Raw genomic sequence first — 109,813 nt, forward strand, 5'->3', positions numbered from 1 at the left:
CACGACAGTCGTTCGGCTGCCTGCCTGGGATTGTCTGCCCTATGACCGGGTGTCGCCTGCCGCCGACGTGTCCGCCGCGCGGATGTCGACGCTGACCGCGCTGGCCCATGGTTTGACGGGCAAGTTCATCTTGCTGACGACGCTGGGCGCGGTGACGCAACGGGTGCCGGCGCGTGCAACGCTCAAGGGTGCGGGCTTTGCCGCCCGCGTGGATCAGCGCATCGACGAGGCGGCGCTGCGCGATTTCCTGGTGCGCATGGGCTTTACCCAGACCCCCACGGTGATGGAGCAGGGCGACTGGTCGCCGCGTGGCGGCATCATCGACATCTGGCCACCGGGGGAACCTGCGCCAGTGCGTCTTGATCTGTTCGGCGACACGCTGGACGGGCTCCGGCGCTTCGATCCGGTGACGCAGCGCACGACCGAACAGCTCAAGATGATCGAACTGGCCCCTGTGTCGGAGGTCATTCTGGACGGCCCCGCGATCACGCGGTTTCGCCAGACCTATCGCATCGAATTTGGCGCGGCGGGCACGGACGATCCGCTGTATGAGGCGGTGACCGCGGGTCGCAAGGCACAGGGGATCGAGCATTGGCTGCCGTTCTTCCACGAAACGCTGGAAACGCTGCCCGACTTTCTGCCCGATGCCGCCTGGGTCATGGACGACGCCAGCCTTGCGCATCACGCCGACCGCTGGGTGCAGATCCTGGACATGTACGACAATCGCCGCGAGGCGATGAAAGCCAAGGGCCGCGTCGACAGCGTCTATAAACCCGCGCCGCCCGACGGTCTGTATCTCTCGCCCGAGGCCTTTGGCGCGGTGCTGACCGGCAAGCGGGTGCTGCATCTGTCCCCGTTTTCCACCGCCCCCGGCCCTGGCGTCATCGACGCAGGCGGGCGCGCAGGCCGGTCGTTCGCGCCCGAGCGGCAGCTGGAGGCCGTGAACCTGTTCGAGGTGCTGGCCGAGCATATTGCCGAGAAGCGGCGCACCGGGGCCGTCGTCATCGCCAGCTACTCGGGCGGGGCGCGCGAACGGCTGCAGGGCCTGCTGGAGGATCAGGACGTCGCCGGGGCCCGCCCGATCAAACGCGCGTCCGAGGTCGCCTCCGGAGAGCTGGGCCTGGCCATCTGGCCACTGGACCGGGGGTTCGAGGGGCCCGTGGGCGACGGCCGCCTGACGGTGATTTCCGAACAGGACGTGCTGGGCGAACGGCTGATCCGCGGCAAGAAAAAGAAGCGGCGGGCCGAGAATTTCCTGACCGAGGCACAGGCCCTGTCGGTGGGCGACCTGGTGGTGCACGTGGACCACGGGGTCGGTCGGTTCGTCGGGTTCGAGACGGTCGACGCGGCAGGCGCGCCGCATGAATGCCTGACGCTGGAATATGCGGGCGGGGACCGGCTGTTCCTGCCGGTCGAGAACATCGAACTGCTGTCGCGTTTCGGCTCCGAGGAGGGGCTGCTGGACAAGCTGGGCGGCGGGGCCTGGCAGGCGCGCAAGGCCCGTCTGAAGGAACGCATCCGACAGATCGCGGAACGGCTGATGCGGATCGCGGCGGAACGCGCGCTGCGCCGCGCCCCGATGCTGGAGGCGCCGGCGGATATGTGGGAAACCTTTGCCGCCCGCTTCCCCTACGAGGAAACCGACGACCAGATGCAGGCCATCGAGGATGTCGCCTCCGACCTGGGGTCGGGCCGCCCGATGGACCGGCTGGTGGTTGGCGACGTGGGTTTCGGCAAGACGGAAGTCGCGATGCGCGCGGCCTTCATCGCCGCCGCCACGGGCAAGCAGGTGGCGGTGATCGCGCCCACGACCCTGTTGGCGCGCCAGCACGCCAAATCGTTCTCGGACCGGTTCCGGGGGCTGCCGATGGTGGTCCGGCAATTGTCCCGCTTTGTCACCCCCAAGGACGCGACGGCGACCCGCGCGGGCATCGCAGACGGCACCGTGGACATCGCCATCGGCACGCACGCCTTGCTGGCAAAACAGGTCAAGTTCGCGGACCTGGGGCTTTTGGTCATCGACGAAGAGCAGCATTTCGGCGTTTCCCACAAGGAACGGCTCAAGGAGATGCGCAGTGACGTTCACGTCCTGACGCTGTCCGCGACACCGATCCCGCGGACCTTGCAGATGTCGCTGACGGGCGTGCGCGACCTGTCGGTGATCGGCACCCCGCCCGTGGATCGCCTGGCCATCCGCACCTACGTCAGCGAGTTCGACGCCGTCACCGTGCGTGAAGCCCTGCTGCGGGAACACTATCGCGGCGGGCAATCCTTTATGGTGGTGCCCCGGATCAGCGATTTGTCGGAAATGGAACAGTTCCTGCGCGAACAATTGCCCGAGTTGAGCTACGTCATCGCCCACGGCCAGCTGGCGGCGGGCGATTTGGATGAACGGATGAATGCCTTCTACGACGGGCGTTACGACGTATTGCTCAGCACGACGATCATCGAGTCTGGCATCGACATCCCCACGGCCAACACCATGGTCATCTGGCGGGCCGACATGTTCGGTTTGTCCCAGCTCTATCAGATCCGGGGCCGGGTCGGACGGTCAAAGACGCGGGCCTATGCCTATCTGACGACGAAGCCGCGCGCCAAGCTGACGCCGCAGGCCGAACGTCGCCTAAAGGCATTGGGCTCGATCGACGCATTGGGCGCGGGGTTCAACATCGCCAGCCAAGACCTTGATTTGCGTGGGGGCGGCAACATCATCGGCGAAGAGCAATCGGGCCACATGAAGGAAGTCGGGTTCGAATTGTACCAGTCGATGCTGGAAGAGACGATTTCCAAGCTGAAGGCCGGGGCCGCCGATCTGCCCGATGCCCTGTCGGACGATTGGTCGCCGCAGATCAACCTGGGCGTGCCGGTCCTGATCCCCGAAGGCTACGTGCCCGACCTGGACCTGCGGCTGGGGCTTTACCGGCGACTGTCGGGTCTGGACCGCAAGGTAGAGCTGGAGGGTTTTGCCGCCGAGCTGATCGACCGGTTCGGCCCCCTGCCGCGTGAGGTCAATGTCCTGCTGCGCGTCGTTCGCATCAAGGCCATGTGCAAGGCCGCCGGCATCGAAAAGCTGAACGTCGGTGCCAAGGGGGCGACCGTGGAATTCCACCAGAACCGCTTTGCCCGGCCCGAGGGCCTGGTGGCCTTCATCAAGGACCGCAAGGGCACCGCCAAGATCAAGGGCGACAAACTGGTCGTCCTGCAGGAATTCCCGAAGGAAGGGGACCGCATCAAGGGCGGCTTTGCCATTGCCCGCGATCTGGCCGTGCACGCGGGCACGGCCAAGGTGCGCGCCGACTAGCGGATCTTTTGCCCGACGTGGGGATCGGTCAGTTCGGCCGGTTCCTCTTGCAGCCGCGCCGAGAGCCATAGCCCCAGGAGCGCGCAAACGCCCACGCCCGCAAAAAGCGGCAGGGGCGTGCCATCGAAGGCCAGCCCGATCGGGGCCGCGATCACCACCGCCAGGACGGTCGACACGGCAGAAATGATCGAGGCGGCCATGCCTGCGATATGCCCCATGGGCTGCATCGCCACCGCCTGCACGTTGCCGATGGTCAGGCCCGCCAGGCAGAAGGCGGCGACCTGCCAGATCACGAACAGGGGAAAGCGCGGGGCCTGCGGCAGCACTCCGCTGGCCCAGACCCCTGCCAACACCAGTGACAGCGCGGCAAACCCCGCAAGCGCGGCGCGGATCATCCAGATCATCCCGAGCCGCCCTACAACCCGCGCGTTCAGAAAGCTGGCCGAAGCGGAGATGATCGCCACGAGACCGAACCAGAGCGGAAAGCTGTCGGCGCGGTCAAAGCTCTGGTCGTAGACCTGCTGCACCGAAGAGATCGTCGCGAACAGAATGCCGAACACCAGCGTCTGCACCAGGATCGCGCGGCGCACGTTGGCGTGGGCCACGACCTCTTTCGCGGCGGTGGTCAGGCGCGACAGGTTGAGGGGACGACGCTTGTCCTCGGTCAGGGTTTCCGGCTGACGCAGGGCCAACCAGCCGCCGGACACGATGGCAAAGACCACAAATGTCACAAACACCCCCCGCCAGTCGAACCCCGCAATGATCATGGCCCCGATCAACGGCGCGATCGCGGGCACCAGTGCGAAGGTCATCATCACGAAGGACGACACCCGCGCCATGTCCCGCCCGGAATAGAGGTCGCGGATCATCGCCTGCGCCGCGACGCGCGGACCACTGGCCCCCAGCCCCTGCAACACGCGGGCGGCCAGCAACATTTCCAGCGTGGGCGCGATGGTGGCAAGCGCCGCGCCCACGCAGTAGATGCCGGCACCGATCAGCATCACGCGCTTGCGCCCAAAGGCATCCGACAGCGGCCCGGCGAAAAAGGTGCCGATCCCCATCCCGAACACGAAAGACACGATGACCAACTGCGCCACGTTGGGATTGTCGGGCGACAGCTCTGCCCCGATACGTGGCAGAGCGGGCAGCATCGCATCGATGGAAAAGGCGATGGTCGCCGACAGCATCGCCATCAGCATCACGAATTCCGGCAACGACAGCCGGCGTGTGGGCGCGGTCATCGCAGGCGCGGGCGGGGGCTCATGCCTCCGCCGCTTTCAGCTGCTCGGCGATGTCATCGATCACCTGGGCCCAAAGCTCCGGCGGCTGGGCACCGCGCAGCACGTGTTGATTGGCCAGCACGAACGTCGGCACCCCGGTCACGCCGCGTTCGCGGGCGTGTGCATCGCGGGCGCGGATGTCGGCGGCATCTGCATCGGATGCGAAAAGCCGTGTCAGCATCTCCGGGTCCATGCCCTGGTCTGCCCCGATCCGGACCAGGGTGTCGATGTCGCCGATGTCCTGACCCTTTTCGAAATAGGCCTGAAACAGAGCGGTCGCGACCGGGGTCTGGCGCTGTTCCAGCCCGGCCCAATGGATCAACCGGTGCGCGTTCAGCGTGTTGGGCGTGCGTTTGATCCCTTCGAAGTCGATCTTCAGGCCTGCTGCGTCGGCGGCCTCGACCACGGGGGCATAGGCGCGGACGGCCCCGTCCTTGCCTCCGAACTTCGCCTCCAGGTAGGCGCGGCGATCCATGCCGTCTTCGGGCATGTCGGGGTTCAACTGAAACGGGTGCCATTCCAGCGTAAAGGGATGCTCGGCATGTTTTTCCAGCGCCCGGAACAGGTTGGCGCGGCCGATGTGGCACCAGGGGCAAATCGGATCGGACAGGATGTCGAGCTTGACCATGGCGGTCTCCTTTCGGGCGGGCTGCGCGGCGGACCCTATGCCCCTGCCCCTGCGGGCGAAACCCCGATTGCAGCGACCCCGCCTGTGCGCGGACGCTCAGGCCAGGGCGCGGCGGATCAACTTGCCGTTGGCGTTGCGCGGCAATGCATCGCGCCGCAGCCAAAGCCGCGGTTGTTTGTACCGAGCAAGCCGGGCGGCAGCATGGGCGTTCGCCGCCGCCTCATCCAGCGGGGGGCCGACATAGTAGGCCGCCAACACGATGGCCCCACCCGCCACCTGCACCGTGCCCACCGCAACATCCGCAACCGGCAGATCGGCCAAGGCGGCCTCTACCTCCTGCGGGGACACGCGGTAGCCACCCGGGTTCAGCAGATCGTCGCGCCGCCCTTCGTGGATGATGGCGCCGTCGGGCAAGGCATGCACCCGGTCCCCGGTGTCGAACCAGTCGCCCGCAGGGGTCACCGGCGCGCCATCCTGCCAATAACCCAGCATCAGCCCCGGATCGTCGGTGGCCACCAGCAACCGGTCGCCGTCGATACGGATGCGGCGGCCCGGTTGGGGATACCCTGTGCTGCCTTCGGGCGCAGGCCGGTCGGGCGCGCCCGAGATAAAGGTGGAACATTCCGACATGCCCAGCGCCTCGTGCACGTCGGTGCCCGTCGCCACCTGCCAGTCGCGGCGCAGCGCGGGCGGCAGCCGTTCCCCCGCAGATAGCCCGTGCCGCAAGCGCGGCGTGGCGGGCCATTCGGTGCGCAGCATCCGCCGGAACACGCCGGGCGCGGCGGCAAAGATCGTGGCCTCTTCGCGCGCGATCAGGTCCGGCAGCGCCTCTGCGCGGGTGTCCTCTGCCGGGATGATGGCCGTGGCCCCGACGCTCCAGGGATCGAGCAACCCGGTGCCCAGCGTATAGGTCCAGTTGAACGCCCCCGCGTGCAGAACCCGGTCGTCGCGTGTCAGACCGTACCAGCCGTCATGCATCATCGCCCGCGCCCGCACGGCGCGATGGGCATGGGCCACAGCCTTGGGCACGCCACCGGACCCTGAGGTAAAGACAATATAGCCCAGACGGTTCTCATCCCCCCGGTGCCAGGCCTCGAACGACAAAGGGGCGGCATCGAGGTCGGCGGGCGAGACTTGGCGCAGATCCTCGGGAACCGCGATCCCCTGCTCGGCAACGGTCAGGGCGGGGGTCACACGCGCGGCCATTTCGGTGATCTCGGACGCCGTCAGTTGAGCGGAGGTCGGCACCGGCACCAGCCCGGCCGCACAGGCAGCAAGATAGGTGATGGGGAAATCGGGCGTATTGCCCAGGCGCAGCAGGATCCGCGCGCCCTGTGGCAGCGCGCGCGCACGAAATCCGCCCGCCCGCGCCTCTACCGCACGCAGCAGAGCTGCGTGCGTCAGGCGCAGCGTCCCCGGCACGATCAGCGCCGGGTGATCCGGGCGCGCGCGGCCGGGACCTAGAACATGGGCGGCTAGGTTGAAGCTCATGCGTCGGAGCTAGCGAGTGGCCCGCCTTCGATCAACTGCCAACACGAAAGCGACCCCCGCCGAGCGAATGCTCTGACGGGGGGCGCGTGCGTGCAAGGCACTTCGGGATGGGGGACAGGCACGGTCCGGGCGGGGAGGCACCCGGACCGCGAGGGGGTGGCTAGTTGATCAGTCGTCCAGCTCGCGCTGACGCTCGATCTCGGCGAAGATGTCGGCGTTGTAGGCCGGGGTCGTGGCGACCAGCGTTGCGCCGTTCTGACCGGTGAAGTCGTTGGCCACGTCGGCGTCCGAGTTGAACAGGGCAAAGATCGCGCCCAGACCGCCCGAGCGGCTGGAGACGACGACCCGGTCGCCATCCAGGTTGATCAGCGAGACCGCGTCGTTGGCGACGTTCACGTCCTGGTTGAAGTGCGCGATGGCGGCGGCAGCGCCCGATCCGACTTGGGCAGAGGCGGCACCGGTCAGAGCGGCGGAAGCGACGAGGGCGGAGATGATGAGGGTTTTCATAACGTTAGTCCTTTTGCGGTGGACCCTGTGGTTGCGGCGGGCCCGTTTGGGTTTGGTGCGGGGCGCGGTGTGTGTTGCCCTGCTGATGAACCCTATTTGCGCCTTGCGGACCTGACATTCAACAAACGAACCCGTGAGTATCACGCGATAAACGTGCACATATGCACAGACACATCTCCGCCCCGCACCCCCCTCACGCCCGCGCGACGAGGCCTCACGCGGGCGTTATCGAACCCTGCGAAACCGCAACAAATCTGAGGGGACAGGTCGCGATGACGGGGTGAGTCGGACGCTCGGGGGGAGTCGGCCTACGCCGACGGGAAGAAAAATCCTGACGCAGGGGCCGAATGACACGCAATCGGTCAGCTGCCGAACAGATCGTCCTGCCCACGCGGCGCATCCAGCCCCAGATGACGCCATCCCTTGTGCGCCAACATCCGCCCGCGTGGTGTTCGCGCGATCAACCCCTGTTGCAACAGGAAGGGTTCGATCACCTCTTCCAGCGCATCGCGGCTTTCGGACAGGGCGGCGGCGATGGTTTCGATGCCCACCGGCCCGCCCCCGTAATTCTCGGCGATCAGCGACAGGTATCGGCGGTCTGCCCCATCCAGCCCGAGGTGATCGACGCCCAGTCGCGTCAACGAGGAGTCGGCGATCTCGTGTGAAACCGTCCCGTCGCCCTCGACCACGGCGAAGTCCACCACCCGCCGCAGCAGACGTCCGGCAATGCGTGGTGTGCCGCGGGCGCGGCGGGCGATCTCGCGCGCGCCGGTGTCGGTGGCGGGCGCTCCCAACAGGCGCGCGCCGCGTGTGACGATCTGGTGCAGCTCATCCTCGGTGTAGAACTGCAACCGGGTCGGAATACCAAAACGGTCGCGTAGCGGTGTGGTCAACAGGCCCAGCCGCGTCGTCGCGCCAACCAGTGTGAAAGGCTGCAGGTCGATCCTCACGGTGCGCGCCGCTGGCCCCTCGCCGATCACGAGGTCCAGGGCGAAGTCCTCCAGCGCGGGGTACAGCACCTCTTCGACCGCAGGGTTCAGGCGGTGGATTTCGTCAATGAACAGAACGTCGCGCGCCTCCAGGTTGGTGAGGATGGCGGCAAGGTCGCCGGCCTTGGCCAGAACCGGGCCAGAGGTCATGCGGAACCCCACGCCCAATTCGCGCGCCATGATCTGCGCCAAGGTGGTCTTGCCCAACCCCGGAGGGCCGTGGAACAGCACGTGGTCCATCGCCTCGCCACGCATCTTCGCGCTTTCGATGAACACGCGCAGGTTGGCGCGGGCCTCGGCCTGGCCGATGAACTCCGACAGGGTCTGTGGCCGCAACGCGCGGTCGTCGGAGATCTCTGGCGCGGAGGGGTCCAGCATCGGGTCGCGATCCATCATTTGTCCTGTCTGTCCCGGTTTGAATGTGAGGCCAGGCACCGGCGCGCGCCCGGTCGCCGCACCAAGGGATCAGCCGCGCCCCCGGCCCCGGCCCGGGCATCGCGCCTGACTGTCCTGCGCGCCGACATCAACCGTCCTTCGGGGCCAACAGGCGCAGGGCCGCGCGGATCATCTCCGGCGTCTCGACGGCCCCTGCCTCCGCCGCCTCTGCCACCGCACGCACGGCGTCGGACGGGCCGTAGCCAAGGTTGGTCAGGGCCGAAAGCGCCTCCGCCTGCGCGGCGGCCGAGCCTTTGGGGGCCGCGGGCGGTGTGGTCGGGGCCGCCGCCTCCGGCACGGGTGCTGCGGGGTCGATCAGCGGATCCTCCCCCTCCATCAGCATCATGGCGGGGGCCTTGCCCTTCAACTCCATGATGACGCGCTGCGCCGTCTTGGGGCCCACGCCCTTGGCCGCCTTGATCGCGGTGGCATCGCCCAGCGCGATGGCCCGCGCCACGCCTTCGGCACCCAGCGCGCCCAGAATCGCCAGCGACCCTTTGGCCCCGATCCCCTGCACCGAGGTCAAAAGCCGGTGCCATTCGCGTTCCTGCACGGTCAGGAACCCGAAAAGTTGCAACAGATCTTCCCGCACCAGCAAGTCGGTCCAAAGTGCCACGGGTGTCTTGATCGGCGGCAGGACCGCGATGGTGCGGTCGGACACGTGCACGACATACCCCACACCGCCCACGTCCAGCAGGACCTGATCCGTTCCCTTCCAGTCCAGCCGTCCGGTCAGCCGGCCGATCATGCGCCCGCCTCGATCGCGGCGGCCAACTTGCCCGCCGTCTGCAAGTGGAAGGCATGGCAAAGCGCGATGGCCAGCGCGTCGGCGGCATCGGGGCTGTCGGGTTTACAGCCCGGCAGCTGCATCTGAACCATGTGGGCGACCTGTTGCTTGGCCGCAGATCCGGTGCCCACGACCGCCTTTTTGATGGTGGATTGGCCGTATTCGCCGACCAGGATACCGGCCTGCGCCGGGACCAGGACCGCGACGCCCCGCGCCTGGCCCAGTTTCAGCGTGCCGGTGCCATCGCGGTTGACGAAGGTCTGCTCCACCGCCGCCGCATCGGGGGCGTGTCGGATCACCACGGCCGACAGGCCCTTGTGCAGGTTCAACAGCCGGGTGCCCATGTCGCGCCCCTCGGGCCGGACGGTGCCGTTGGCGATGTGGCGCAGCCGTGGGCCGTCGACGTCGATGATGCCCCAGCCGCAGTTCCTCAGCCCTGGGTCGATGCCCAATACCCGCATGTGCCGCCTCGATGTTCGGTTCTTGTTCCTGCCTGCCTAACATGTCTGTGCGCATCGGCAAATAGTCCGGGTGTATTCGTGCGCCGCCCATGCGTTGCGCGCATATCGGCCATGTCAGCTTGATATTTGTGCAGTTTGAAAACTGTCCCTATCTGGGCCTCAAGGCACCAATAGCGCCCTCTCTTTTCAACCGACATGGCAGATTGCCACCAAACTCAGGATCGCCCCGATGGCCACCTTCGACCTCTCCCGCCCCGTTCAGCCGGTTTTCGGCTCCTCCTTCTCCAACCTCTTTGGCTCCGTTCTGGCCTGGTACGAGCATCGCGCCACCGTGCGTTCGCTGCAGCAGCTGTCGGACCGCGAACTGGACGACGTCGGCCTGACCCGCGAGACCATCGCTCAGTTCGGCGATATCCGCCGCTAAGCGACCTCGGGCCGCGTTGCCGCAACCTGACGCTCCCCGTTGTTCAACGCCCGCTTCCCCCCGGAAGCGGGCGTTTTTCATGCGCCATCCGCGCCGATGCTGCGCGGCAGCATGAATAATGCGGCTATGCAGAAAATGCAGGTGGGCTTTGCCAGCCCGGCATTTGTAACTTCGGGCGCGCGGGCGCATCTCTGGGTCAACGGAAACATTCGACCTCAGGAGAATATCATGGCCGACCGCATTCACACCGCCCTCTCCGTCCTGTCGCAGCGCATCCGGCTGCACGCCACGCGCAAGGCGCTGTATAACCTCGATGAGCGGGCGCTGTCCGACATCGGCTTCAGCCGCGCCGACGTGGCCCTGCGCCTGGGCTAAACCCTGCTGCAGGCACGCCTTGCGCCCGTCACCCCACCTGGGATGGCGGGCGTTTTGTTTCTTGTCAGATACTTGCCGCGATCATCCGGCCATGCAGGCATTGCAGGCGGGCTTTGCAAGGGCGGCAATTGTCCCGCCCCAAATCACGCCCAAGTGTTGGTCAACAGAAACGAACACCCCACAGGAGGCCCCCATGGCCCATCACATCCAGACCGCCTTCGCGCAGCTTTCCACCCGCGCCCAACGCCGTGCGGCCCGCCGCGAACTGCGCGCGCTCGACGACCGCTCGTTGGAGGATATCGGCCTCAACCGTGCCGATATCGAAACGCGGTTCGGCTGACCCTCAGCGCCGCAGCGTCAGCGTGGTCCAGTCGCCCAGCTCCGCCCGCCGGACCAGCGACAGCCCCGCCGCCTCATAGGCCGCGACGACCTCGTCGGCCTGGGGGTTGAGGATCCCGGACAGAATCACATGGCACCCCGGCGCGGCATTGGCCGCCATGTCGGGGGCCATGTCGATCAGCGGTCCCTTGAGGATGTTGGCAAAGATCAGATCGAAGGGGGCGTCGGTCAGGGCCGCGTGACCAAAGCCCGCCGCCTCGACGCAATCCACCGCGCCCTCCATACCGTTCACGCGCAGGTTGGCCAGCGCCACCTCCACCGCGACCTCATCGATGTCAGAGGCGATGACATGCGCGTCGGGAAACACCCGCGCTGCCGCCATGGCCAGCACGGCGGTGCCCGCGCCGATATCGGCCACCCGCGCGGGGGTCGCCCCCTCTGCGATCAGGGTTTCCAGCGCCAGCAGACACCCCTGTGTCGTGCCGTGATGCCCGGTCCCGAAGGCCATCGCCGCCTCGATCAGCAGGGCCACGCGTCCCGCGGGCACCTTGTCGGCATCGTGGCTGCCGTAGACAAAGAAGCGCCCGGCCGCGACCGGCTGCAATTCGCGGCGCACATGGGCCACCCAGTCGGTCGGCGGGATTTCGGAGACGACAAACGGCTTCGCCCCATAGGCCGCCGCCAGAACGGCCAGGGCCGTCTCGTCCGGGGCCTCGGCGAAATAGGCACCGACTTCCCACAGGCCGGATCCGTCCTCCATCTCGAAGACACCGACGCCGTCCGGCTCCAGCGCGTCTTCCAGCTTTTCGCCCAGGGCTTCGGCGGGTTCTTTGCCGGTCAGGGTGGTCAGGGCGGTCCAGCTGGCGGGGGTGATGGTGTCGTCGGTCATGGCGGGGGCTCCTCGCGCGGGTTGGCCGGGGCCTAGACCGGGCGGGCGCGGGCGTCCAGTGCCCCGGGGACCACGGCTGGACGCCCGGCGCGCGCCGTGGCACCCCTGCGCCATGACCGATGACGCCCTGACCCCGCTTTCCGCCGCTGCCATCGAGGCGCTGTTCACCCGATCCGACGGCAGCTACCTGTTTGCCCGCTGGGGCCGCCCCATCGCCCCCGTCGTCTTCGGCGTCGAGCCGGAGACCGTCGCCATCCTGAAGGCCGCGATCGAGGCGATCTGCGTGCTGACCAACCACCGCATGGCCGAAACCGACCCGGAGTTGGGCGCGAACCTCATGGTGTTTTTCATCCGCGACTGGGCGGAATTGAGCGAAACCCCGAACCTGGACCGGTTGATCCCCGACCTGGGCCCGCTGGTCGCGCGCCTGCAGGCGGCAGAGGCCAACCAATACCGCATCTTTCGATTCGACGAAGGCGCGGCGATCAAGGCCTGCTTCAGCTTCATCCGCATGGATGCGGAGATGTCCGAGGTGCCCGCCGACACGCTGGCCCTGCACCAGATGGTGCAGGCGGCACTGCTCTGGTCGGACCGCGCATTCGCCGACGCGTCGCCGTTGGCGATGCTGGACGGACGCGCGGTGCTGCGCCCGGACGTGGCCGACCTGATGCGTGCGGCCTATGATCCCGTGATGCCCGCCATGGCGCAGGACGCCAGCCACGCCCTGCGCCTTGGCGCGCGGGTCGGGCGCGTGCAATGACCCCGCACCGCTGGCCGATCCGCGTCTACTACGAGGACACCGACCTGGCGGGGATCGTTTATCACGCCAATTACCTGAAGTTCCTGGAACGCGCGCGGTCCGAAATGGTGCGCGACGCAGGGATCGATCAGGCCGCGATGCGGGCCGAGGGCCTGGTTTTTGCGGTCACCCGGATTGAGGCCGACTATCTGTCGCCGGCCCGCTATGACGATGCCCTGGTGGTCGAAACCGGGATCACCCGTCTGACCCCCGCGCGATTCGTTCTGAGGCAAGAGGTGCGGCGCGATGCGGCGCTTTTGTTCCAGGCTGTCGTGACCGTGGCCTGCCTGGATCTGACCGGGCGGCCAAAGCGTTTGCCCGCCGCTGTTCACAGGCAATTCGCAGGCTCTTAACCGGACCTTAGGGCTTGATGCGTCAGACTTCGTCCGACTCATGTCGGGAAGGTCCATGCTCGCCGCGCTGATCCTGTTCTTTACGCTGTTCTTCGCCGCCCCGGCTGCGGCTATGGCCGATCCCTGCGCGGGGGCAAGCCGCTGGACCCGCGACCGTTGTCTTGTGCAGGCCGCCCAGATCGGTCCGGACTGCGCGCGCATCGGGGGGGGTGGGGCGCGGCTGGCCTGCTGGGACCGCCTGCACCGCCTTGCGAACTGTCCGCAACCCGCCGGCGATCTGGACGGGCTGCGATGTCGCACCGCGCCGCTGGGGCCGCTGCGGGATGTCGTTTTGACCTCTGCGCGGGCGTCCTGGCAGGTAGAGGACTCGGCCTCCGCCTTTGGCGACGCCAGGAATGTGTTCCTGTCCGTTGCAAGTGACGGGCCCACCACCTGCGGCCCACGCGGCCGCGCCTCGCTGATCCTGCGCTGTCTGGACGACCGCACCGCCGCCTATGTGATCCACGATTGCAGCACACCGCGCATCGGCGACGACGGCTGGGCGGCGGATCTGCGCATTGGCGACGATCCCGTCACCCGCGCGCGCATGACGCCGACGGCGGATGGCACGGGGTTCGGCCACTTCGACTATCAATCCGCCCGCACCTTGATCGAGGATCTGCTGGACCACGACAGCCTGCACCTGCGCTTTGCCGACATCGAAGGGCAGAGCAGCGAGTTGCGCTTTCCCGTGGCGGGCCTGGCCCAGGCCCTGCCCGCGCTGCGCCAGGCCTGCGGCTGGTCGCCAGTCGCGCCCTGGAACCGCCCCACGGCCCCTCCGCCCCCCTGACGCCGAAGCCCGCCATCCCTTCTGAAGCCGAAGAAGAGGATAGGGATCGTGCGCGCACGCACGCCTGCGCGCGTGCCCGCGCCTGCGACAATTCGCCGACCGCTGGCGGCATCTCGCCAAGGCTCTTTCAATCTGTTAATGTCCTTCCCAATTACGCGGTCGATAACGACCCGAACAACGAAGGACGGGCAGTCCACATGGAAACCGAAGTGTTGGCCGCGGCCAGCGAGATCGACTTTTCGATCTGGGCCTTGTTTTTGCGCGCGACGATCGTCGTGAAGCTTGTGATGATCGCGTTGTTCGCCGCATCTGTCTGGGTCTGGGCCATTTATATCCAGAAGGTTCTGCAATTCCGCCTCGCACGGTCGCGTGCCGCCGCCTTTGACCGCGCCTTCTGGTCCGGGGAACCGCTGGACGAACTTTACGACCAGATCGGGGAAAAGCCGCGTTCAGCGTCAGAGCGGATCTTTGCCGCCGCGATGACCGAATGGAACCGATCCCACCGGGATGACGGCGGCCTGATCGCTGGCACCCAGGCGCGCATCGATCGCACCATGGATGTGGCCATCGCAAAGGAACGGGATCGCCTGACCTCGGGTCTGACCTTTCTGGCCACGACCGGGTCGACCGCGCCCTTTGTCGGGCTGTTCGGCACGGTCTGGGGCATCAAGCACGCCTTTGAGCAGATCGCCATCAGCCAGAACACCAACCTGGCCGTGGTCGCCCCCGGCATCGCCGAGGCGCTGCTGGCCACGGGCATCGGCCTGGTCGCGGCCATCCCCGCGGTGATCTTCTACAACAAGCTGAACCGCGACGCCGACCGTATTACCGGCAATTACGAGGCCTTCGCCGACGAGTTCGCCACCATCATGTCTCGTCAACTGGACGCCGCCTGACATGGGCGCCGGGGCGATGAAATCCAGCGGCGGCAGCACCCGTCGCAGGCGGCGCGGGGGTGGCGCGCAGCCGATGTCCGAAATCAACGTCACCCCTTTCGTCGACGTCATGCTGGTGTTGCTGATCATCTTCATGGTCGCCGCCCCGCTGCTGACGGCAGGCGTGCCGATCGAACTGCCCGAAACCGCCGCGGCCCCCCTCCCGCAGGAGCAGGAGGAGCCGCTGGCCGTCACAGTCGGCGCCGAGGGTCAGGTCTTCATCGGCTCGACCGAGGTCGCGCGCGAGGAACTGGTGACCCGTCTGGCCGCCATCGCGGGCGAACGGCAGGGTGACCGCGTCTTTCTGCGGGCCGATGGCACCGTCCCCTATGCAGATGTGATGGTGGTGATGGGCGCGCTGAACGCGGGCGGATTTCGCAACATTGGTCTGGTCACCGACGCGGGCGGGCCAACCCTGGACGCGCCCGAGGGCGAATAGATGGAACGCCGCACTGCGGTCACCCTGTCGGCCGGGGCCCACGGTGGCCTGCTGGTCTGGGCCCTGATCGCGGGCTGGTTCCCAGCCACACCAGAGGAAGACACACTCGACGTGGCTGCCGTTTCGGTGATTTCAGCGGCGGAGTTCGATGCGCTGACCTCGCGGGAGCCAGAAGCCGCGCCCGCGCCAGAGGCCCCGGCCGCGCCCACCGCGCCAGAGGTTGCGCCCACGCCGCCGACACCCGCGCCCGACGCACGCCCGGTGCCTGCGCCACAGCCCGAGGCCCCGGTCCCGACACCGCCCGACGCCAATCCCGACGCCAGTCAATTGGCCCCGCCGCCCCGCGCCGATGTGTCGCCCGACGCGCCGGATCCCCTGGCCGCGCCCGCCGAGGACCCGACGGCGACCGTGTCAGATCGTCCGGCCCCGCGCCCCGCACCGCGCGTGGCCCCCACGCCCGCGCCGACGCCCCCCCCCGCCACCGATAGCGCACCTGTCGTGCAAGCCCCGCCGACCCCCGCCGAAGCGGAGGACCCGGTGCAACCCGCCGAAACCCCCGCCGCCCCCGAAGAGGCCGCGCCGGTGATCGTGACCGAGGCCGACACACCTGCGGCGGCCCCTGAACGGTCGGTCCGCCCTGCGCGCCGCCCTAACCGCCCGACGCCCGCCGTGGCAGAGGCCGACACACCTGCCGACGCACCAAGCCCTGCGACGGAAACCGCCAGCAGTGCGCCGCCCGAGCCGGCCGCGCCGCGTGAAATCGACACATCTGCCGCGCTGGCCGCCGCCCTGGGTGCAGCCGCCGAACCTGCACCCTCGGCCCCAGCAGGCCCGCCCCTGACCCAGGGCGAGCGGGATGGCCTGCGGGTGGCTGTCAGCCAATGCTGGAACCTCGGCTCTCTGTCGAGCGAGGCGCTGCGCACCAGGGTCACCATCGCGATGGAGATGAACCGCGACGGCACCCCCCTGACCAACTCGATTCGCCTGGTCGGTTTCACCGGCGGGTCCCAGGCCTCGGCCAACCAGGCCTACGAAGCCGGGCGCCGGGCGATCATCCGCTGTGGTCAGGGCGGATTTGATCTGCCCGAAGAAAAGTTCGAGCAGTGGCGCGAAATCGAGATGACCTTCGACCCAGAACAGATGCGGGGCCGTTGACCGTGCCCCGATTGCAGCAAGCCCCCGCCCCCGAGCGCGCCTTCACGGTGCTGTTATTGAGAAACACGGACAATCCCGCAATATATGCACGATTGTCGCCAACCCCCGTGAGGTGCGCGTGAAACGCCTTTTGACTGTCCTGTTCGTTCTGCTGTCCGCTGCCGCGGTGCTGTCCATCCCGGCGCGAGCGCAGGACGGCCCGCTGCGCATTACCATCACCGACGGCGTGATCGAACCGCTGCCCTTTGCCGTGCCCACCTTCGTTGCCCGCAATGCCGCGGCAGGCGATCTGGCGCAGGACATCACCCGCGTCATCGCCGCCGATCTGTCGAATACCGGCCTGTTCCGCGAAATCCCGAAGGATGCGCATATCGCGCGGATCTCCAGCTTTGACAGTTCCGTCCAGTGGTCCGACTGGAAGGCGATCAACGCGCAGGCCCTGATCACCGGCTCGGTCCTGGTCGAGGGCGATGGCCGCATCGTGGTCCAGTTCCGCCTGTTCGACGTCTTTTCCGAGGCCCCCTTGGGCGAAGGCCTGCAGTTCGTGGGCACCGCCGACGGCTGGCGGCGCATGGCCCACAAGGTGGCCGATGCCGCCTATTCCCGGATCACCGGCGAGGGACCCTATTTCGACAGCCGCGTCGTCTTTGTGTCTGAAACCGGACCCAAGGATGCCCGGCAGAAACGGCTGGCCGTGATGGATTACGACGGGGCCAACGTGCAGTATCTGACCTCGTCCAACGCCATCGTGCTGGCCCCCCGGTTTTCGCCCGACGGGCGGCAGATCGTCTACACCAGCTATGAGAGCGGCTTTCCCCGTGTGACCGTGCTGGACGTGGCGACGCTGGCCCGGCGGACGCTGGGTGATCTGAACACCAACATGAGCTTTGCGCCGCGCTTTTCGCCCGATGGCACGCAGGCAGTGTTTTCCGCAGAAGTCGCGGGAAACACGGATCTTTACCTGCTGAACCTTGGATCTGGCGCGACGACCCGCCTGACCACGGCCCCATCGATCGAGACGGCGCCCAGCTTTTCGCCCGACGGCAGCCGCATCGTGTTCGAAAGCGACCGGTCTGGCGCGCCGCAGATCTATGTGATGTCGGCCAACGGCGGCGAAGGCGACCGGATTTCATTTGGGGCGGGCCGTTACGGCACGCCGGTCTGGTCGCCGCGCGGTGATCTGATCGCATTCACCAAACAGAACGCGGGCCGGTTCCACATCGGCGTCATGCGGACCGACGGGTCCGAGGAACGCCTGCTGACCGGTGCCTTCCTGGACGAAGGCCCAACCTGGGCCCCCAATGGCCGCGTCGTCATGTTCACCCGCGAAACGGCGGGTGCCAACGGGGCGCCCGCGCTCTATTCCGTGGACATCACTGGACGCAACCTGCAACGTGCCGCAACGCCGGCCGCCGCCTCCGACCCTAGTTGGGGGCCCCTTCTCAATTGAGGACAAGAGCATGAAAACAAAGGCCATTCTTCTGATCTCCGCGCTTGCCCTGGCCGGCTGCGGCGGTCAGCCTTTCGACCGCGACGATGCGGTCGATCTGAACGCGGGTGCGGGCGGGTTCGGCGCGGGCGCGGGCGGTGTCGTGCCAGGCAGCGTCAACGACCCGACGTCTGCCGCCTACTTCCAGCAGGTCGTGGGCGACCGCGTGTTGTTCGCGGTGGACCAGTCGACCCTGTCACCCGAAGGCCGCGCAACCCTGACCGCGCAGGCGGAATGGATGATCGCAAACCCCGCCTATACGGCCCTGATCGAAGGCCATGCAGACGAACAGGGAACGCGAGAATACAACCTGGCCCTGGGCGGTCGCCGCGCCAATTCCGCACGCGATTTCCTTGTGTCGCAGGGCGTTCCCGCCAGCCGCATGCGCACCATCAGCTACGGCAAGGAACGCCCGTTGCAGATCTGCTCGACCGAAGCCTGCTATAGCCAGAACCGCCGCGCGGTGACCGTCCTGGCGGCAGGGGCGGGTGTCTGATGCGGCTTGCGCTTGCCCTGACAATCGCGCTGGCCACCCCTGTGGCCGCGCAGGACAACACGCAGACACTGGCGGATATTCGTCAGCAGTTATCAGTGCTTAACGTCGAAATGCAGCAGCTGACGCAGGAACTGTCGACCACCGGTGCGCCCGCGCTGGGGATAGAGGGTACGTCGTTCCCCGATCGCGTCATCAGCCTGGAAGCGCAGCTTCAGGCGTTGACCTCCAAGGCGGAGCAGTTGTCATTCCGGGTCGAGAGCATTGCACGTGACGGCGGCAACCGGATCGAGGACCTGCGATTCCAGCTTTGCGAGTTGACGACGGACTGCGATCTGGGTGCCTTGCCGACCCCCGGCCCACTGGGTGGCGCAGCCCAGGCCACGGGCGGCACCTCGGCCCCGGCACCCGCACCAACCGACGCGCCGCAGCTTGCCGTCGGAGAGCAGGCGGAGTTCGGCGCCGCCAGGGCCCTGCTGGACCAGGGACAGAATACGCAGGCCGCCCAAGCACTTGAGCGGTTCGTGGCGACCTATCCGACCGGCCCCCTGACAACCGAGGCACAGTTCCTGCGCGGCCAGGCCTTGTCGCGAGAGGCGGACCATGCGGGCGCTGCACGCGCCTATCTGGAGGCGTTCTCGGGCGCGCCGGAGGGTGCGGTGGCGCCGGACGCCTTGCTCGGCTTGGGCCGGGCGTTGGGCGCGTTGGGGCAAAGGGACGAGGCCTGCCTGACCTTGTCGGAGGTGGGCATCCGCTTCCCTCAGGCCACGGCCACGGGACAGGCCAATTCGGCGCTGGCGGAGTTTGGCTGCTCCTGAGCTTCATCTGACTGCGGACGACGCCCCTTTTGGCGTCGCCGTCTCCGGCGGGGCGGACAGCCTCTCCGTTCTTTTATCATGTAAATTGCATAACTTGCGCGTCCGGGCCGCCACCGTCGACCACGGGCTTCGACCTGCCTCTGCGGCCGAGGCTGCAACGGTCGGGACCCTTTGCGCGGCGCGCGGCATCCCCCACGACACGCTGCCGCTGTCCCTGTCTGATGGCGCTGACCTGCAAGCGCGGGCGCGGGACGCGCGTTATGCGGCCTTGGCAGATTGGGCGCGGTGGCGTGGGGTACGCTCGGTTCTGTTGGGGCATACGGCGGACGACGTGGCCGAGACGCTGTTGATGCGGCTCAACGACGGGGCCGGTTTGAACGGGCTGTCGGCCATGGCCCCGCGTTTTTCACGTTTTGGGGTTACTTTTTTACGCCCTTTTCACACTTTGCGGCGAAATTGCCTGCGGGATTTCGTGCTGGCGCAGGGCGTGACGCCGATCGACGACCCCAGCAACGAGAACCCGCGCTTTGAACGCGTGCGGGTGCGGCAGCTGATCCGGGATCTGGGACTGCCCGTCGATCAACTCGCTGCATCGGCACGCGCCTTGTCAGAGGTGCGCACGTCGGTCGAGGCGCAGACCCTGCGCCTTGCAACGGCCTATGTCAGCGAAGATCGGGGGGATCTGCTGATCAAGCCGCATGACCTGGCGGCGCTGCTTGGCGATGCCGAACAGGCGCGGCGCGTGTTGTTGCGCGCGCTGAGCTGGATAAATGGCGGGACGTATCCCCCGCGTCGGGCCGAACAGGTCGAGCTGATGCGGCGTGTCGCGGCAGGCGAGGATGCGACCCTGGCCGGTTGCCTGCTGCGGCATCGGGCCACGGGGCTGCGGATCGCGCGGGAACCGGCGGCGGCCTTGCGGGCAAGGGACGCGGTGCCGGGGACGGTCTGGGATGGGCGGTGGCGTGTGACGGCACGGGGCGGGGACCTGTCGGGTCTGTCGATTCGCGCCTTGGGGGGCGCCGTGACCGACGTGGACTGGCGGGCGATCGGCTTGCCCCGGTCCAGCGTCATGGCCCGACCGGCGATCTGGCGGGGGGCCGCGTTGCTGGCCGTTCCAGGCCTGTCCGAAGGTTGGCGCGCCGACTGCGAACCGGTTTGGCCCGAAGGGTAAGCGGCCCGCCCCCTTCCCTGGCCAGAAACCCGGCGAAAACGCAGTAACAGCCGTCGTCACCGGTGCCTCGCGCCCCCGGATTTACGGCCTGAAATCGCCGCAATGCGCGACAAAGCTGCTGCATTCAGGCGCGGATCGGGGAATTGCGTTGAACACAGGCCAGCAATCCCTATCTTGCAGGTCAACAGTCGCGCGGGCGAACCGGCCTGCGCCATACGGAGGAAATCCCCTTGGGTAACGCGCGTTCCATCGCATTCTGGGTGGTCCTTTTTGTCCTCGTCATGGCCCTGTTCCAGCTCTTCTCGGGCGGCCAGAGCGCGATGTCGGCACGAGAGGTCCCCTATTCCGAGTTCGTCAACCAGGTCGAGAACGGCTCCGTCAGCGCGGTGACGCTGGACGGAGAGCGGATCATCTTCCGCGGGGTCGGCGGATCGGAGCAGATCACCATCAAACCCGCCGACGTCGACGTGACGGAAACGCTGCTCGACAACGATGTCGCCATCAGCGCCGAAAGCCAGGAACAATCCGGCTTCATGTCGGCGCTGGGCCTGTGGTTGCCGTTCCTGGTGCTGATCGGGATCTGGATCTTCTTCATGAACCGGATGCAGGGCGGCGGCAAAGGCGGGGCCATGGGCTTTGGCAAATCGAAGGCCAAGCTGCTGACTGAAAAGCACGGTCGCGTGACGTTCGACGACGTGGCGGGCATCGACGAAGCCAAGGACGACCTGGAAGAGATCGTTGAATTCCTGCGCAACCCGCAGAAGTTCAGCCGCCTGGGTGGCAAGATCCCCAAAGGTGCGCTGCTGGTCGGCCCTCCGGGCACCGGCAAGACGTTGCTTGCACGGGCTGTGGCCGGTGAAGCGGGCGTGCCGTTCTTCACCATCTCCGGTTCCGACTTTGTCGAGATGTTCGTGGGTGTCGGCGCCAGCCGGGTGCGCGACATGTTCGAACAGGCCAAGAAAAACGCGCCCTGCATCATCTTCATCGACGAAATCGACGCCGTGGGCCGGTCGCGTGGCGTGGGTTATGGCGGGGGCAACGACGAGCGTGAGCAGACGTTGAACCAGCTGCTGGTCGAGATGGACGGCTTTGATGCCAACGAGGGCATCATCATCGTCGCGGCCACCAACCGTCCCGACGTTCTGGACCCCGCGTTGCTGCGTCCCGGGCGGTTCGACCGTCAGGTGCAGGTGCCGAACCCCGACGTGAAGGGTCGTGAAAAGATCCTGACCGTTCACGCCCGCAAGGTGCCGCTGGGTGCCGACGTCGACCTGCGCATCATCGCCCGTGGCACGCCCGGTTTCTCTGGTGCGGATCTGGCGAACCTGGTGAACGAAAGCGCCCTGCTGGCGGCGCGGATCGGGCGCCGTGTGGTCACGATGGAGGACTTCGAGCAGGCCAAGGACAAGGTCATGATGGGCGCGGAGCGTCGGTCCATGGTCATGACCGAGGACGAAAAGAAGCTGACAGCCTACCACGAGGCCGGTCACGCCGTCGTCGGCCTGAACGTCCCGCAGCACGACCCGATCCACAAGGCGACGATCATCCCGCGCGGCCGTGCGCTGGGCCTGGTGCTGTCTTTGCCGGAGCGGGATCGGATTTCGGCCAGCTATCAATGGTTCACCTCGCGCATCGCGATGGCCATGGGCGGGCGCGTGGCCGAAGAGTTGATCTTCGGCAAGGAGAACATCACCTCCGGCGCGTCGCAGGACATCAAGCAGGCCACGCAAATGGCCCGCGCGATGGTCACCCAATACGGCTATGCCCACGAAGAGCTGGGCTTCGTCGATTACGCCAATGAGCAGCAGAGCTATCTGGGTGCCTATGGCGGTGGCACGAACCACTCGTCCGAAACGCAGCGCCTGATCGACGAGAAGGTCAAGGATATCATCAACGACGGCTACGAGACGGCCAAACGGATCCTGACCGAAAAGGCTGACGCCTTGGAGAACCTGGCCCAGGGCCTGTTGGAATACGAGACGCTGACCGGGCCGGAGATCACCAAGGTGATCAACGGCGAGCCGCTGAACCGCGACGATGACGACGACGGCATCGACAGCGGCGGCAGCAGCCTGACGGCGGTGCCGAAAACCAAGCCAAAGGCCAAGTCGCCCGACGTGGGCCCCGCCCCGGAGCCGAGCGCCTGAGACCTCAGCCACACAACCGCACCGCCCCGCAGTCCCCTGCGGGGCGGTTTGCGTATGGGGGTCTGCCATGCTGAGCGTTCTGGCCGATATTGCCGATCTTCTGGCGGCGTTCGGGGTGATCGCTTCGATCCTGGTGCTGAGCTGGGAATTGCATCAGACGCGCAAGCAGTCGGAACTGGCCAACTGGCGAGACGTCCTGCAAACACTGAGCGACTACAAGGCGCAGGCAACGGATCCCGATCTGGCGGACCTGCTGGTACGGGGCCATGCGGATTACTGCGCGCTGACCGAGGCGGAGCGTCTGCGGTATGGCATGTATCTGGAACAGGGCGTGCACATCTATGGCAACTTTCTGAAGCACAACGATTCCCTGCCACGCAAGTTGATCGGGCTGGACGATGCCATCGGAAATCACTTTGTTGATTTGCTGGGCACGCCCGGCGGGGCCGCCTGGTGGGCGGAGGCGCGGAAGACCGGGCATATGATGCCGGCTACCTATCGCACCGTGGACGCGGCGCTGACCAAGGGGCGGATCGCGACCGACGTCTGACCTGCCCCAATATGGCGCGGTGAAATATCAGATGTCAGGCAACGTCGATTGGCGGCCCCGCTCTGGCCCGCTAGATCCACGGGACACCCCAGCACCGGAGACCCGCTATGCCCGCCCTCGTCCGTACCGACATCATCGGCCGCATCGACTGGATCGGCACCGTCGCCGACCGGCAGGCCGCGCTGGCCTCTGCCCCAGTGGCGGAAATGGCGCTGACCTTTGCCGGACCACAGGGTGAGGATCACGGCGGGTTGACCCGACCCTCCTGCTCACGCGTGACGTCACAGTATCCCAAGGGCACTGAGATCCGGAACACCCGGCAGCTTTGCGTGATGGCGGCAGAGGAACTGGCGCAGATCGCGGCCACCATCGGCGTCGAGACCTTTGATCCGCGCTGGGCCGGGGCGAACCTGGTCGTTGCCGGCATCCCGGATTTCAGCCACCTGCCGCCGTCGTCGCGCCTGCAATCAGAGACGACGGGAGCCACGATCACGGTCGACATGCTGAACCACCCCTGCCATCTGCCCGCACCGGTCATCGACGTGGACGCGCCGGGACAGGGACGCGCGTTCAAGGCCGCGGCCAAGGGGCTGCGCGGCGTGACGGCCTGGGTGGAGCGGGAGGGGATATTCCGCCCGGGCGATGCAATCCGATTGCATGTACCGGAGCAACGGGCCTGGCGCGGGGCGTCTGGAATGGTGGCAGGCACCTAGGGCCTGCCACCATCACGGGGCGCACGAACACGAGGGGGGATGAGACGTGCGCCCGAGGGAGAGCCATTATCAGGCGAGCGCGAGACCCGCGATCATGGCAAGGGCGATACCGGACAGAAATCCAGCCTGGATCAGAACAGTGGTGAGGGTCATGGCAGTGCCTCCGGGCAAAAACTCGCGCATCGGGCGATACGCTGAACATAATGTTGCATTGCCCAGTTAACGAATAACTTAGAAACAAGTTCCCGTGATTCGAACGGTCGGATTTTTTTGATCCGGGACCGATCTAGGCGGCACGCCCCGTCCCCCAATCGGGCCCCTGCGTTTCCGATCTGCACCGCGATGTCCGCAACGCGACGCACGCACGGGCCAAGATGTCGCATTTCGATGCTCTTTCCCCCTGCCGGTGAGCCTAGGCGTTGTGGCAATCAAGGCGCGAAAGGATCCCATCATGCCCCTGACCGACATCGAGATCGCCCGCGCCGCCAAAAAGCGCCCCATCCAGGAGATCGGGGAAAAGCTGGGCATCGGCACCGATGATCTGCTGCCCTACGGCCACGACAAGGCCAAGGTCAGCCAATCCTTCATCAACTCGGTCAAGGATCGCCCCAACGGCAAGCTGATCCTGGTCACCGCGATCAACCCCACCCCCGCCGGTGAGGGCAAGACCACCACTACGGTCGGTCTGGGCGACGGTCTGAACGCCATCGGCAAAAAGGCGATGGTCTGCATCCGCGAAGCCTCTCTCGGGCCGAACTTCGGCATGAAGGGCGGGGCCGCGGGCGGTGGCTATGCGCAGGTTGTCCCGATGGAGGAAATGAACCTCCACTTTACCGGCGATTTCCACGCTATCACCAGCGCGCACAGCCTGCTGTCGGCCATGATCGACAACCATATCTATTGGGGCAACGAGCTGGAAATCGACGTCCGTCGCGTCGTCTGGCGCCGCGTCGTCGACATGAACGATCGGGCCCTGCGCCAGATCACCGCATCGCTGGGCGGCGTGGCCAACGGCTTTCCGCGCGAAGCGGGGTTCGACATCACCGTCGCCTCCGAGGTGATGGCCTGCCTGTGCCTGGCCAACGACCTGGCAGACCTGCAAAAACGGCTGGGCGACATGATCGTGGCCTATCGCCGCGACCGCACCCCGGTCTATTGCCGTGACATCAAGGCCGATGGCGCGATGACGGTCCTGCTGAAGGACGCGATGCAGCCGAACCTGGTGCAGACGTTGGAAAACAACCCGGCCTTTGTGCACGGCGGCCCCTTTGCCAACATCGCACACGGCTGCAATTCGGTCATCGCCACGACCACGGCGTTGAAACTGGCCGACTATGTGGTGACCGAGGCGGGCTTCGGCGCCGATCTGGGTGCCGAGAAGTTCATGAACATCAAATGCCGCAAGGCGGGCATCGCACCGGATTGCGTCGTGCTGGTCGCGACGGTCCGCGCCATGAAAATGAACGGCGGCGTGGCAAAGGCCGATCTGGGTGACGAAAACGTCGACGCCGTGAAAGCGGGTTGCGCCAACCTTGGTCGCCACATCGGCAACATCAAATCCTTTGGGGTTCCGGTGGTCGTCGCCATCAACCATTTCACCGGTGACACCGAAGCCGAAGTGGCCGCCGTTCAGGACTATGTCGCATCACAAGGGTCCGAGGCGATCATTTCGCGCCACTGGGCCGACGGCTCTGCCGGATCAGCCGATCTGGCCAGACGCGTGGCCAAGATCGCGGACAGCGGCATCAGCCACTTTGCCCCGATCTATCCCGACGATATGCCGCTGTTCCAGAAGATGGAGACAATCGCCAAGCGGATCTATCATGCCGACGAGGTACTGGCCGACAAGAAGATCCGCGATCAGCTGAAGGCCTGGGAGGATCAGGGCTATGGCAACCTGCCGATCTGCATGGCGAAAACGCAGTACTCCTTTTCGACCGACCCGAACCTGCGCGGCGCGCCTGTGGGCCACTCGGTTCCCGTGCGCGAAGTGCGCCTGTCCGCCGGGGCCGGCTTTATTGTCGCGGTCTGCGGCGACATCATGACCATGCCTGGCCTGCCTCGTGTGCCATCAGCCGAAAAGATCGGTCTGAACGCAGCGGGTGAGGTGGAAGGGTTGTTCTGATGGATGGGCCCCGTCGGGGTTGCGCCGCCCGCGGGCGTCGCGCGGAAATCGGGCGCGCGGGGGCATCGAGCCCCCCCGCGCCCGTGGCCTCCGGCGGAGGTATTTCTGGCCAGAGGAAGATAGCCCTGCTGCTGGCCTGTGTCCTGGCGGGACCGGTTTCGGCGGATCCCTGGTTCCACCACCCATTTGGCGAGTTGCGCGCCTATCACGCAGACTGGCTGGCCGTCTGCCGTGATCTGGGGGACGGACTCTGCCGTGCGGTGCAGTTTCGCCGGTTGAGCGCGGACGGGTTCTTTGGCGAAGGACGGCTGACGCTGGCGTTGGGGCCGGATGGCTGGACGCAGGGCGTTTATGACGGGACCATGGCTGCGGGTGCCACGCTTTCGGCATCGGTGGACGGGGCCGCGCCCGTTGCCCTGGAGGCGCGCGCGGGCGAGCCGGACCTGTCGAATGTATCCCAATCGGTCTGGGCCCCTGTGCCGACTTCGCTGTTGGCGGCTTTGCGCGGTGGAAACCGGTTGCGCGTGCTGTTCCCCGGCGGCGAAGAGACCTATTCCCTGCGCGGCATCACCGCTGCGACCGATGCCATCCTGGTGCAGGTCGCCAGGCGCACAGACTGACTTCGAAGGAATATCCCATGACGGCCACATTGATCGACGGCAAGGCATTCGCCGCCACCATCCGCGCCCGCGTCACCCAGGAAGTGGCCCGGGTCAAGGCCGCAGGCATTACCCCCGGCCTGGCCGTCGTTCTGGTCGGCAAGGATCCGGCCAGCGCCGTCTACGTCCGCAACAAGGGCAAACAGACCGTCGAAGTCGGGATGGAGAGCTTTGAGCACAAGCTGCCCGCCGACACCCCCGAAGCGGACCTGCTGGACCTGATCGCCAAGCTGAACGCCGACCCCGCGGTGCATGGCATCCTGTGCCAGCTGCCGGTGCCAGATCACATCGACGCGGAAAAGGTCCTGGCGGCGATCGACCCCGCGAAGGATGTCGACGGCTTCCACATTTCCAATGTCGGACTGCTGGCGACGGGACAAAAGGCGATGGTGCCCTGCACGCCACTGGGCTGCCTTATGATGCTGCGCGACCACCATGGGTCGCTGTCGGGGCTGGAGGCGGTCGTGGTCGGACGGTCGAACATCGTCGGCAAGCCGATGGCGCAACTGCTGCTGGGCGACAGCTGTACGGTCACCGTGGCCCATTCGCGCACCAGGGACATCGAAGCCGTCGTCAAGCGGGCCGACATTGTCGTGGCCGCCGTCGGCCGGCCCGAGATGGTGACGGGTGACTGGCTGAAGCCGGGTGCCACGGTGATCGACGTGGGTATCAACCGGATCGATGCGCCGGAAAAAGGCGCGGACAAGACGCGCCTCGTGGGCGATTGCCATTTCGACAGCTGCGCCGAGGTGGCGGGCGCCATCACCCCCGTGCCGGGCGGGGTGGGCCCGATGACCATCGCCTGCCTGCTGGCCAATACGCTGACGGCCTGCTGCCGCGCCCATGGTCTGGCCGAGCCGGAGGGGCTGACGGCCTGAGGCAAGCGCCTTCGCGACTGTCTTCTTCTCGGCAAAAATTACTCCGGGGGTCCGGGGGCTGGCCCCCGGCCTTCGCGATCGGCGCGCCCCGGCTCAGGCGTCCAGAAAGGCGCGGCAGGCGGCTTCGAACTCGCGCGGTTTCTGTGCATGCAGCCAGTGGCCCGCGCCCGGAATCCTGGCGAACTTCGCGTCCGCAAACAGCGTCTTGATGCCGTCCCGATGCTCCGGCAGGACATAGTCGCTGTCGCCGCCCGACAGGAACAGGGTGGGGCCAGCGAAATGGCCAGCGACCTTTGGGAACCCGATGATCTTGGGCATCTCGCTCTCCAACGTGTCCAGGTTCAGGGTCCAGCGCCCCTGTGACACGTCCAGCGACTGCAGCAGGAACGACCGAGTGCCGTCGTCGGGCACAATCGCGAGCTGCGCCGCCGCATCAGACCGGCGGGTCACCCGGCTCAGATCGACAGCACGCATCGCCGCGATCAGGTGGGCCTGGGTGTGGCCATAGCTTACGGGCGCGATGTCAGCCACGATCAGGCGCCGCACGGCCTGGGGTCGGGTCAGGGCCAGCATCATCGCCGCCTTGCCGCCCATGGAGTGGCCGATCACATCGTGGGGCCGGTCGCCGATCACCTCTGCCAGGTCGGCCGCCAGATCCGAATAGCTGTGCCCGTCCTGCCAGGCCGAAGCCCCGTGGTTGCGCATGTCGACCGCCACCACTTGCCGCGTATCCGACAGGCGTTTCGCGATCACGCCCCAGTTGCGGGCGGACCCGAACAGGCCATGGGCAATCAGGAGCGGGGGGCGGTCCGTCGGTTCGCCATGGAGGATCGTGTTCAACATGGAAACGGATTATCGCGGCCCGAGGCCAATTGCCAGCCGCAGGCGTGGGCCCGTAAGGTTCGGCCCATGCAAGACCGCCTGCTGAACCGAATTGACGAGGTCGACGCCCTGCTGGGCGAACGCCTGCACCTGAGCGGCCCCCTGCGCCGCAAGCTGTCGGCGGCGCGCGGGCGGCTGCCACGTGTCGCCCTGCGCCAGGCGCGGGAGCTTCTGGAGGCAAAGGGCCGATTGGCCAACCCCACCACCGCCCGGGCCCTGGACCGCAGCCGGGTCGAACAGACCTGCGCCATGCTGGAACGTCACCTGTCTGCCGTGCCCGAAGGCAAATACCGCAAGCGGGCCTGGTCGGCGATGATCGCGGTCATCGCGCTGCGGGTGCTGGCGGTGCTGGTCCTGGTGGGTGTCGTGCTGATCTGGCGCGGGTTCATCTGACCGGTCGGTCAAAGGCAAGGCGGCCTGAAGCCCGCCCTACCCTCACGATCGTCAGCCGTAGGGCGGGCTTCAGGCCGCCGCGCCCGGTTGGATCCGTTCATCGCAGTCGCTGTGGTCGGGTCGGCGAGATCAGTGTGCGGGCTTGATGAACGTGCCGTTGCGCAGCTCTTTCATCGCCTGCATCAGCTCGGCCTGGGTGTTCATCACGATCGGACCGTGCCAGGCCACCGGCTCCTTGATCGGCGCGCCCGAGACGAGCAGGAAACGCACCCCCTCCTCGCCCGCTTGCACCGTGACCTCATCCCCGGTGCCAAATCGGATCAGGGTACGGTTTCCGGACAGGTCGCGGATGTTGACCTCCTGCCCCTTCACCTCTTTCTCCAACAAGACGCCTTGGGGTGCAGAGGCATCGGCGAACGCTCCGGCGCCGTCGAAGACGTAGGCAAAGGTCTGACGGTAGGTATCCACCTTGAAGGTTTTGCGCAGCCCGGCGGGGACCGAGATATCCAGATACTGCGGATCGGCGGCGATGCCGTCGACCGGCCCGCGCCTGCCCCAGAAGCCACCGATGATGACCCGGACACGGGTACCGTCGTCGTCGGTGACCTCGGGGATCTCGCCCCCCTCGATGTCCTGATAGCGGGGCGCGGTCATCTTCAGGTGCCCCGGCAGGTTCGCCCAAAGCTGGAAGCCGTGCATCTGGCCGCGGGCGTTCCCCCTGGGCATCTCCTGATGCAGGATGCCGGACCCGGCGGTCATCCACTGCACCGATCCGGGGCCAAGCAGGCCGCTGTTGCCAAGCGAATCGCTGTGCTCGACCGCGCCCTCCAACACATAGGTGATCGTCTCGATCCCCCGGTGGGGGTGCCAGGGAAACCCCTTGTCGAAGTGGGCGGGGTCATCGTTGCGAAAGTCGTCGAGCAGCAGAAAGGGATCCTGTTCGGACGGGTCGCCGAAGCCGAAGGCGCGGTGCAGGTGTACGCCCGCGCCCTCCATCGTGGGTTGGGCGCGGCGGGTTTCGAGAACGGGGCGGATCGACATGGCACACCTCCTGCGGGTCGCGCCAAGGGTGCGCCCCCGGGCACCGAGCCGCAACGCCCTTCCGCGAACGGAGATTGTGCGTGCCCGCGCAGGGCGCTAGGCCGGGGGCATGACTGAGCCTCTCCATATCCTGCGCCCCTCGGCCCCGCGCCGCCTGTTCGGGCTGATCGTGCAACTGCTGCTGGGGGCGGTTCTGCTCTATATGGCGGTGGTTTTCCCGCCGGAGGAGCTGTTCTGGCAAGTATTCCTGTTCGTTCTGGGCGGAGCCTCTCTCTACTTGGGCATGCGCGGCTGGCAGGGATCGGCGGTCGGCATCGTGTTGGACGAAAACGGGCTGCGCGAGGAGGACGGGCGCATGATCGCGCCGCTCGATCAGATCGCCTCGGTCGACCGGGCGCTGTTCAGCTTCAAGCCATCGAATGGGTTTTTGATCCGCACCAAGGCACCCCTGGGCCGGGCCTGGGTGCCGGGCATGTGGTGGCGGCTGGGACGGCGGGTTGGCATCGGCGGGGTCACCGGCGGGGCCGAGACCAAGATCGTCGCCGATGCCCTGTCATTCATGGTCGCACAGCGCGACGAAGGGGAGGCAAATCCTTAGATAAGGATTTGCGCAGAGTTTTCGAAAACTCTGCCCCCCTCAGCCAGCCGCGACGCCCGCCTCGGCAAAGGTCGCCATACCGGAATGGCAGGCGATCGCACCGCGCAGCACCTGAATGGCCAGCGCCGCGCCCGAGCCTTCGCCCAACCGCAGGCCCAGCGACAGCAGCGGTGCCTTGCCCATGGCGTCCAGCATGCGGGCATGCGCGCCCTCGGCGGACAGGTGCCCCGCGGCGCAGTGGTCCAGCGCGCCCGCATCTTCCGCCTGCAAGGTCAGGGCCGCGGCACCACAGATGAACCCGTCCAGGATCACCGGCACCCGCCGCGCCCGCGCGCCTGCGATGGCACCGGCCATGGCCGCGATCTCTCGGCCGCCAAGGCCCGCCAGAACCTCCAACCCGGTCCGTCCCGGATTGGCCCGTAGGCCCGCGGCAACCGCCGCCTCCTTGCGCGCGAGGCCTGCGTCATCGACGCCAGTGCCGCGCCCGGCCCAGCCGTCCCCCCCCAGAAGCGCCGCGGCGATGGCCGCCGCCGACGTGGTGTTCGCGATGCCCATTTCCCCGGTGACCAGCAGGTCGGCGTCGTCCGACACCGCGTCCCAACCGGTCGCGAAGGCCGCGCACATCTCCGCCTCGGACATGGCGGGGCCTTGGGTAAAATCCGCGGTGGGCCGATCCAGGTTCAGCGCATGCACGTCCAGCCGCGCCCCTGCCAGATCCGACAACTGGTTGATCGCCGCCCCGCCCGCGCGGAAGTTGGCGACCATCTGCACCGTCACCTCGGGGGGGAAGGCGCTGACGCCCTGGGCGGCAACCCCGTGGTTGCCTGCAAAGACCAGCACCTGCGGCGCGGTGATCCGGGGCCGGGCATCGCCGCGCCAACCGGCATACCACCCTGCCAGATCCTCCAGCCGGCCCAAGGCGCCCGGCGGCTTGGTCAGTTGGCCATTGCGATCGGCGGCACCGGCCACGGCCCCTGCGTCGGACGTGGGCTGCGCGGCCAGGGCGGCGCGGATGGCGGCAAAGGAAGTCAGGTCGGTCATGGTCTCTCCGAAGTCTCGTCCCGCCTGTCTTTACCGGGCGGGGCCGGGCCGCTATGCGACAGATCGGCCCCCCTGCCAAGCCGGAGCGACATGTCTTTGAAATCCGACCTGATCTCGGCCCTGATGCTGCTGACGCGCCTGCCGGTGCGGGGGACACCGACGCCGGTGGCCGCTCGGGCCGCCTGGGCCTGGCCGCTGGCCGGGTTGGCGGTTGCGGTGCCTGCCGGTGCGCTGGGCTGGGGCGCGCTGGCGCTGGGTCTGCCGTCCGGCTTTGCCGCGGCACTGACGCTGGCGGCATTGGTCATGGCGACCGGGGCCTTGCACGAAGACGGATTGGCGGATCTGGCCGACGGGTTCTGGGGCGGGTTTGACCGAGACCGGCGCCTGGCCATCATGCGCGACAGCAGGATCGGGGCCTACGGGGTGATCGCGCTGGTTCTGTCGCTGTTGGCGCGCTGGCTGTTGCTGGTCGAAGCGGCTGCAGAAGGCGCGTTGCTGCCGGTCGTGATCGTCGCGGCGATGGCCAGTCGCGCCCCGATGACGGCGCTGATGCGGTGGCTGCCGCCCGCGCGCACCGATGGGCTGAGTCGCGCCAGCGGTGTGCCCGACGCGCGCGGCTGCACCGTGGCCCTGGCGATTGCGGCCCTGGTGTTGCTGTCGCAGGGCATCGTCCTTGCCCTGCTGGCCGCAGCCTTTGGCGGGGCTGTCGTGCTGGGACTTGCCCGGATCGCGCAGGCCAAGATCGGCGGCCAGACCGGCGATGTTCTGGGGGCGTCGCAGCAACTGTGCGAAATTGCCATTCTCGCGGCGCTGGTCGCGCGTTAGGGTCCGGCCATGACCCTTTGGCAACGCATATTGGAGGCGCTGGCCCGCCTCGCCCCCGGAGAACGGCTGTCGGCCCTGTTCGAACAGCTGCGCGCCCCGCCCGAACGCTCTGTCGCCTTTACCATCGCCGTCATCGCGCTGTCGGCCAAGATGGCCAAGGCGGATGGCACCGTGACGCGGGATGAGGTCATGGCCTTTCGCGCGATTTTCACGATCCCCCCCGAAGAGCTGGAGAACGCTGCGCGTGTTTTTGATCTGGCCCGCACCGATGTGGCCGGGTTCGAGGACTATGCCCGGCGCATCGCCGCGATGTTCGATGACGATTCGGAGGTGCTGCGCGACCTGATGGAGGGCCTGTTCCAGATCGCCATGGCCGATGGGGCCTATCACCCGGCCGAAGACGACTTTCTGCTGCGCGTGGCGCAGATCTTTGGCCTGGCCGAGCGGGAATTTCGGGCCCTGCGCACACGGTTCGTGCCGGGTGCGGATCCCGATTGTTATGACGTGCTGGGCGTGACCCCCGACACGCCGCTGGACGAAATCCGCGCCGCCTGGCGCAAAAAGGTGCGCGACACCCATCCCGACCGGATGATCGCGCGCGGCCTGCCGGAGGAAGCCGTGAAGATGGCCGAGAAGCGTCTGATCGCCATCAATCGCGCCTGGGAACGGATCCAGGCAGGCACCGCGTGACCGACCCGCGCGGGTTTCGGTTCGTCACCTGGAACGTCGAGTGGTTCGACCGCCTGGTGGATGATGCCGGTGGCCTGCGCCACGAAAACGGCTGGTCCGCCCGCTATCAGGTGACAAAGGCCCGACAGCTTGATGCAATCGCAGGTGTGCTGCGCTGGATCGACGCCGATGCGGTGTTGGTGGTCGAGGCACCGGACACCTCGCACCGCCGCTCTGGCATGGCGGCCTTGGAAACCTTTGCCGAATGGGCCGGGCTGCGGGCCGGGCGCGCCTTGATCGGCTTTGCCAATGACACCCGGCAGGAAATCGCGCTGATTTACGATCCTGCCCGCGTGACCGCACGCCACGCCCCGGGCGACAACGCCGAGGCCCCCCGCTTTGATCAGGTGTTCGGCTTCGATTTGGACAGTGACCTGCGGGCCGAGCGGCTGGTCTGGTCGAAACCACCGCTTGAGGTGGATCTGACCCTGGCCGACGGGCGCGCGCTGCATCTGATCGGGGTCCATGCCAAGTCAAAGGCCCCCCACGGCGCAGTCGATGCAGCCGATGAACTGCGGCTCAACATCCTGAACCGACGCAAGCAATTGGCGCAATGCATCTGGCTGCGACGGCGCGTTGATCAGCGGCTTGCCGAAGGGCGCAGCCTGATCGTCGCCGGGGATTTCAACGATGGCCCCGGTCTGGACCGCTTCGAGGGATTGTTCGGACGGTCCGGCGTGGAAATCGTGCTGGGCGACGGGGCGACGGCGCTGCACGATCCCTCGGCCCATGCGCCCCGGCTGGGGGCAGCCAGCCCGCATACCGCGCGGTTTTGGGACAATACCAACAAACGCTATCTGAACGCCTTGCTGGATTTCGCCATGGTTAGCCCAGACTTACGCGATGGGGCAACCTGGCGCATCCTGCATCCTCATGACAGCGTCGAGGCGTTGCGCGATGCGCAACTGCGCGCCGATTTGCTGGATGCATCGGACCACTTTCCGGTCGTGCTTGACCTGCCGCCGGGCTGACCCCACCTTTCAGCCTATGAAAGCCCTGCTGATCCTGCCCTTCCTTGCCCTGCCCGTCGCCGCGCAGGAGGCCGAGCCGCCGTCCCTCATGGAACGGGGCCTGAAGCTGTTCATGGAAGGCCTGATGGAGGAGATGGAGCCTGCGCTGCGCGATCTCGAAGGGCTGGCCGAAGAGGCCGCGCCCCTGATGCGCGAGTTGCAGGAGGATCTGTCCGAACGGTTCGGCGACCTGAACGCCTATCACGCGCCAGAGATCCTGCCCAATGGCGACATCCTGATCCGTCGTCGCGATCCGCTGGACCCGGACGTGCCGATAGAACCGAACGAGGATGGGTCGATCGACCTCTGACACGCGCAGCGCGCAGCCGTGGCCACGTCCCGGACGGGTGCGTACCGGCTCTAGACGCCCCGGCCCAGCACCTGTTGCACCGCGCCCGCCAACAGCAGGTAGACCGAGGTCAGACCAAAGGCCCAGGCCCAGCCCCCGGACAGACCAAATTCCCCCCAGGCCGCCACAAAGGCCAGGATCATCCAGGCGAATGTCACGATCAACGTCAGGGGCCGCCACTGCGCTGTGCGGACCGGGTGGACGAACCGGATCGGCAAGAACATCGCCGCCGCCAGCACCAGACTGCCCAAGAAGGTCAGCCAGGGGTTCGGCTGCAACACGAACACCACCAGCGCGACCATGTTCCAGCATCCGGGGAACCCCTCGAAGCTGGCGTCCGGCGTCTTCATCCGCGTGTCCGCGAAATACAGCGCCGAGGCGAAGGGGATCACCGTCAGCATGCCCCAGCCCGCCCAGCCCGGCACCAAGCCCGAAGCATAGAGCGCATAGGCCGGAATGAAGACATAGGTCAGGTAATCGATGATCAGGTCCAGCAGCACACCGTCGAATCGCGCCGCATGCAACGTCACGTCCCAGCGCCGCGCCAGCGGGCCATCGACCCCGTCCACCACCAGCGCCGCAAGCAACCACAGGAACATCCAGGACCAATTCGCCTCGACCGCGGCCAGCAGCGAGAACATGGCAAAGACCGCGCCGGTGGCGGTCAGCAGATGAACGGAGAGAGCGCGGGTGCGGGGCCACATGGGGCACACATGGCCCGCCCGAGCCCCGTTGTCGAGGGTGCTGGGCACCACTGACGTCGGCTGTCATAGTTCGCATCGGACCAAATGCCGGAGGGCGCGATGACCAAGGCCCTGATCCTGGGCGGCTACGGATTGATCGGGGCCGCCTGCCTGCGCGCACTGCGCGACGCGGGGGTGCAGGTCGTGGGCCTTGGGCGATCTGCCACGGCGGCGGCGCGGGTCGATCCTGACGGCGATTGGCTGTTCGCGGATATGGCACGGATGACCGTGGCCGATTGGCAGGACGCGCTGGCCGGGGTGGACGTGGTGGTCAATGCCGCCGGAGCCCTGCAGGACAGCGGCCGTGACGATCTGGCCGGCGTGCATTCCACCGCACCCGAACGATTGGTCACCGCGCTGGAGGGATCGGGCGTGCGGGTGATCCAGATCTCGGCCGTCGGCGTCTCGGCGCAGGCGGACACCGCGTTTTACCGCACCAAGGCCCGCGGTGATGCCGCCGTACGCGGGTATGACGGACCCTGGGTGATCCTGCACCCGGGCCTTGTGCTGGCGTCTGCCGCCTATGGCGGAACGGCGTTGTTGCGGGCGGCGGCGGCCTTGCCGGGCATCGTCCCGCAGGTTTACCCCCGGACCCGCATCCAGACCGTCGCCATGGCGGACCTGACCCAAGCAGTCATTCTGTGCGCCCAGGGTGCGATCCCGTCGGGAACCGAGGCAGATCTGGTCGAGCCCGAGGCCCATTCCCTGCCCCGGATCACAAGGCACCTGCGCAGGTGGCTGGGCCTGCCCCCCGCACGCCTGTCTGTGCCCATGCCTGCCCCGCTGCTGTCGCTGATCGGGCGCGGGGCCGATGCCTTGGCCTGGCTTGGCTGGCGGTCGCCCCTGCGCAGCACGGCGCTGCGCGTCCTGGCCACAGACGTGACAGGCGATCCGGGCCCGTGGGCGGCGGCAGGCGGGCCGCCGTGCCGGTCGTTGGCGGATACGCTCCGCTCGCTGCCCGCCACGGTCCAGGATCGGTGGTTCGCCCGCCTTTGGCCCCTGCTGCCCCTCTCCATCGCGGTCCTGTCGCTGTTCTGGCTGACCTCGGGCGCGGTAGGGCTTTGGCAGTGGGCAGCGGCGGCCGAGGTTCTGACCGCGCGCGGCACCTCGCCCGGCGTGGCCCTTGCGGCGGTCGTCGGAGGCGGCCTGGCGGATGTGGCCTTGGGGCTTGCGATCCTGTGGCGCCGCTGGGCGCGGGCGGCCTGCGTCGGCATGGCCATCCTGGCCACCGCCTACCTGCTGGGCGGGACGATCCTGACGCCCGACCTCTGGTCCGACCCGCTGGGCCCCTTCACCAAGATCCTGCCCGCGATCCTTCTGCCGTTGATGACCGCCGCGATGCTGGAGGACCGATGACCCACGACCTGCTGCTGTATGCCCATGTCATCGGCGCGACGGTCCTTTTGGGTACGGGGGCGGGTATCGCATTTTTCATGCTGATGTCCCACAGGTCCGGCGATGCGGCCCTGGTCGCGCATGTGGCGGGGATCGTGGTGATCGCGGACCTGGTGTTTACCGCGACGGCAGCCATCGCACAGCCGGTCACCGGCACCGCCTTGGCCATTCTGGCCGGCTGGCCGCTGACCTCGGGCTGGGTGGCGTGGTCGCTGGTTCTCTATGTCGTCGTGGGGGCGTTCTGGCTGCCGGTGGTCTGGATCCAGCTGCGGATGCGCGATCTGGCCCGCGCCGCCCGCGACAAAGGCACCGCCCTGCCGCGCGCCTATCATCGCCTGTTTAGGATCTGGTTCGCCTGCGGCGTGCCGGCCTTTGTCGCGGTGCTGACGATTGTCTGGCTGATGGTGACCAAGCCGGTGGTCTGAAAAGAACCGGGCGCGCCGGAGCTATGAACCTCCGACGCGCCCGACACTCGTTACCCTTGTCCCGTCAATTCGACAGGCGGACCTCTTCTAGGGGGTAGCCCATGCTGTCTTGCGATTCGAAAGCGACGTGGCAGTCGTGGCAGAATGCCTGGCTGATCTTCAGCGGTTTGCCGTTCGGCTGAACCCCCGAATAGAACCAGTTGTCATAATCCGGTGCGTCGTCGACCTTGGTCATGAAGAACAGCGGCCCGACCCGGCCCGTGCCCTTGCGCACCGCGACCGATTCCTTGGCCAGGATCGAACCCACGGGCATTTCGAAATCACCGTCTTCGAATTTCAGATACTGCTCGGCGGCGATATCGTTGACGAAGGTATTCAGGAACCGTTCGCCATGGGGGCCGGCCACAGCCATGCGCGTCGCCGTGGGGGTCCAGCTGCGATAGGCGGCGGCGATCTCGTCACCTTCTTTGGTGTAGCCCTGGATCATCCGCTCGGACATGCAATCATACAGCGCGGCAACCCCGGCATCATCCAGATCCCAGTGATCGCCTTCCACGGCGCAGGCCTCCTGCGCGGCGGCAGGCAGGGTAAACAGGGCGGTGGCCGCGGCGGCAGCAAGGGTAAGGGCGCGCATCTTCATCTCCGAGTTGATTTGTCGCAGCCGTTAAACACGGCCCCCCGGATGCCGTCGATTGACATTGCCGTGAGACGCGCGTGATCCGCTTTTGTTGACAGGCCTCGTGAATTCCGCCACGCGGGGGCCTTACCTCCAGCCAAAAAGGATCACGGAGATGATTTCGCCCATCCTGCCCACCTACAACCGCGCCCCCCTGAGCTTCGTCTCGGGCCTAGGCTCCTGGCTTGTGGAAGCGGACGGGCGACGTTTTCTCGACCTCGGGGCGGGGATCGCGGTCAATGTGCTGGGCCATGCCCATCCGAAACTGACCGAGGCGCTGACCGCGCAGGCGGGGCAGTTGTGGCATACGTCCAACCTCTACCACATTCCCCAACAGGAGGCGTTGGCAGAAAAGCTGGTCGACGCCACCTTTGCGGATACCTGTTTCTTCACCAACTCCGGCACCGAGGCCTGTGAACTTGCGGTCAAGATGGCCCGCAAATATTGGTCCGAACAGGGCCAGCCAGAGCGGAATGTCATCCTGGCCTTCGGCGGGTCGTTCCACGGCCGGTCCTCGGCGGGCATCGCCGCCGCCGGGTCCGAAAAGATGACCAAGGGCTTCGGCCCTCTCCTGCCCGGGTTCCGCCACCTGCCGTTTGGCGACCACGAGGCGCTGGCAGAGGCGATGAAGGCCCCCGACGTTGCCGCCGTCATCCTGGAACCGGTTCAGGGCGAAGGCGGTATCATCCCGGTGCCGGATCAATGCCTGAAGGGGCTGCGCGACGCCTGCGACGAGACCGGGGCCCTGATGATCCTGGACGAAGTGCAATGCGGCATGGGCCGGACCGGTCGCCTGTTCGCCCATGAATGGGCGGGGATCTCGCCGGACATCATGATGGTGGCCAAGGGGATCGGCGGCGGCTTTCCTCTGGGTGCCCTGCTGGCGACGGAACGGGCGGCCTCCGGCATGACCGCGGGCACGCATGGGTCCACCTATGGCGGCAACCCACTGGCCTGTGCGGTGGGCAACGCGGTCATGGATATCGTGGCCGACGATGCCTTCCTGGCCGAGGTGAACCGCAAGGCAGGCCTGCTGCGCCAGGGCCTGGAGGGTCTGGTCGCCTCGCACCCCGAGATCTTCGAACTGGTGCGCGGCTCCGGCCTGATGCTGGGCCTGAAATGCAAGGTTCCGGCGGGCGACGTGGTTCAGGCCGCCTATGGCCAGGACACCTGCATCGTGCCCGCCGCAAACAACACCGTACGCCTGCTGCCCGCGCTCAACATCGCCGACGACGACATCCGCGAGGCGGTCGCCCGTCTCGACCGTGCCGCCGCTTCGCTCGCCGACTGATCTTCCTCTGGCCGAAAATACCTTGGGGGTCCGGGGGCTAGCCCCCGGCGCTCTCCGACGGAGATACCGATGACCCATTTTCTCGACATTCACACAACCGACCCGGCGCAATTGCGCGCCATCCTCGACAGCGCCACGGCGATGAAATCCGCACGGGGCGACCGGCCGAAGGGCACCCCCGACGACGACCTACCGCTGGCGGGGCGCGTCGTGGCGCTGATCTTCGAAAAACCTTCGACCCGCACAAGGATCAGCTTTGACGTGGGCACCCGTCAGATGGGCGGCACCACGCTGGTTCTGTCCGGGGCCGACATGCAACTGGGCCATGGCGAAACCATCGCCGACACCGCCCGCGTCCTGTCGCGCTATGTCGACCTGATCATGATCCGCACCTTCGGCGAGGACATCCTGACCGAAATGGCCGACCACGCCACGGTGCCGGTGATCAACGGGCTGACGGATACGTCGCACCCCTGTCAGATCATGGCCGACGTCATGACGTTCGAGGAACATCGCGGCTCGATCAAGGGCAAGCGCGTGGCCTGGATGGGCGACGGCAACAATGTCGCGCAGAGCTTCCTGCACGCCGCCGCGTCCTTCGGGTTCGATTTCACCTTTTCGGGACCGCACCAGCTGGACCCGAAACCCGAACTCGTTGGCCTGGCGCGCGAGGCGGGATGCGACGTGCGGATCGAACGCGATCCGGTGCGCGCGGTGGCTGACGCCGATCTGGTCGTGACCGATACCTGGGTCAGCATGGGCGACGCCGAAAGCTCGCGCCAGCGCCGCCACAATCTGTTGCGGCCCTATCAGGTCAATGAACTGCTGATGGAACAGGCCCCGGCAGAGGCGCTGGTCATGCACTGCCTGCCCGCCCACCGGGGCGAAGAGATCACCGACGCCGTCCTCGACGGCCCGCAATCGGTGGTCTTCGACGAGGCGGAGAACCGGTTGCACGCGCAAAAGGCCATCATGCGCTGGTGCCTGGGCCTGTGAAACGCAAAGGCCCCGCCAAGCGGCGGGGCCAAACTTTGATATCAAAGTTTGGGGAAAGTCTTATCTAAGACTTTCCTGCCGCCCGCATTACCGGCGGCGGTCGCGGCGCGACGACATTGGCTGGAACGCCACGCTCACATGCGCCTCGCAATAGGGTTTGCCCGCCTGAACCGGCAATCCGCAGAACCAGAACTTCTCGGTCGCCGGATCCCCGATCGGCCATTTGCAGGTCCGCTCCGTCAGCTCCATCAGCGAGATCTTCTTGGCGGTCTTCTCGACCGCGTTCACCTTGGCCAGCGCTTCGGGCGAAATCTCGTTGGCAGACGGCTGCGGGGGCAGCGGCTGACCGGCCATCAATGGCTTGCGCAGAGGCGTGACGTTGGTGCCATGGGGCACGGCCGCCATGGTGCGCGGCTCATCGTCGTCGTCCTCTTCCTCCTCGACGGCGGGCGGTTCGGGCGCGGGCTCTTCCTTGGGCTCGGGTGCGGCGGCCTTGGGCGGTTCTGCCTTGGGCGGTTTGGGGGCCGCTTTCGGGGCTTCCGGCGCGGCGGCGGTCGCGGGCTCGTCTTCCTTGCCCTGGTTGCGGTTCGACAGGCCAAGGCGATGCACCTTGCCGATCACCGCATTACGGGTGACGCCGCCCAATTCCTTGGCGATCTGCGACGCGCTGGCCCCTTCGCCCCACATCCGTTTGAGGGTCTCGACGCGTTCGTCGGTCCAGGCCATGACATGCTCCACTTCGCTGTTCGGGTCCGGGGCCGTGCGTCGTTGCACAGGCAGACCGCACTGGTCTTCCCGGAAGTTGTCCTATTGTAAGCCCTCGGGCCGCCGTTACAAGCGGCCGCACATGACACCGGAGGGTCAAGGATGGCAAGCGAAACCATGGCGACACAGGGCGTGCGCCGTTTCGGCCGAGTCAACTGGCTGGGCATGCGCACCCTCATAGAGCGCGAGGTCCGCCGGTTCGCCACTGTCTGGACCCAGACCCTGCTGGCCCCTCTGGTCACCGCCGGGCTGTTCCTGCTGATTTTCACCATTGCGGTCGGTGCGCGGCGGGGCGACGTCATGGGCGTCAGCTTTCTGCATTTCCTGGCCCCCGGCATCCTGATGATGACGGTGATCCAGAATTCCTTTGCCAACGTGTCGTCGTCGATCGTCATTTCCAAGGTGCAGGGGAACATCGTCGACACGCTGATGCCGCCGCTTTCGGCAACAGAGCTGGTCATTGGCTACCTGGCTGGCGGGATCTTGCGGGGCATGCTGGTATCGGTGGCGATTGCGGTGACCCTGTTCCCGTTTATCGGTCTGGGCATCCACAACCCCCTGATGGCGTTGGTCTGGGTCGCATTGGGCGGCGCATTCCTGGGCAGCCTGGGCATCGTCGCGGGGGTCTTCGCCAACAAGTTCGACCAGATGGCGGCGATCACCAATTTCATCGTCACGCCGCTCAGCTTTCTGTCGGGCACGTTCTATTCGTTGGAAACCATGCCGCCGGTGTTGCAGGCAATCAGCCACGCAAACCCGGTGTTCTACCTGATCGACGGGCTGCGGCATTCGGTTCTGGGCGTCTCCGACAGCTCTCCCTGGTTGGGGTTCGCGGTGGTGACCGCCTCGACGCTGGCCGTCGGCGCGGTCGCCTGGTGGATGTTCCGCACGGGATACCGGCTCAAATCGTGAGGCGCGCGCTTGCGGTTCTGCTGTCGCTGGCGGGCGGGGCACAGGCGCAGGGGACCGCAGGGGTTGCCGCGATCTGGGTCTCCGGTGAGACGGCGATAACCGTCGCGGGCGACACCCACGCAGGCGGGCGGCCCGTCACCGAGGCGGACGCCTGGCACATCGGGTCGATGACAAAGGCGATGACGGCGACCCTGGCCGGGCGCCTGGTGGCGCGGGGTGTGCTGGACTGGGACACGCCGGTCGAGTCCCTGCTGGACGCAGCCCCCCCTTGGCACGGTGTGACCCTGGCGCAGCTGTTGACCCACCGCTCTGGCATGGCCGCGAACCCATCGCGGCTGGTCCTGCTGCGGCGACCGGACCGGGCGACCTATGTGGGACAGATGCTGCGCAGCCGACCCGCGGCGGCGCGGGGCACGTTCCTCTATTCCAACGCGGGCTATACCGTCGCCGGTGCCATGCTGCAGGCCGCAACGGGGCGCACCTGGGAAGACCTGATCGCCGCAGATGTCTGGGGCCCTCTTGGCATGCAGGGCATGGGCTTTGGCGCGCCGAACGGCATCTGGGGCCACGCGCCCTCCCCTTGGCCACCGGGACCCAAAGCCGACAACATTCCCGCGATGGCCCCGGCGGGCACAGTCCATGCGCCGCCTGCCGCCATGCTGCGATTCCTCGCCGCCCATGCGACCCGCGATCCCGCCTTTCTGCCGCCCGAGGTGTGGGAAAGGTTGCAGGCACCCATGGGGGACTATGCCATGGGATGGTCGGTTCAGGACGGGACGCTGCAGCACGCCGGCACGAACACGGCGTGGCTGGCGCAGATGGCAATCCGGGGGGACCGGGCGGTCTTTGTGGCGGTCAATGGCTATGGGACGGCGGCGGAAGCGGCGGTACGGTCGGCAACACAGGCGGCGATGACCGTCGCCCCTCCCGCCATGCCAAAAGCGCCGCGCCCGTGACGATCAGACCGGTGCCCAGCCAGCCGACGGCGTCGGGGATGACCCCGAACAACATCGCGTCATAGAGCCCCGCGAACACCAGCGTCAGATAGCTGAACGGCGTCACGAAGCTGGCCTCCGCCCGCGCCAGCGCGTTGACGAAGCAACCCTGCGCCGCCGCCATCGTCACCCCCAGCGCAGCCATCGCCCCCCATTGCGCCGCCGTCGGGGCCTGCCAGATCGTCACCACGCTGAGCCCGGAGATCACAAGCCCCAGTCCGTTCGCCCAGACCAGCGTGGCCATCAGCGGCTCGCGCCGGGTCAGGCGCTTGATGAACATGACCTCGCACCCCAGGATCACCGCCGCCGCCAGCGCCAGCAGGGCACCGGGGGCTATGGCACCCGTCCCCGGACGCAGCAGCAGACCCGCCCCGCCAAGCGCGATTGCCGCCGCAAGCCAGCGCCAGCGGCCCACCTTTTCGCCCAGAACGGGAATCGCCAGCATCATCGCAAAGATCGGGTTGAGGAAGGTAATCGCCGTGGCCTCCGCCAGGGGGATGGTGGCGACCGCCGCGAACATCAACGTCACGCCCGCCCAACCGCAGGCGATCCGTCCCAGGTGCAGCGGCAGATGCGCGGTGGTCAGACGCGGACGCAACACGGCGGCCACGGCAAAGAAGGTCAGCGCCCCGAACAGATAGCGCCCGAAGCTGACCATGAAGGGCGGCAGCGACGGGCCCAGAACCTCCGTGCCCAGCGCCTTGGCCATCAACGTCGTGGCCGCGATGAAAACGGTGGCCATCACCATGAATGCCACCGCAAGCAACGGGGCGGCGGCGGGGCCGATGTCGGTCTGGGCGGGCATCCGGGGGCATCCTGCAGGGGAACACCGGGGCTATACCGGCTCGGCCACGCGCTGCCCATCCTTGACCGCCCGGCCCGCGCGCCTAGCTGCGCCCCATGGCACATGCACTTATCATCGGGGCTTCCGGCGGGATCGGCGGCGCGCTCGCCCAGGCTCTCGGGGCGACACATCGGGTAACCCGGCTCAGCCGGTCCGCTGACGGGCTGGACGTGACCGACCCCGCGTCGGTCGAAACGGCATTGGCGGGCGTGGACGGGCCCGTCGATCTGGCCTTTGTCGCGACGGGTATCCTGGCCCCCAAGGGCGCGGCCCCGGAAAAGACGTTGGAGGCCATCGACGCGGATGTCATGGCCCGCACCTTCGCCGTCAACGCCATCGGCCCGGCCCTGATCCTGCGCGCATTGGCCCCGAAATTGTCGGACGATGCCCGCGTGGGCGTGTTGACGGCACGGGTCGGATCCATCGGGGACAACCGCATGGGCGGCTGGTACGCCTACCGCGCCGCCAAGGCCGCCGCCAACCAGATCACCCACGGCGCCGCCATCGAAATCGGCCGCCGCCGCAAAGGTTCGGTCGTGGTCGCGCTGCACCCCGGTACGGTCGAGACCCCCTTTACCGCAGGGTACAAGGCGCAGAAGCTGACGCCCGATGCCAGTGCCGCCAAGCTGATCGAGGTTTTGACAAACCTGACCCCCGCCGACACGGGCGGCTTTTTCGATCACGCCGGACGGCCGATCGAATGGTAGCACGGCTGATCCTGGTGCTTGGGGACCAGCTGTCTGACGGCCTCAGCGCGCTGCGCGAAGGCGACCGCGCCACCGACACGGTCGTCATGGCCGAGGTACTGGCGGAAACCGACTACGCCCCCCATCACCCCAAGAAGATCGCCTTCCTGTTTGCCGCGATGCGCAAGCACGCGGCGCACCTGCGCGATGACGGCTGGCAGGTCCGCTACACCCCTCTCGACGACGCCGAAAACACCCACTCCATCCCCGGAGAGCTGCTGCGCGCCGCTCAGGCGACGGGCGCGACCGAGGTCATCGGGACGGAACCCGGAGAGTTCCGCCTGATTTCCGCGTTGGAGGACGGCCCCCTGCCCGTCCACCTGTTCCCCGACGACCGGTTTCTGGCCAGCCATGCGGATTTCGAGGCCTGGGCCGAGGGGCGCAAGGAATTGCGGATGGAATGGTTCTACCGCGAGATGCGCCGCAAGACCGGCCTGCTGATGGACGGGTCCGACCCCGCAGGCGGGAAATGGAACTTTGACCACGACAACCGCAAACGCCCGCCCAAGGGACTGGCCCCCATCGGTCCCCTGCGCCACACCCCCGACGCCGTGACCCAGGATGTGCTGGAACTGGTCCGCACCCGGTTTGGCAATCGCTACGGCACGCTGGACGATTTCTGGTTCGCCTCCGACCGGGCGGGGGCCTTGGCGGCCCTGGATCATTTCACCGCGCACCATCTGCCGTGCTTTGGCGACTATCAGGACGCGATGGTGACCGGGCAGCCGTTCCTCTATCATTCGGTGCTGTCGATCTATCTGAACGCAGGCCTGCTGGGCTGGCGCGAGGTCTGCGACGCCGCAGAGACCGCCTGGCGCGCGGGCGACGCGCCCCTGAACGCGGTCGAAGGGTTCATTCGCCAGATCATCGGCTGGCGCGAATACATCCGCGGCATCTATTTCCGCGAAGGCCCCGATTACACGACCCGCAACGCCCTGAACCACGACCGCGCGCTGCCCGAATTCTATTGGACCGGCCAGACCGACATGCGCTGCCTGTCAGAGGCGATCGGGGCCACGATGGACCACGCCTACGCCCACCACATCCAACGCCTGATGGTCACCGGCAACTTTGCCCTGCTGGCCGGGATCGATCCGCATCAGGTCCACCAATGGTATCTCAGCGTCTATGCCGACGCCTATGAATGGGTCGAGGCCCCCAACGTCATCGGCATGAGCCAATGGGCCGATGGCGGCGTGGTCGGGTCCAAGCCCTATGTCTCGGGCGGGAACTACATCAACCGGATGTCGGACCACTGCAAGACCTGCGTCTATTCCGTCAGCAAGAAGACCGGCGACGGGGCCTGCCCTTTCAACCTGTTGTATTGGCATTTTCTGGACCGCCATCGCGACAGGTTCGCAGGCAACCCGCGCATGGCGCAGATGTATCGCACCTGGGACCGGATGGACGCCGATCATCGCGCGACGGTCCTGACCGAGGCCCGGGAATTCCTGGCCCATCTCGATATGACGAAAACCTGACAGTTCTCACAAGTTTTCGGAAAATCGCTGCTTTTCCCCCTTCGTGCCGCATTTCCGCCGCCGACTGCCTGCATCTTGAGCGCAACTTGAATGAATGAGTGCGCATCGGTCGGAGGTTTCGCCATGCAGTTTGATCGTCTTCTTTCCCAGACCATGACGCGGATCACCCGTGCCGGTCAGGGCCTGCGCAAGCAAGCACCGGCGGATGCGGTGCCACTGTCTGCCGCCATGGTCAAAGACGACCTGCGGGGCTCCGGCTCCTGGGCGAACGACTGGGCCAAGGGGCGTAAGGCAAGCGATCCGACCCCGACCGCCGCACCCGCAAGGACGAAACGCCGCCCTGCCGCGCCCGCCGCTGCTGTCGATTCCATTCCCGAGGGCACGATCCGCGCCCGCCCCCTGATGTCGACGCGAGACGTCAAACTGCATCAGTGGATTTCCGACCGGCTGGAGGCCGAGGCCCCGACCTGCGCGCTGCATGCTGGCGTTGCCCTGGGCGCGTTCCTCGTTTCTGCCGAGACCCGCGACGGGTATGATCCGCTGGCCGGGCTGGTCGCCGATCTGCTGATCTCCGATGACCAGGGTCAACCGCTTGTGGTGTTGATCCGTGAAAACCGGGCTCATCCAGCCCGACAGATTCTTTTGCTTGATGCCCTGATGGACGCAGGCCTGCCCATCGTCGACATCCAGCCACGCCCCTCTCTCTCGGCATTGTGGTCCGGCATCGCCGACCATCTGCCCAGGGACTAAAGCTCCCCCACGGGGGATCAGGGACACGCCACAGTTGGTTCGGCGTTATGGTTTTGTTCCCTGACAAGACGGCAGACGCGCATGATCTCAAGGGATCGCTGCGCGTCTGCCTATCTTGCGTTCAAAAAGATGTACCAGCGGGTCGGAACCCACCGCGATCCGCGGTCAGTTCCCGTCGCCCGCCGGAGCCGCTTGTTCAGGGGCAGCCTCTGCCTCCGGGGCGGCCTCTGCCGTATCGCGTTCAGCCAGCGCCCCTGCTTCCCAACGGCCCCGTTCCACCTGTCCGGTGGCATAACGCATGGTGCCGGGGCCTTGGCGGCGACCGGCGGCAAAGGCCCCCTCGTAGATGTCGCCGTTGGCATAGGTTGCCACGCCTTCGCCCTCGATCTCTCCGTCGTTCCAGCCGCCTTCGTAGCTGAACCCGTCGGCCATCACGATCTTACCCTGCCCCTCGCGCTGGCCGCGCACGAACTGTCCTTCGTAGACGGTGCCGTCGGCGTAGGTGGCTTTCCCCTGACCGTGGCGCAGCCCCTCGGCCCATTCGCCCTCGTAGCGGTAGCCGTCGGTAAAGGTCATGACGCCCTGCCCGTGGTTCTGAGCGTTCAGGAATTCCCCCTCATAGACCAACCCGTTAGGGTATTCCGCACGGCCCATGCCGTCGATCACCCCGGCCTTCCACGCCCCTTCGTAGGTGGCGCCGTCGACGTAGGTGATCTTGCCCTCGCCATCGGCCAGGTCGTTGGCGAAGGTGCCCACGTAGACCGACCCGTCGGGATAGGTCACTTCGCCCGCGCCCTCGATCCGGCCCTCGACCCAGCCACCTGTGTAGACGTAGCCGTCGGTGCCGGTGAACGTGCCCTGACCGTGGCGGCGGTCGGCGGCGAATTCGCCCTCATAGGTGTCGCCGTTGGCATAGGTGACGCGGCCCTGGCCCTCGCGCTGGCCACCGACGAGGGTGCCCTCGTAGATGTCGCCGTTGGCCTGGGTCAGCTTGCCCTCGCCGTTGATCTGACCGTCGGCCCAGGCCCCGTCATAGATCAGCCCATCGGGGGTGCGCAGCACGCCCTGACCGGACCGCACGTTGCCGGCCATCGTACCGTCGTAGGTGGACCCGTCAGGATAGCTGATGCGCCCCTCGCCTTCCTTGACGCCCGCGACCCAGCCCCCCTCGTAGCGGTAGCCGTTGGGGGCCTCCATCACGCCCTGACCTTCGTGAAGGGCATTGACGAAACCGCCGGTGTACCGGGTGCCGTTGGCGTAATCGGCCATACCGTCCCCTTCGATCCGGCCTTCGACCCAGCCACCGGTGTAGGTGCCGCCATCGGCGAATGTGATCATTCCCTCGCCGTCGGGCTTGCCCGCCTTGAATTCACCCTCATAGATCGACCCGTCGGGAAATTTGGCGCGGCCCTGGCCGCGGATCTCTCCGTCGACCCATTCGCCGCTGTATTCATAACCTGACGGCAGGGTGTAGGTGCCGGTGCCGTGCTGCTTGCCGTCCCGGAAGGTACCCTCGTAGACGCCGCCGCCCTCGTATTGCTTGGTCACCACCTCTTGTGCCACGGCGGTGCCCGCGATCAGAGCCAGACCCAGAGCGGTTCCCAGAAGGTGCTTCATCGACAATATCCCCAGACTGCGCGTCATTCCCTGCGCGCGAGGCTAGGCAAAGGCGCGGGCACTCGCAACAAGGGACTGGATTTCGCGGTAAAACCGGGGGGCCGCGCCGATCCATGCGTGCCACGGACCCGCGCGACGGCGCCTAGCGCTTTCCCCCACCGGCCCTGCGCGCTAGGTGACCCGCGACAGCCCCCCGCGCCCCGGAGACCCCGATGTCCGACACCTTTCGCCTGACGCTCGCGCAGCTAAACCCAGTGATGGGCGACCTGGAGGGCAACGCCGCCCGTGCCCGCGCCGCCTGGGCACAGGCCCGCGACGCCGGCGCCGACATGCTGGCCCTGCCCGAGATGTTCCTGACCGGCTACCAGCCTCAGGATCTGGTGCGCAAACCGGCGTTCGTTGCCGATGCCACCCGGCATCTCAACGCCCTGATCGCGGACTGCGTCGACGGGCCCGCCATCGGCATCGGCGCACCGCTGTGGCCGACCGGGGCGGACAAACCCTACAACGCCTATGTCGTGGCCCAGAATGGCGCCGTCCTGGCCGAGGTCGTCAAGCATCACCTGCCGAACTACAAGGTTTTCGACGAAAAACGCTATTTCGAAAGTGGCGATGTCTCAGGGCCTTACGTCGTCAACGGCGTCCGCATCGGCACCCCCATCTGCGAGGATGCCTGGTTCGACGACGTGACCGAAACCCTGGCCGAGACAGGCGCCGAGATCCTGGTAGTGCCCAACGGATCGCCCTATTTCCGCGGCAAGCAGGACGTCCGCTATGGCCACATGGTCGCCCGCACGGTCGAGACGGGGCTGCCGCTGTGCTATCTCAATCTGGTGGGCGGCCAGGACGATCAGATCTTTGACGGGGCCAGCTTTGTGCTGAACCCCGGCGGCCAGTTGACCCACCACCTCGACTGTTTCACCGAAGAGATCGTGACCGTCGATTTCGACCGCACCGACGACGGCTGGCGCGCCCGCGACGGTGCAAAGGCCCCCCAACCCGAAGGACCGAGTGCCGACTATCGCGCAATGGTCGTCGCGCTGCGGGACTACATGGCCAAGGCGGGGTTCAAACAATGCCTTCTGGGCCTGTCGGGCGGTGTCGATTCGGCCATCGTGGCGGCGATCGCCGTCGACGCGGTCGGCCCTGAAAACGTGCGCTGCGTCATGCTGCCGTCGGAATACACCTCTGCGCACTCGCTCGAGGATGCGCGCGGCGTGGCCGAGCGTCTGGGCTGCCGGCTGGACACCGTGCCGATCGCGGCGGGCCGGGCCGCCATCACCGACACGCTGGCCCCGCTGTTCGAGGGCACCAAGCCCGACCTGACCGAGGAAAACATCCAGTCCCGCCTGCGCGGCCTGCTGCTTATGGCGCTGTCGAACAAGTTCGGGGAAATGCTGTTGACCACCGGCAACAAGTCCGAGGTCGCGGTCGGCTATGCCACGATCTATGGCGACATGTCGGGCGGCTACAATCCGGTCAAGGACCTCTACAAGACGGATCTCTTCGAGGTTTGCCGCTGGCGCAATGCCAACACCGCAGATTGGTTCAAGGGCCCGAAGGGGGAGGTCATGCCGGTGCGCGTCATCGACAAACCGCCCTCGGCAGAGCTGCGCGAGGACCAGAAGGATGAGGACAGCCTGCCGCCCTATCCGGTACTCGACGACATCCTGAAACGCCTGATCGACGAAGAACAATCGGTGGAACAGGCCGTCGCGGCAGGCCATGACCGCGACGTGGTCAAACACGTGGAACGGCTGGTCTATCTGTCGGAATACAAACGCTTCCAATCCGCGCCGGGGGCCCGCCTTTCACAGCGCGCGTTCTGGCTGGACCGGCGCTATCCCATCGTCAACCGCTGGCGCGATCCGTCCTGAGATGCGCCGCCCGGCCGGGGTCCCGGCACGGGATGGGCTGCCCCGCCGGCTTGTGACACCGGAAACACCCCGGCGGGCGCGCCCGGGCGTGATATCACGGATCACTCATCCTGATTTCCCTCGACCGCGCGTCGCTGCTAGGCAGGCATCATGAGCATCTTTCACCTCGCCTTCAATATTCGTGACCTTGACGAAGCCCGTGCCTTCTATGGCGACCTTCTGGGCTGCACCGAGGGTCGGTCCACCGACACCTGGGTCGATTTCAATTTCTTCGGGCACCAACTGAGCCTGCATCTGGGCGCCCCCTTTGCCCACGCGGCCACGGGGCGGGTCGGCGACCACTTGGTGCCGATGCCGCATTTCGGGGTGCTGCTGCCGATGGTGGACTGGCGCGGGCTGGCCGACCGGTTGCAGGCGGCGGGCGTTGATTTTGTTCTGGCACCGACCCTGCGGTTCGAAGGTCAGCCGGGCGAACAAGCCACGATGTTCTTCCACGACCCCTCGGGCAACCCGATCGAGATCAAGGGGATGCGCGACCTGTCCGGGGCCTTTGCCACGTGACACGCATCCTGTTCGCCGCCCGCCCCGAAACCTGGGCGGCCTACCGGGACTGCCTGCCTGCCGCCCTGACCGACGCGGGCGTGACCGCCGAAATCGCCACCCTGGCCGAGGCACCGGACCCCGCGACCGTCGACTGGATCGTCTATGCCCCAAACGCGGGCCTGACCGATTTCACCGCCTACACCCGGCTCAAGGGGGTGCTGAACCTCTGGGCCGGGGTCGAGGACGTGGAGGGCAACCGCACCCTGACCGTCCCCCTGACCCGTATGGTGGACGGCGACCTGACGCAGGGCATGGTGGAATGGGTGACCGGTCATGTGCTGCGCCACCATCTGGGCATGGACGCGCAGATCAAGGGAACCGGCTGGCAACCTGATTTCCCGCCGCTGGCCCGCGACCGACCGGTCGCCGTTCTGGGCCTGGGCGAACTGGGCGCCGCCTGCGCCACCGCCCTGGCGGGCCTGGGCTTTCCCGTCACCGGATGGGCGCGGACCGTCAAGGACATCGCCGGCGTTCGCTCCGTCTGCGGCCCCGAGGGCCTGCGCGACGCGCTTTCGCAGGCGCAGATCACCGTCTTGCTGACCCCGCTGACCCGAACGACCGAGAATCTGATGACCGCCGAACGCCTGGGTTGGATGCCGCCCGGCGCGGTGCTGATCAATCCGGGCCGCGGCGCGCTGATCGACGATGACGCGCTGCTGGCCGCGCTTGACGGCCACCTGGGTCACGCCACATTGGATGTGTTCCGGGTAGAACCCCTGCCCCGGGCGCACCCCTTCTGGGCGCACCCCAGGGTGACCGTGACGCCGCATATCGCCTCGACCACGCGCCCCGCCTCGGCCGCGCGGGTCATCGCCGAGAATATCCGCCGGGGCCAAGCCGGAGAGCCGCTCCTGCACGTCGTGGACCGACGCGAGGCGCTGGCCTGAGACCGGTGGCCCGGCGGCACGCCCTGCGCTAGGAATGGCCCAGACCGCAACCCCCGGAGCCCGCCATGACCCACCGCCTGACACCGCTGGCGCAGTCCCTGCCCGCCTCCGTCCCCTTCGTGGGGCCCGAGGCACAGGAACGTGCGCGCGGGGCCGCATTTACCGCCCGTCTGGGGGCCAACGAAAGCGTCTTCGGCCCCTCTCCCCGCGCCATTGCCGCGATGGAGGTCGCCGCCCGCGACGCCTGGATGTACGGCGACCCGGAGGTGCACGACCTGCGCCAGGCGCTGGCCCGCCATCACGCCATCCCGCCCGAAGCGATCATCCCCGGTGAGGGGATCGACGGATTGCTGGGCTATCTGGTGCGGTTGCTGGTGGGACCGGGGGATGCGGTGGTCACGTCCCAGGGGGCCTATCCGACGTTCAACTACCATGTCGCGGGGTTCGGCGGCACGCTGCACGCGGTGCCCTACAGGGACGACCATGAGGACCCGGAGGCCCTGCTGGCCAAGGCGCGCGCGGTGGATGCCAAGCTGATCTACCTGGCCAATCCCGACAATCCGATGGGCAGCTGGCACCAGGCCACCACGATCACCGACATGCTGGATCACCTGCCCGCCGGCTGTTTGCTGTGCCTGGATGAAGCCTACGCCGACCTGGCCCCGCCCGAAGCGATCCCGCCGCTCGACCCCGCCGATCCCCGCCTGATCCGTATGCGGACCTTTTCCAAGGCGCATGGCCTGGCGGGATTGCGCGTGGGCTACGGCATCGGTCACCCGGATCTGATCTCGGCCTTCGATCGGGTGCGCAATCACTTTGGCCTTGGTCGGGTGGCGCAGGCTGGCGCGCTGGGCGCGCTGTCGGATACGGATTGGCTGGCCAACGTGCAGGCGCTGGTGGCGCAGTCGCGCGACGCCATCGCAGCCATCACCAAGGCTCAGGGTCTGCGCCCGCTCCCCTCGGCCACCAATTTTGTTACCGTGGATTGCGGCCGCGACGGCGACTTTGCCCGACGCGTTCTGGCCGGGCTGATCGCCGAGGGTGTCTTTGTCCGGATGCCGGGGGTCGCGCCGCTTGACCGCTGCATCCGGATCGGCTGCGGGTCTCAGGCGGATATGACCGCACTGGGCGAAGCCTTGCCCAAGGCGTTGGCCCGCGCGGCATCGTGACTTTCCAGATCCTCCGGCTGCGCTAAACTCCGTCCTGCGAGCGGACCAACGGAGGCGGGCATGGGCGACCGGCAACACGGCGAAGTCGAGGATTATACCAACGCGTTCCTCTGGATGTTCTACCTGATCCTGGTCTGCGCGCTGGTGATGATCTGGGGCATCTGGGGTTATGCCCTGGCGCTGAGCGTCTGCGCGGCGCTGCATTGGGGCATCAAGCGGCTGCACCGCCACCGCGCCCGGGTCGAGGCCGATTGGGATGCCCGCGTTGCCGCCGCGCTGGACCGCGCCCGCGACCGCTAGCCCCCGAAACGGGGCACCCGAAGGTGCCCCTGAACAACCCGTCTTGTGAGTGATCGGATCGTTGTCCTGTGGGCCTTCGATCCAGAATTGACCAAGACCTCGATGTGTTTCGCGGACATCAGAACGGATCGTGCACCGGGGCGCAGAACCGGACTTGTCCCATAATTAGGGTCTGCCTCGCCTCAAGTTCAACGCACGGCCCCGAGACCATCGCGCTTACCTCTGATCGTCAGCGCACAGTGTCACTGGACGTCCGCACGGACAGGGCTATCCCCGGAACAGGTCCGGCACCGGGCATCGCGCGGGGCCATCCGGACGCCCCCACGGGCCGCGCGGATCAGGCCTGCGCAAGCACCTTGGCCGCCGCGTCCAACCCGCCCGGACCATGGGCAATGCCCAGCGCGCCAAGCCCGGCCTGAATGCCGCCCAGGGTGCCCATCATCGTATGCCCGCTCAGATGCCCCATGTGGCCCACGCGGAAAAAGCCCGCCGTCTCGGGCGATCCATGCGGGGCCATGCCCAGCCCGATGCCCAGCGTCAGACCCATCTGACCGGCGCACCATTCCCGCAGGTCGGTGCCCCGCTGGGGCAGCCGCACGGCAGTGACGGCATGGCTGCGCGCCGCGCGGTCGCGGACATTCAGCTCCAGCGCGCCCGGGGCCTCCCAGGCCTCGAAGGCGGCCCAGACGGCGCGAGCCAGGGTTGCATGGCGCGCCCAGACATTCTCCATCCCCTCTTCCGTGACCAGCATCGTCAGCGCCTCGCGCAGGCCATAAAGGTGGTGCGTAGGCCCGGTGCCGTTGAAATAGCGGAAGTAGATATCCGGGTTGGTGCGCGGTCGCCAATCCCAATAGTTGGTGACGCAATCCGCCCCCTCGCGGGCCCGGTCCGCGCGGTCGTTGTAAAACACGAAACACATGCCCGCAGGCGTCATCAGCCCCTTCTGACAGCCGGCAATGGTGACATCCGCGCCCCAGGCATCCATCTCGTAGCGTTCGGTCGCAAGCGAGGCCATGCAATCCACCTGCATCAACGCGGGATGGCCAGCCGCGTCGATCTCGGCCCGGATGGCGGCGATATCGGACCGCACCGACGACGCCGTGTCGACATGAACCACCAGCACCGACTTGATCTCTTGCGCGTGGTCCTCGCGCAGGCGCGCGCCGATGGCGGCGGCGTCCATGGGGATGCGGTTGCCGAAATCCAGCATTTCGACCCGCAGGCCCAGGCCCCGCGCCACCTCGGCCCAACCGTCAGCAAAGGACCCGGTGCGCGGGATCAGCACCAGGTCACCGCGCGAATGGGTGTTGGCCAGACAGGCTTCCCAGCTGGCGTGTCCGTTGCCGATGTAGATCGTCGCGTTGTAGTCGGTCCGCGCGACCCGCTTCAGATCCGGGATCAGCGAATGCGTCAGCTCGATCAACTCGCCCTGATAGATATTGGGCGACGGGCGGTGCATCGCCCGCAACACCCGGTCCGGCATGATCGAGGGGCCGGGAATGGCCAGGACCTGAGGCCCATGGGACAGCGTCGCGCGGGGGGCGGGGATATCGTCGCGCATGGCGCTCTCCTGCAGGTTTGGACGCCAAGGGCTAACGCCGGGCACGGCGAGGGTCAATCTGGGCTTGGCTTGGCATCACACATCCTTATGTCAGGGGGTATGACACGCAGCATCCTCCGTATTTCCGGGGACGATCGGGGCAAGTTCCTCGACGGTCTCCTGACCCGCAACGTGCCCGACGCGGGGCTGGGCTATGCCGCCCTGCTGTCGCCGCAGGGCAAATACCTGGCCGATTTCCTGACATTCCAGGACGCCGAGGCGATCTATCTGGACGTGGCCGCCGATCTGGCGCCGGGGCTGGCCAAACGCCTGACCATGTATCGCCTGCGCGCCAAGGTAGAGGTGGCCGACAGCGGCCTGACCGTCGCGCGGGGCCTGGGCTTCGTGCCCGACGGTGCCCTGTCCGACCCCCGCCCCGGCATGGGGTGGCGGCTATATGGCGGCACCGGCGACGGCGGTTTGGACTGGGACGCGCAGCGCGTCGAACATCTGGTGCCCGAAACCGGGGCAGAGCTGATCCCGAACGAAAGCTACATCCTGGAAATGGGGTTCGAACGCCTGGGCGGCGTCGATTTCCGCAAGGGATGCTACGTCGGTCAGGAAATCGTGGCGCGGATGAAACACAAGACCGAGCTGCGCAAGGGTCTGGCCCGCATCAAGGGGGCCGTCGCCCCCGGTGAGATCACGGCAGGCGGCAAACCGGTCGGCACGGTCCACACCATCTCGGGCGACCGGGCGCTGGCCTACCTGCGCTTTGACCGGGCCGAGGGGATGGAAACCGCGGCGGGGCCGGTCACACTGGACGCGCGCTAGGCCTCATCACCAACCGCAATGCCCCTATCATCAGGTATCGTTGGCCACGCGCAGCCGGGCACGGCATGACAGCCGCACCCAAGCAGGAGCCCGCCATGACACCGCAAGAGATCGCCGCCTTCACCGATGGCCCCCGGGGCGGGAACCCCGCCGGGGTGCTGATTGCCGACACCCTTCCGACCGAACCGGAGATGCAGCGCATCGCCCGCGACCTGGGCCATTCGGAAACCGCCTTCGCCATGGCCGAGGGCAAGACCTGGCGCGTCCGCTACTTTGCCCCCGAAGGGGAGGTGCCGTTCTGCGGCCATGCCACCATCGGGCTGGGGGCCGCGCTGGGCGCCGCGCATGGCGCGGGCCGCTACGACCTGACGACGCAGGCCGGTCCCGTCTCCGTCGCCGTGCGCCCGGACGGCGACCTGTGGTCGGCGGAACTGACCTCTCCCCCCACCCGCTCCGCGCCGCTGGATCCGGATCTGCTGACCCGTCTGCTCGCCCTCTTCGACCTGCCGCCCGAGGCGCTGGACCCGCGCCTGCCCCCTCGCCATGCCCACGGCGGCGCAGATCACGCGGTGCTCGCCCTGCGCGACCGTGCGCGTCTGGCGGCCATGGACTACGACCTGAATGCCGGACAGCGGCTGATGCAGGATGCGGGCCTCGTCACCGTCAGCCTGCTGCACATCGTGGATGACGCCACCTTCGATGCGCGCAACGCATTTGCCAGCGGTGGCGTGCTGGAGGACCCGGCGACGGGGGCCGCCGCCGCCGCCTTGGGCGGGGCGCTGGTCGACCTGGGCTGGCCGGGCCTGGCGGGCGGCGGGCAGGTCACGATCCGGCAGGGCGACGACATGGGCCACCCATCGCGCCTGACGGTCACGGTCACGGGCACACCGGGCGATCCGGTGCGTGTGGCAGGCACCGCGCGGCGGATGTAGGCCCGCCGCCACACGTCCGACCCGGATCACCCGTCGGTCACCCCTGGATCACCCGTCCGATTTCCGACCCAAACGGTTTGCCCCCGGCGCGTCGCGCCCCTACCTAGGATCGGACATCAGACACGAGGACGGACATGACCCTGCTGCGCGACGCCAACGCCACCCCCTCCGCCGGAGAGCCGCTGGGCGATCTGCCCGAATGGAACCTCGACGATCTCTACACGGGCCAGGACGCGCCCGAACTGACCCGCGACATGGCCTGGCTAGAGACGGAATGCGCCACCTATGCGGCTGATTACGAAGGCAAACTTGCGGACCTCGACGCCGCTGCCATGCTGGAGGCGATCCAGAGAAACGAAAAGATCGACGAAATCGCGGGCCGGATCATGTCCTTCGCCGGTCTGCGGTATTACCAGCAGACGACCAACGGCGACCGCGCCAAGTTCATGTCCGACATGCAGGACAAGATCACCACGTTTACCACGCCGCTGGTGTTTTTCGGATTGGAATTCAATCGCATAGACGACACCATCTACGAAGGTTGGATGCAGGCCAACGCCGATCTCGCGCGCTATCGCCCGGCCCTGGACCGGCTGCGCGCGATGAAGCCCTACCAGCTGTCCGACGAGTTGGAGAAATACCTCCACGACACCTCCGTCGTCGGCGCCTCTGCCTGGAACAAGCTGTTCGACGAAACCATCGCCGGCCTCACCTTCGACGTGAACGGAGAGGAGCTGGGCATCGAGGCGACGCTCAACTTCCTGACCGATCCCGACCGCGACGCGCGCGAAGCAGGGGCCCGCGCCCTGGCCGATGTCTTTGCCCGTAATACCCGGACATTTGCCCGCGTTCACAACACCTTGGCGAAGGACAAGGAGATCGACGACCGCTGGCGCGGCCTGCCCTCGCCGCAGGCCAGCCGCCATCTGGCGAACCACGTCGAACCCGAAGTCGTCGAGGCGCTGCGCAACGCCGTCGTCGCCGCCTACCCCCGCCTGTCGCACCGGTACTATAAGCTCAAGGCCAAGTGGCTGGGCCTCGACACGCTGCAGGTCTGGGACCGCAACGCCCCCCTCCCGATGGAGGAAACCCGCACCGTCGGCTGGGACGAGGCCCGCAAGACGGTGATGGACGCCTACGCCGGGTTCTCGCCGGAAATGGCTGATATCGCGGAACCTTTCTTCGACAAGGGCTGGATCGACGCAGGCGTCAAACCCGGCAAGGCCCCGGGTGCCTTTGCCCACCCGACGGTCACCACCGTCCACCCCTATGTGATGCTGAACTACCTCGGAAAACCCCGCGATGTCATGACCTTGGCGCATGAATTGGGCCACGGCGTGCACCAGGTTCTTGCCGCTGGACAAGGCGAGATGCTCTCCTCTACACCTCTGACCCTGGCCGAAACCGCCTCGGTCTTCGGCGAGATGCTGACCTTCCGCGCCATGCTGGACGGGGCAGAAACCGACGCCCAGCGCAAGGTGATGCTGGCGGGCAAGGTCGAGGACATGATCAACACGGTCGTCCGTCAGATCGCGTTCTACGATTTCGAGTGCAAGCTGCATGCCGCCCGCCGCGAAGGAGAGTTGACCCCCGAAGACATCGACGCCTTGTGGATGTCCGTGCAGGCCGAAAGCCTGGGCCCGGTGTTCGAGTTCATGGAGGGCTACGAGCATTTCTGGGCCTATATCCCCCACTTCGTCCATTCCCCCTTCTACGTCTATGCCTACGCCTTCGGTGACGGCCTGGTGAACGCGCTCTATGCCGCCTACGAGGACGCGCCCGAAGGTTTCCAGGACAAGTATTTCGACATGCTCCGCGCCGGCGGGTCCAAGCACCACAAGGAACTGCTGGCGCCCTTCGGACTGGACGCCTCGGACCCGGCGTTCTGGGACAAGGGCCTGAGCATGATCGAGGGCTTCATCGACGAGTTGGAGGCAATGGACGCATAGGCTTTCTGCCCGCCAGAGACGCATTTCCGTGCCACTGGCGGGCGACACCTTTTCAATGTCCGCCAGGGGTCCATTTTACGGTATTCTGCGGTTATCACGAATGGCGGTTTCCGCCGAAACGGTCTCGGTAATCTGTGGGCAAGATGCCCAGCAGCTTCACGAAACTGCGCCGCATCTTCTGTTCCGTCACGAACCCCGACAGTGATGCGATTTCTTTGACGGACTTCCTGCTGCCTTCCAGATACTGCCGCGCAATGGCAAGCCTTCGTTCCTCGATAAAACGTGAGGGTGGCTGGCCAAACTCCTGCATGAAATCGCGATGGAGCGTGCGTTCCGTCGTGCCTGCGATCTTGGCCATTCCTTGCACGTTCCAGGCAGCGGTCGGATCCTGTTCGATGCGTTGGTAAAGGTCGCCAAGTCGCTTGCTTGACGTTGCCTGCGCCTTTAACGGCGCGGAATACTGTGATTGTCCGCCTTGCCGCTGCATGAAGACCACCATTTCGCGGGCCACACCTAGCGCAACACGCCGCCCGTGATCTGCCTCGACAAGCGACAAGGCAAGGTCAATACCCGCCGTCACGCCGGCCGAACAATGAAACTTTCCATCCCGCGTAAAGATATCATTCAATTGCCAGTCGACCGCCGGAAAACGCTTATGCGCCAGGTGTGTCCGCTCCCAATGTGTTGTGGCCCTTTTATGGTCCAATAGTCCGGCAGAGGCGGTAAGAAGACTGCCCGAACAGATCGACACAAAACGCCCGACACGCGGCTCGATGTCTTTCAGGAAATGCAGCAGGAAAGGATCGTCCAGACGTTGATCGACACCAGGGCCGCCAGGAACGACCAAGACGTCCGGGGCAAGGGCGTGCGCGAATGAAACGTCAGAGCGCAGGGCCAATCCGGTATCCGTCACGACATCGCGGCCCCGCTCAGTCGCGATGACAATATCGTATGCTTTCCACCCCAGAACCTTGTTCGTGGATGCGAAAACCTGGGCGGGCCCCGCCACATCCAAGACTAGAACGCCATCGAAGCCAAGGATGTGTACGGAACGAATGTGTTCTGTCTGATTGTGAGGGTTCATAGTCATTTCAGACACCAATCGCGAGACCTAGAGTGATGTCAACAGACCTCAGCACAGCGAGAGCTTTCAAATGTCACGTACTTTCATCACCGATGTCCCGGGCGTCCCTGCATCGCCGTCTCCAATTTCCAACGCTGTTGTGGTGGGAAATACGTGTCATATCTCGGGCCAGCTTTCCGTTTACGATGACGGGTATCGACCGGGCAGCGCCGCTGAGGAAGCCGGGCGCGCCTTCGATCTGGTGTTCAAGGTGGCTGACGCCGCAGGTTTCAGAGCCGATGACATTGTCTATATCGACATCGCCTTTGCCGATATTGAACGCGATCTGGCAGAGGTGAACGAGGTTTGTCGCACGCGGTTTTCGCAGTTCCCGGCAAGGACCGTTTACCAGGCTGCGAAACTGCCCCTTGGCGCAAAAATCAAGATACAGGCAATTGCGATGAAAGACAGCGCCTGACTGGCGGACTATAATGGCTCAGAATTAGGAGTATTGCCCGTTTTGCGGGTCGGCATCGGGCAATACCTACCACTACGAATTCGGGGCATTCGAGGTACGGCAGTCATTGGTCAAGCCACATCATCAGATCCTATTTTGCGGTGGCTAACTCGGCTTGACAGGTGCAGCGGCGGATAGGGGTCATGCCAAGAAATCAGAGGGAATGCGACGCGATCTCTCGTTGCGACGGCCTGAAACCGGTCTTTGGCGAAATCACCCTTGGTCCACACAGCCGACACTGGCCAGGATGACCTGCCGTTTCTTGTCGCGCACCCGAAACCAAGGCTCTATTCTGCTGCGGACCCAGCGCCTCGGAGACCGCCCATGCCCGACGACACCTTCCGTGAAATCTCGACCGAGGTTCTGTCTGACGATTACGGCGTCCTGACCCGCCACCGCTTCGCCCTGCGGCTCAGCGATGGCACCTGGGACGAGCAGAGCCGGGAGGTCTATGAGCGGGGGTCCGGGGCGACGGCCCTGCTGCATGACCCGAAGGCGGACACCGTCTTGCTGGTCAGGCAGTTCCGCCTGCCGCTGCGGGTCGCAGGCCGGGACCCGATGATGATCGAGACGCCAGCCGGCAATCTGGATGGGGCGGATCCGGGCGCACGGGTCGCGGCAGAGCTGTTGGAAGAAACAGGGTTTCAGGCCCTGACCATCGAACATGTGGCCAGCTTGTCGATGACCCCCGCCTCGGCCACGCAGATCATGGCCTGCTATCTGGGCACCTACGACCGAACCGCCCCCGTGGCCCCCGGCGGCGGAGAGCGGGACGAAGGCGAGGATATCGCCGTGCTGCATGTCCCCCTGCCCGAAGCACTGGCGATGGTGCGTGACGGGCGGATCATCGACGGGAAGGCCTGTTTCCTGATTTCCCAACTGGCGCTGCGCCGCGCGGGTTTGTGACAGCCCTGCCGGAGCGGGATCGCCAGATCGTGGAGTATCATGCCAGGCACCCTGCCCGACACAGTTGCAATGATCCCCAACACACGCGCGCGCAGGGAACACGGCCGATGCCGTTACAGATCCCTGCACGCGACTGACCCGACGCGGATCGAAATCCTTCGAGGAATTTGCACGGCTTTTGCCAAGAAATTGTCCCCTCGCCCCGCCCCCGTGGGCCCGTTAAAGTGCCGCGACTGAACGGAGGCGACGATGCAGCTTTGGGTGGGCCTGGGCAATCCTGGCGCGAAATACGAGGGCAACCGGCACAACATCGGCTTCATGGCTCTGGATCGCATGGCCGAGGATCAGGGCGCGCCCTGGCGGTCCAAGTTTCAGGGACAGATCGCCGAGGCGCGGTTCGGATCCGAAAAGGTCTGGCTGTTGAAACCTGCGACCTTCATGAACCTGTCGGGCCAATCCGTGGGCGAGGCCATGCGCTTTCACAAACTGGATGCCCAGGACGTCACCGTGTTTCATGATGAGTTGGACCTGGCCCCCGGTCGGCTGAAGCTGAAACAGGGCGGTGGCCATGCGGGGCACAACGGGCTGCGGTCCATCCATCAACACATCGGGCCGGACTATGCGCGCGTGCGGCTGGGTATCGGTCATCCGGGGCACAAGGACCGGGTCGCGGGGTATGTCCTGTCGGACTTCGCCAAGGCCGAGGCCACGATGCTCGACGACCTGCTGCGCGGGATCGTGGATGGTGCAGGCAAACTGGCGGCGGGCGACGGGTCGGGCTTCATGAACGCGGTGGCGCAGCGGACGGCACCACCGCGGTCATCCAAGACCCCAAGGCCAGACACCGCGTCCAAACCAGAGACGAAGCCAGAAAGCCCTGCGATGCCCGAGGAAACCCTGTCGCCCTTGCAACGGCTGGCTGCCAAGTTCCGATGACCTTGGCCGAGGCCTTTCGGAGGCAGGCGGCGGCCTGTGAGGCGCTCGGCTCCCCGTTCATGGCGCGCTTGATGGGGTTGTGCGCCGAACGGCTGCGTCCCGATCATGGCCCGATCGCGGCCCGGCTCTTTGCCTGGCGGGGCGATGTTTCGGCCGCCGGGCACAGCCTGCCACTGCGGCTGGCCGGGGGGTTGCACGCGCTGCGCCTGCGCGGCCATGGCGACCTGGCCAAGGTCTATCCCCCTCACGCCGTGCCCAACGATCAGCTTTGGGCCACTGTATCCGCAGTCATCCGCGCCGAAGCGTCCACGCTGGATCGCTGGCTGGACAGTCCGCCACAGACCAACGAACTGCGCCGGGCCGCCGTCGTGCGGGCCGTCGCGCAATGGCTGACGGCGTTGGACGGCCTGCCGATGGAGGTGCTGGAACTGGGCGCATCGGCTGGGCTGAACCTGAATTTCGACCGTTTCGCGCTGAACCTGGGTGGCAAGCGGTTTGGTCCGCATGACCCCGTCATCACCCTTGCCCCCGCTTGGACCGGCGCGCACCCGCCGGATGCAGAGCCGGTGATCACCGACCGGGCGGGCGTCGACCTGGCCCCGGTGGATCCGGCCAGCGAACGGATGCGCCTGATGGCCTATCTCTGGCCCGATCAGATGGATCGGCTGGCGCGAATGGACGCGGTGCTGACCCTGCCCGCGCAGCCCGTCGATCGCGGCGATGCCGCCGACTGGCTGGAAACCCGCCTGATCGCGCCGCAGCCCGCGAACACGCGGCGGTTCATCTATCACACGATCGCCTGGCAGTATTTTCCGCCCGACACGGACCTCCGCGCCCGCGCGGCGCTGGATCGGGCGGGCCAGGCTGCGACGGCGGCGCGCCCGCTTGCCATCTTCGGGATGGAATCCGACGGACAGGCACCGGGGGCCGCGCTGACGCTTCGGCTTTGGCCTGGGGACCACCGCGTCGAGTTGGGCCGCGTAGATTTTCACTGCCGCTGGGTCGATTGGCGCGCGCCCTCTGGCATTTCGCACGGGCCCCGTTAGGCTGACCCCGACAAGAAGGACCGAAATGACCAACGGAATGATTGCATCGCTCAACGTGGACGGCGGACCGTTACAGCCCTGCTCCACCGATCCGCTGACCGGGTTCTTTCGCGACGGCTGCTGCAACACTGGCCCGATGGATGCGGGCCAACACACCGTCTGCGCCGTGATGACGGCAGAGTTCTTGGCCAATTCCAAGTACCTGGGCAATGACCTGAGCACGCCGCGCCCGGAATACGGTTTTGCCGGGTTGAAACCGGGTGACCGCTGGTGCCTGTGTGCCGCGCGGTTCCTGCAGGCCCATGACGAAGGCGTCGCGCCGCAGGTGCACCTTGCCTCGACGCATCAACGTGCGCTCGACATCGTGCCGCGCAAGGTTCTGGATCTTTATGCGACTGACTGACCTTTTGGTGCTGGCCATGCTTGCGGGACCGGCTGTCGCGCAAGACGTGCGCGCGCCGGATGCCGTCCGCCTGGCGGAGTTCGACGCGCATTTGGGGGCCGCATTGTATGACGCGCTGACGCGGGGCGAGCCGGCCAGCCGCGCGGCCCTGTTGACCGCGATGGACGGGCCAGCCGGACCGCTGAACGAGCTGTCGGGCGATTGGTCCTGCCGGACGATCAAACTTGGCGGGTTGCTGCCGGTGATCGCCTATGCGCCGTTTCGCTGCCGGGTGACCGAGAATGGCGACGGCGGCCATACCCTGGTCAAACTGACCGGAAGCCAGCGTTTGAAAGGGCGGATTGATGCGCAGGGCGTGTTTCTGGGTGTGGGCCACGTCGGATCTGCGCCAGCCACCGATTACGCGGGCCTGCCCCCCGAGGATCAGACCCCGGTAGAGCCGAACCAGACCACCTCCGACGTCGGTCGGTTCGAACAGATGTCGCCTGCGCGGGCGCGTCTGATGCTGCCCGATCCTGTCCTGGAATCGCGGTTCGACATCCTTTATCTGACACGCTGATGCTGACCGACGGTTTTCACTCCATTCCCCCCGGCAAGGTCGCGGCGATCGTCACGCACTTGTCGATGTCGCGGCCAAAGGTGCCGCCGACGATGCCCGATCTGCCCCTGCGCCACCTGCCCCGGCCAGAGGTCGGCTGGTATCGCGACCTGTTCACGCGGGTGGGCGCGTTGGATTGGCTGTGGTTCTCGCGCCTGCGGCTGGAGCCGGCGGCCCTGGAGGCCATCCTCCGTGATCCGCTGGTCGAGGTCCATGCGCTGGAACTGGACGGTCGGGCCGAAGGCTTGCTGGAGCTGGATTTCCGCGATCCAGCCGCGCCGGAGCTGGCCTTTTTCGGCTTGACCCCCGAGGTTCAGGGCCGGGGCTATGGTCGGCAGATGATGCAGGCGGCCTTGGCGCTGGCCTTCGCCCGCGACATCCCGCAGCTTACGATCCATACCTGCACGTTCGACAGCCCGGTCGCCCTGCCGTTCTACCTTCGCTCCGGCTTCGTCCCGGTATCCCGAGAGGTGGAGGTGGTGGACGATCCCCGCCTGACAGGCGACATCCCCAGGGATGCCGCCCGCCAGATCCCGGTCATCACGGGCTAGTCGGGCGAACCGGACGGATCGGGCGGCATCAACGCCTCGCCCATCAGATCCTCGACAAAGTGGCTGACCAATTGGGCCCGCCCGCCAACGCCCGCCTTGCGATAGACGGCCGCCGTCTGCGCCTTGATCGTTCCCTCGGACGTGCCGCGCAGGGCGGCCATTTCCGACAGGGTCAGGCCCTTGACCGAAAACAGGGCCACGTCCCGCTCTGCCGGGGTCAGGGCCCATTCCTCGAACCGACGGTCCAGCAGCTTGCCGAATTCGCCCGAGGCGGCCTGCAGCTGATCCTCCAGCCGGGTGCGACGCACTTCGGATCGGCGCAGGGCGACGAACCCCATGGCAGTCCCCAGCACCAGCCCGATGACGGCCCCCACCTCCAGCATCTCACGCCAGTGCCAGGGGATCGGCGTCGTGCGCAGGCCAAGAATGTGGATCACCAGATCCGCAACGACGACCAGGGCGCAAAACCCCTGGACCCCGAGGATCGCAAGGATCGCGGCACGACTCATGAGATGGTCCGAAGGCAGCACGGATCAGTCATCCCCCTCCCCCTCTTCGTCTTCCTCCTCCCAATAGTCGCGCAGGATTTCGCCGGTCGAGGGGTTCAGCACCAATTCCCGCTCCTGAGCGCCGCGCTTCGCCTCCAGGCGGATGCGGCCCAACCAGGTGCGCTCCCGTTCGGTGATGGTGTAGCCCTGCGCTTCCAACTGGCGGATGACGGCATCGAGGCCCGCGGCCTGCGCCGGCAGGGCGAGCGCGAGGACCAGAGCGGTCGTCATGAATGTCCGTGTCACGGCGGTCCTTTCGGCTATGTCAGGGGGCGATTGTGCGCCCCCTGGTCTGGATCAGAGGGCCGCGCACCTGTCAGGAGGCGTCGTCGTCATCCTCGTCGTCGTCGCCATCATCCTCGTCTTCGTCCTCGCTGTCATCGTCGTCGTCATCGACCTCAACTTCCAGTGGGTCGTCTTCCGGGTCTTCATCGTCCTCCATGGCGGCCACTTCTGCCATCTGAAGCACGCCATCGCCGTCGGTATCGGCCCCCAGCAAGCGTGCGATGTCTTCTCCGGTGAAATGCGCGCGCAGCTCGGCGGTGCTCAGCACAGTGTCGCCGTTCGCGTCGACCTCGGCAAAGGGGACGCCGTCCGCCCAAAGCGCGGTCCCCGTCAGAAGCGCGGCGGACGTCAGCAACAGTTTCAGATTGGTCAGGTCGTGTCCTTTCCAATGGCCGGGGCGAGATGCCCCTGCTGAACGGAGATGGACACGGCCCCGCGCCATCAGCGAGGGGCCGGAGGTTTAGGACGGGTTACGCAGGGCGCGGCCCTGTCCCGCGTAAACCAAAGTTTATGCTGCCCGAAGGCACCTAGATGACGTCGCCCATGTCCCAGCCCAAGGCGCGGGCAACCGTGAAGATGTCCTTGTCGCCACGCCCGCACATATTCATGCAGATGATGTGGTCGGACGGCAGATCGGGCGCGATCTTGGTGACATGCGCCAAGGCATGCGACGGCTCCAACGCGGGAATGATTCCTTCCATCTCACAGCAGAGCTGAAACGCCTCCAGGGCTTCGACATCGGTGATGGACACGTATTCGGCGCGGCCGATGTCGTGCAGCCAGGAGTGTTCCGGCCCGATACCGGGATAGTCCAATCCGGCCGAGATCGAGTGCCCCTCCAGGATCTGCCCGTCGTCGTCTTGCAGCAGGTAGGTCCGGTTGCCGTGCAACACGCCCGGACGTCCCCCGGTCAGCGAAGCGCAGTGTTCCATCTTTTCGTTCACGCCCTTGCCGCCCGCCTCGACGCCGATGATCCGTACCTCCTTGTCGTCGAGAAACGGAAAGAACAGGCCCATGGCGTTGGATCCGCCACCGATGGCGGCAATGATCGTATCGGGCAGACGACCTTCGGCGGCCTGCATCTGTTCCTTGGCTTCCTTGCCGATGATGGCCTGAAAATCACGAACCATCGCCGGATAAGGATGCGGGCCGGCGACTGTGCCGATGCAATAGAAGGTATCCTCGACGTTGGTGACCCAGTCGCGCAACGCGTCGTTCATCGCGTCCTTCAGGGTGCCGCGCCCGCTCGTCACCGGGATGACCTCGGCGCCCAGCAGCTTCATGCGGAAGACGTTGGGGCTTTGACGTTCGACGTCGTGGGCCCCCATGTAGACCACGCACTTCAGGCCGAACTTGGCGCAGACAGTCGCCGTGGCGACGCCGTGCTGTCCCGCGCCCGTCTCGGCGATGATCCGTGTCTTGCCCATGCGGCGGGCCAGAATGATCTGGCCCAGCACGTTGTTGATCTTGTGCGCGCCGGTGTGGTTCAGCTCGTCCCGCTTGAGATAGATCTTGGCACCGCCCAGCTTTTCGGTCAGCCGTTCGGCATAGTAGAGCGGCGAGGGGCGGCCGACGTAGTTGGTCCACAGATCGTTCATCTCGGCCCAGAAGCTGTCGTCGGTCTTGGCGTGCTCGTACTGCGCCTCCAGCTCCAGGATCAGAGGCATCAGCGTCTCGGACACGAAGCGCCCGCCAAAGTCGCCGAAGCGGCCCTTTTCGTCCGGGCCGGTCATGAAGGAATTGAGCAGATCGTCTGGCATCGCGGCCTCCCGTGAGTATCGCTTGGGTTTAGGGCCGGGGCGCTGCGGGGGCAACCGCGGCATCGGTTTTCAGGCGGCGTTACGGACCCGCATCAGGCGGGGGGCGCCGCGTCGGTGACACTCTGTCGCGCGTCAGGCGACGGCGGCACAAAAGGCCCGGATCAGATCGGGATCCTTGACGCCTGGCGCGCTTTCGACGCCGGACGACAGGTCGACCTGCCGCGCGCCGGTCAGACGAATCGCCTCGGCCACGTTGTCGGGGGTCAGTCCCCCGGCCAGCATCCAGGGACGCGCCCATGTCCGCCCGGCAATCAGGGCATGATCAAAGGCCACCCCGTTGCCCCCCGGCAGCACCGCACCCTTGGGGGCTTTGGCGTCCAGCAGGATCTGATCGGCGACGGATTCGTAGTCCGCCACGCGGGCGATGTCGTTGGCGTCCTTGACGCCCAGGGCCTTCATGACCGGCAGCCCCGTACGGGCGCGCACCTCGGCCACGCGGGCGGGGGGTTCGGCGCCGTGCAGTTGGATCATGTCCAGCGGAACCTGCGACGTGATCGCATCCAACGCTGCGTCGTCAGGATTCACGACCAAGGCAACCTTGGCCAAGCCGACCGGTGCGGCCAGCGCCAGGTCCCGCGCCTGAGGCACGGTGACGTTGCGCGGCGATTTCGGATAGAACACGAGACCCATATAGGCGGCCCCGGCGTCAGCCACCGCCCGAACATCGCCCAGCGTGCGCAGGCCGCAGATCTTGACGCGGACGCCCCCGGTCCGCCGGGTCACCCGCAACATCGGATCAGCGCGGGGTGTCGAGCAGGGCCAGAACCTCGTCCGGTTCAGAGACGGCCTGTTGCTTGGCCAGCTCCTTCTCCAGACGCTCCTTCTGGGCGCGCTGGGTCCGGGCTTCGGCGCGGTGCTTGTGCTCGCGCAGCCATTCCCAGACGAACCCGATCAAAAGGCCCAGCGCGATGGCCAGGAAGATCACGACGAACAGCGGCAGGGTCACGCCCTGCCCGTACCCCAGCGACAGACCCAGATCTTCGGGCAGCAGGCGCAGGGTCACGACCGACCGATTGGCCAAGGCCAGGACGATCAGCACAAAGGCCAGCAGGCCAAGGAAGAGATAGCGAATAAAGCTCATGATCAGGAGTTAGCCCCGCACCCCGCCGCTGTCCAGTCGGCACATCGCGCCGACCGGACGGGGACGGTCATTCCTTGCCGTTCAGACGGTCGCGCAAAAGCTTGCCGGCCTTGAAGAACGGGACGTGTTTTTCTTCGACTTCGACGGCCTCTCCGGTGCGGGGGTTGCGCCCCACGCGGGCATCCCGCTGTTTCACGGAAAACGCCCCGAATCCCCGAAGCTCCACGCGGTCGCCCGCAGACAGGGCCTCCACGATTTCATCGAAGATCGTGTTCACGATCTTCTCCACGTCGCGCTGATAAAGGTGCGGATTATCTTCCGCGACCTTTTGTATCAGTTCGGAACGGATCATTGTTCCCCCCTCTCCTGCTTGTCGGACGCAAGTTAACGAAACCACTTTTGCAGGTTAGTCACGGGTATACCGCGTTTTTTTCAATTCGGAAATGGCTCTCCGAGCCGTGATTCGACGGAAACTGATCGAATTCAGGTCGTTTTTCGCCGGGATGGACACAATCGGCGCGCAAAGGGACCGTTCACGGACACGTGATTCTTTCCAATGCGGGGGCCGAACGGCAAAGGGCCCCACCGTTTCCGGAGGGGCCCCGCCAGCCGTCACCCAAAGGCGACCGCTTCAGATTTTTCAGTCGTCGCCCTTGAGCGCCGCACCGAGGATGTCGCCCAGCGAGGCACCCGAGTCGGAGGAGCCATACTGCTGCACGGCCTCTTTCTCTTCGGCGATCTCGCGCGCCTTGATCGACAGACCCAGACGACGCGACTTGCTGTCGACGTTCGTGACGCGAACGTCCAACTTGTCGCCAGCGCCGAAACGCTCGGGGCGCTGATCGGCACGGTCACGCGCCAGGTCGGAACGACGGATGAACGACTTCATGCCCTCGTACTCGACCTCGATGCCGCCATCTTCGATCTTGGTGACCTCGACAGTGATGATCGAGCCGCGCTTCACGCCGCCGATGGCCTCGGCATAGGGATCGCCGTCAGCCGCCTTGATGGACAGCGAGATACGCTCCTTGTCGGTGTCGACCTCGGACACGACCGCCTTGACGATGTCGCCCTTGCGGTAGTCGCCGATGACGTCTTCGCCACGGCCTTCCCAGGTCAGATCCGACAGGTGGACCATGCCGTCGATGTCGCCCGGCAGACCAACGAACAGACCGAACTCGGTGATGTTCTTGACCTCGCCCTCGACCTGCGTGCCCTCGGGGTGGGTCTCAGCGAAGACTTCCCACGGGTTGCGCATGGTCTGCTTGAGACCCAGCGAAACGCGACGCTTGGCGGTATCGATCTCCAGCACCATGACCTCGACCTCTTGCGAGGTGGACACGATCTTGCCCGGATGGACGTTCTTCTTCGTCCAGGACATTTCGGAGACGTGCACCAGACCTTCGACGCCAGGCTCCAGCTCCACGAACGCACCGTAGTCGGTGATGTTCGTGACGCGGCCCTGATGGACCGAATCCAGCGGGTACTTGGCGATCACGGTATCCCAAGGATCGTCCTGCAGCTGCTTCATGCCGAGGCTGATACGGTGGGTTTCCTTGTTGATCTTGATGACCTGGACCTTGACGGTCTCGCCGATCGACAGGATCTCGCGCGGGTCGTTGACGCGGCGCCAAGCCATGTCGGTGACGTGCAGCAGGCCGTCAACGCCACCCAGGTCGACGAAGGCGCCGTACTCGGTGATGTTCTTGACGACGCCGTCGACGGTCTGACCTTCGGCCAGGTTGCCGATGACTTCGGCACGCTGCTCGGCACGGCTTTCTTCGAGGATCGCACGACGCGAAACCACGATGTTGCCACGACGGCGATCCATTTTCAGGATCTGGAACGGCTGCTTGAGACCCATCAGGGGGCCGGCGTCACGCACGGGGCGGACGTCAACCTGCGAACCGGGCAGGAAGGCCACGGCACCGCCGAGGTCGACCGTGAAGCCACCCTTGACGCGACCGAAGATGGCGCCTTCGACGCGCTCTTCCTTGCCATAGGCTTCTTCCAGGCGATCCCAAGCGGCCTCACGGCGAGCCATCTCGCGCGAGATGACGGCTTCGCCACGGGAGTTTTCGACGTTGCGGAGGTAGACTTCGACCTCGTCGCCCACTTCGATCTCGGGGGCTTCGCCGGGGTTCGCGAATTCTTTGATGTCGACGCGGCCTTCCATCTTGTAGCCGACGTCGATGATGGCCTGGCCCGCCTCGATGGCGATGACCTTGCCTTTGACAACCGACCCTTCGGTGGGCGTGTCGATTTCGAGGCTTTCATTAAGGAGGGCCTCGAATTCCTCCATAGTCGCGTTCTGAGCCATGTGGCTTTAGGTTCCTATCTTTGGTTTTGACTGGCCGTGCGGTTGTCTCCGCCGGTCTTTGGGTTGGTCGGATGAAAGCACCGAAGATGCGGCCCTGGCCGCCCCTGAACTGCGCTTGTCAGATGACGCGCGTGGGTTAGGGGAAATGGGGCGGAACTGCAAGGAAAACCGCCCTGTCACCCGACCCGCGCCCGATACCGCGCCGCCAGGCCGGTCCCTGACCCCCGATCAGAGCGACACCGACGCGGGCAGCGTCCGGGCGATTCGCCTGAACATAAGCAGACAGATCATCGCCGCGATGGACATGCCCGTCCCCACCCAGATGGTCGCATCGACCGTCCCGCTCCAATCCGCAAGACCACCGGCCAGCGCGGGCACAGCCATCATCCAGGCATAGTAGACGGTGAAATAGCAGCCCATCGCAAACGCCCGCGCCTGCGCCGACAGCACCCCGGACGGCAAGCCCACGATCGGCCCCGCCGACAGACCGAACAGCGCACCGGCCACCGCGAACAGGATCGGCAAAGCGGCCGTCCCGCTGAACAGCGCCAGCGGCATCACAAGCGCGAAGCCCGCCAGACTGACCAGGATCACGCTGTCCCGTCGCCCACTGCGATCGGCCACAAAGCCACCCAGCGGAACAGCGATTGAAAACACGATCATGAACAGGCTCACCACCGACCCCGCCTCGACCAGGTCCATACCCCGTTCGGTCAAAAGCGCAGGCCCGAAGCTGAACACGATGGCCAGGGCGCTGTTGTAAAGCGCCCAGATCATCCCGGCGAGGAACAGCGCCGCGATCGGAAACCGGGCCACCCGAACATCGGTCGCGCCCTGTGCCGCCCCTTCGGGCACGCGGTAAACCAGAACAAACAACACGAAACCCACAAGGATCGTGCCGACCACAACCGCCCAGGCCATCCCCAATCCGCCAATCGCCGCCAGCCCCGGCAGGATCAGCAGCGCCAGCGCGATACCCACCGGCCAGGAGTTGATGAAGATCGCCATCGCGGTCGAGATTTCCCGACCCGCAAACCAGTCGACGACAAGCTTGGTCATCACGACGTTGGTCACAACGCCCCCAATGCCCGCCAGCACGCGCCCGGCGGTCAGCGACCAATCCCCCGGCCCCCAGGCAAGCAGGATCCCACCCAAGGCCATGGTCAGCAGACTGGCCGCCACGATCCTCTTGTCCCCGAACCGCGCGGCAAACGTCCCGCCGGGGATCGCGACGACGACACCCGGGGCCAGGTAAAGACCGATCAGAAGACCGATATCCACAAGGCTGAGCCCATAGGCCTCCTGCATGAGCGGGGACAGCGCCGCGATGGACTGGAATTGAAACGCCATCGTCGTGCGCGCGAAGAACAGGACGAACAGGATGGTCCAGCGGTTGATCATGAACGCCCCCGGTTTCGCCGCATTGGGCGCGCGACGCGACCGTTTGGCAAGCCTGAACTGTCCGGTGGCCAGACACCCACGGGTTGATCAGGCGCAGACGGCCGATTGCCCCCCAGGGATTGCGGCGACGCCGTTAAAGCAATTGTTCGGCCAGAAACGTCTCGACCGCCGCCTGCGTACGCCGCGCGGAGGCGGCGTGATAACCCATCCCCGGAACCTCGTTCCCTCGGGCAGGATTGGTAAAGGCGTGCCCCGTCTGGCCAAATGTCAGGGCATGCCAATCACTCGAATGCGCCTCCAGCTCCGCCACCAGGTCCACGAACTGCGCGGGTGTCGCCAAGGGGTCGTTCCAACCATGACACAGCAGGACCGGCGGCATCGGCAGCCCCCCGAAAGGCGGTGCGTCATAGACACCGTGCAACGACACCGCCGCATCCAGATGTCCGGCCCGCGCCAGGTCCAGCACGCCCTTGCCGCCCAGGCAGAAACCCATCGCCCCGACCTTCGCCGCCCACCCCTGCGCCTGGGCCAGCGCGGCCTCGGTCCGGCGCAGGAACAGATGCCGGTCGGCATTCAGCACGGCCATGGCCGCGCCCGCAGCGTCCATGTCCGACGTGGCCCAGCCGTCGCCATAATAGTCGACGCCCAGAACCTCATAGCCCAACGCGGCAAAGTGGTCGCATTGCGCCATTTCGAACTCGCGCAGCCCGGCAAAGGCCGGCAGCACCAGAAGCGCCGCGCCATTGGCCACCTCGGGTCGGGCGCGATAGCCCGACATGCGGTCCTCTCCGGCGAAATACTCGTGTCGTTCACCCATCGGTTCTCTCCTCCAGCATGTCAGGCTCCAGGGCACCGATTTCCGCCACGGCGGCTCCGGCGATGCCGCGGACGTCGCCATACATTCCCATCATCGCCCCCATGGCCTTTTCAAGCTGTTTCTCGCGGGCCGCCCATTGCGCGGTCATTTGCTTTCGCTCCTTCAAAAGGGCTTGCTGCATCGCCTCGAAGGGTTCGACAACCGCCTCCATCCGGGCGCGGAACTGGGGGCCTGTCAGGTAATCGTAAAGCATCTCGGTCTTGGTGGCCTGCCCTTCGCGCGCGCCCCGCGCCTCGGCCACGCGCAACATCCCCTCGCGCAGCGCATGGGCCAGCGCCACGGCATAGCGCGGGGCCACGACCCAGACGCCTTCGATCTGGGCAAAGGTCTCTGCTCCGTCCGGGCGGGCGTCCGACACCAGGACACAAAGATCGGCCTGTGCGCTGCGCATGTCTTCGCGCAGTTTGGGCAACCAGTCGCGGGACCAATTGGCGGTCCGCTTGCTTTCCCAAAGGATCGCGCCGCCGCCCGCCACGCGCAGCAGGCAATCGGCCCCGCGGATACCCTTGGGGACGGGTTCCAAGGCATCACCGGGAAACGCGCGGGCAAGCTGTTCCTCCAGCACGACTTCGGCTGCCTCGCCCTGGCGTTGCTGGCTGCCCTGTTCCAATTTGCGCTGCAGCATCTCGATCTGGCGCGTCAGCCCATCAAGCTTTTGATCCTTTTCGGCCAGCATCAGCTGGGCCTTCTGCTGTTCGGCGGCCAGCCGGTCGGCGGCCAGCGCCTCCGCCTCCTGTGCCAGTTTGGCACGCGCGGCGTCGGTGGCGGTCTGGACGCGGGTCTGGATGGTCAGTTCCAGCTCCCGCTCGCGATCCGCCAGGGCCTGGGTGCGCGCCAACGCCTCGGCCTGGGCCTTTTGCGCCTGGGCCAGCTTGGCCTCTCGGGCGGCATCGCGGGTGCGCAGCGCGGCCACCTCCGCCTCGCGGTCCTGGGCGGCCTGCTCGATCTCGGCCAGGCGGGTGGCCTGGGCGGTGCGGGCGGCCTGGGTGGCGGCGGCCTCGATGGCGGCCTTCTGCGCGGCCAAAGCTTCCTGCTGGCGGCGGGCGGCGTCGCGGCGGGTCTGGTCCAGCAACGGCCCGGCGAGCGATTCGGTCAGCGGAATTTCCGCGCGGCAGTCGGGACAGGTGATTTTGGGATCGGTCATGGGCCAGAGGGTGACCGACCCCCGCCCCGGCTTCAAGCGGTCAGATGTCCTGGCCCCGCTCCTGCAGGCGTTCCAGTAATTTCTGTTGCTCACCGGGGCTGTCCCCGCGCCCGAACTGACCCGCCCCCGAAGAATAGAGCGTCCCATAGCTGAGCGCGGTGTTGACGGTCTGACCAATGCCCGAAATCAGCTGCGCCTCCCGCAACGGAGACAACGGATGGATGAACACCGCCCAAACCCGTCCCTCGGCCACGGCATACCGGGCATCCAGGGCAGAATCGAAATTGGCCTGCATCATCCGCAGCAGATCGGCATCGCTCAGCCCCTCGGCGGAGCGGATCGGCACCATCGCCCGCATCCGATCGGCGCGCGGATCCGTGACCACCAACAGGGGCACATCCTCGACCGTCATGCGAAAGGATCCACCCGATTGCTGCAGTTCAGGGTCGAGCCGGACCAGAACCCCGGCCAGGCGCGACAGAGTCATGGTCGCGGCAGGCGGCGCGTCGGGGGCCAAGGGGGACGCATCCTGCGCCTCGACCGCCCAGGCAAGCAGCATCGATAGGGCCAGCGCCAGCAAGGACGTCATCAGCAAGCGGCGGGTCGTCCGGTACCGGCTCCGGAGGGTTCGGGACAGGATCGGGTCGGAGGGATCGGTGAACATCTTGGAACCTCGGCTGAGCATCTTGCATGCAGGCTATGACCCGCAACCGATCCGGGGAAACCACAAGGCCGTGAGGGGGGGTGCCGGACCCGGGCCGGGCAGCCAGATCCAGGCCATCCGCGCCGATCGCTGCTGCGTCAGGCCCCTGGCGTCTTTACCCGGGTGACCGCATCGATGGCCGCCGCGACCGCCTGCGCGATGGACATGGACGAGGTGTCCAGCACCGTCGCATCCGGGGCCGCCACCAGCGGCGCGTCGGCCCGGCCCATGTCGCGGGCATCGCGGGCCAGCACATCCTCCAACACGCTCTGCCGCGTCACATCGAGCCCTTTTTCCACCAGTTCCGCATATCGCCGCTCGGCCCGGATTTCCGGGGACGCGGTCACGTATAGCTTCACCTCTGCATCGGGGCAGATCACGGTGCAGATGTCGCGACCATCCAGAACGGCACCCTGCGGCAGACGGGCAAAGCTGCGCTGAAACTCAACCAGCGCTTCGCGGACCTCGGGCCGGGTTGCGATCCGGCTGGCGGCGGCGGCGGCGGCAGGGGTGCGCAGGTCGCTGCGCGCCAGGTCGTTGGGCGTCAGGGTGCGCGCCGCCGTCACGGCGTCTTCGCCGGCGTCGACCCGTGCCCCGACCGCGCGATAAAGCAGTCCGGTGTCCAGATGCTGCATCCCGAAATGGGCAGCGACGGCACGGCTGATCGTGCCCTTGCCCGCCGCCGCCGGGCCGTCGATTGCTACTGTGAAACTCATGCGATCACCTGTGTCGTCAGGGACGCATCCGCCCCTGGTTCCTGTCGTTCCTGCGCAGGCAGGTCATACCAGTCGCCCCGACCCTCGCAATAGATGTGACCCGCCAGTGCCAGACCGGTCGGCTGATCCAGCACACCGGCCATGATCGACAGGGCACTGCCCGGCCCGTCCCAGAACATGTTCGATCCGCAGACCCCGCAGAACCCGCGCCGGGCCGTCTCGCTGCTGCGGTACCAGGTCACCGGGCCATCGATGGCGACATGATCGACCGGGGCGGACGTGGCGGCCACGTAGTTTCCCGACAACCTGCGGCATTGTTCGCAGTGGCAGGCCACAACGGGCCGCAGCGGCCCGTCCACGGTAAAGGTCACAGCCCCGCACAGGCAGCCCCCCCGGTGCATCTTGTTCGTCATGGCGCGACCTCCCTTGCTGGCGACCGACCCCGATGGCGCGGCTCTGCCCGACCGGCGCCCTGGTGATCGCCCGTTGCTGCCTATCGGATATGTCCGTTCGGCGTCAGCCCGGCAATCCCGCCCAAAGCCCCGATATCCGAAAAGCCGACCCCTCCGGCTGGCCCCGGTTCAACAAAGAACCGCGGAGCCCGCCATGTGAACCGGGCCGATAACCCCGCAGGCATCTTTCGGGTCGGTTCGCCGTATCCACTGCATCTGTGTGCCAGGTGACGATTTCCCGCCGCGTCCACTTGACCCCCCCGCGCCAAGCGGCACTCTGCGCCCATGCGCCGCGTGATGATCATCGGACAGCCCGGATCGGGCAAATCAACCCTTGCCCGCGCGGTGGGCGAAATCGCACATCTGCCCGTCTACCATATGGATCACATCCACTGGCAACCGGGTTGGACCGAACGGCCAAAGGCGGAAAAGGCCGAGATCTGCGCGGACATCATCGCCCGCGACCGCTGGGTGTTCGAAGGCGGTTTTTCCGCAAATTGGTCCGACCGGTTGGACCGGGCCGACGCGGTGATCTGGCTCGACATGCCGCTGCCGCTCCGCCTGTGGCGGGTGTTCCGTCGCACGCTGCAATATAACGGGCGCACACGCCCGGACCTGCCCGAAAACTGTCCCGAGACGTTCAACGCGGACTTCTACCACTACATCTGGCGCACGCGCAGCACGGGGCGGGACAATTGCGCCCGGCTTTTCGCACAGGCACGTCCCGATCAGATGGCGCACCATTTCACCAATCCCAAGGCGGCGCGCGGCTACCTTCATGCCCTGCGCTACGCCGTGCGGCGCGGCAACCTGGGCGTGTCGCACCGCTAGGCGATCAGGCCTCGGGCGTGTCGAACACGGCGCCCAGCTGCCCCATCAAATCGCGAAAGATCGGAAAGGACGTGGCGATCGGCCCGGCATCGTCCACGGTGATCCCCTGCCTTGCAGCCATCCCGGCCACAAGGAAACTCATGGCGATCCGGTGGTCCAGATGGACCGCAACGGTCGCCCCGCCGGTCAGCCCGCCGGTGCCAAGTCCATCGACCTCCCACCAGTCTTCGCCATCGCGGACGGTCACGCCGCAGGCGCGCAGGCCCACGGCCATGGCGTCGATCCGGTCCGATTCCTTGACGCGCAATTCCTTGACGCCGCGCATGACGGTCGTCCCCTCGGCATGGGCGGCCACGACCGACAGGACCGGATATTCGTCGATCATCGAGGCCGCGCGCTCCGGCGGCACCTCGATCCCCTTCATATCGGGCGAGAACCGCGCCCGCAGATCGGCCACCGGCTCGCCCCCCTCCTCACGCGGGTTCTCGTAGGTCAGGTCCGCGCCCATGTCGCGCAGCGTCTCGAACAGACCGGCGCGGGTCGGGTTCAGCCCGATGTTCGGCACCAGCACGTCCGAGCCGGGCACGATCAGCGCCGCGCAGACCGGGAAGGCCGCCGAGGACGGGTCGCGCGGCACGACGATCACCTGCGGCGACAGCTCCGGCTGGCCGACCAGGGTGATGACACGCCCCTCCGTGGTTTCGGACACATCGACCTCGGCCCCGAATCCACGCAGCATGCGTTCACTGTGGTCGCGGGTGGCCTCGCGTTCGATAACCACCGTCTCGCCCGGTGCGTTCAACCCGGCCAGCAACACTGCCGACTTCACCTGCGCCGAGGGAACGGGCGTGGCGTAGCGGACCGGAACCGGATCCGCCGCCCCCACCAGCGTCATCGGCAAGCGCCCGCCAGAGCGGCCAAAGGCCTGCGCCCCGAACAACGCCAGCGGATCGGTTACCCGCGCCATGGGCCGCGACCGCAGGCTGGCATCGCCAGTATAGGTGACCGAGAATCCATGGGTCGCCGCCGCCCCCATCAACAACCGCACCCCGGTGCCCGAGTTGCCGCAATCGATCACGTCCTCCGGTTCCAGGAACCCGCCCACCCCGACGCCGTGCACGACCCAGGTGTCGCCCTCCTTGTGAACCGAAGCCCCGAAGGCCTGCATCGCGCGGCCGGTATCCAGCACGTCCTGCCCCTCCAGCAGGCCGGTCACCCGCGTCTCGCCCACGGCCATGGCCCCCAGGATCAGCGAGCGGTGGCTGATCGACTTGTCCCCCGGCACATGGGCTTCGCCTTGCAGGGGCCCCGCGGCGCGGGCGGTCAGGGGGGTGGCGGGTCCGTGGCTCATGGCGGTCTCCTTCGGGTCGGCGACGGGATAGCGGCAGGCTCCGGGCAGGTCCATGCCCCTTCCTTGTTTCCAAAATATGCATCCGCCCTGTCCGCCGGGTGGATACGGCCCTATCTGTCTTCGATGAAACGTCGCACCTTCCTCTCCGCCGCCGGTCTGACCAGTGTCCTGGGTGCCGCCGCCTGTGCCGTCCAGCGCAGCGGCCCGACCAATCCCTATTACGCGGGGCCCATCAGCGATCATTTTGACGGGACACGGTTTTTCAACCCCGAAGGCTCGGAGCCGAGGGGGTTCGGCGACCTGCTGAAATGGCAGTTGGGCGGCGACAAGGCCGATTGGCCCGACAGCGTCGGCATCACGCAGGACACCCCGCCCGAGCGGGTGAACGACCTGCGTGTGACCATGATCGGCCATGCCACCGTGCTGATTCAGGTGGCGGGGATAAACCTGCTGACCGATCCGGTCTGGTCGCAACGCGCCAGTCCCCTTTCCTTCGCCGGCCCCGCCCGGGTGACGCCCCCCGGCGTGGCCTTTGACAGGCTTCCGCCGATCGATGCGGTGCTGCTGAGCCACAACCACTACGATCACCTCGACATGGCTACCCTGCGCCGCTTGCACGACCGCTTCGGGATGCCGGTGTTGACGCCGCTCGGCAATGACACGCTCCTGCGGGACGAGATCGAGGGCATCGACGCCCGCGCCGCGGATTGGAACGAAACACTTACAATTTCGGGGCTTACTGTACGACTTTTACCCTGCCATCACTGGTCGGCGCGCGGCACGCGGGACCGGTCGATGGCGCTGTGGGCCAGTTTCGTGTTGGAAACGCGGGCAGGCAAGATCCTGCACATCGGCGATACCGGCTATGACCAGGGGCGCCCCTATGACGTCGCGAAACCGCATGGTCCCTACCGCCTGGCGATCCTGCCGATCGGTGCCTACGCACCGCGCTGGTTCATGCGCGACCAGCATCAAAACCCGGAAGAGGCGGTGGCAGGGCTGCTGGCCTGCGGGGCCGGACGCGCGTTGGCGCATCACTGGGGAACGTTCCAGCTGACCAACGAAGCACGGGACGAGCCTCCGACCAAGCTGTTGGAAGCCTTGGACAAAGCGGGGTTGGATACCGACCGGTTCCAGATCTTGCCGCCGGGGCAAAGTTGGGACGTTCCGCCTTTGGCGAGCTAAAATCCTGACATCAGGATTTTAGGCAAACTCTTATCTAAGAGTTTGCCCCCGCCCCGTTGCGATGGAACGTCAGGTAATGCGGACGCCGATCTTCGCGGATCGCCTTTGCCTCGTAACGCGTGCGGGTCCAATCGGACCAAGGTGTTGAAAAATCTTCGCTTTGCAACGTGAAACCGGCCCCCGGCACCTCTTCCAGCGTCTGGCGGACGTAATCGGGAATATCGGTTGCCACGCGGAATTCCGCCCCTGGTTTCAGGACCTTGGCCAAGGGTTCAAGGTGTTCGGGTGTCACGAAACGGCGGCGGTGGTGGCGGGCCTTGGGCCAGGGGTCCGGATAGAGCAGAAAAGCCTTGGAAACAGAGGCTTCCGGCAGGACATCAAACAGGTCGCGGACGTCGCCCGGATGGATGCGAACATTTTCCACCCCGGATTTTCTGAGCTTTCCCAATAACATGGCGACGCCGTTGATGTAGGGTTCTGCGCCGATGATGCCAACCTGCGGGTTCAGCCCGGCCTGGTGGATCATATGCTCGCCCCCGCCGAAGCCGATCTCCAGCCAGACATCGCGATCCCCAAAAAGAAATTGCAGATCAATATCTTCGCGGGTCGGATTCGCCTCCCAATCGACGGCACCGGGCGACAGCGCGGCGAGGTCCTGATCGAGGTAACCTTCCTGCGAGGCCTTCAGGTGCTTGCCCTTGCGGCGGCCATAGAAATTTCGGTGCGGGCGGTCGGTCATAAAGGGAATCTTCACGTTTTGGGGGAAAACTGGAGGCTGTCTTTCACAATTCGGGGGAAATTACAGCGAACGGACGATCCTGTTCACGTGACCCATCTTGCGCCCGGCGCGGACCTCCGCCTTGCCATAGAGGTGGACCTGTGTGTCCGGCGCGGCCAGCAGATCCGGCAGGCGATCCATGTCGTCACCGATCAGGTTTTCCATGACCACGTCCGCGTGCCGTTGCCCATCGCCCAGCGGCAGGCCCGCGACGGCGCGAATGTGCTGCTCGAACTGATCCACCGCGCAGCCCGCCTGGGTCCAGTGGCCGGAGTTGTGGACGCGCGGCGCGATTTCATTGACGACAAGACCAGAGGAGGTGACGAACAGTTCCACGCCCAGAACGCCGACGTAGTCGAGCGCGTTGAGGATGCGTCCAGCCAACAGGGCCGCGTCCGTGCGCAGCGCGGCGGGCAATGTTGCGGGCACGGTGGTGGTGCGCAGGATGCCGCCCTCGTGGACGTTCTGGCCGGGGTCGAAGCAGACGACTTCGCCGGTGACACCGCGGGCCGCGATGACCGAGACCTCGGCGGAGAAGTCCACCAAACCTTCGAGGATCGCGTCGGCACCTGCCATGGACGTAAAGGCCTCGGCGGCGCTGGCGGCATCGTCGATGCGGACCTGGCCCTTGCCATCATAGCCCAGGCGCCGCGTCTTGAGAATCGCGGGCGTGCCCAGATCGGTCAGGGCCGCGACCAGCGCACCCGCATCGGGCACATCGCGGAACGGGGCCACGCGAAGGCCGAGGGTTTCGAGGAAGGTCTTTTCGGTCAGCCGATCCTGGCTGACGCGCAGCGCCTCGCGCCCGGGACGGATCGGGCGCGTCGCTTCCAGCAGGTCCAGGGCCGCGGCGGGGACGTTCTCGAACTCGTAGGTGATGACATCGACGGCACTTGCAAAGGCGGCGAGCGCCCGACCGTCGCTGTAGTCGGCCTGCGTCCAGGTGTTGGCGACCTGGGCGGCGGGGCTGTCGCCCGGCTCGAATATGTGGGTGCGATAGCCCAGCCGAGAGGCGGCCACGGCAAGCATGCGGCCAAGCTGACCGCCACCGAGGATGCCGATGGTCGCGCCGGGGGCGAGGGCTGTGGAGGTATCGGTCATGGGTTGGCCTCTGGGGTCGGGTGCGGGCGGACGAATTGCGCGGCCGGGGTGTGAAAGGTCACGGCGGCAGGTTGGAAAACCGCGCACCCTGAGGCCTGCGGACGGGCTTGCTGCCCCCTGTCGGTGCGCCCTGTGGGTCGGGGCAGAATTGGTTTCACCGCAGGGGCCGTTGCAGAACAGCGCGCGACCCGGACGGGCCAGGCGCAGAGACGGACCGCTGCCATCGCCGGGCGGGTGCACACCGCCGCAGGGGCGGCGACCCGGTGGCTGCGCAGCAGGTGTTCGGCGCACTCCGCGGAGCCAGACTTCGTCGCGGCGCGGACCCCGGTCATCGCAGAGCCCCCTGTGTTTCTGGCTGCGAGGCCAGCGGTCAATCCGGGACGGCACGGGACGGAGGGTCGGATGTGGGGCATCGGGAAGCTCCGAAAAGCGGGCAGTGAGAAGGCCCCTTGGGCATCGGCGTCGCAATAGCGGTGCGGGTCCGGGGGCGGAAGGCCTATTCCGGGGTTTCCGGGATGGACGCGGCCAGATCGGCCCGCCACTTGTCGAGGCGCGCGGCAAGGCCCGGATCGGCGGTGGCCAGAATGCCCGCGGCCATGAGGCCCGCATTGGCGGCCCCTGCGGCCCCGATGGCCATGGTCGCCACGGGAAACCCGCGCGGCATCTGGACGATGGAATAGAGGCTGTCGACCCCCGACAGGGCCTTGGTCTGCACCGGCACGCCGATCACCGGCACGCGGGTCTTGGACGCCATCATGCCCGGCAGATGCGCGGCCCCACCGGCCCCTGCGATAATCGCCCTGAGCCCCCGGTCGGCGGCGGTCTTGCCGTAGTCCCACAACCGGTCGGGCGTGCGGTGCGCCGAGACGATGCGCGTCTCGTAGGCGACGCCCAGTTCGTCCAGAATACGCGCCGCTTCCTGCATGGTGGGCCAGTCGGAGGTGGATCCCATGATGATGCCGACGGGCGGCCCGGTCAGTGTCTCGTCAGTCATGTCGGCCTCAGGCGATGATGTCGGGGGTCAGCTCATCCTCGATCCGGGCGATCCGGTCCTTGAGAGCGAGTTTCTGGCGCTTGAGGCGACGCACGGCGAGCATGTCGGCGGCGCGGCTGTCCTCATAGGCACGAATGGCGGCATCGAGGTCGCGGTGGTCCTGCCGCAACACTTCGAGGCGCACGCGCAGCACCTCTTCGTGGGTCATTTCTTGCGGGCTTGCGGACATGGTCGGACCTCGGGGCGCTTCGCCCCTCCCCTAGCAGGCCCGGCGCGGCATTTCAAAGGGCGGGGCGTGCCCCCTTGCAGTGGGCGGCCCGGATGCCCAGATTGATGACGAACGCCCCGATGCCGATGGCGGGTCGGGGACGATCGGATCGCTTGTCTATGAGGACCCGACCATGAGCAAACTCGGCTTCGGCACCCATCCCTTCCTGCTTGGCTTTGACGAGCTTGAACGCTTGGTGGAGCGTACCGCGCGCACCGGAAACGAAGGCTATCCCCCCTACAACATAGAACAAACCGGCGAGAGCGGGTTTCGCATCACGCTGGCCGTCGCGGGTTTTGGCGAGGAAGATCTGTCGATCACGCTGGAGGATCAGCAGTTGATCGTGCGCGGCAAATCGCGCGACGACAGCGCCCGCGTTTATCTGCACCGGGGCATCGCGGCCCGGCAATTCCAGCGGTCTTTCGTCCTGGCGGAAGGCGTGGAAGTTGCCGGAGCGTCGATGGAAAACGGATTGCTGCATGTGGATTTGAACCGATCAGCCCCCGAAAACGTTGTTCAGACGATCCGGATCAACTCCGGGCACACGGCCGCCAATGGCGCACCCACCTTGAAAGGACCGAAATCATGACGATCCACGCTGATATCGAAGCCATCGGGGGCGCGCTTGTCTATGTGCGCAAGGTCGAGTTGGAAAGCTTGCCGGACGCCGTCCAGGAAGAGGCCCGCAACGGCGGGCTGGACGAGGTCTATGCCGTGCACCGCGCCGATGGCGAGCAGGTGGCCCTTGTCGGGGACAGGTCCATGGCCTTTTCGCTGGCGTTGCAGAACGACATGACCCCCGTCAGCGTCCACTGACGACAGCGCAGGTTTCTGGCCGCGCCCCGATCGGGGCGCGCCGCATCCATGACAAAAGCCACGCCGAAAGGCGTGGCTTTTTGATGTGCGACCGGGGTGGGACGTGATCAGCGGTGCGTCGCAGCCCGCAGCGCGCTGACGATGCTGTCTTCGCCAGCAGGTTTGACCAGCACGGGCACGTCGCCATAGCGATCGGTCAGGGTCTTTGTGTCGTAGCGACCCGTGTGAAAAACGAACGGCAGGTTCATTTCTCTGAGGCGGTCAGCCACGGGAAAAACGGGTTTGCCGCGCAGATCGACGTCTAGAATGGCGGCGTCGATGTCCTTGGCACCCAAGGCGGCGACCGCTTCTTCGACGGTGCAGCAAAGGCCAGAAACCTCCGCACCGCAGTCTTCGAGCATCATCGACAGATCAAGCGCCACCAGCGCCTCGTCTTCGACGATCAAGATGTTCAGGTCGTCCAGCATCTTAGTCTTTCCGGCACAACTGCGTGCCTTGTATCAAGTCTGCGCTTGGGTCCCGCCTCCGCTTGGGGTCCATCCATACGCGGTTGGGCCACACCTTGCGCGGCCCGGTTCAACCAGTCAACGCAGCGAAACCGCGACGGGTTCCATTTCATCGCCCAAGAATCATAGTGCTTGGACGCTCGACGTCAAAACGAAGAAGAAGGGGCGGCCCCGCGACGGGGCCACCCTGGTGTCGTGTCGCGGGGATCAGCCTGCGATCAGCCCCATTGCTTCCAGCTTCAGCAGGACCTGCTGGGCGCAGTTGTCGACCTCGGAACCCTCGGTATCAACGACCAGCTCGGCGTTGGTCGGCGCCTCGTAGGGGTCGGAAATGCCGGTGAACTCGGGGATTTTGCCCTCGCGCGCCAGCTTGTACAGACCCTTGCGGTCACGACGTTCGCATTCCTCCAGCGAGGTGGCCACGTGGACCTCGACGAAGGCACCATAGGCTTCGATCGTCTCGCGGACCGACCGACGGGTCGCGGTATAGGGCGCGATGGGCGCACAGATCGCGATGCCGCCGTTCTTGGTGATCTCGGAGGCGACATAGCCGATGCGCTTGATGTTGATGTCGCGATGTTCCTTGGAGAAGGTCAGCTCGGACGACAGATGCTTGCGCACCACATCGCCGTCGAGCAGCGTCACCGGGCGGCCGCCCATTTCCATCAGCTTGACCATGATCGCGTTGGCGATGGTCGACTTGCCGGACCCGCTGAGGCCGGTGAAGAACACCGTGAAGCCCTGCGCGGAACGCGGCGGCGACGTGCGGCGCAACTCCTTGACCACCTCGGGGAAGGAGAACCACTCGGGAATTTCCAGGCCCTCGCGCAGGCGGCGACGCAATTCCGTGCCCGAGATGTTCAGGATGGTGACGTTCTCACGATCCGCGATCTCGTCGTTGGGCTCGTACTGGGCGCGTTCCTGCACATAGACCATGTGCTTGAAGTCGACCATTTCGCAGCCGATTTCCGACTGGTGCGCGCGATACAGATCCTGCGCGTCGTAGGGCCCGTAGAAATCTTCGCCCTTGCTGTTGGAGCCGGGGCCGGCGTGGTCGCGACCGACGATGAAGTGGGTGCAGCCGTGGTTGGCGCGGATCAGGCCGTGCCAAACCGCCTCGCGCGGGCCGGCCATGCGCATCGCCAGGTTCAGCAGCGACATCGTGGTGGTCGACGGCTGATACTTGTCCAGCACCGCCTCATAGCAACGCACGCGGGTGAAGTGGTCGACGTCGCCCGGCTTGGTCATGCCAACGATCGGGTGGATCAAAAGGTTGGCCTGCGCTTCGCGCGCGGCGCGGAAGGTCAGCTCCTGATGGGCGCGGTGCAGCGGGTTGCGGGTCTGGAACGCAACGACGCGGCGCCAGCCCATCTTGCGGAAATAGGCCCGCAATTCGTTGGGCGTATCGCGGCGGGCACGGAAATCGTAGTGCACCGGCTGCTGGATGCCGGTGATGGCCCCGCCCAGATAGATATCGCCCGCGGTGTTGTGCAGGTAATTGACCGCCGGGTGCGCCAGGTCGTCGGCGCCGAACACCATCTCGGCCTCGCGGGCCTTGTTGGGCGTGTATTTGGAGGTCACCGACAGGATGGCGAGGATCACGCCTTCCTGGTCGCGCAGGGCGATGTCCTGGCCTTCTTCGACGGTGCCCGCGAACTTTTCGTTCACGTCCAGGGTGATCGGCATCGGCCACAGCTGGCCATCGGCCAGGCGCATGTTCTCGACGACACCCTCATAGTCTTCCTTGCCCAGGAAACCCTTGAGCGGGTTGAAGCCACCGTTCATCAACAGTTCCAGATCGCATATCTGGCGCGGCGTCAGGTCCCAGCTGATCAGCTCGGCCGCTTCCATCTTCAGCTTCTGCGCACTGTCGTGGCTGACATAGAGTTCGGGGATGGGAGAAAGGTTGCTGTCCATCAATCTGGTCCTGATCTTCAAAGGAGAAAGTCCGGCGCTCGTGCCGGTCAGCTCCGCGTGGAGCGCATCGTATTCCGCGAATTTGCGCGCGAGGAAGGCGTCGGTGAGTCGGTTCTTTTCCGACGCGCCGCGCGGGGTGAGAACATAGGCGAAGCGTTGGCGCCGGTCGGGCCCCTTGCGGTCGCTGACCTTGATAAGCCCGGCCTCTGCGGCGGTGCGCAGCTGCGTGTTGATCCGACCAAGCGAAACCCCCAGCGCAGTCGCGATCGCGCGCTGCGTTGCCTCTGGCGCTAGGTCGATCTGGCGCAGCAGGCGGAAGAGGGCGTCGTCCTCTTCGAAGGTGGGTTTGGCGGGCGCGGAGAGCATCGCGGGCGACTCAATGTTTGTTCACGGGTGAACGCTTAGGAAGAAAAGTGCGTTCACGCCAGAACAAACTTGTCGCAGGCGGAATCCTGCGCATCCCCGCCAACGCAGGAGATTAGGTCACCGGGTGGTCAGGTCAAAAGTAGGGCGCGAAACACGCAGCCTGCGCGGGGTCTGCCGCGCCGCGTCCGGTCAGGACCGCCTGGGCCGCCAGCGCGCGGGGATCGGCGGGGTCGCGGGCCAGCGCCGTCTGGATCGGGGCCGCGTTGCCGGTCCGGATCGCGTCTACCAGGGGGCCGTCGCGAACCGGATCGGGGTCGGGGCATGTCCCGCCCGAGGCCAGCGCGGGCGCGGCGCGTGGGGTCGGACCATTCCCACCCCCTCCGCAGGCGGTCAGCATCAGGGCGGTCAGGATAATCATCAGGCGCATGGGGCGAATTCCTCGGGCTGTTGCCGCACCCTGCCCCGACAGCCCCCCCGGCTCAAGGCCGGGGCAGCCGGAGGTTACTCTGCCGGTTCGTCGACGGGGGCACCATAGCCCAGCGGCTCCGACTGATCTTGCGCGATCTCGCTGTCGAGGCCGTGCTCGGCCAGGAACCGCTCCGCCTCCAGGGCGGCCATGCAGCCCATGCCAGCGCTTGTCACCGCCTGGCGATAGATGTGATCGGTCAGGTCGCCCGCCGCGAAGACGCCGGGGATCGATGTGGCCGTCGAGTCGGGGGCGGTCTTGACGTAGCCGCCGGAGTGCAGCTCCAGCGTGTCCTTTACCAGATCAGAGGCGGGCGCGTGGCCGATGGCGACGAAAAACCCGTGCACGGCGATTTCGCGCGTCTCGCCGGTTTCGCGATGCTTCAGCCTCAGACCCTCGACGCCGCGCGGGGTTTCAGCGCCGAGAACCTCGTCGATCTCATGATCCCAGATCACCTCGACCTTGGGGTTCTTGAACAGGCGGTCCTGCAGGATCTTTTCTGCGCGCAGGGTGTCACGGCGGTGAATCAGGGTGACCTTGCTGGCGAAGTTGGTGAGGAACAGCGCCTCCTCCACGGCGGTATTGCCACCGCCGACGACGGCCACGTCCTTTCCGCGATAGAAGAACCCGTCGCAGGTCGCGCAAGCCGAGACACCAAAGCCCTTGAAGTGTTCCTCGGACGGCAGGCCCAGCCACTTGGCCTGCGCCCCGGTGGCCAGGATCAGCGCGTCGCAGGTATAGGTGTTGCCGCTGTCGGACGTCGCGGTAAAGGGCCGCTTCGACAGGTCCAGCGACGCGATGTGATCGGACAGGATCTCGGTGCCGACGGCGCGGGCATGCGCCTCCATGCGGACCATCAGGTCGGGGCCCTGGACCTCTGTGTCGCCGGGCCAGTTCTCCACCTCGGTGGTGATGGTCAGCTGGCCGCCGGGCTGGATGCCCTGGACGAGGACCGGCTCCAGCATGGCGCGGCTGGCGTAGACGGCGGCGGTATAGCCAGCCGGGCCAGAGCCGATGATGAGAACCTTGGAATGGCGGGTGTCGGACATGGGGGCCTCCTGCTCAGAGCGCTCGATATAGGGTCCGAATCGGGCTGGGGGAAACCCCCGTCGCGCGTCCGTGATCCTGCGCCCGTCAAAGTCGGGCACAAACGCCCCGATCGCCCCCGGCGCGGGCGATTGTCCCGGCATTCGCGCCGCAGCCAGGAGGATGCCGCGATCCCGGATCCAAGAGGGGGTGCAAATTGGGCCCATTTCCGCAAGTATCTTTCGCCTACTTGAAAGAATGTTGCGCCAGATGCCGGGCTGTGAGACAGACACGCAAACTGCCCTGCAACGGATTCACCCATGCCTATTTCCAAGCTTGACCCCATCGACCGCCAGATCCTGGCCGAGTTGCAGGACGATGGGCGCATGACAAACGTGGAGCTGGCGCGCCGCGTCGGCATCAGTGCCCCGCCTTGCCTGCGCCGTGTCCGCGCGCTGGAAGAGGCCGGGTTCATCCAAGGCTACCACGCCGATGTGGACGCGCGGAAACTGGGGTTCGAGGTGCAGGTCTTTGCCATGGTGTCCCTGCAGCGACAGGCAGAGGTGGATCTTTCCGCCTTTGAGGCGTTGTGCCGCGACTGGCCGTTGGTGCGGGAATGTCACATGCTGAACGGCGAAATCGACTTCATCCTGAAGTGCGTGGCCCCGGATCTGTCGACCTTTCAGTCGTTTCTGACCGGGGCACTGACGGCGGCCGACAACGTGGCGTCGGTCAAGACTTCGCTGGTGATCCGGGGGGCCAAGGATGTGCCCGGCGTGCCCTTTGACGTGCTCGAAGCCCGGCTGGCGCAGGAGGCCTGATCCCGCGCGGGGTCAGATGATTTCGTCCTCGTCGAACAGCGGATCGCCCGCGATTTGCCCGGCCAGATCATCGACCGAGGCTTCGGCCTGGGCGACCGATGGCACCCGTGCCAGGTGGAACACGGCATCGCCTTCGTTAACGACGGGCATGACCGCACGCCCGACGACGATCCCGTCGAAAGGCGCGATGATTTCCTGCTCGACCTTGCCGAAGGGATCGGCGACCGCGCCCATGACCGTGCCCTCGGCCACCACGTCCCCATCGGCGCGGTAGGTTCGAAGCAGGCCGCCCGCCGGGGCGCGCAGCCATTTGGAACTGGTGCAGAGCTGCGGCTTGGCCCGGGCCGCCATGATCCCGCGCCCCCCGATCATCCCCTTGTAGCGCAGCACGCGCAGGATGCCCGCAACGCCCGCGCGCACGCAGTATTCGTCGAACCGCAGCCCCTCGCCCGCCTCATAGAGCAACACATCGCGGCCGATGTCCTTGGCCGCGCCGCGCAGGCTACCGTCGCGCAGGGGGGATTGCAGGATCACGGGGGCACCGAAAACCTCGGCCAGGTCGCGCATTGTTGGGCTGTCGGGCGAAATCCGGATCTGCGGCAGGTTGGTGCGGTGGATCGCCGCCGAATGCAGGTCGATGCCCAGATCGCAACGGGCCACGATCTCATGCAGGAAGATATGCGCCAGCCGGGAGCCGAGCGAGCCGGACCGCGTGCCGGGAAAACAGCGGTTCAGATCGCGGCGGTCGGGCAGATAGCGGGAGTGGTTCATGAAGCCGAAGGCGTTCACGATTGGGATCACGATCAGCGTGCCCTTCACCGACTTCAACGCCGCGGACCGCAACAGGCGGCGCACGATTTCCACGCCGATGACTTCGTCGCCGTGGATGCCCGCGCTGACAAAGACGGTGGGCCCGTCGATGCGCCCGTGGATGACCTGCACCGACATCGACACCGGCGTGTGGTCCGACAGACGGCTGACCGGCAGTTCGACGACGGCGCGCGTGCCCGGATCAACCGTCCTGTCGCCGATCACGAAGGCCGGGCGGCGCGCCGTCTTCGGCATCAGCCCTTGCCCTTGGTCCGGGTCACGCCGGGCTTGGCGCTCTTTTCCAGGTGCTCGATGATCTTGCCCGCGATGTCGATGCCCGTGGCCTTTTCGACCCCTTCCAGCCCCGGAGAGGAATTGACCTCCATCACGACGGCCCCGTGATTGGCGCGCAGCATGTCGACACCGCAGACCGCAAGGCCCATGGATTTCGCGGCACGCACCGCGGTCGAGCGTTCCTCCGGGGTCAACTTGATGACCTGGGCCGAGCCGCCCCGGTGCAGGTTGGACCGGAATTCGCCTTCGGCCCCGGTACGTTTCATCGCGGCGACGACCTTGCCGCCGATGACCAGCGCGCGGATGTCGGTGCCGCCCGCCTCCTTGATGAACTCCTGGATCAGGATGTTGGTGTTGGTGGCGCGGAAGGCCTCGATTACCGATTTGGCGGACCGGTCCGTGTCGGCCAACACCACGCCCAGGCCCTGCGTGCCCTCCAGCAGTTTGACCACCAGGGGCGCGCCGCCGGCCAGGGCCAGAACCTCTTCGGTCTGCTTGGGGTCGTGGGCGAAGGTCGTGACCGGCAGGCCGATGCCGTCCCGTGCCAGCAGCTGCATCGACCGCAGCTTGTCGCGCGACCGCCCGATGGCCACAGATTCGTTCAACGGATAGACGCCCATCATCTCGAACTGCCGCAACACGGCGAGCCCGTAAAAGGTGATCGAGGCCCCGATGCGGGGGATGACCGCGTCAAAGCCGACAAGCTTTTCCCCGTTGTAATACATCTCGGGCCGGCGGCTGGCGATGTTCATGTAGCAGCGCAGCGTGTTGATGATCTGCAACTCGTGGCCGCGCGCCTCAGCGGCCTCTTTCAGGCGCTGGTGGGAATAGAGATTGGCATTCCGGGCCATCATCGCGATTTTCATGATCTATTCCTTCGGGTTGATTTCGGCAGGTCGGCATTGCTGGTCAGATAGTGCCGCCCCGGATCGACGACGATCCCGTGGCGGCTGAGGGCGCTGCGGCCCACGATCATGCGAAAGCTCATTTCAGTACGCTCGGTGAGCGACAGGTCGATCGACCAGGCCCGCCGCGCGATGCGAAACCGCGTGCGGATCACGATGCGCGTCTCGGGGACGCCGCTGGTATTGGTGATGTCGCGTTGGTCGTGGACCGGGCATTCCACGTCGGTGTCGCGCGCGTCGTCGTCGAACCGGGTGTGGAACCGGACCCATTGCGCATCGTCGCGCACGAAGGTCTCTATCTCGGTCGCGTGCAGGGCAGAGGTGCGCGCGCCCGTGTCGATCTTGGCGCGCAGGCTGCCCAATCCCAAAAGAGGCAGACCCACACGTTCTTGCCAGCCGATGACGAGCATTGCACGTCTCCCCTACTGGACGTCTCTGGGGACTTTAGGGCAGGTCCGCCCCCATGGCTACAGGCCATGAGGGCAGTTCGATCAAACCTTTAGCGCCGGGATGATCTGCTTCTTGCGGCTCATCACGCCGGGCAGGACGACGGTATCGCCAGACACGGTGGCGGCGAAGCTTTTCTCGGCCACGGTCTTGGACAGGTCGTTGGGGATCAGCATCGTGGCTTCCTCGTTCAGGATGTCCACAACGAACAACAGAACCTGTTCCACCCCGTCCTCGGCGGCAACCGCCGGCATCGCCTCCATCAAGGCGGCCTTGCGGTCCAGAACGGCCGCCGGCGAGGTGGTTTCCAGAACCGAGACGCGGAACTTTGTGCCCTCGACCGCATATTCCTTGGAGTCCATCCGCAGAAGCTCCGCCTCGGAAAAGGCCGAGACGTCGGATTTGGCGGCGAACATCTCGGCGGCCAGATCGGGGATCGAGACGCCCAGATCCTCGGCCAGGCGTTCGGCCACGGCGCGGTCATGGTCGGTCGTGGTGGGCGACCGGAATTCCAGCGTGTCCGACAGGATGCAGGTCAACATCGCGCCCTTGATGCCCTCGGGCGCGGTCGACAGGGCCTGGCCCATCAGGTCGGCCATGATCGTCGCGGTGCAGGCCAGCGGGCGGATGGTGATGTCGATCGGACCGGCCGTTTCCAGCCCGCCGACCAGCTTGTGGTGGTCGATGATCTGGCGCACGTCCGCCTTGGCGATATTGGCAGGCAGTTCGGCGGGGTTGTTGGTGTCCACGATCACGCAGGGCTGATCCGCCTCGACGTCGGCGATGATCTGCGGCTTGTCCAGACCCCAGCGGGTCAGCATGAAGGCGGCCTCGGTGTTCGGCTCGCCCAGCAGGGCGGGCGCGGCGGGGGTGCCTGCGACCTCTGACAGGTACCAGGCCCACGCAATAGGAGAGCCGGTGGAATCGGTATCGGGCGACTTGTGGCCGAAAACGAGGGTGGTCATGGGCGACGTCCTTCATCAGAAACGAATTTGGCGCGGCCATATCGCGCCCACGCGGGCTTGTCACGCCCACGCCGACCGGAGGACCAATGCGCGAAACCGATCTCTACCCGCCGGTCAAGGCCCTGCTGGAAGGGCAAGGCTATGTCGTCAAAGGCGAAATCGGCGCGGCGGATGTGGTCGGGGTGCGTGGCGAAGACCCGCCGGTCATCGTCGAGTTGAAAACCGGGTTCAGCCTGTCCCTTGTGAACCAATGCATCGACAGGCAGGCCATCACGCCGCATGTGTACCTGGCCGTGCCAGAGGGGTCCGGCGCGCGGGCCTATGGGGCGTTGAAATCCAACCTCAAACTGGCCCGCCGATTGGGTCTGGGCGTGATCACCGTGCGTCTGCGCGACGGGCTGGTGGTGGTGCACTGCGATCCGGGTCCGTTCCAGCCGCGCCTGCTGAAGAAACCGCGCGAGCGGCTCTTGCGGGAATTCGCGCGTCGGCGCGGCGATCCGGCCCAGGGCGGGGCCACGCGCGACGGGCTCATGACCTCATACCGGCAGGACGCGCTGGCGCTGGCGGCGCATCTGGCGGCGCATGGGGCCTGCAAGGGCAGCGTGGCGCGGGATGCCACCGAGGTGCCGCAGGCGACGCGGATCCTGCGGGACAATCATTACGGGTGGTTCGTGAAGATATCGGTCGGGGTCTATGACCTGTCGGAAGCCGGGCGCGCGGTCGCGACGGGGACAAATCCTTAAATAAGGATTTGAGGCAAACTTTTCGTGAAAGTTTGCGCCCCCTCTCGACAGCGATACGCCCGCCGGTCACTCAGGGGGCATGCAGCTATTCCTCCTTGCCGCGCTGGCCATGTGCTTTCTGGCCGCCAATTCCCTGCTGACCCGCGCAGGTGTGCTGGACGGCACGGACCCGCTGGCCTTTGCCGCCCTTCGCGTTGGGGCCGGGGCGGTGGTCCTGTCCCTGCTGTCGCTGCGCCGGGGCATCACCCTGACCGGCGGTCGGCGTTGGGGCGCGGCGCTGGCGCTGGCGATCTATCTGCTCGGGTTTTCCTTGGCCTATCGCACCTTGGACGCGGGCGTCGGCGCGCTGATCCTGTTTGCGATGGTGCAACTGGGGCTGTTCGGGATCGGCCTTGCACGCGGAGAGGGCACGGGACCACGACAACTGGGCGGCATGGCGCTGGCGCTGGGGGGGCTGGCCTGGCTGCTGTGGCCCGGTGAGGGGACGCGGATCGACCTGATCGATGCGGGTCTGATGGTCGCGGCCGGGCTGGCCTGGGCCTTCTATTCGCTGGCTGGGCGGTTCGAGCCGCGCCCCCTGGCCGGATCTGCGGGCAACTTTCTGCTGGCTGCCGGATTGTTCGCGCTGGCCGCACCGCTTTGGCTGGATGGGCCGATCACCGGGTTCGGCGCGCTGATGGCGGTTCTGTCGGGCGGCGTCGCATCGGGGTTGGGATATGCCATGCTGTTCCGGGTATTGCCCGCTATGGGCAGTGCCACGGCGGGCCTGGCGCAGCTGTCGGTGCCGGTCATCGCGATGCTGGCTGGCGCGCTGATCCTGGCAGAGGTGCCCTCGCCCCGCGCGCTGGCTGCCGGCGCGCTCGTATTAGCGGGGATCGCGCTGGCCACCTTGCGTCTGCGCCGGGCGTGACGTCACGGGTGTGCTGCGCGCCCGCGCGGTTTATGTTTACGGAATGATGTTGCGTGCGCTCCTCCTCTCCTTTCTGCCGCTGGCGGCCTTGGCCGGGACGCCCCCCGGCCCGGAATGCGTCGTGCTGCTGCATGGATTGGCGCGGGAGGATACCTCCTTTCTGCTGATGCAGGAGACGCTGACGCTGGAGGGGTATGCCGTCGTCAACAGCGACTACGACAGCACCGTGGCCCCGATCGAAGAGCTGGCAAGCACCGCCCTGCCCGAGGCACTGGCCGCCTGCCCCGCTGACGCCTACCGCGTGCATTTCGTCACCCATTCCATGGGCGGCATCCTGCTGCGGCAATACGTGTCGCACCATCAGGTGCCGCGCCTGGGCCGGACGGTGATGCTGGCCCCGCCGAATCAGGGTTCGGAACTGGTAGACGAATTGGGAGAGCTGGCCCCCTTCGAATGGCTGAACGGCCCGGCAGGGGGCCAACTGTCGACCGATGGCCTGCCGGCGCGTCTGGGCCCCGTCTGGCGCAACGTGGGCATCATCGCCGGATCGCGCAGCCTGAACCCGGTCTATTCGGTGATCCTGCCGGGGGCGGACGACGGCAAGGTGTCGGTCGCATCCACCAAGGTCGAGGGGATGACGGCGCATCTGACCCTGCCCGTCAGCCACACCTTTCTGATGAACAACCCGGTCGTGATCGGTCAGGTGCTGTCGTTCCTGCGGACCGGTCGGTTCGAGCCGGGCCTGGGTCTGCTCGATGTGATCGAGACGCTGACGGACTAATGGAGTAGCGGTGCGGGGCCCCTTCCCCGACGACTATGCCCGACTGTCTGCGGTCCGGGAATTTCCCCGGCCTGCGGATCACAGGTCGAGGGCGGCCAGGACGGCGTCGAGGTCGTCGTAATGGTGCAGCAGCGCCTCGGGCGACAGGCTTGACACATCATGGGCACCGGGGCCGAAAGTGACCAGAACACAGGGCACCCGCGCCGCCGTCGCCGTCTTGCGGTCGGTGTCGGTGTCCCCGATCAGGACCGCCCGCGCCATGTCCCCGCCCGCGCGGTCCACTGCGGCGACCATGTGGTCGGGATGGGGTTTGCGCACAGGCAGGGTATCGGCACCCACGAGGCTGTCGAACAAATGCCGCGCGCCCAGGTCGGCCATAAGCTGTTCGGCCAGGCCCTCTGGCTTGTTGGTGGCGATCCCGACGGCATCGCCCTGCGCCCGCAGGGCCGCGACCGCGTCCAGCGCACCGGGATAAAAGGTGGTGTGCCGGGAAATCGCCTGACCGTAGGCGTCCAGCAGCGGCTGATAGCCCGCATCGACCAGCGCCTCATCCTCGATGCCCGCGCGCCCGAGGGCCAGGCGCAGCATGGCGCGCCCCCCGCGCAGCGCGGTGGCGCGATCCTCCACCCGGTCCGCATCCAGCCGTTCCACCTGACCCAGATGCGCCAGGGCCGCATTGGCAGCCGCCAGCAAATCGCCGGAAGTGTCGCAGAGCGTGCCGTCCAGATCGAAAATGACAGTTCGTTTCATGTCTCGGTGCCCTTTCGCCGATCCCGCCCTTGCGGCACGTCCAAGGGCAGCTAGAACGGCGGGGACCGCAAGGAAAGGCCTCACATGCCCACAGCTCTGATCGTTTTGGCCGCCGGACAGGGCAGCCGCATGCAGTCCGACCTGCCCAAGGTGCTGCATCAGGTCGCCCATGCGCCGCTGCTTGTGCATGCCTTGATCGCGGGGCAAAGCCTGTCGCCCGACCGCACCGTCATCGTTGCGGGCCATGGCGGCGACGCGGTCGAAGCAGCCGCGCGGGACCACGACCCGGAAGCCACCGTGGTGCGCCAGACCGAACAACTGGGCACCGGTCACGCTGTGCAACAGGCGCAGGCGGCGCTGGACGGTTTTGCCGGCGATGCGATCGTTCTGTATGGTGACACGCCCTTTATCCGGGCCGAGACCCTGCAGGCCATGCTGGACGCGCGCGCCGCCGGGGCCGATGTGGTCGTCCTGGGCTTTGAAGCGGCCGATCCCGGTCGGTATGGCCGCCTTGTCGCCGATGGCGACCGGTTGGAGCGGATCGTGGAAGCCAAGGACGCCACCCCCGATGAACTGTCGATCCGGCTGTGCAATTCCGGCGTTCTGGCCGCCGATGCCGCGACGTTGTTCGCGCTGTTGGATCAGGTCGGCAACGACAATGCCTCAGGCGAATATTACCTGACCGACGTGATCGGCCTGGCCCGTGCCGCCCGTCTGTCGGCCCGCGTCGTCACCTGCCCCGAAGCAGAAACGATGGGCGTCAACACCCGTATGGATCTGGCCGCCGCCGAGGCGACCTTTCAGACCCGCAAGCGTACCGAGGCGATGGAAAACGGGGCCACCCTGACCGCGCCCGAAACGGTGTTCTTCGCCCATGACACCTATCTGGGCCGGGATGTCATCGTCGAGCCGAACGTCGTCTTCGGCCCCGGCGTCACCGTCGAAAGCGGCGCGACCCTGCGCGCGTTCAGCCATCTGGAGGGGTGCCACGTCTCTGAGGGATGCGTGATCGGGCCCTATGCCCGCCTGCGTCCGGGGGCGGAACTGGACCGGGGTGCCAAGATCGGCAACTTCGTCGAAGTGAAAAACGCCCAGGTCCACGAGGGGGCCAAGATCAACCATCTGACCTATGTGGGCGACGCCGAGGTCGGCGCGCGGGCAAATATCGGCGCGGGCACCGTCACCTGCAATTACGATGGCTATTTCAAGCACCGGACCGAGATCGGCGAGGACGCCTTTATCGGCTCGTCCACCATGCTGGTGGCCCCGGTGCGCGTGGGCGCGGGCGCGATGACCGGCTCGGGCAGCGTGATCACGATGGATGTGGCGGACGGCGCGCTGGCCCTGGGCCGGGCCCAGCAAGTGACCCGCGAAGGCTTTGCCACGCGGCTGCGGGCCAAACTGAAAGCCGCGAAGGAGAAACGCTGATGTGCGGAATTATCGGGATCCTGGGCGACCACCAGGCCGCGCCGATCATGCTGGATGCGCTCAAGCGGCTGGAATACCGCGGCTATGACAGCGCGGGCATCGCCACGGTCCGCGACGGTGTGCTGGACCGGCGCCGCGCGGTCGGCAAGCTGGTCAATCTGGCCGACCTGCTGGTCGAGGATCCGCTGGCCGGGCGCGCGGGCATCGGCCACACCCGCTGGGCCACCCACGGCAGCCCCACGGTCGCCAATGCCCACCCGCACCGCGCGGGCCGGGTGGCGGTCGTCCACAACGGCATCATCGAGAACTTCCGCGAGCTGCGCGCCGAGTTGGGCGGCACCTTCGAGAGCGAGACCGACACCGAAACCATCGTGCGCCTTTGCGAAAGCTATCTGTCCGAGGGGCTGTCGCCCAAGGATGCGGCCTTTGCCACGATTGACCGGTTGGAAGGTGCCTATGCCCTGTGCTTCCTGTTCGACGCACAGGACGACCTGCTGATCGCGGCCCGGGCCGGATCCCCCTTGGCCATCGGCCATGGCGACGGCGAGATGTTCGTGGGATCGGACGCCATCGCACTGGGCCCGCTGACCGACCGGATGACCTATCTGGAGGAAGGCGACCGCGCCGTCGTGACCCGCGCGGGAGCCCGTATTTTCGACGCCGAGGGCAAGCAGACCCACCGCGAAATGCGCCGCATCCGGATGGAGGCCACACGGATCGAAAAGGCCGGCCACAAGCATTTCATGGCCAAGGAAATCCATGAACAGCCGCAGACCCTGTCGGATGTGCTGAACACCTATCTGGACGGCGACCGGGTGGCCCCGCCGGGCGACTACGACTTTGCCGCCACCGACCGGGTGCAGATGATCGCCTGCGGCACCGCGCATATTGCCTGCACAGTGGCGAAATACTGGTTCGAGGCCTTGGCCCGCCTGCCGGTGGATGTGGATATCGCCTCTGAATACCGCTACCGAGAGGGGCCGATCGGGGCCTGCAACACCGCGCTGTTCGTGTCGCAATCGGGCGAGACGGCGGACACGCTGGCGGCGCTGCGTTATGCCAAGGGCCAGGCGCGCGCGATCCTGTCGGTGGTCAACGTCGACACCTCGTCGATTGCCCGCGAGAGCGATACCGCCTTTCCGATCCATGCGGGTGTGGAGGTGGGCGTCGCCTCGACCAAGGCCTTCGTCAACCAGCTGGCGGTCCTGCTGTGCCTGGCCATCCGGGCCGGCGTGCAGCGCGGGCACGTGTCCCCCGCACGGGAATCGGCACTGGTGGGCGAATTGCGTGCCCTGCCGGGGATCGTCTCGTCGGCCCTGGGCATCGAGAGCCGCTGCGAGGCCTTGGCCCGCCGCCTGGCCGAGGCGACCGACATCCTGTTCCTGGGGCGCGGACCGATGTATCCCCTGGCCCACGAAGGCGCGCTCAAGCTGAAGGAAATCAGCTATATCCATGCCGAGGCCTATGCCTCCGGCGAGTTGAAGCACGGGCCGATTGCCCTGGTCGACCGGACCCTGCCGGTGGTGGTTTTCGCACCGATGGACCCGCTGTTCGACAAGACCGTCAGCAACATGCAGGAGGTCATGGCCCGCGAGGGGCAGGTTCTGCTGGTGACCGACGCCGAAGGGGCCGCCGCCGCATCCGAAGGCGTCTGGGAAGTCCTGGTGATGCCCAAGGTAGACCCGTTGCTGGCCCCCATTCTGTATGCGTTGCCAGCGCAGCTGCTGGCCTATCACACCGCCGATCACAAGGGCACGGACGTGGACCAGCCGCGCAATCTGGCCAAATCGGTGACGGTGGAATAAGCCCCCTGATCGCATCTGCGCGGGGGGCGCGGGGGCTCTGCCCCCGTCCCTGCGGGACTCCCCCGCGGTATTTATGGCCAGAGGAAGACTGGGCCGGATTGGAACGTTGATGACCCTCGATGAGATCATGGCCCGGCTGACGGCCGCCGCAGACCCGGAACGGGCCGCCAAGGACCGCGCCGCCAATCGCACCGACCGCGAAACACTGGGCGTGGCACCCGAAGTGCTGCGGGATCTGGCGGTGGAGGTGCGCGAGGCAGTCAGCGTGGATCGTCGGGTTCTGCTGGCGGATGCGCTGTGGCGGGCCGAGGGGTTCGACGCGCGGATGCTGGCGCTGCGGATGCTGACGCAGGCGCGGATCCGGCCCGATGTCGGGGTCTGGGCCCTGCTGGAACGCTGGGTGCACCACTTCGACTGTCGGGCCATCGCGGATGCGGGGGCGGCGGCGATCGGGCGCCGCTTTGCCGCCGATCCGACGCGGCTGACGGTTCTGGACGACTGGGCGGGTGCGGCGAACGTCTGGACCCGGCGCGCGGTGTTCACCGGCACGGCAGGCTTTGCCAAGCTGCGCCACCCCTCCGAAGCGGAGCAGGCGGCGCGCGAACAGGTGCTGGCCCTGGCCGCCGCCATGACAGACGAGACGCGCCCGGTGATCCGTCAAGCCATCGACGGCTGGCTGCGCGACCTGGCCAAACACGACCCCGAGCGGGTGGCCGCCTTTCGCGCCTAGGCAGGCACAGCCCGGCGATAAAGGTGCCAACTGGCATGGCCCAGCACCGGCAGCACCACCAGCAGCCCGGTGAACCAGGGCACCAGGGCCGCCAGTGTCAGCCCCGCGATCAGCGCCGCCCAGGCCGTCAGGACCACCGGGTTGGCGCGAAACACCGCCAGGCTGTGGCGCATGGCGGTGACGAAATCGACCTCGCGTTCCAACAGCATCGGCAGGCTGACGCAGGTCACCGCAAAGAGGAACAGCGCGCAAAGCCCGCCAAACAGAAGTTCTGCCGCGATCATCGCCAGCCCGCGCCCGCCCAGATAACTGGCCAGGTCGTCGGGCGGGCCCAGCAAGGCCGAGGGCCCCATGATCAGGGCAAACAGCATGTGGGCCACGAAGGACCAGAACAGAAAGTAGATCAGCAGAACCGCACCCGCCCATGGGATCTGCCGCGTCCGCTCGCGCCAGACGACGCCCAGGACAGCGGGAAAGCTGAGCGGCTCGCCCCCATGAAGGCGGCGCGACACCTCATAGAGGCCGACGGCCAGGAAGGGCGCGATCAGCGGAAACCCCAGCGACAGCGTCAGCGTCCAGGTGAACAGCCCCGCGCCCAGCCCGCGCAAGGCCAGCCCCGCCAGCACATAGATCGCCGCAAAGAACAGCCCGTAATGCGGGGCGGACAGGTAATCGGCCCAGCCCGCGCGCAAGGCGCGGCCCAGGTCGCCGGCGGCCAGCCTTGGGACAGGCGGCAGGGGCGCGGGGGGGTCGGGTGTCATGACGCTCCTCCTCTGGGGGCGGGATCAGGGTGCGCGGGCGACCGCGGGCCGTCCTTGACCTGCATCATGGCGCGGGTTTTGCGCGACGCAATGGGCCGATGACCTCGATCCGGTTGGTCCAGAGGTACGCGTCCAGCCGGGCGGGCACGCGGGCCAACATCTGTTCATCGTCGATCCCGCTGGAAAAGCCGGAACCGTCGAGCGGCCCGAGAAGGATCACGGTCGTTCCGTGCGTTGCCATGCGCGCGGTCAACCGGTGCGGCCACCCCCAGAGCCAGGGGGCCACATTCAACGGCAGCGCGATCAGCCGGTCGCGACAGGCCTCCGGCACGTAGCCGGACCACCCCAGAAGGGCGTAGCGGATCACGCAGGCCTTCAGCGCCGGGCGGTCGTAGCCCCGCAAGCCCGGACGCGCCGCCAACGCCGCACGCGTGGGCGGCGCGCCGCCATAGACGCCGAAGACCTGCGCGTCGTGGTCGCCTGCCGACAGCAGCTCCGCCAGTGCCGCGCCTTCCTCCGCGCGGCGGCTCTTGAAGTTGATGAGGTAGGGGCCGGAGCCATCCGACAGGACCTCGGCCAGGGTCGGCATCTGCCCCCGTGCGGTGCCCCGCAGGGGGAAGCTCTCTCCGTCGCTGGTATAGCCGTGGCCCAGATCCAACCCGCGCAACAGCGTCATCGGCTGTTCATGGGTCACGCCGGTGCCATCGGTCTGACACTCCAGCCGCCAGTCGTGAAAGACCGCGAACTGCCCGTCGGGGGTGAGATGCACGTCAATCTCTACCACATCGGCCCCGAACCCGAACGCCGCCTGCATCGAGCGGCGGGTGTTGGCGATATAGTCGTGTGTCACCGGCAGGATAGGGTTGGCGGTGCAGGTATCGTTCGTTCGCTCCGTTCCCGCACGGATCTGGTGGACACCGCGATGTGCCAGCAGGCGCGGCGTGCGGTCCTCGGGGAGAGCGACGATGGCCGAAGTGTTCCCCAGCCAGAGCGCAAGGAGAAGGAGGGAGAAGACCGATAGGGGGCGCATCAGACGGGTCATTCCCGCGACGTTCGCAAAACCGCGCGATCATGGCAACGCCCCCACCTTGCCCCCGGCCCGGCAAACCCCTAACAGGCCCCGGACCAATGACCCGGAGGCGCCCATGCCGCGACTCGTGATGAAATTCGGCGGAACCTCCGTCGCCAACCTCGACCGCATCCGACGCGTTGCCAAACGCGTGGGCGTCGAGGTGGCCAAAGGCTATGAGGTGATCGTCGTCGTCTCGGCCATGTCGGGCAAGACCAACGAACTGGTGGGTTGGGTGGGTGAAACCTCGCCGATGTATGACGCGCGCGAATACGATGCCGTGGTGTCCTCGGGCGAGAATGTCACCGCCGGTCTGCTGGCGCTGGTGTTGCAGGAAAACGGCATCGAGGCGCGCAGCTGGCAGGGCTGGCAGGTGCCGGTCAAGACGACCTCGGCCCATTCATCCGCGCGGATCGAGGACATCCCGACAGACAATTTCGACGACCGCTTTGCCAAGGGCATGCAGGTCGCCGTCGTCGCGGGCTTTCAGGGTGTCAGCCCCGAGGGCCGGATCACCACGCTGGGACGCGGTGGGTCGGACACGACCGCCGTGGCCTTTGCCGCCGCCTTCGAGGCGGAGCGTTGCGACATCTACACCGACGTCGACGGGGTCTATACCACCGACCCGCGCATCGCGTCCAAGGCGCGCAAGCTGGATCGCATCGCCTTTGAGGAAATGCTGGAGCTGGCGTCGCTGGGCGCAAAGGTTCTGCAGACCCGCTCGGTCGAGCTGGCGATGCGCTACAAGGTGCGGCTGAGGGTTCTCAGCAGTTTTGAGGAACAATCCGACAATGCGGGCACATTGGTCTGCGACGAGGAGGACATCATGGAATCGAATGTGATCGCAGGCGTGGCCTACAGCCGCGACGAGGCCAAGATGACCCTGGTCTCGGTGGCCGACCGCCCGGGCGTCAGCGCCGCCATTTTCGGCCCCCTGGCCGAGTCGGGCGTGAACGTGGACATGATCGTCCAGAACATCGCCGAAGACGGCCGCACCGACATGACGTTCAGCCTGCCGGTCGATCAGGTGGCGCGCGCCGAAAAAGCGGTACGCGACGCGATGGAGGCCGGGGCCATCAACTTCCACGACCTGATTGCCGACACGGACGTCAGCAAGGTGTCGGTGGTCGGGATCGGCATGCGGTCGCACGCCGGTGTGGCGGCGCGGATGTTCCAGGCCTTGTCTGCCGAGGGCATCAACATCAAGGTCATCACCACGTCGGAGATCAAGATCTCCGTCCTGATTGATCGCAAGTACATGGAACTGGCGGTTCAGGCCCTGCACGACGCCTTCGAGCTGGAAAAAGCCTGACGCCCGCCCCCGCCCACGGCGGGGGGGCGTGGGACGGGGTTCTTGGGGCTCAGCCCCGACCCTGCGCAGGCTTGACCGGATCGCCAGCGCGGGGCCCGACGGACCGGCCAGATGGCCGATGCGGGCACCGCCTTCGTCGGAATTGCAGCCCGGATAACGGGCTGTTCGCCACGATCCTGGCCGGGTCCGCGCAGGGGGCGACCGACCCGCCCGATCTGCGTATGGTCAAGGTGCCCGATCTTGCAGCAGTGCCGGATCGTGTGGCGACAAACGGCGTCGGGCTGGAACATATCCACGATTACTAGGGCTTCGCCCCTCCCCATTGTCACAAACACCGCCTATACCCGGACCCCGACAGGGAGAGTCGGATGCCAGCGCCGAAGGACAGCGAAAGCCGAAAGTTGCTGCGAAGGCTTCAGGCCGTTATGGCCGAAGCCGCGGAGGGACAGGAGCGGCTGAACCGGATCGTTGATCTGGTCGCGATCTCGATGGGGACCGAGGTCTGCTCGATCTATCTGCATCGCGACGAAAGCGTTCTGGAACTTTGCGCGACCTATGGCCTGAACGCCGAAGCGGTGCACGTCACCCGGATGCGCATGGGCGAGGGTCTGGTAGGCCACGTGGCCAAATATCGCCGGGCGGTCAACACGCCCGATGCGCCGTCGACCAAGGGGTTCCGATATATGCCCGAAACCGGGGAAGAGGTGTTTTCCTCGTTCCTCGGTGTGCCGGTACAGCGTCTGGGCGAACGGCTGGGCGTTCTGGTGGTGCAGTCCAAGGACGCGCGCGTCTATTCCGATGACGAGGTCTATGCCCTCGAAGTGGTCGCCATGGTCCTGGCCGAAATGACAGAGCTGGGTGCCTTCGTCGGCGAAGGAGAGGCGCTGAAACCCCGGCACAAGCAACAGGTGATGGTCCGCGGCGTGACCGGGCAGGAAGGATCCGCCGAGGGTATCGTCCATCTGCACGATCCGCGCGTCGTGATCACCAATCCGGTCAGCGATGATCCCGACCACGAAAGGACCCGCCTGACCACAGCCATCGACGCGCTGCGCGTGTCGGTCGATCAGATGTTGTCGGCCGCCTCGGGCGACAGCGAACAGACCGAGGTGATCGAAGCCTTTCGCATGTTCGCCTATTCCCGCAGCTGGCTGCGCCGGATGGAGGCGGACATCGACGCGGGCCTGACCGCCGAAGCCGCCGTCGAAAAGGAACAGACCGCTGCGCGCGCCCGCATGTCCGGGGCCGACCCCTATCTGCGCGACCGGCTGGCCGATCTGGACGACTTGTCGAACCGCCTGCTGCGGATGCTGACCGGTCAGGGGCGCGACAGTTCGGAGTTGCCGGACGGCGCGGTTCTGGTCGCCCGCAATATCGGGCCGGGCGAATTGCTGGAATACGGTCGCCGGCTGCGCGGTGTGGTGCTGGAGGACGGCGCCGTCGGCAGCCACGCCGCCATCGTCGCCCGCGCCTGGGCGATCCCGCTGGTTCTGCAGGCGCAGGGCATCACCTCCGAGGCGCTGTCGGGCGATCCGATCCTGGTCGACGGTGACCAGGGCATTGTCCATCTGCGCCCCGACGACGCGGTCCGTGCCGCCTTTTCCGACAAGCTGGCCATGCAGGCCGAGGCGCAAACCCGCTACGCCTCGATCCGCGACCGGGCGTGTTTTTCCGCCGACGGCCACCGGATCGAATTGATGATGAACGCGGGCCTGATGGCGGACCTGCCGTCCCTGCTGTCGTCGGGGGCCGAAGGCGTGGGCCTGTTCCGCACCGAATTGCAGTTCCTGACCCGCAACAAGGTGCCGCGCCGGGGCGAGCTGGCCTCGCTCTATGCTCGGGTGACCAAGGCGGCGCAGGGCAAGCCGGTGACCTTCCGCACGCTCGACATCGGGTCGGACAAGGTGCTGCCCTACATGAAGGCACAGGAAGAGCCGAACCCCGCGATGGGATGGCGCGCCATTCGCGTCGGGCTCGACAAGAAGGGCGTGATGCGGATGCAGCTGCAGGCTTTGCTCCGCGCCGTGAATGGCGCGCCCCTGCGCATCATGTTCCCCTTCATTGCCCAGTTGGAGGAATTCCTGGCCGCACGCGGCCACCTGCTGCGCGAAATCCACCGAGAGACATCGCTCGGCCACCCGCTACCCAGCAAGCTGGAGGTGGGGGCCATGCTGGAGACGCCGTCGATGGCCTTCGCCCCGCGCAAGTTCTTCGAAGAGGCGGATTTCATCTCTATCGGGGGCAACGACCTCAAGCAGTTCTTCTTTGCCGCCGACCGCGAAAACGAACGGGTGCGGCGGCGCTACGACACGTTGAATGTCAGTTTCCTGTCGCTGATCGAACAGATCGTCGCCCGCTGCGCCGAGACCGGCACCCCCGTCAGCTTCTGCGGCGAAGATGCCGGACGCCCGGTCGAGGCGCTGTGCTTTGCCGCCATGGGCCTGCGGTCGCTGTCGATGCGGCCCGCGTCGATTGGGCCGGTCAAGCACATCTTGCTGCGGTCCAACCTGTCGGAGGTGCGCGACGTCATCGCCACCGCCCGCGACTCGGGCGAACAAAGCGTGCGCCCCGCCGTGATGGAGTACCTCCGCACCCGCTGAGCCACGCAAGGCTTGCCAGATGCCGCCCCGCGCCCCAGTCTGCCCCAGGAGGGGGAGCCGCCATGGCCGCATATGTGATCTTCGACGTCGATATCCGGGACCGCGCGCAATACGCGGAGTTCATGGAAGGTGTGAAGCCCGCGCTGGAGGCAGCCGGAGGCCGCTATCTGGTGCGCGGCGGCGACCATCATGTCCACGAAGGTGCCTGGATGCCGCGCCGCCTGGTGCTGATCGAATTCCCGACCATGGCCGCATGGCAGGACTTCTATACCGGTGAAACCTATCAGAGCCTCAAGGCGATCCGCGACGGCAGCAGCTCTGCGCGGTTGGTATCGGTAGAGGGCGTGCCAGAGGCCCCGTCCCCCCCAAAGCCCCCCACACCCGAACCGACGTCCCGCGCCAAGCCCCCCTCAGCCGGCGCGGGCGACACGGGCCAGGGCATTGCGGGCGATGGCGATGTGAAAGGGCAGGATCAGGGTCAGGTATAGCCGCCCGCCCCAGTTGTGCGGATCGACCCAGGTCGCCAGATGAACCCGGCCTTCGCGTGACAGGACAGAGACGCGAAAGTTCAGATGCCTGTCGTCGAACCCGGCGACGATCTCTTCTGCATCCGCATGTTCGACGGGGAACGGGCCCAACTTGTCCGCCGCGTCTGGCCCGTCCTGTGACAGGCCGAAAGGTGCCGTGACGATGCGGCGAAGCTCCAGCAGCAGGCGCGCCCAGCCCGGAAAGGTCACGATGATCTCGGCGGCGCGGCGCGGGTCCAGGTTCGAGGGAACCGCGTAGCAGTCGAGGAAATCGCCAGGTTTGCGAAGCAGCGCGAGACGGCTGCCAGCGGGCAGTGCAGTGGTCGAGACGGACATCGGAGAGCCTTCAAATTGTGACACGCCGACGCTCTGCCGATGGGGGGGATCGGCGCAAGCCGGATCGGCGGGCCGCTACGTTGGGTCGCGCCCCCCTTTTCGGGCGGGTCAGCGTTTCTTGGCGCGGACGGCCTTGTTGACCATCTTGCCGAACGCCTTGTCGCGGCGACGCCGTTCGGCCAGATCGGCCGAATTATGCGCCTCTTCGGCGGCCAGCTTGCGCCAGCGATCCAGGCGACCGGCATCAATGCGTCCCACCTCCACCGCCTCGCGGACGGCACAGCCCGGTTCCCTGTCGTGGGCGCAGTCGGAAAAGCGGCAGTTCAACGCCAACTCTTCGATGTCCGCATAGACGTCGCGGATGCCATCGGCGGCATCGGTCAGCTGCAGCTCCCGCATACCGGGCGTATCGAGCACCGCGAAATCGCCCGGAACAACCGACAATTCGCGCCGCGTGGTCGTGTGACGGCCCCGTGCGTCATCCTCTCGGATGCCACCGGTTTTTGCCACTTCCGCGCCGTGCAGCGCGTTGAGAAGGGTCGACTTGCCCACACCCGACGTCCCCAGGAACGCGACCGTTCGCCCCGGACGGCCCCAGGCGCTCAGCCGGTCGCGCACATCCCCGCCCTTGGCGTTGATGCACAGAACCGGCACCTGATCCGAAATCGCCTCTGCCTCGGCCACATAGGGGCCGGGGTCGTCGCACAGGTCGGGCTTGGTCAGCAGGATCACCGGTTCGGTGCCCGCGTCGAAGGCCAGGGCGAGATAGCGTTCCAACCGGGCCAGGTTGAAATCCTTGTTGCAGGACGTGACGATGAAACTGGTGTCGATATTGGCCGCGATCAACTGGATCTGGACGTCGCGGCCCGGTGCGCGGCGCTGAATCAGACTGCGGCGGTCCAGTCGGCGGACCATCCCCGCCTCGTCCAGCATCAGCCAATCGCCCACCGTCACCTCGGCGTCCGGCGGCAGAACGCGGCTGCCGTCGGCCAATGCCACGGTCAGGCCGGAACGGTCCACACGTGTCACCCGGCCCGGCGGCGTCGCCTCCATCTCATCGGTATCAACCTGCTGCGCGAAATGCGGCCCCCAGCCCAGCGCGGTCAGACGCGGGACGCGGCGCGGGGTTTCGGCGGCACCCGGTAGAAACTGGCTATAGTCGCGAACCATACCCAAGGGCATCGCATACGCAGAGCGAAAGGCAAGGGCCGTTCAGCTGCCGACCTCTTTTTGCAGACGCAGGCGGGCCACCCCCTCGTGCTTGTCCGCCTCTCGCTGATCGGCGAGGCAGCGGCGCACAAAGGACAGATGCGCGTTCACGGCCGCCTGCGACCCGTCCGAGTCGCGTGCCTGCAGGGCATCATTGATGGCGCGGTGCTGGTCCAGCAGCGCATCGCGCGTCGTGCGCTGTTTGAACATGATCGACCGGTTGTAGAACACGCCTTCGCGCAGCAGATCCATCATCGAGCGCATCATGTGCAACATGATGACGTTATGGCTGGCCTCGATGATCGCCATGTGGAAATCCGCATCGAGCGAGGCCTCCTCCGAGGGATCGCGCTTGGTATGGGCGACCTCCATCTTGCGAAAGATCGTGTCGACCAGTGCCAGATCGGTGTCCGATCCCTTGCGCGCGGCGCGGGCGGCGGCCAGCCCCTCCATGTCGCGGCGGAAGGCGATGTAGTCGTCCAGCGCATCCTCCTGCGTGGAAAACAGGCGGATCAGCGCGGGCGAGAAAGCCGAGCCCAGAACATCGGCGACAAAGATCCCGGACCCGGCACGGGTGGACAACAGGCCCCGGCTCTGCAATTCAGCCACTGCTTCGCGCAGCGAGGGGCGCGAGACGCCGAGCCGTTCGGCCAGCTCCCGCTCGGACGGCAGGCGGTCGCCGGGACGCAGGATGCCGCGCAGGATCAGGTTCTCGATCTGACGCACCACCGCCGAGGCCAGCTTTTCCGCTTCGATCATCTGGAACGGCATTGGCGCGTTTCCCTATTATTGGTCAAATTATCTGACCACATCTTGTTAGCGCAAGCATCCGGGCCGCGACAAGGTGCTTCGCGCGAAAGGCGGGTTTACGCTAGGCTCCGTTGACGCCTTGACCGGAGGTTTCCGTGACCCTTTTCGACCTCGACCGCCCTGTCGCAGTGCTGCGCGATTGCCCGGTGCATGTCCGGACCCCGCTGCATCGGCACCGGACCAAGGACCGCGACGTCTGGCTGAAGGATGAAAGCGCGCGCATGGGCCTGGGGTCTTTCAAGGCTTTGGGGGGCGTTTATGCCGTGGCGCGCCTGCTGCAGGCGCGCCTGGGTCGGATGCCCTCCCCCGGTGACCGCCACGACGTCACCTTCACCTGCGCCAGTGCGGGCAACCATGGCCTGTCCGTGGCCGCCGGTGCGCGGCTGTTCGGGGCCCGCGCCCGCGTCCACCTGGCCGAAACCGTGGACGAGGCCTTTGCGGACCGGCTGCGCGCCAAGGGGGCGCGGGTCGTCCGTTCCGGGGCCACGTATGACCAGAGCGTCACCGCCGCCGTGGCCGATGCCAAGGCGACTGGTGCGATCCACCTGGCTGACGGATCCTGGCCCGGCTATACCGAACCGCCGCGTCTGGTGATGGAGGGATATACCGTCATGGGCGAAGAGCTGCGCCAGCAGTTCACCGACGCCCGGACCTGGCCCGCCCATGTCTACCTGCAGGCCGGGGTCGGCGGGCTGGCCGCCGCCCTGGCCTATGTCATTCGCAACCGCTGGCCGGTTCAACCGGAAATCGTGGTGGTCGAACCCGACGCCGCGCCCTGCCTTGCGGCCAGCCACGCGGCGGGGCACCCGGTGACCGTTTCAGGACCGGAGTCGATCATGGGGCGGCTTGACTGCAAGGCCCCGTCCCTGCTGGCGCTGGAGGTTCTGACACAGACCGTCGACCGCTTTGTCACCGTCTCGGACAGCGCCGCCGAGATGGCGATGAACACCGCGTCCGATCTGGGCCATGCCAGCACGCCGTCCGGATGCGCCGGACTGGCCGCGATGCTGCGCGACAACGCAGGCCCGGCGCTGGTCATCCTGTCGGAAGGCACCGTCTGCGCATAAAAAGGCGCGCCCGAAGGCGCGCCTTGTGATCGTCAGGTCCGGACCTTAGCGGATGGGCGTAATCACGATTTCCACCCGGCGGTTCTGTTGACGCCCGGCCGGGGTGTTGTTGGTGGCAATCGGCTGCGCCTCGCCGCGACCTATCGACACGATCCGGTTCCCCGGAACGCCGGTTTCCAGCAGGATGCCCGACACGGCGCGGGCGCGCCGCTCCGACAGGTCCTGGTTGTAGGCGGCGGAGCCTTCGCTGTCGGTGTGACCGATCACCTGGACGGTTGTGTTCGGATACTGCAGCAGGTTGCGGCCCAGCGCGCGGATGTCGCCCTGCAGATCGGCGCGCAGGTTTGCGCTGTCGGTCGAGAACAGGATGTCCTGCGGCATCGTCACGATCAGCTGGTCGCCGGTGTTGACGATGGTGATCCGGTCGTCGCCCAGCTGGGCGCGCAGGTCAGCGGCCTGGCGGTCCAGGTTGGCACCGATGGCCCCGCCCAGCAGGCCGCCCACGACGGCACCCGCCGCGATTTCATCGGCGCGGCTGCCGTCGCCCAGGATGGCCCCCGCGGCGGCCCCGACACCGGCCCCGATCAGCGCACCGTTCCGGGTGCGGTTCGGCTCGCCAGTTGTGGCATCGACGCAGCCCGCAAGGGCGAGGGCCGAGGCGGCGGCCAGCATCAGGGGGGTCTTGAAGAAGGTCATGTCAGTCTTTCCGTGCATGGATGTGCGCGTCTGTTAACGCATCGGGGCGGCTTGGGTTCCATACCCGCCGATGACCCGCCCTGGAATGCGCGACGCTCCGCCGGCAGATGCGCCCGGCCTGCCCGCTAGGCAATAACAATCGCGGCGAACGCAGGGGATGTCCCCTCTTTACAGGGCTTCGGCGCGGCTGCTTTCCCAGGCCAGCATGGCGCGCTTGACCGGCAGGCCCCAGTGATACCCGCCCAGCCCGCCCGACTTGCGCAACGCCCGGTGGCAGGGGATCAGCCAACTGACCGGATTGCGCCCGACGGCGGTTCCCACGGCCCGCACGGCACGGGGGCTGCCGATGCGCGCGGCGATCTCCGAATAGGTGGTGACATGGCCGGTCGGGATGGTCATCAAGGCTTCCCAGACCTTGATCTGAAAGGGGGCGCCGATCAGATGCAGTCGCGCGGCACCCGCCCCCCGGAACAGATCGGCCACCAGCGGGCCGATGGCGGCGCCATCCTCGCGCAGATCGGCCTCCGGCCAGCGGGCCGCCATGTCCGTCAAAGCGGCCGCGCGCCCCGTCTCTGCCACAAAGGCCAGGCCGCAGATGCCGCGATCGGTTGCCATCACCAGTATTTCGCCGAATGGGCTGTCGCCCCAGCCATAGCGGATCGACAGGCCCGCCCCACCGCGCGCGTAGTCCCCCGGCGACATCGATTCCCAGCGCAGAAACAGGTCATGCAACCGCCCCGTGCCCGACAGACCGGCGCTGGCGGCCGTGTCCAGCAGGGTGAACCGCTCCTTCAGAAGGGCCTTGGCGTGGCCCAGCGCCAGATACTGCTGAAACCGCTTGGGACTGACCCCGGCCCAGGCGCTGAAGACACGCTGGAAATGGGCGGGGGACATGCGCATCTCGGCGGCCAGATCCTCCAGCGAGGGCGGCGCATCCGCGCGGGCATCAATCAGTTCGATGGCGCGGCGCATCACCGCATAGTGGTAGCTGCCTTCGGGCGTATCGGGGCC

Annotated in this window: 118 protein-coding genes (2 of these 118 only partly in view); 65 read left to right on the forward strand and 53 right to left on the reverse strand. The window is 66.6% G+C overall.

Annotated elements, in window-relative coordinates; all coding sequences use genetic code 11:
• Positions 1 to 3,301, forward strand: partial view of a transcription-repair coupling factor gene (gene mfd / locus K3551_RS17090; RefSeq protein WP_259916043.1) — the 3' portion only. The gene continues 212 nt to the left of window position 1, outside the view; the window shows 3,301 of its 3,513 coding nt (coding positions 213-3,513); the start codon falls outside the window, past its left edge; its stop codon occupies positions 3,299 to 3,301.
• Here mfd and K3551_RS17095 read toward each other — a convergent pair.
• From K3551_RS17095 to ruvC, 7 genes are all read right to left on the reverse strand, one after another.
• Positions 3,298 to 4,542: a multidrug effflux MFS transporter gene (locus K3551_RS17095; RefSeq protein WP_259916045.1), complete on the reverse strand. Its 1,245-nt coding sequence runs from the start codon at positions 4,540 to 4,542 to the stop codon at positions 3,298 to 3,300. The genes mfd and K3551_RS17095 overlap by 4 nt on opposite strands.
• Positions 4,543 to 4,561: 19 nt before the next feature.
• A complete protein-coding gene (locus K3551_RS17100; protein ID WP_259916049.1) occupies positions 4,562 to 5,209 on the reverse strand; it encodes a DsbA family oxidoreductase in 648 nt (215 codons plus the stop codon).
• Positions 5,210 to 5,305: 96 nt separating this feature from the next.
• Positions 5,306 to 6,700 carry a class I adenylate-forming enzyme family protein gene (locus tag K3551_RS17105; RefSeq protein WP_259916052.1) on the reverse strand — a complete coding sequence of 465 codons (1,395 nt, stop codon included), beginning with the start codon at positions 6,698 to 6,700 and terminating at the stop codon, positions 5,306 to 5,308.
• Positions 6,701 to 6,868: 168 nt separating this feature from the next.
• A complete protein-coding gene (locus tag K3551_RS17110; protein ID WP_259916055.1) occupies positions 6,869 to 7,207 on the reverse strand; it encodes a hypothetical protein in 339 nt (112 codons plus the stop codon).
• A 362-nt stretch (positions 7,208 to 7,569) separates the two neighbouring features.
• On the reverse strand, positions 7,570 to 8,592 hold the full coding sequence (gene ruvB / locus K3551_RS17115) for a Holliday junction branch migration DNA helicase RuvB (protein ID WP_259916059.1): 1,023 nt from the start codon (positions 8,590 to 8,592) through the stop codon (positions 7,570 to 7,572).
• Positions 8,593 to 8,719: 127 nt separating this feature from the next.
• Entirely contained in the window at positions 8,720 to 9,379 is a 660-nt protein-coding gene (gene ruvA, locus K3551_RS17120; protein WP_259916062.1) for a Holliday junction branch migration protein RuvA, read from the reverse strand.
• Positions 9,376 to 9,879, reverse strand: a complete 504-nt coding sequence (gene ruvC, locus K3551_RS17125) for a crossover junction endodeoxyribonuclease RuvC (RefSeq protein WP_259916065.1) — start codon at positions 9,877 to 9,879, stop codon at positions 9,376 to 9,378. Before ruvC ends, ruvA begins: the two co-directional genes overlap by 4 nt.
• A 229-nt stretch (positions 9,880 to 10,108) precedes the next feature.
• On the opposite strand from ruvC, the gene K3551_RS17130 reads away from it, so the two are divergent.
• The 3 genes from K3551_RS17130 to K3551_RS17140 all read left to right on the forward strand — a co-directional run bounded on the left by K3551_RS17130 (position 10,109) and on the right by K3551_RS17140 (position 11,018).
• Positions 10,109 to 10,303 carry a DUF1127 domain-containing protein gene (locus K3551_RS17130; RefSeq protein WP_259916068.1) on the forward strand — a complete coding sequence of 65 codons (195 nt, stop codon included), beginning with the start codon at positions 10,109 to 10,111 and terminating at the stop codon, positions 10,301 to 10,303.
• 228 nt (positions 10,304 to 10,531) lie between these two features.
• Entirely contained in the window at positions 10,532 to 10,678 is a 147-nt protein-coding gene (locus K3551_RS17135) for a DUF1127 domain-containing protein (RefSeq protein WP_259916071.1), read from the forward strand.
• Between the two features lie 193 nt (positions 10,679 to 10,871).
• Positions 10,872 to 11,018 (forward strand): DUF1127 domain-containing protein, encoded by a 147-nt coding sequence (locus tag K3551_RS17140; protein WP_259916074.1) that lies wholly within the window; start codon positions 10,872 to 10,874, stop codon positions 11,016 to 11,018.
• A gap of 3 nt (positions 11,019 to 11,021) precedes the next feature.
• Here the strand turns inward: K3551_RS17140 and K3551_RS17145 are convergent, their stop codons facing one another.
• Positions 11,022 to 11,906 carry a 50S ribosomal protein L11 methyltransferase gene (locus K3551_RS17145; RefSeq protein ID WP_259916076.1) on the reverse strand — a complete coding sequence of 295 codons (885 nt, stop codon included), beginning with the start codon at positions 11,904 to 11,906 and terminating at the stop codon, positions 11,022 to 11,024.
• Between the two features lie 112 nt (positions 11,907 to 12,018).
• On the opposite strand from K3551_RS17145, the gene K3551_RS17150 reads away from it, so the two are divergent.
• The 16 genes from K3551_RS17150 (at position 12,019) to folD (ending at position 27,459) form a co-directional block, all read left to right on the forward strand.
• The gene (locus K3551_RS17150; RefSeq protein WP_259916078.1) at positions 12,019 to 12,666 is read left to right on the forward strand and encodes a hypothetical protein; all 648 of its coding nucleotides are present in this window, start codon (positions 12,019 to 12,021) and stop codon (positions 12,664 to 12,666) included.
• Positions 12,663 to 13,058, forward strand: a complete 396-nt coding sequence (gene ybgC, locus K3551_RS17155; protein WP_259916080.1) for a tol-pal system-associated acyl-CoA thioesterase — start codon at positions 12,663 to 12,665, stop codon at positions 13,056 to 13,058. The genes K3551_RS17150 and ybgC overlap by 4 nt, the downstream gene beginning before the upstream one ends.
• Positions 13,059 to 13,113: 55 nt before the next feature.
• Entirely contained in the window at positions 13,114 to 13,887 is a 774-nt protein-coding gene (locus tag K3551_RS17160; protein WP_259916085.1) for a type VI secretion protein, read from the forward strand.
• Between the two features lie 197 nt (positions 13,888 to 14,084).
• Positions 14,085 to 14,783 (forward strand): protein TolQ, encoded by a 699-nt coding sequence (tolQ, locus tag K3551_RS17165; protein WP_259916087.1) that lies wholly within the window; start codon positions 14,085 to 14,087, stop codon positions 14,781 to 14,783.
• Position 14,784: 1 nt separating this feature from the next.
• Positions 14,785 to 15,261, forward strand: a complete 477-nt coding sequence (gene tolR / locus K3551_RS17170) for a protein TolR (RefSeq protein ID WP_259916090.1) — start codon at positions 14,785 to 14,787, stop codon at positions 15,259 to 15,261.
• Entirely contained in the window at positions 15,262 to 16,416 is a 1,155-nt protein-coding gene (locus K3551_RS17175) for an energy transducer TonB (RefSeq protein WP_259916093.1), read from the forward strand.
• 118 nt (positions 16,417 to 16,534) lie between these two features.
• Complete coding sequence (tolB, locus tag K3551_RS17180) at positions 16,535 to 17,866, forward strand: Tol-Pal system beta propeller repeat protein TolB (protein ID WP_259916095.1); 1,332 nt, start codon at positions 16,535 to 16,537, stop codon at positions 17,864 to 17,866.
• 10 nt (positions 17,867 to 17,876) lie between these two features.
• Complete coding sequence (gene pal / locus K3551_RS17185; RefSeq protein ID WP_259916098.1) at positions 17,877 to 18,401, forward strand: peptidoglycan-associated lipoprotein Pal; 525 nt, start codon at positions 17,877 to 17,879, stop codon at positions 18,399 to 18,401.
• Positions 18,401 to 19,216 carry a tol-pal system protein YbgF gene (ybgF, locus tag K3551_RS17190; RefSeq protein ID WP_259916100.1) on the forward strand — a complete coding sequence of 272 codons (816 nt, stop codon included), beginning with the start codon at positions 18,401 to 18,403 and terminating at the stop codon, positions 19,214 to 19,216. The genes pal and ybgF overlap by 1 nt, the downstream gene beginning before the upstream one ends.
• An 85-nt stretch (positions 19,217 to 19,301) precedes the next feature.
• Positions 19,302 to 20,387 carry a tRNA lysidine(34) synthetase TilS gene (gene tilS, locus K3551_RS17195; protein ID WP_259916102.1) on the forward strand — a complete coding sequence of 362 codons (1,086 nt, stop codon included), beginning with the start codon at positions 19,302 to 19,304 and terminating at the stop codon, positions 20,385 to 20,387.
• 230 nt (positions 20,388 to 20,617) lie between these two features.
• Positions 20,618 to 22,534 (forward strand): ATP-dependent zinc metalloprotease FtsH, encoded by a 1,917-nt coding sequence (gene ftsH / locus K3551_RS17200; protein WP_259916105.1) that lies wholly within the window; start codon positions 20,618 to 20,620, stop codon positions 22,532 to 22,534.
• Between the two features lie 67 nt (positions 22,535 to 22,601).
• A complete protein-coding gene (locus K3551_RS17205; protein ID WP_259916106.1) occupies positions 22,602 to 23,084 on the forward strand; it encodes a hypothetical protein in 483 nt (160 codons plus the stop codon).
• Positions 23,085 to 23,191: 107 nt separating this feature from the next.
• Complete coding sequence (locus K3551_RS17210; protein WP_259916108.1) at positions 23,192 to 23,797, forward strand: MOSC domain-containing protein; 606 nt, start codon at positions 23,192 to 23,194, stop codon at positions 23,795 to 23,797.
• 451 nt (positions 23,798 to 24,248) lie between these two features.
• Positions 24,249 to 25,922, forward strand: coding sequence for a formate--tetrahydrofolate ligase (locus tag K3551_RS17215; RefSeq protein WP_409197389.1), 1,674 nt, complete (start codon positions 24,249 to 24,251; stop codon positions 25,920 to 25,922).
• Positions 25,922 to 26,542 carry a hypothetical protein gene (locus K3551_RS17220; protein ID WP_259916110.1) on the forward strand — a complete coding sequence of 207 codons (621 nt, stop codon included), beginning with the start codon at positions 25,922 to 25,924 and terminating at the stop codon, positions 26,540 to 26,542. Before K3551_RS17215 ends, K3551_RS17220 begins: the two co-directional genes overlap by 1 nt.
• 17 nt (positions 26,543 to 26,559) lie before the next feature.
• Positions 26,560 to 27,459: a bifunctional methylenetetrahydrofolate dehydrogenase/methenyltetrahydrofolate cyclohydrolase FolD gene (gene folD, locus K3551_RS17225; protein WP_259916113.1), complete on the forward strand. Its 900-nt coding sequence runs from the start codon at positions 26,560 to 26,562 to the stop codon at positions 27,457 to 27,459.
• Between the two features lie 93 nt (positions 27,460 to 27,552).
• Here the strand turns inward: folD and K3551_RS17230 are convergent, their stop codons facing one another.
• Positions 27,553 to 28,302 (reverse strand): alpha/beta fold hydrolase, encoded by a 750-nt coding sequence (locus K3551_RS17230; protein ID WP_259916115.1) that lies wholly within the window; start codon positions 28,300 to 28,302, stop codon positions 27,553 to 27,555.
• Positions 28,303 to 28,368: 66 nt separating this feature from the next.
• On the opposite strand from K3551_RS17230, the gene K3551_RS17235 reads away from it, so the two are divergent.
• Entirely contained in the window at positions 28,369 to 28,734 is a 366-nt protein-coding gene (locus tag K3551_RS17235) for a hypothetical protein (RefSeq protein ID WP_259916118.1), read from the forward strand.
• Positions 28,735 to 28,863: 129 nt separating this feature from the next.
• Here K3551_RS17235 and K3551_RS17240 read toward each other — a convergent pair whose 3' ends face one another.
• Positions 28,864 to 29,775, reverse strand: a complete 912-nt coding sequence (locus K3551_RS17240; protein ID WP_259916120.1) for a pirin family protein — start codon at positions 29,773 to 29,775, stop codon at positions 28,864 to 28,866.
• A 109-nt stretch (positions 29,776 to 29,884) separates the two neighbouring features.
• On the opposite strand from K3551_RS17240, the gene K3551_RS17245 reads away from it, so the two are divergent.
• Positions 29,885 to 30,373, forward strand: a complete 489-nt coding sequence (locus K3551_RS17245) for a hypothetical protein (RefSeq protein ID WP_259916123.1) — start codon at positions 29,885 to 29,887, stop codon at positions 30,371 to 30,373.
• A gap of 39 nt (positions 30,374 to 30,412) precedes the next feature.
• Here the strand turns inward: K3551_RS17245 and cobT are convergent, their stop codons facing one another.
• A complete protein-coding gene (cobT, locus tag K3551_RS17250) occupies positions 30,413 to 31,414 on the reverse strand; it encodes a nicotinate-nucleotide--dimethylbenzimidazole phosphoribosyltransferase (RefSeq protein WP_259916124.1) in 1,002 nt (333 codons plus the stop codon).
• A gap of 90 nt (positions 31,415 to 31,504) precedes the next feature.
• Here cobT and cobS point away from each other — a divergent pair, with 90 nt between their 5' ends.
• The 4 genes from cobS to K3551_RS17270 are packed head-to-tail and all read left to right on the forward strand — an operon-like array spanning position 31,505 to position 34,288.
• Positions 31,505 to 32,239: an adenosylcobinamide-GDP ribazoletransferase gene (cobS, locus tag K3551_RS17255; protein ID WP_259916126.1), complete on the forward strand. Its 735-nt coding sequence runs from the start codon at positions 31,505 to 31,507 to the stop codon at positions 32,237 to 32,239.
• A 9-nt stretch (positions 32,240 to 32,248) separates the two neighbouring features.
• Entirely contained in the window at positions 32,249 to 32,929 is a 681-nt protein-coding gene (locus K3551_RS17260) for a molecular chaperone DjiA (RefSeq protein ID WP_259916128.1), read from the forward strand.
• Entirely contained in the window at positions 32,926 to 33,939 is a 1,014-nt protein-coding gene (locus K3551_RS17265) for an endonuclease/exonuclease/phosphatase family protein (protein WP_259916131.1), read from the forward strand. The genes K3551_RS17260 and K3551_RS17265 overlap by 4 nt, the downstream gene beginning before the upstream one ends.
• 16 nt (positions 33,940 to 33,955) lie before the next feature.
• Positions 33,956 to 34,288 (forward strand): hypothetical protein, encoded by a 333-nt coding sequence (locus K3551_RS17270; RefSeq protein WP_259916133.1) that lies wholly within the window; start codon positions 33,956 to 33,958, stop codon positions 34,286 to 34,288.
• A gap of 50 nt (positions 34,289 to 34,338) precedes the next feature.
• Here the strand turns inward: K3551_RS17270 and K3551_RS17275 are convergent, their stop codons facing one another.
• Positions 34,339 to 35,031, reverse strand: a complete 693-nt coding sequence (locus K3551_RS17275; RefSeq protein ID WP_259916135.1) for a phosphatidylcholine/phosphatidylserine synthase — start codon at positions 35,029 to 35,031, stop codon at positions 34,339 to 34,341.
• Positions 35,032 to 35,130: 99 nt separating this feature from the next.
• Between K3551_RS17275 and K3551_RS17280 the strand changes: the two genes are divergently transcribed.
• Positions 35,131 to 36,426 (forward strand): SDR family oxidoreductase, encoded by a 1,296-nt coding sequence (locus tag K3551_RS17280; protein ID WP_259916137.1) that lies wholly within the window; start codon positions 35,131 to 35,133, stop codon positions 36,424 to 36,426.
• Entirely contained in the window at positions 36,423 to 36,890 is a 468-nt protein-coding gene (locus K3551_RS17285) for a DUF2269 domain-containing protein (RefSeq protein WP_259916139.1), read from the forward strand. Before K3551_RS17280 ends, K3551_RS17285 begins: the two co-directional genes overlap by 4 nt.
• Before the next feature lie 64 nt (positions 36,891 to 36,954).
• Here the strand turns inward: K3551_RS17285 and K3551_RS17290 are convergent, their stop codons facing one another.
• On the reverse strand, positions 36,955 to 37,524 hold the full coding sequence (locus K3551_RS17290) for a cytochrome P460 family protein (RefSeq protein WP_259916141.1): 570 nt from the start codon (positions 37,522 to 37,524) through the stop codon (positions 36,955 to 36,957).
• 157 nt (positions 37,525 to 37,681) lie between these two features.
• Here K3551_RS17290 and K3551_RS17295 point away from each other — a divergent pair, with 157 nt between their 5' ends.
• Both K3551_RS17295 and argF read left to right on the forward strand, forming a co-directional pair.
• The gene (locus K3551_RS17295; RefSeq protein ID WP_259916144.1) at positions 37,682 to 38,857 is read left to right on the forward strand and encodes an aspartate aminotransferase family protein; all 1,176 of its coding nucleotides are present in this window, start codon (positions 37,682 to 37,684) and stop codon (positions 38,855 to 38,857) included.
• Between the two features lie 69 nt (positions 38,858 to 38,926).
• Positions 38,927 to 39,853, forward strand: a complete 927-nt coding sequence (gene argF, locus K3551_RS17300) for an ornithine carbamoyltransferase (protein WP_259916147.1) — start codon at positions 38,927 to 38,929, stop codon at positions 39,851 to 39,853.
• Positions 39,854 to 39,940: 87 nt separating this feature from the next.
• Here argF and K3551_RS17305 read toward each other — a convergent pair whose 3' ends face one another.
• A complete protein-coding gene (locus tag K3551_RS17305) occupies positions 39,941 to 40,579 on the reverse strand; it encodes a GcrA family cell cycle regulator (protein WP_259916149.1) in 639 nt (212 codons plus the stop codon).
• A gap of 141 nt (positions 40,580 to 40,720) precedes the next feature.
• On the opposite strand from K3551_RS17305, the gene K3551_RS17310 reads away from it, so the two are divergent.
• Complete coding sequence (locus K3551_RS17310) at positions 40,721 to 41,530, forward strand: ABC transporter permease (protein ID WP_259916161.1); 810 nt, start codon at positions 40,721 to 40,723, stop codon at positions 41,528 to 41,530.
• A complete protein-coding gene (locus K3551_RS17315; RefSeq protein ID WP_259916163.1) occupies positions 41,527 to 42,486 on the forward strand; it encodes a serine hydrolase in 960 nt (319 codons plus the stop codon). Before K3551_RS17310 ends, K3551_RS17315 begins: the two co-directional genes overlap by 4 nt.
• On the opposite strand, the gene K3551_RS17320 is transcribed toward K3551_RS17315, so the two are convergent.
• Complete coding sequence (locus K3551_RS17320) at positions 42,386 to 43,330, reverse strand: DMT family transporter (RefSeq protein ID WP_259916166.1); 945 nt, start codon at positions 43,328 to 43,330, stop codon at positions 42,386 to 42,388. The genes K3551_RS17315 and K3551_RS17320 overlap by 101 nt on opposite strands.
• Positions 43,331 to 43,425: 95 nt before the next feature.
• Here K3551_RS17320 and K3551_RS17325 point away from each other — a divergent pair, with 95 nt between their 5' ends.
• The 3 genes from K3551_RS17325 to K3551_RS17335 all read left to right on the forward strand — a co-directional run bounded on the left by K3551_RS17325 (position 43,426) and on the right by K3551_RS17335 (position 46,346).
• Positions 43,426 to 44,076 (forward strand): SDR family NAD(P)-dependent oxidoreductase, encoded by a 651-nt coding sequence (locus K3551_RS17325; protein WP_259916169.1) that lies wholly within the window; start codon positions 43,426 to 43,428, stop codon positions 44,074 to 44,076.
• Positions 44,070 to 45,596 (forward strand): cryptochrome/photolyase family protein, encoded by a 1,527-nt coding sequence (locus tag K3551_RS17330; protein WP_259916172.1) that lies wholly within the window; start codon positions 44,070 to 44,072, stop codon positions 45,594 to 45,596. The genes K3551_RS17325 and K3551_RS17330 overlap by 7 nt, the downstream gene beginning before the upstream one ends.
• Positions 45,597 to 45,719: 123 nt before the next feature.
• Positions 45,720 to 46,346 (forward strand): hypothetical protein, encoded by a 627-nt coding sequence (locus K3551_RS17335; protein WP_259916176.1) that lies wholly within the window; start codon positions 45,720 to 45,722, stop codon positions 46,344 to 46,346.
• Positions 46,347 to 46,511: 165 nt separating this feature from the next.
• On the opposite strand, the gene K3551_RS17340 is transcribed toward K3551_RS17335, so the two are convergent.
• The gene (locus K3551_RS17340; protein ID WP_259916178.1) at positions 46,512 to 47,963 is read right to left on the reverse strand and encodes an MORN repeat-containing protein; all 1,452 of its coding nucleotides are present in this window, start codon (positions 47,961 to 47,963) and stop codon (positions 46,512 to 46,514) included.
• Between the two features lie 212 nt (positions 47,964 to 48,175).
• On the opposite strand from K3551_RS17340, the gene K3551_RS17345 reads away from it, so the two are divergent.
• From K3551_RS17345 to K3551_RS17365, 5 genes are all read left to right on the forward strand, one after another.
• Positions 48,176 to 49,840 (forward strand): NAD+ synthase, encoded by a 1,665-nt coding sequence (locus K3551_RS17345; RefSeq protein WP_259916180.1) that lies wholly within the window; start codon positions 48,176 to 48,178, stop codon positions 49,838 to 49,840.
• A 150-nt stretch (positions 49,841 to 49,990) separates the two neighbouring features.
• Entirely contained in the window at positions 49,991 to 50,401 is a 411-nt protein-coding gene (locus tag K3551_RS17350) for a VOC family protein (protein ID WP_259916182.1), read from the forward strand.
• On the forward strand, positions 50,398 to 51,330 hold the full coding sequence (locus K3551_RS17355; RefSeq protein ID WP_259916184.1) for a glyoxylate/hydroxypyruvate reductase A: 933 nt from the start codon (positions 50,398 to 50,400) through the stop codon (positions 51,328 to 51,330). Before K3551_RS17350 ends, K3551_RS17355 begins: the two co-directional genes overlap by 4 nt.
• Before the next feature lie 65 nt (positions 51,331 to 51,395).
• Entirely contained in the window at positions 51,396 to 52,499 is a 1,104-nt protein-coding gene (locus K3551_RS17360; RefSeq protein ID WP_259916187.1) for a pyridoxal phosphate-dependent aminotransferase, read from the forward strand.
• Between the two features lie 60 nt (positions 52,500 to 52,559).
• Positions 52,560 to 52,799 (forward strand): hypothetical protein, encoded by a 240-nt coding sequence (locus tag K3551_RS17365; RefSeq protein ID WP_259916190.1) that lies wholly within the window; start codon positions 52,560 to 52,562, stop codon positions 52,797 to 52,799.
• 337 nt (positions 52,800 to 53,136) lie between these two features.
• On the opposite strand, the gene K3551_RS17370 is transcribed toward K3551_RS17365, so the two are convergent.
• Entirely contained in the window at positions 53,137 to 54,360 is a 1,224-nt protein-coding gene (locus tag K3551_RS17370; RefSeq protein ID WP_259916192.1) for an alanine--glyoxylate aminotransferase family protein, read from the reverse strand.
• 99 nt (positions 54,361 to 54,459) lie between these two features.
• On the opposite strand from K3551_RS17370, the gene K3551_RS17375 reads away from it, so the two are divergent.
• The 3 genes from K3551_RS17375 to K3551_RS17385 all read left to right on the forward strand — a co-directional run bounded on the left by K3551_RS17375 (position 54,460) and on the right by K3551_RS17385 (position 58,054).
• Positions 54,460 to 55,173 (forward strand): folate-binding protein YgfZ, encoded by a 714-nt coding sequence (locus K3551_RS17375; RefSeq protein WP_259916194.1) that lies wholly within the window; start codon positions 54,460 to 54,462, stop codon positions 55,171 to 55,173.
• 95 nt (positions 55,174 to 55,268) lie between these two features.
• Positions 55,269 to 56,105: a PhzF family phenazine biosynthesis protein gene (locus K3551_RS17380; protein ID WP_259916196.1), complete on the forward strand. Its 837-nt coding sequence runs from the start codon at positions 55,269 to 55,271 to the stop codon at positions 56,103 to 56,105.
• Between the two features lie 134 nt (positions 56,106 to 56,239).
• Positions 56,240 to 58,054, forward strand: coding sequence for a M3 family oligoendopeptidase (locus tag K3551_RS17385; RefSeq protein WP_259916197.1), 1,815 nt, complete (start codon positions 56,240 to 56,242; stop codon positions 58,052 to 58,054).
• Between the two features lie 94 nt (positions 58,055 to 58,148).
• On the opposite strand, the gene K3551_RS17390 is transcribed toward K3551_RS17385, so the two are convergent.
• Complete coding sequence (locus tag K3551_RS17390) at positions 58,149 to 59,138, reverse strand: GlxA family transcriptional regulator (RefSeq protein ID WP_259916199.1); 990 nt, start codon at positions 59,136 to 59,138, stop codon at positions 58,149 to 58,151.
• A gap of 70 nt (positions 59,139 to 59,208) precedes the next feature.
• Here K3551_RS17390 and K3551_RS17395 point away from each other — a divergent pair, with 70 nt between their 5' ends.
• From K3551_RS17395 to K3551_RS17425, 7 genes are all read left to right on the forward strand, one after another.
• Positions 59,209 to 59,595, forward strand: coding sequence for a RidA family protein (locus K3551_RS17395; RefSeq protein ID WP_259916202.1), 387 nt, complete (start codon positions 59,209 to 59,211; stop codon positions 59,593 to 59,595).
• Between the two features lie 363 nt (positions 59,596 to 59,958).
• Positions 59,959 to 60,540 (forward strand): NUDIX domain-containing protein, encoded by a 582-nt coding sequence (locus K3551_RS17400; protein WP_259916205.1) that lies wholly within the window; start codon positions 59,959 to 59,961, stop codon positions 60,538 to 60,540.
• Between the two features lie 249 nt (positions 60,541 to 60,789).
• Positions 60,790 to 61,476 (forward strand): aminoacyl-tRNA hydrolase, encoded by a 687-nt coding sequence (pth, locus tag K3551_RS17405; RefSeq protein ID WP_259916206.1) that lies wholly within the window; start codon positions 60,790 to 60,792, stop codon positions 61,474 to 61,476.
• Positions 61,473 to 62,522, forward strand: a complete 1,050-nt coding sequence (locus K3551_RS17410) for a DUF2332 domain-containing protein (protein ID WP_259916208.1) — start codon at positions 61,473 to 61,475, stop codon at positions 62,520 to 62,522. Before pth ends, K3551_RS17410 begins: the two co-directional genes overlap by 4 nt.
• Before the next feature lie 25 nt (positions 62,523 to 62,547).
• Positions 62,548 to 62,925, forward strand: a complete 378-nt coding sequence (locus tag K3551_RS17415; RefSeq protein ID WP_259916211.1) for a DUF2237 family protein — start codon at positions 62,548 to 62,550, stop codon at positions 62,923 to 62,925.
• On the forward strand, positions 62,912 to 63,484 hold the full coding sequence (locus K3551_RS17420) for a DUF4893 domain-containing protein (protein ID WP_259916213.1): 573 nt from the start codon (positions 62,912 to 62,914) through the stop codon (positions 63,482 to 63,484). The genes K3551_RS17415 and K3551_RS17420 overlap by 14 nt, the downstream gene beginning before the upstream one ends.
• Positions 63,484 to 64,074, forward strand: a complete 591-nt coding sequence (locus K3551_RS17425) for a GNAT family N-acetyltransferase (protein WP_259916214.1) — start codon at positions 63,484 to 63,486, stop codon at positions 64,072 to 64,074. The genes K3551_RS17420 and K3551_RS17425 overlap by 1 nt, the downstream gene beginning before the upstream one ends.
• On the opposite strand, the gene K3551_RS17430 is transcribed toward K3551_RS17425, so the two are convergent.
• The 14 genes from K3551_RS17430 to K3551_RS17495 form a co-directional block, all read right to left on the reverse strand.
• Complete coding sequence (locus K3551_RS17430; RefSeq protein WP_259916216.1) at positions 64,071 to 64,583, reverse strand: helix-turn-helix transcriptional regulator; 513 nt, start codon at positions 64,581 to 64,583, stop codon at positions 64,071 to 64,073. The two genes, K3551_RS17425 and K3551_RS17430, sit on opposite strands and share 4 nt — an antisense overlap.
• A gap of 24 nt (positions 64,584 to 64,607) precedes the next feature.
• Entirely contained in the window at positions 64,608 to 64,868 is a 261-nt protein-coding gene (locus K3551_RS17435; RefSeq protein WP_259916219.1) for a PepSY domain-containing protein, read from the reverse strand.
• 70 nt (positions 64,869 to 64,938) lie between these two features.
• A complete protein-coding gene (locus tag K3551_RS17440; protein WP_259916221.1) occupies positions 64,939 to 65,262 on the reverse strand; it encodes a hypothetical protein in 324 nt (107 codons plus the stop codon).
• Between the two features lie 172 nt (positions 65,263 to 65,434).
• On the reverse strand, positions 65,435 to 66,667 hold the full coding sequence (trpB, locus tag K3551_RS17445; protein ID WP_259916223.1) for a tryptophan synthase subunit beta: 1,233 nt from the start codon (positions 66,665 to 66,667) through the stop codon (positions 65,435 to 65,437).
• Positions 66,668 to 66,799: 132 nt separating this feature from the next.
• Positions 66,800 to 67,459, reverse strand: coding sequence for a phosphoribosylanthranilate isomerase (locus K3551_RS17450; RefSeq protein ID WP_409197390.1), 660 nt, complete (start codon positions 67,457 to 67,459; stop codon positions 66,800 to 66,802).
• Between the two features lie 4 nt (positions 67,460 to 67,463).
• Positions 67,464 to 67,808 carry a LapA family protein gene (locus tag K3551_RS17455; protein ID WP_259916229.1) on the reverse strand — a complete coding sequence of 115 codons (345 nt, stop codon included), beginning with the start codon at positions 67,806 to 67,808 and terminating at the stop codon, positions 67,464 to 67,466.
• 67 nt (positions 67,809 to 67,875) lie between these two features.
• Positions 67,876 to 68,160, reverse strand: a complete 285-nt coding sequence (gene ihfB / locus K3551_RS17460) for an integration host factor subunit beta (RefSeq protein ID WP_259916231.1) — start codon at positions 68,158 to 68,160, stop codon at positions 67,876 to 67,878.
• Positions 68,161 to 68,448: 288 nt separating this feature from the next.
• Positions 68,449 to 70,128, reverse strand: a complete 1,680-nt coding sequence (gene rpsA, locus K3551_RS17465; protein WP_259916233.1) for a 30S ribosomal protein S1 — start codon at positions 70,126 to 70,128, stop codon at positions 68,449 to 68,451.
• 228 nt (positions 70,129 to 70,356) lie between these two features.
• A complete protein-coding gene (locus K3551_RS17470) occupies positions 70,357 to 71,529 on the reverse strand; it encodes a CynX/NimT family MFS transporter (RefSeq protein WP_259916235.1) in 1,173 nt (390 codons plus the stop codon).
• Between the two features lie 133 nt (positions 71,530 to 71,662).
• The gene (locus K3551_RS17475) at positions 71,663 to 72,346 is read right to left on the reverse strand and encodes a dienelactone hydrolase family protein (RefSeq protein ID WP_259916243.1); all 684 of its coding nucleotides are present in this window, start codon (positions 72,344 to 72,346) and stop codon (positions 71,663 to 71,665) included.
• Complete coding sequence (locus tag K3551_RS17480; RefSeq protein ID WP_259916246.1) at positions 72,339 to 73,550, reverse strand: DUF2130 domain-containing protein; 1,212 nt, start codon at positions 73,548 to 73,550, stop codon at positions 72,339 to 72,341. The genes K3551_RS17475 and K3551_RS17480 overlap by 8 nt, the downstream gene beginning before the upstream one ends.
• 40 nt (positions 73,551 to 73,590) lie before the next feature.
• Entirely contained in the window at positions 73,591 to 74,214 is a 624-nt protein-coding gene (locus K3551_RS17485; protein ID WP_259916247.1) for a hypothetical protein, read from the reverse strand.
• A gap of 137 nt (positions 74,215 to 74,351) precedes the next feature.
• A complete protein-coding gene (locus tag K3551_RS17490; protein ID WP_259916249.1) occupies positions 74,352 to 74,969 on the reverse strand; it encodes a d(CMP) kinase in 618 nt (205 codons plus the stop codon).
• Positions 74,966 to 75,382: a GFA family protein gene (locus K3551_RS17495; RefSeq protein ID WP_259916251.1), complete on the reverse strand. Its 417-nt coding sequence runs from the start codon at positions 75,380 to 75,382 to the stop codon at positions 74,966 to 74,968. Before K3551_RS17495 ends, K3551_RS17490 begins: the two co-directional genes overlap by 4 nt.
• Before the next feature lie 324 nt (positions 75,383 to 75,706).
• Between K3551_RS17495 and K3551_RS17500 the strand changes: the two genes are divergently transcribed.
• Positions 75,707 to 76,252 (forward strand): AAA family ATPase, encoded by a 546-nt coding sequence (locus K3551_RS17500; RefSeq protein WP_259916253.1) that lies wholly within the window; start codon positions 75,707 to 75,709, stop codon positions 76,250 to 76,252.
• Positions 76,253 to 76,256: 4 nt separating this feature from the next.
• On the opposite strand, the gene aroA is transcribed toward K3551_RS17500, so the two are convergent.
• Positions 76,257 to 77,603, reverse strand: a complete 1,347-nt coding sequence (gene aroA, locus K3551_RS17505; protein WP_259916256.1) for a 3-phosphoshikimate 1-carboxyvinyltransferase — start codon at positions 77,601 to 77,603, stop codon at positions 76,257 to 76,259.
• A 123-nt stretch (positions 77,604 to 77,726) separates the two neighbouring features.
• Between aroA and K3551_RS17510 the strand changes: the two genes are divergently transcribed.
• Entirely contained in the window at positions 77,727 to 78,788 is a 1,062-nt protein-coding gene (locus K3551_RS17510; RefSeq protein ID WP_259916258.1) for an MBL fold metallo-hydrolase, read from the forward strand.
• A gap of 34 nt (positions 78,789 to 78,822) precedes the next feature.
• Here the strand turns inward: K3551_RS17510 and K3551_RS17515 are convergent, their stop codons facing one another.
• The 4 genes from K3551_RS17515 to K3551_RS17530 form a co-directional block, all read right to left on the reverse strand.
• Entirely contained in the window at positions 78,823 to 79,527 is a 705-nt protein-coding gene (locus K3551_RS17515; RefSeq protein ID WP_259916260.1) for a tRNA (guanosine(46)-N(7))-methyltransferase TrmB, read from the reverse strand.
• A gap of 60 nt (positions 79,528 to 79,587) precedes the next feature.
• Entirely contained in the window at positions 79,588 to 80,667 is a 1,080-nt protein-coding gene (locus K3551_RS17520) for a 5-(carboxyamino)imidazole ribonucleotide synthase (RefSeq protein ID WP_259916263.1), read from the reverse strand.
• Positions 80,668 to 81,163: 496 nt separating this feature from the next.
• Complete coding sequence (gene purE, locus K3551_RS17525; RefSeq protein WP_259916265.1) at positions 81,164 to 81,661, reverse strand: 5-(carboxyamino)imidazole ribonucleotide mutase; 498 nt, start codon at positions 81,659 to 81,661, stop codon at positions 81,164 to 81,166.
• Between the two features lie 7 nt (positions 81,662 to 81,668).
• On the reverse strand, positions 81,669 to 81,890 hold the full coding sequence (locus K3551_RS17530; RefSeq protein ID WP_259916267.1) for a YdcH family protein: 222 nt from the start codon (positions 81,888 to 81,890) through the stop codon (positions 81,669 to 81,671).
• Positions 81,891 to 82,062: 172 nt separating this feature from the next.
• Between K3551_RS17530 and K3551_RS17535 the strand changes: the two genes are divergently transcribed.
• Entirely contained in the window at positions 82,063 to 82,518 is a 456-nt protein-coding gene (locus K3551_RS17535) for an Hsp20 family protein (protein ID WP_259916268.1), read from the forward strand.
• Positions 82,515 to 82,745: a DUF1150 domain-containing protein gene (locus K3551_RS17540; protein WP_259916270.1), complete on the forward strand. Its 231-nt coding sequence runs from the start codon at positions 82,515 to 82,517 to the stop codon at positions 82,743 to 82,745. The genes K3551_RS17535 and K3551_RS17540 overlap by 4 nt, the downstream gene beginning before the upstream one ends.
• A 107-nt stretch (positions 82,746 to 82,852) precedes the next feature.
• Here K3551_RS17540 and K3551_RS17545 read toward each other — a convergent pair whose 3' ends face one another.
• From K3551_RS17545 to trxB, 4 genes are all read right to left on the reverse strand, one after another.
• Complete coding sequence (locus K3551_RS17545) at positions 82,853 to 83,212, reverse strand: response regulator (RefSeq protein ID WP_259916271.1); 360 nt, start codon at positions 83,210 to 83,212, stop codon at positions 82,853 to 82,855.
• Between the two features lie 246 nt (positions 83,213 to 83,458).
• Entirely contained in the window at positions 83,459 to 85,534 is a 2,076-nt protein-coding gene (locus K3551_RS17550) for a bifunctional sulfate adenylyltransferase/adenylylsulfate kinase (protein WP_259916272.1), read from the reverse strand.
• A 133-nt stretch (positions 85,535 to 85,667) separates the two neighbouring features.
• Positions 85,668 to 85,961: a hypothetical protein gene (locus K3551_RS17555; protein WP_259916274.1), complete on the reverse strand. Its 294-nt coding sequence runs from the start codon at positions 85,959 to 85,961 to the stop codon at positions 85,668 to 85,670.
• A gap of 74 nt (positions 85,962 to 86,035) precedes the next feature.
• A complete protein-coding gene (gene trxB, locus K3551_RS17560; protein WP_259916277.1) occupies positions 86,036 to 87,049 on the reverse strand; it encodes a thioredoxin-disulfide reductase in 1,014 nt (337 codons plus the stop codon).
• A gap of 297 nt (positions 87,050 to 87,346) precedes the next feature.
• Here trxB and K3551_RS17565 point away from each other — a divergent pair, with 297 nt between their 5' ends.
• The gene (locus tag K3551_RS17565) at positions 87,347 to 87,847 is read left to right on the forward strand and encodes an Lrp/AsnC family transcriptional regulator (protein ID WP_259916279.1); all 501 of its coding nucleotides are present in this window, start codon (positions 87,347 to 87,349) and stop codon (positions 87,845 to 87,847) included.
• A 12-nt stretch (positions 87,848 to 87,859) separates the two neighbouring features.
• On the opposite strand, the gene K3551_RS17570 is transcribed toward K3551_RS17565, so the two are convergent.
• The 4 genes from K3551_RS17570 to K3551_RS17585 all read right to left on the reverse strand — a co-directional run bounded on the left by K3551_RS17570 (position 87,860) and on the right by K3551_RS17585 (position 91,268).
• On the reverse strand, positions 87,860 to 88,912 hold the full coding sequence (locus tag K3551_RS17570) for a succinylglutamate desuccinylase/aspartoacylase family protein (RefSeq protein WP_259916280.1): 1,053 nt from the start codon (positions 88,910 to 88,912) through the stop codon (positions 87,860 to 87,862).
• Complete coding sequence (rimK, locus tag K3551_RS17575) at positions 88,912 to 89,817, reverse strand: 30S ribosomal protein S6--L-glutamate ligase (RefSeq protein WP_259916283.1); 906 nt, start codon at positions 89,815 to 89,817, stop codon at positions 88,912 to 88,914. The genes K3551_RS17570 and rimK overlap by 1 nt, the downstream gene beginning before the upstream one ends.
• Positions 89,814 to 90,266, reverse strand: a complete 453-nt coding sequence (locus K3551_RS17580) for a RimK/LysX family protein (protein WP_259916286.1) — start codon at positions 90,264 to 90,266, stop codon at positions 89,814 to 89,816. Before K3551_RS17580 ends, rimK begins: the two co-directional genes overlap by 4 nt.
• Positions 90,267 to 90,347: 81 nt before the next feature.
• Positions 90,348 to 91,268 (reverse strand): manganese-dependent inorganic pyrophosphatase, encoded by a 921-nt coding sequence (locus tag K3551_RS17585; protein ID WP_259916300.1) that lies wholly within the window; start codon positions 91,266 to 91,268, stop codon positions 90,348 to 90,350.
• Between the two features lie 86 nt (positions 91,269 to 91,354).
• Between K3551_RS17585 and K3551_RS17590 the strand changes: the two genes are divergently transcribed.
• The 3 genes from K3551_RS17590 to K3551_RS17600 all read left to right on the forward strand — a co-directional run bounded on the left by K3551_RS17590 (position 91,355) and on the right by K3551_RS17600 (position 93,702).
• Complete coding sequence (locus tag K3551_RS17590) at positions 91,355 to 92,011, forward strand: DUF2161 domain-containing phosphodiesterase (protein WP_259916303.1); 657 nt, start codon at positions 91,355 to 91,357, stop codon at positions 92,009 to 92,011.
• Between the two features lie 79 nt (positions 92,012 to 92,090).
• Positions 92,091 to 92,921, forward strand: coding sequence for a DMT family transporter (locus K3551_RS17595; protein WP_259916304.1), 831 nt, complete (start codon positions 92,091 to 92,093; stop codon positions 92,919 to 92,921).
• Positions 92,922 to 92,964: 43 nt separating this feature from the next.
• Positions 92,965 to 93,702 carry an alpha/beta fold hydrolase gene (locus tag K3551_RS17600; protein WP_311199747.1) on the forward strand — a complete coding sequence of 246 codons (738 nt, stop codon included), beginning with the start codon at positions 92,965 to 92,967 and terminating at the stop codon, positions 93,700 to 93,702.
• A 78-nt stretch (positions 93,703 to 93,780) separates the two neighbouring features.
• Here the strand turns inward: K3551_RS17600 and K3551_RS17605 are convergent, their stop codons facing one another.
• Positions 93,781 to 94,452 (reverse strand): HAD hydrolase-like protein, encoded by a 672-nt coding sequence (locus K3551_RS17605; RefSeq protein ID WP_259916312.1) that lies wholly within the window; start codon positions 94,450 to 94,452, stop codon positions 93,781 to 93,783.
• 84 nt (positions 94,453 to 94,536) lie between these two features.
• Here K3551_RS17605 and glmU point away from each other — a divergent pair, with 84 nt between their 5' ends.
• From glmU to K3551_RS17620, 3 genes are all read left to right on the forward strand, one after another.
• The gene (gene glmU, locus K3551_RS17610) at positions 94,537 to 95,880 is read left to right on the forward strand and encodes a bifunctional UDP-N-acetylglucosamine diphosphorylase/glucosamine-1-phosphate N-acetyltransferase GlmU (RefSeq protein ID WP_259916314.1); all 1,344 of its coding nucleotides are present in this window, start codon (positions 94,537 to 94,539) and stop codon (positions 95,878 to 95,880) included.
• Complete coding sequence (glmS, locus tag K3551_RS17615) at positions 95,880 to 97,685, forward strand: glutamine--fructose-6-phosphate transaminase (isomerizing) (RefSeq protein ID WP_259916317.1); 1,806 nt, start codon at positions 95,880 to 95,882, stop codon at positions 97,683 to 97,685. Before glmU ends, glmS begins: the two co-directional genes overlap by 1 nt.
• Positions 97,686 to 97,794: 109 nt before the next feature.
• Positions 97,795 to 98,415, forward strand: coding sequence for a DNA alkylation repair protein (locus tag K3551_RS17620; protein WP_259916320.1), 621 nt, complete (start codon positions 97,795 to 97,797; stop codon positions 98,413 to 98,415).
• Here K3551_RS17620 and K3551_RS17625 read toward each other — a convergent pair.
• The gene (locus tag K3551_RS17625; RefSeq protein ID WP_259916323.1) at positions 98,412 to 99,176 is read right to left on the reverse strand and encodes a DUF2189 domain-containing protein; all 765 of its coding nucleotides are present in this window, start codon (positions 99,174 to 99,176) and stop codon (positions 98,412 to 98,414) included. The genes K3551_RS17620 and K3551_RS17625 overlap by 4 nt on opposite strands.
• A gap of 64 nt (positions 99,177 to 99,240) precedes the next feature.
• Positions 99,241 to 100,218, reverse strand: coding sequence for a glycerophosphodiester phosphodiesterase family protein (locus K3551_RS17630; RefSeq protein ID WP_259916324.1), 978 nt, complete (start codon positions 100,216 to 100,218; stop codon positions 99,241 to 99,243).
• Positions 100,219 to 100,321: 103 nt separating this feature from the next.
• Between K3551_RS17630 and K3551_RS17635 the strand changes: the two genes are divergently transcribed.
• From K3551_RS17635 to K3551_RS17645, 3 genes are all read left to right on the forward strand, one after another.
• The gene (locus K3551_RS17635) at positions 100,322 to 101,557 is read left to right on the forward strand and encodes an aspartate kinase (RefSeq protein ID WP_259916327.1); all 1,236 of its coding nucleotides are present in this window, start codon (positions 100,322 to 100,324) and stop codon (positions 101,555 to 101,557) included.
• Between the two features lie 368 nt (positions 101,558 to 101,925).
• Complete coding sequence (gene ptsP / locus K3551_RS17640) at positions 101,926 to 104,157, forward strand: phosphoenolpyruvate--protein phosphotransferase (RefSeq protein WP_259916330.1); 2,232 nt, start codon at positions 101,926 to 101,928, stop codon at positions 104,155 to 104,157.
• Between the two features lie 62 nt (positions 104,158 to 104,219).
• Positions 104,220 to 104,645 carry a DUF1330 domain-containing protein gene (locus K3551_RS17645; protein ID WP_259916332.1) on the forward strand — a complete coding sequence of 142 codons (426 nt, stop codon included), beginning with the start codon at positions 104,220 to 104,222 and terminating at the stop codon, positions 104,643 to 104,645.
• On the opposite strand, the gene K3551_RS17650 is transcribed toward K3551_RS17645, so the two are convergent.
• From K3551_RS17650 to K3551_RS17660, 3 genes are all read right to left on the reverse strand, one after another.
• Entirely contained in the window at positions 104,568 to 105,044 is a 477-nt protein-coding gene (locus tag K3551_RS17650) for a DUF2867 domain-containing protein (RefSeq protein WP_259916334.1), read from the reverse strand. The genes K3551_RS17645 and K3551_RS17650 overlap by 78 nt on opposite strands.
• Positions 105,045 to 105,128: 84 nt before the next feature.
• A complete protein-coding gene (rsgA, locus tag K3551_RS17655) occupies positions 105,129 to 106,190 on the reverse strand; it encodes a ribosome small subunit-dependent GTPase A (protein WP_259916335.1) in 1,062 nt (353 codons plus the stop codon).
• Between the two features lie 42 nt (positions 106,191 to 106,232).
• On the reverse strand, positions 106,233 to 107,000 hold the full coding sequence (locus K3551_RS17660; RefSeq protein ID WP_259916337.1) for a FadR/GntR family transcriptional regulator: 768 nt from the start codon (positions 106,998 to 107,000) through the stop codon (positions 106,233 to 106,235).
• 134 nt (positions 107,001 to 107,134) lie between these two features.
• On the opposite strand from K3551_RS17660, the gene K3551_RS17665 reads away from it, so the two are divergent.
• Positions 107,135 to 108,106 (forward strand): pyridoxal-phosphate dependent enzyme, encoded by a 972-nt coding sequence (locus K3551_RS17665; protein ID WP_259916339.1) that lies wholly within the window; start codon positions 107,135 to 107,137, stop codon positions 108,104 to 108,106.
• A 45-nt stretch (positions 108,107 to 108,151) separates the two neighbouring features.
• On the opposite strand, the gene K3551_RS17670 is transcribed toward K3551_RS17665, so the two are convergent.
• Both K3551_RS17670 and K3551_RS17675 read right to left on the reverse strand, forming a co-directional pair.
• Positions 108,152 to 108,802: an OmpA family protein gene (locus tag K3551_RS17670; protein ID WP_259916342.1), complete on the reverse strand. Its 651-nt coding sequence runs from the start codon at positions 108,800 to 108,802 to the stop codon at positions 108,152 to 108,154.
• A 168-nt stretch (positions 108,803 to 108,970) separates the two neighbouring features.
• Positions 108,971 to 109,813 carry the 3' portion of a bifunctional helix-turn-helix domain-containing protein/methylated-DNA--[protein]-cysteine S-methyltransferase gene (locus K3551_RS17675; RefSeq protein ID WP_259916345.1) on the reverse strand. Its footprint extends 24 nt past the window's final position, so 843 of the gene's 867 nt are visible here — the last part of the coding sequence; its start codon lies beyond the right edge, outside the window — the gene reads right to left on this strand; its stop codon occupies positions 108,971 to 108,973.

This window comes from Jannaschia sp. M317 (assembly GCF_025141175.1).
GTDB lineage: Bacteria > Pseudomonadota > Alphaproteobacteria > Rhodobacterales > Rhodobacteraceae > Jannaschia.

Bases quoted from the DNA above. Each gene is read 5' to 3' on its own strand.
- K3551_RS17095 (WP_259916045.1), bottom strand. From the start codon at position 4,542: ATGACCGCGCCCACACGCCGGCTGTCGTTGCCGGAATTCGTGATGCTG.
- K3551_RS17100 (WP_259916049.1), bottom strand. From the start codon at position 5,209: ATGGTCAAGCTCGACATCCTGTCCGATCCGATTTGCCCCTGGTGCCAC.
- K3551_RS17105 (WP_259916052.1), bottom strand. From the start codon at position 6,700: ATGAGCTTCAACCTAGCCGCCCATGTTCTAGGTCCCGGCCGCGCGCGC.
- K3551_RS17110 (WP_259916055.1), bottom strand. From the start codon at position 7,207: ATGAAAACCCTCATCATCTCCGCCCTCGTCGCTTCCGCCGCTCTGACC.
- ruvB (WP_259916059.1), bottom strand. From the start codon at position 8,592: ATGATGGATCGCGACCCGATGCTGGACCCCTCCGCGCCAGAGATCTCC.
- ruvA (WP_259916062.1), bottom strand. From the start codon at position 9,379: ATGATCGGCCGGCTGACCGGACGGCTGGACTGGAAGGGAACGGATCAG.
- ruvC (WP_259916065.1), bottom strand. From the start codon at position 9,879: ATGCGGGTATTGGGCATCGACCCAGGGCTGAGGAACTGCGGCTGGGGC.
- K3551_RS17130 (WP_259916068.1), top strand. From the start codon at position 10,109: ATGGCCACCTTCGACCTCTCCCGCCCCGTTCAGCCGGTTTTCGGCTCC.
- K3551_RS17135 (WP_259916071.1), top strand. From the start codon at position 10,532: ATGGCCGACCGCATTCACACCGCCCTCTCCGTCCTGTCGCAGCGCATC.
- K3551_RS17140 (WP_259916074.1), top strand. From the start codon at position 10,872: ATGGCCCATCACATCCAGACCGCCTTCGCGCAGCTTTCCACCCGCGCC.
- K3551_RS17145 (WP_259916076.1), bottom strand. From the start codon at position 11,906: ATGACCGACGACACCATCACCCCCGCCAGCTGGACCGCCCTGACCACC.
- K3551_RS17150 (WP_259916078.1), top strand. From the start codon at position 12,019: ATGACCGATGACGCCCTGACCCCGCTTTCCGCCGCTGCCATCGAGGCG.
- ybgC (WP_259916080.1), top strand. From the start codon at position 12,663: ATGACCCCGCACCGCTGGCCGATCCGCGTCTACTACGAGGACACCGAC.
- K3551_RS17160 (WP_259916085.1), top strand. From the start codon at position 13,114: ATGCTCGCCGCGCTGATCCTGTTCTTTACGCTGTTCTTCGCCGCCCCG.
- tolQ (WP_259916087.1), top strand. From the start codon at position 14,085: ATGGAAACCGAAGTGTTGGCCGCGGCCAGCGAGATCGACTTTTCGATC.
- tolR (WP_259916090.1), top strand. From the start codon at position 14,785: ATGGGCGCCGGGGCGATGAAATCCAGCGGCGGCAGCACCCGTCGCAGG.
- K3551_RS17175 (WP_259916093.1), top strand. From the start codon at position 15,262: ATGGAACGCCGCACTGCGGTCACCCTGTCGGCCGGGGCCCACGGTGGC.
- pal (WP_259916098.1), top strand. From the start codon at position 17,877: ATGAAAACAAAGGCCATTCTTCTGATCTCCGCGCTTGCCCTGGCCGGC.
- ybgF (WP_259916100.1), top strand. From the start codon at position 18,401: ATGCGGCTTGCGCTTGCCCTGACAATCGCGCTGGCCACCCCTGTGGCC.
- K3551_RS17205 (WP_259916106.1), top strand. From the start codon at position 22,602: ATGCTGAGCGTTCTGGCCGATATTGCCGATCTTCTGGCGGCGTTCGGG.
- K3551_RS17210 (WP_259916108.1), top strand. From the start codon at position 23,192: ATGCCCGCCCTCGTCCGTACCGACATCATCGGCCGCATCGACTGGATC.
- K3551_RS17215 (WP_409197389.1), top strand. From the start codon at position 24,249: ATGCCCCTGACCGACATCGAGATCGCCCGCGCCGCCAAAAAGCGCCCC.
- K3551_RS17220 (WP_259916110.1), top strand. From the start codon at position 25,922: ATGGATGGGCCCCGTCGGGGTTGCGCCGCCCGCGGGCGTCGCGCGGAA.
- folD (WP_259916113.1), top strand. From the start codon at position 26,560: ATGACGGCCACATTGATCGACGGCAAGGCATTCGCCGCCACCATCCGC.
- K3551_RS17230 (WP_259916115.1), bottom strand. From the start codon at position 28,302: ATGTTGAACACGATCCTCCATGGCGAACCGACGGACCGCCCCCCGCTC.
- K3551_RS17235 (WP_259916118.1), top strand. From the start codon at position 28,369: ATGCAAGACCGCCTGCTGAACCGAATTGACGAGGTCGACGCCCTGCTG.
- K3551_RS17240 (WP_259916120.1), bottom strand. From the start codon at position 29,775: ATGTCGATCCGCCCCGTTCTCGAAACCCGCCGCGCCCAACCCACGATG.
- K3551_RS17245 (WP_259916123.1), top strand. From the start codon at position 29,885: ATGACTGAGCCTCTCCATATCCTGCGCCCCTCGGCCCCGCGCCGCCTG.
- cobT (WP_259916124.1), bottom strand. From the start codon at position 31,414: ATGACCGACCTGACTTCCTTTGCCGCCATCCGCGCCGCCCTGGCCGCG.
- cobS (WP_259916126.1), top strand. From the start codon at position 31,505: ATGTCTTTGAAATCCGACCTGATCTCGGCCCTGATGCTGCTGACGCGC.
- K3551_RS17260 (WP_259916128.1), top strand. From the start codon at position 32,249: ATGACCCTTTGGCAACGCATATTGGAGGCGCTGGCCCGCCTCGCCCCC.
- K3551_RS17270 (WP_259916133.1), top strand. From the start codon at position 33,956: ATGAAAGCCCTGCTGATCCTGCCCTTCCTTGCCCTGCCCGTCGCCGCG.
- K3551_RS17275 (WP_259916135.1), bottom strand. From the start codon at position 35,031: ATGTGGCCCCGCACCCGCGCTCTCTCCGTTCATCTGCTGACCGCCACC.
- K3551_RS17280 (WP_259916137.1), top strand. From the start codon at position 35,131: ATGACCAAGGCCCTGATCCTGGGCGGCTACGGATTGATCGGGGCCGCC.
- K3551_RS17285 (WP_259916139.1), top strand. From the start codon at position 36,423: ATGACCCACGACCTGCTGCTGTATGCCCATGTCATCGGCGCGACGGTC.
- K3551_RS17290 (WP_259916141.1), bottom strand. From the start codon at position 37,524: ATGCGCGCCCTTACCCTTGCTGCCGCCGCGGCCACCGCCCTGTTTACC.
- K3551_RS17295 (WP_259916144.1), top strand. From the start codon at position 37,682: ATGATTTCGCCCATCCTGCCCACCTACAACCGCGCCCCCCTGAGCTTC.
- argF (WP_259916147.1), top strand. From the start codon at position 38,927: ATGACCCATTTTCTCGACATTCACACAACCGACCCGGCGCAATTGCGC.
- K3551_RS17305 (WP_259916149.1), bottom strand. From the start codon at position 40,579: ATGGCCTGGACCGACGAACGCGTCGAGACCCTCAAACGGATGTGGGGC.
- K3551_RS17310 (WP_259916161.1), top strand. From the start codon at position 40,721: ATGGCAAGCGAAACCATGGCGACACAGGGCGTGCGCCGTTTCGGCCGA.
- K3551_RS17320 (WP_259916166.1), bottom strand. From the start codon at position 43,330: ATGCCCGCCCAGACCGACATCGGCCCCGCCGCCGCCCCGTTGCTTGCG.
- K3551_RS17325 (WP_259916169.1), top strand. From the start codon at position 43,426: ATGGCACATGCACTTATCATCGGGGCTTCCGGCGGGATCGGCGGCGCG.
- K3551_RS17330 (WP_259916172.1), top strand. From the start codon at position 44,070: ATGGTAGCACGGCTGATCCTGGTGCTTGGGGACCAGCTGTCTGACGGC.
- K3551_RS17335 (WP_259916176.1), top strand. From the start codon at position 45,720: ATGCAGTTTGATCGTCTTCTTTCCCAGACCATGACGCGGATCACCCGT.
- K3551_RS17340 (WP_259916178.1), bottom strand. From the start codon at position 47,963: ATGAAGCACCTTCTGGGAACCGCTCTGGGTCTGGCTCTGATCGCGGGC.
- K3551_RS17345 (WP_259916180.1), top strand. From the start codon at position 48,176: ATGTCCGACACCTTTCGCCTGACGCTCGCGCAGCTAAACCCAGTGATG.
- K3551_RS17350 (WP_259916182.1), top strand. From the start codon at position 49,991: ATGAGCATCTTTCACCTCGCCTTCAATATTCGTGACCTTGACGAAGCC.
- K3551_RS17360 (WP_259916187.1), top strand. From the start codon at position 51,396: ATGACCCACCGCCTGACACCGCTGGCGCAGTCCCTGCCCGCCTCCGTC.
- K3551_RS17365 (WP_259916190.1), top strand. From the start codon at position 52,560: ATGGGCGACCGGCAACACGGCGAAGTCGAGGATTATACCAACGCGTTC.
- K3551_RS17370 (WP_259916192.1), bottom strand. From the start codon at position 54,360: ATGCGCGACGATATCCCCGCCCCCCGCGCGACGCTGTCCCATGGGCCT.
- K3551_RS17375 (WP_259916194.1), top strand. From the start codon at position 54,460: ATGACACGCAGCATCCTCCGTATTTCCGGGGACGATCGGGGCAAGTTC.
- K3551_RS17380 (WP_259916196.1), top strand. From the start codon at position 55,269: ATGACACCGCAAGAGATCGCCGCCTTCACCGATGGCCCCCGGGGCGGG.
- K3551_RS17385 (WP_259916197.1), top strand. From the start codon at position 56,240: ATGACCCTGCTGCGCGACGCCAACGCCACCCCCTCCGCCGGAGAGCCG.
- K3551_RS17390 (WP_259916199.1), bottom strand. From the start codon at position 59,138: ATGAACCCTCACAATCAGACAGAACACATTCGTTCCGTACACATCCTT.
- K3551_RS17395 (WP_259916202.1), top strand. From the start codon at position 59,209: ATGTCACGTACTTTCATCACCGATGTCCCGGGCGTCCCTGCATCGCCG.
- K3551_RS17400 (WP_259916205.1), top strand. From the start codon at position 59,959: ATGCCCGACGACACCTTCCGTGAAATCTCGACCGAGGTTCTGTCTGAC.
- pth (WP_259916206.1), top strand. From the start codon at position 60,790: ATGCAGCTTTGGGTGGGCCTGGGCAATCCTGGCGCGAAATACGAGGGC.
- K3551_RS17410 (WP_259916208.1), top strand. From the start codon at position 61,473: ATGACCTTGGCCGAGGCCTTTCGGAGGCAGGCGGCGGCCTGTGAGGCG.
- K3551_RS17415 (WP_259916211.1), top strand. From the start codon at position 62,548: ATGACCAACGGAATGATTGCATCGCTCAACGTGGACGGCGGACCGTTA.
- K3551_RS17420 (WP_259916213.1), top strand. From the start codon at position 62,912: ATGCGACTGACTGACCTTTTGGTGCTGGCCATGCTTGCGGGACCGGCT.
- K3551_RS17425 (WP_259916214.1), top strand. From the start codon at position 63,484: ATGCTGACCGACGGTTTTCACTCCATTCCCCCCGGCAAGGTCGCGGCG.
- K3551_RS17430 (WP_259916216.1), bottom strand. From the start codon at position 64,583: ATGAGTCGTGCCGCGATCCTTGCGATCCTCGGGGTCCAGGGGTTTTGC.
- trpB (WP_259916223.1), bottom strand. From the start codon at position 66,667: ATGCCAGACGATCTGCTCAATTCCTTCATGACCGGCCCGGACGAAAAG.
- K3551_RS17450 (WP_409197390.1), bottom strand. From the start codon at position 67,459: ATGTTGCGGGTGACCCGGCGGACCGGGGGCGTCCGCGTCAAGATCTGC.
- K3551_RS17455 (WP_259916229.1), bottom strand. From the start codon at position 67,808: ATGAGCTTTATTCGCTATCTCTTCCTTGGCCTGCTGGCCTTTGTGCTG.
- ihfB (WP_259916231.1), bottom strand. From the start codon at position 68,160: ATGATCCGTTCCGAACTGATACAAAAGGTCGCGGAAGATAATCCGCAC.
- rpsA (WP_259916233.1), bottom strand. From the start codon at position 70,128: ATGGCTCAGAACGCGACTATGGAGGAATTCGAGGCCCTCCTTAATGAA.
- K3551_RS17470 (WP_259916235.1), bottom strand. From the start codon at position 71,529: ATGATCAACCGCTGGACCATCCTGTTCGTCCTGTTCTTCGCGCGCACG.
- K3551_RS17475 (WP_259916243.1), bottom strand. From the start codon at position 72,346: ATGGGTGAACGACACGAGTATTTCGCCGGAGAGGACCGCATGTCGGGC.
- K3551_RS17480 (WP_259916246.1), bottom strand. From the start codon at position 73,550: ATGACCGATCCCAAAATCACCTGTCCCGACTGCCGCGCGGAAATTCCG.
- K3551_RS17485 (WP_259916247.1), bottom strand. From the start codon at position 74,214: ATGTTCACCGATCCCTCCGACCCGATCCTGTCCCGAACCCTCCGGAGC.
- K3551_RS17490 (WP_259916249.1), bottom strand. From the start codon at position 74,969: ATGAGTTTCACAGTAGCAATCGACGGCCCGGCGGCGGCGGGCAAGGGC.
- K3551_RS17495 (WP_259916251.1), bottom strand. From the start codon at position 75,382: ATGACGAACAAGATGCACCGGGGGGGCTGCCTGTGCGGGGCTGTGACC.
- K3551_RS17500 (WP_259916253.1), top strand. From the start codon at position 75,707: ATGCGCCGCGTGATGATCATCGGACAGCCCGGATCGGGCAAATCAACC.
- aroA (WP_259916256.1), bottom strand. From the start codon at position 77,603: ATGAGCCACGGACCCGCCACCCCCCTGACCGCCCGCGCCGCGGGGCCC.
- K3551_RS17510 (WP_259916258.1), top strand. From the start codon at position 77,727: ATGAAACGTCGCACCTTCCTCTCCGCCGCCGGTCTGACCAGTGTCCTG.
- K3551_RS17515 (WP_259916260.1), bottom strand. From the start codon at position 79,527: ATGACCGACCGCCCGCACCGAAATTTCTATGGCCGCCGCAAGGGCAAG.
- K3551_RS17520 (WP_259916263.1), bottom strand. From the start codon at position 80,667: ATGACCGATACCTCCACAGCCCTCGCCCCCGGCGCGACCATCGGCATC.
- purE (WP_259916265.1), bottom strand. From the start codon at position 81,661: ATGACTGACGAGACACTGACCGGGCCGCCCGTCGGCATCATCATGGGA.
- K3551_RS17530 (WP_259916267.1), bottom strand. From the start codon at position 81,890: ATGTCCGCAAGCCCGCAAGAAATGACCCACGAAGAGGTGCTGCGCGTG.
- K3551_RS17535 (WP_259916268.1), top strand. From the start codon at position 82,063: ATGAGCAAACTCGGCTTCGGCACCCATCCCTTCCTGCTTGGCTTTGAC.
- K3551_RS17540 (WP_259916270.1), top strand. From the start codon at position 82,515: ATGACGATCCACGCTGATATCGAAGCCATCGGGGGCGCGCTTGTCTAT.
- K3551_RS17545 (WP_259916271.1), bottom strand. From the start codon at position 83,212: ATGCTGGACGACCTGAACATCTTGATCGTCGAAGACGAGGCGCTGGTG.
- K3551_RS17550 (WP_259916272.1), bottom strand. From the start codon at position 85,534: ATGCTCTCCGCGCCCGCCAAACCCACCTTCGAAGAGGACGACGCCCTC.
- K3551_RS17555 (WP_259916274.1), bottom strand. From the start codon at position 85,961: ATGCGCCTGATGATTATCCTGACCGCCCTGATGCTGACCGCCTGCGGA.
- trxB (WP_259916277.1), bottom strand. From the start codon at position 87,049: ATGTCCGACACCCGCCATTCCAAGGTTCTCATCATCGGCTCTGGCCCG.
- K3551_RS17565 (WP_259916279.1), top strand. From the start codon at position 87,347: ATGCCTATTTCCAAGCTTGACCCCATCGACCGCCAGATCCTGGCCGAG.
- K3551_RS17570 (WP_259916280.1), bottom strand. From the start codon at position 88,912: ATGCCGAAGACGGCGCGCCGCCCGGCCTTCGTGATCGGCGACAGGACG.
- rimK (WP_259916283.1), bottom strand. From the start codon at position 89,817: ATGAAAATCGCGATGATGGCCCGGAATGCCAATCTCTATTCCCACCAG.
- K3551_RS17580 (WP_259916286.1), bottom strand. From the start codon at position 90,266: ATGCTCGTCATCGGCTGGCAAGAACGTGTGGGTCTGCCTCTTTTGGGA.
- K3551_RS17585 (WP_259916300.1), bottom strand. From the start codon at position 91,268: ATGACCACCCTCGTTTTCGGCCACAAGTCGCCCGATACCGATTCCACC.
- K3551_RS17590 (WP_259916303.1), top strand. From the start codon at position 91,355: ATGCGCGAAACCGATCTCTACCCGCCGGTCAAGGCCCTGCTGGAAGGG.
- K3551_RS17595 (WP_259916304.1), top strand. From the start codon at position 92,091: ATGCAGCTATTCCTCCTTGCCGCGCTGGCCATGTGCTTTCTGGCCGCC.
- K3551_RS17600 (WP_311199747.1), top strand. From the start codon at position 92,965: ATGATGTTGCGTGCGCTCCTCCTCTCCTTTCTGCCGCTGGCGGCCTTG.
- K3551_RS17605 (WP_259916312.1), bottom strand. From the start codon at position 94,452: ATGAAACGAACTGTCATTTTCGATCTGGACGGCACGCTCTGCGACACT.
- glmU (WP_259916314.1), top strand. From the start codon at position 94,537: ATGCCCACAGCTCTGATCGTTTTGGCCGCCGGACAGGGCAGCCGCATG.
- glmS (WP_259916317.1), top strand. From the start codon at position 95,880: ATGTGCGGAATTATCGGGATCCTGGGCGACCACCAGGCCGCGCCGATC.
- K3551_RS17620 (WP_259916320.1), top strand. From the start codon at position 97,795: ATGACCCTCGATGAGATCATGGCCCGGCTGACGGCCGCCGCAGACCCG.
- K3551_RS17625 (WP_259916323.1), bottom strand. From the start codon at position 99,176: ATGACACCCGACCCCCCCGCGCCCCTGCCGCCTGTCCCAAGGCTGGCC.
- K3551_RS17630 (WP_259916324.1), bottom strand. From the start codon at position 100,218: ATGACCCGTCTGATGCGCCCCCTATCGGTCTTCTCCCTCCTTCTCCTT.
- K3551_RS17635 (WP_259916327.1), top strand. From the start codon at position 100,322: ATGCCGCGACTCGTGATGAAATTCGGCGGAACCTCCGTCGCCAACCTC.
- ptsP (WP_259916330.1), top strand. From the start codon at position 101,926: ATGCCAGCGCCGAAGGACAGCGAAAGCCGAAAGTTGCTGCGAAGGCTT.
- K3551_RS17645 (WP_259916332.1), top strand. From the start codon at position 104,220: ATGGCCGCATATGTGATCTTCGACGTCGATATCCGGGACCGCGCGCAA.
- rsgA (WP_259916335.1), bottom strand. From the start codon at position 106,190: ATGGTTCGCGACTATAGCCAGTTTCTACCGGGTGCCGCCGAAACCCCG.
- K3551_RS17660 (WP_259916337.1), bottom strand. From the start codon at position 107,000: ATGCCGTTCCAGATGATCGAAGCGGAAAAGCTGGCCTCGGCGGTGGTG.
- K3551_RS17670 (WP_259916342.1), bottom strand. From the start codon at position 108,802: ATGACCTTCTTCAAGACCCCCCTGATGCTGGCCGCCGCCTCGGCCCTC.